61 protein-coding genes and 3 pseudogenes are annotated in these 82,583 nt (G+C 73.0%); 38 read left to right on the top strand and 26 right to left on the bottom strand.

Features of this window, described 5'->3' with window-relative positions:
- Positions 1-362 precede the first annotated feature (362 nt).
- Positions 363-1,598, top strand: a pseudogene (efeB, locus tag AB0950_RS21690) (iron uptake transporter deferrochelatase/peroxidase subunit); the annotation flags it as partial.
- Between the two features lie 202 nt (positions 1,599-1,800).
- Positions 1,801-3,603: an alkaline phosphatase family protein gene (locus AB0950_RS21685; RefSeq protein ID WP_360156234.1), complete on the top strand. Its 1,803-nt coding sequence runs from the start codon at positions 1,801-1,803 to the stop codon at positions 3,601-3,603.
- 113 nt (positions 3,604-3,716) lie between these two features.
- Here AB0950_RS21685 and AB0950_RS21680 read toward each other — a convergent pair whose 3' ends face one another.
- Complete coding sequence (locus AB0950_RS21680; protein WP_360156237.1) at positions 3,717-5,012, bottom strand: DUF1479 domain-containing protein; 1,296 nt, start codon at positions 5,010-5,012, stop codon at positions 3,717-3,719.
- A gap of 89 nt (positions 5,013-5,101) precedes the next feature.
- On the opposite strand from AB0950_RS21680, the gene AB0950_RS21675 reads away from it, so the two are divergent.
- From AB0950_RS21675 to AB0950_RS21660, 4 genes are all read left to right on the top strand, one after another.
- Positions 5,102-6,238: an ROK family transcriptional regulator gene (locus tag AB0950_RS21675; RefSeq protein ID WP_360572985.1), complete on the top strand. Its 1,137-nt coding sequence runs from the start codon at positions 5,102-5,104 to the stop codon at positions 6,236-6,238.
- A gap of 72 nt (positions 6,239-6,310) precedes the next feature.
- A complete protein-coding gene (locus AB0950_RS21670; RefSeq protein WP_366779276.1) occupies positions 6,311-7,294 on the top strand; it encodes an aminoglycoside phosphotransferase family protein in 984 nt (327 codons plus the stop codon).
- A gap of 77 nt (positions 7,295-7,371) precedes the next feature.
- Positions 7,372-8,370: a hypothetical protein gene (locus tag AB0950_RS21665; protein WP_366779227.1), complete on the top strand. Its 999-nt coding sequence runs from the start codon at positions 7,372-7,374 to the stop codon at positions 8,368-8,370.
- A gap of 159 nt (positions 8,371-8,529) precedes the next feature.
- Positions 8,530-10,083: a N,N-dimethylformamidase beta subunit family domain-containing protein gene (locus AB0950_RS21660; protein ID WP_366779226.1), complete on the top strand. Its 1,554-nt coding sequence runs from the start codon at positions 8,530-8,532 to the stop codon at positions 10,081-10,083.
- 2 nt (positions 10,084-10,085) lie between these two features.
- Here the strand turns inward: AB0950_RS21660 and AB0950_RS21655 are convergent, their stop codons facing one another.
- From AB0950_RS21655 to AB0950_RS21645, 3 genes are all read right to left on the bottom strand, one after another.
- Positions 10,086-10,976: an SDR family oxidoreductase gene (locus AB0950_RS21655; RefSeq protein ID WP_360156248.1), complete on the bottom strand. Its 891-nt coding sequence runs from the start codon at positions 10,974-10,976 to the stop codon at positions 10,086-10,088.
- A 70-nt stretch (positions 10,977-11,046) separates the two neighbouring features.
- The gene (locus tag AB0950_RS21650; RefSeq protein WP_366779225.1) at positions 11,047-11,229 is read right to left on the bottom strand and encodes a hypothetical protein; all 183 of its coding nucleotides are present in this window, start codon (positions 11,227-11,229) and stop codon (positions 11,047-11,049) included.
- A gap of 143 nt (positions 11,230-11,372) precedes the next feature.
- A complete protein-coding gene (locus AB0950_RS21645) occupies positions 11,373-11,987 on the bottom strand; it encodes a TetR/AcrR family transcriptional regulator C-terminal domain-containing protein (RefSeq protein WP_366779224.1) in 615 nt (204 codons plus the stop codon).
- A 217-nt stretch (positions 11,988-12,204) separates the two neighbouring features.
- Between AB0950_RS21645 and AB0950_RS21640 the strand changes: the two genes are divergently transcribed.
- The 3 genes from AB0950_RS21640 to AB0950_RS21630 all read left to right on the top strand — a co-directional run bounded on the left by AB0950_RS21640 (position 12,205) and on the right by AB0950_RS21630 (position 17,145).
- Positions 12,205-13,725 carry an APC family permease gene (locus AB0950_RS21640; RefSeq protein ID WP_366779223.1) on the top strand — a complete coding sequence of 507 codons (1,521 nt, stop codon included), beginning with the start codon at positions 12,205-12,207 and terminating at the stop codon, positions 13,723-13,725.
- A 34-nt stretch (positions 13,726-13,759) separates the two neighbouring features.
- Positions 13,760-15,331, top strand: a complete 1,572-nt coding sequence (locus AB0950_RS21635) for an amidohydrolase (protein ID WP_366779222.1) — start codon at positions 13,760-13,762, stop codon at positions 15,329-15,331.
- A gap of 1,424 nt (positions 15,332-16,755) precedes the next feature.
- On the top strand, positions 16,756-17,145 hold the full coding sequence (locus AB0950_RS21630; RefSeq protein WP_360156263.1) for a VOC family protein: 390 nt from the start codon (positions 16,756-16,758) through the stop codon (positions 17,143-17,145).
- A 10-nt stretch (positions 17,146-17,155) separates the two neighbouring features.
- Here AB0950_RS21630 and AB0950_RS21625 read toward each other — a convergent pair whose 3' ends face one another.
- On the bottom strand, positions 17,156-17,848 hold the full coding sequence (locus tag AB0950_RS21625; RefSeq protein WP_366779221.1) for an NAD(P)H-binding protein: 693 nt from the start codon (positions 17,846-17,848) through the stop codon (positions 17,156-17,158).
- Positions 17,849-18,018: 170 nt separating this feature from the next.
- Here AB0950_RS21625 and sigJ point away from each other — a divergent pair, with 170 nt between their 5' ends.
- The gene (gene sigJ / locus AB0950_RS21620) at positions 18,019-18,984 is read left to right on the top strand and encodes an RNA polymerase sigma factor SigJ (RefSeq protein ID WP_366779220.1); all 966 of its coding nucleotides are present in this window, start codon (positions 18,019-18,021) and stop codon (positions 18,982-18,984) included.
- Positions 18,985-19,035: 51 nt separating this feature from the next.
- On the opposite strand, the gene AB0950_RS21615 is transcribed toward sigJ, so the two are convergent.
- Positions 19,036-20,211, bottom strand: a complete 1,176-nt coding sequence (locus tag AB0950_RS21615) for a right-handed parallel beta-helix repeat-containing protein (protein ID WP_366779219.1) — start codon at positions 20,209-20,211, stop codon at positions 19,036-19,038.
- 157 nt (positions 20,212-20,368) lie between these two features.
- The gene (gene bla / locus AB0950_RS21610; protein WP_366779218.1) at positions 20,369-21,301 is read right to left on the bottom strand and encodes a class A beta-lactamase; all 933 of its coding nucleotides are present in this window, start codon (positions 21,299-21,301) and stop codon (positions 20,369-20,371) included.
- A 129-nt stretch (positions 21,302-21,430) separates the two neighbouring features.
- Between bla and AB0950_RS21605 the strand changes: the two genes are divergently transcribed.
- A complete protein-coding gene (locus AB0950_RS21605) occupies positions 21,431-22,417 on the top strand; it encodes a LysR family transcriptional regulator (RefSeq protein ID WP_360156278.1) in 987 nt (328 codons plus the stop codon).
- Positions 22,414-23,337, top strand: coding sequence for a serine hydrolase (locus tag AB0950_RS21600; RefSeq protein ID WP_366779217.1), 924 nt, complete (start codon positions 22,414-22,416; stop codon positions 23,335-23,337). The genes AB0950_RS21605 and AB0950_RS21600 overlap by 4 nt, the downstream gene beginning before the upstream one ends.
- 117 nt (positions 23,338-23,454) lie before the next feature.
- On the opposite strand, the gene katG is transcribed toward AB0950_RS21600, so the two are convergent.
- Together katG and AB0950_RS21590 are read right to left on the bottom strand one after the other, a co-directional pair.
- Positions 23,455-25,680, bottom strand: coding sequence for a catalase/peroxidase HPI (gene katG / locus AB0950_RS21595; protein WP_360572999.1), 2,226 nt, complete (start codon positions 25,678-25,680; stop codon positions 23,455-23,457).
- 33 nt (positions 25,681-25,713) lie between these two features.
- A complete protein-coding gene (locus tag AB0950_RS21590; RefSeq protein WP_360156287.1) occupies positions 25,714-26,151 on the bottom strand; it encodes a Fur family transcriptional regulator in 438 nt (145 codons plus the stop codon).
- 535 nt (positions 26,152-26,686) lie between these two features.
- Here AB0950_RS21590 and AB0950_RS21585 point away from each other — a divergent pair.
- From AB0950_RS21585 to AB0950_RS21560, 6 genes are all read left to right on the top strand, one after another.
- The gene (locus AB0950_RS21585) at positions 26,687-27,622 is read left to right on the top strand and encodes a hypothetical protein (protein WP_360156290.1); all 936 of its coding nucleotides are present in this window, start codon (positions 26,687-26,689) and stop codon (positions 27,620-27,622) included.
- Between the two features lie 265 nt (positions 27,623-27,887).
- Complete coding sequence (locus AB0950_RS21580) at positions 27,888-29,162, top strand: multidrug effflux MFS transporter (RefSeq protein WP_366779216.1); 1,275 nt, start codon at positions 27,888-27,890, stop codon at positions 29,160-29,162.
- Between the two features lie 59 nt (positions 29,163-29,221).
- Entirely contained in the window at positions 29,222-30,211 is a 990-nt protein-coding gene (locus AB0950_RS21575) for an aldo/keto reductase (protein ID WP_366779215.1), read from the top strand.
- Between the two features lie 157 nt (positions 30,212-30,368).
- Positions 30,369-31,418 carry a Ku protein gene (locus AB0950_RS21570; protein ID WP_366779214.1) on the top strand — a complete coding sequence of 350 codons (1,050 nt, stop codon included), beginning with the start codon at positions 30,369-30,371 and terminating at the stop codon, positions 31,416-31,418.
- Between the two features lie 277 nt (positions 31,419-31,695).
- Entirely contained in the window at positions 31,696-32,874 is a 1,179-nt protein-coding gene (locus AB0950_RS21565; RefSeq protein ID WP_360156302.1) for an acyltransferase, read from the top strand.
- Between the two features lie 249 nt (positions 32,875-33,123).
- Entirely contained in the window at positions 33,124-33,879 is a 756-nt protein-coding gene (locus tag AB0950_RS21560) for a class I SAM-dependent methyltransferase (protein ID WP_366779213.1), read from the top strand.
- Positions 33,880-33,928: 49 nt separating this feature from the next.
- Here AB0950_RS21560 and AB0950_RS21555 read toward each other — a convergent pair whose 3' ends face one another.
- The 8 genes from AB0950_RS21555 to AB0950_RS21520 all read right to left on the bottom strand — a co-directional run bounded on the left by AB0950_RS21555 (position 33,929) and on the right by AB0950_RS21520 (position 46,376).
- A complete protein-coding gene (locus AB0950_RS21555) occupies positions 33,929-34,168 on the bottom strand; it encodes a chaplin (RefSeq protein ID WP_360156308.1) in 240 nt (79 codons plus the stop codon).
- 140 nt (positions 34,169-34,308) lie between these two features.
- Entirely contained in the window at positions 34,309-36,588 is a 2,280-nt protein-coding gene (locus tag AB0950_RS21550; RefSeq protein WP_360573009.1) for a catalase, read from the bottom strand.
- A 437-nt stretch (positions 36,589-37,025) separates the two neighbouring features.
- A complete protein-coding gene (locus tag AB0950_RS21545; protein ID WP_366779212.1) occupies positions 37,026-38,489 on the bottom strand; it encodes an aminotransferase class I/II-fold pyridoxal phosphate-dependent enzyme in 1,464 nt (487 codons plus the stop codon).
- A gap of 162 nt (positions 38,490-38,651) precedes the next feature.
- Positions 38,652-40,766: a discoidin domain-containing protein gene (locus AB0950_RS21540; protein ID WP_360156317.1), complete on the bottom strand. Its 2,115-nt coding sequence runs from the start codon at positions 40,764-40,766 to the stop codon at positions 38,652-38,654.
- Between the two features lie 183 nt (positions 40,767-40,949).
- Complete coding sequence (locus AB0950_RS21535; protein WP_360156320.1) at positions 40,950-42,305, bottom strand: FAD-binding protein; 1,356 nt, start codon at positions 42,303-42,305, stop codon at positions 40,950-40,952.
- 43 nt (positions 42,306-42,348) lie between these two features.
- Complete coding sequence (locus AB0950_RS21530) at positions 42,349-43,164, bottom strand: inositol monophosphatase family protein (RefSeq protein WP_360573017.1); 816 nt, start codon at positions 43,162-43,164, stop codon at positions 42,349-42,351.
- 87 nt (positions 43,165-43,251) lie between these two features.
- Positions 43,252-45,063, bottom strand: coding sequence for an RICIN domain-containing protein (locus tag AB0950_RS21525; protein WP_360156326.1), 1,812 nt, complete (start codon positions 45,061-45,063; stop codon positions 43,252-43,254).
- 134 nt (positions 45,064-45,197) lie between these two features.
- Entirely contained in the window at positions 45,198-46,376 is a 1,179-nt protein-coding gene (locus tag AB0950_RS21520; RefSeq protein WP_360573021.1) for an NAD(P)/FAD-dependent oxidoreductase, read from the bottom strand.
- A gap of 226 nt (positions 46,377-46,602) precedes the next feature.
- Here AB0950_RS21520 and AB0950_RS21515 point away from each other — a divergent pair, with 226 nt between their 5' ends.
- Positions 46,603-47,610 (top strand): Ppx/GppA family phosphatase, encoded by a 1,008-nt coding sequence (locus AB0950_RS21515; protein ID WP_360573023.1) that lies wholly within the window; start codon positions 46,603-46,605, stop codon positions 47,608-47,610.
- Between the two features lie 204 nt (positions 47,611-47,814).
- On the opposite strand, the gene AB0950_RS21510 is transcribed toward AB0950_RS21515, so the two are convergent.
- Positions 47,815-48,672: a DUF1932 domain-containing protein gene (locus AB0950_RS21510; protein ID WP_360573025.1), complete on the bottom strand. Its 858-nt coding sequence runs from the start codon at positions 48,670-48,672 to the stop codon at positions 47,815-47,817.
- A gap of 162 nt (positions 48,673-48,834) precedes the next feature.
- Here AB0950_RS21510 and AB0950_RS21505 point away from each other — a divergent pair, with 162 nt between their 5' ends.
- The 6 genes from AB0950_RS21505 to AB0950_RS21480 all read left to right on the top strand — a co-directional run bounded on the left by AB0950_RS21505 (position 48,835) and on the right by AB0950_RS21480 (position 54,400).
- Positions 48,835-49,803, top strand: coding sequence for an ABC transporter substrate-binding protein (locus AB0950_RS21505; protein ID WP_360156338.1), 969 nt, complete (start codon positions 48,835-48,837; stop codon positions 49,801-49,803).
- The gene (locus tag AB0950_RS21500; protein WP_360573029.1) at positions 49,800-50,585 is read left to right on the top strand and encodes an ABC transporter permease; all 786 of its coding nucleotides are present in this window, start codon (positions 49,800-49,802) and stop codon (positions 50,583-50,585) included. Before AB0950_RS21505 ends, AB0950_RS21500 begins: the two co-directional genes overlap by 4 nt.
- Positions 50,582-51,412: an ABC transporter permease subunit gene (locus AB0950_RS21495; RefSeq protein WP_366779211.1), complete on the top strand. Its 831-nt coding sequence runs from the start codon at positions 50,582-50,584 to the stop codon at positions 51,410-51,412. Before AB0950_RS21500 ends, AB0950_RS21495 begins: the two co-directional genes overlap by 4 nt.
- Positions 51,409-53,016, top strand: a complete 1,608-nt coding sequence (gene mdlC / locus AB0950_RS21490; RefSeq protein ID WP_360156347.1) for a benzoylformate decarboxylase — start codon at positions 51,409-51,411, stop codon at positions 53,014-53,016. The genes AB0950_RS21495 and mdlC overlap by 4 nt, the downstream gene beginning before the upstream one ends.
- A gap of 3 nt (positions 53,017-53,019) precedes the next feature.
- Complete coding sequence (locus tag AB0950_RS21485) at positions 53,020-53,772, top strand: ABC transporter ATP-binding protein (RefSeq protein ID WP_366779210.1); 753 nt, start codon at positions 53,020-53,022, stop codon at positions 53,770-53,772.
- A gap of 373 nt (positions 53,773-54,145) precedes the next feature.
- The gene (locus AB0950_RS21480; RefSeq protein ID WP_360156353.1) at positions 54,146-54,400 is read left to right on the top strand and encodes an acetyl-CoA synthetase; all 255 of its coding nucleotides are present in this window, start codon (positions 54,146-54,148) and stop codon (positions 54,398-54,400) included.
- A 44-nt stretch (positions 54,401-54,444) separates the two neighbouring features.
- Here AB0950_RS21480 and AB0950_RS21475 read toward each other — a convergent pair whose 3' ends face one another.
- Both AB0950_RS21475 and AB0950_RS21470 read right to left on the bottom strand, forming a co-directional pair.
- Complete coding sequence (locus AB0950_RS21475) at positions 54,445-57,084, bottom strand: glycosyl hydrolase (RefSeq protein ID WP_360156356.1); 2,640 nt, start codon at positions 57,082-57,084, stop codon at positions 54,445-54,447.
- 109 nt (positions 57,085-57,193) lie between these two features.
- Positions 57,194-58,318, bottom strand: a complete 1,125-nt coding sequence (locus AB0950_RS21470) for a GNAT family N-acetyltransferase (RefSeq protein WP_366779209.1) — start codon at positions 58,316-58,318, stop codon at positions 57,194-57,196.
- 339 nt (positions 58,319-58,657) lie between these two features.
- On the opposite strand from AB0950_RS21470, the pseudogene AB0950_RS21465 reads away from it, so the two are divergent.
- From AB0950_RS21465 to AB0950_RS21440, 6 genes and pseudogenes are all read left to right on the top strand, one after another.
- Positions 58,658-58,765: pseudogene (locus tag AB0950_RS21465) on the top strand (tautomerase family protein); the annotation flags it as partial.
- A gap of 47 nt (positions 58,766-58,812) precedes the next feature.
- The gene (locus AB0950_RS21460) at positions 58,813-59,244 is read left to right on the top strand and encodes a PaaI family thioesterase (protein ID WP_360156362.1); all 432 of its coding nucleotides are present in this window, start codon (positions 58,813-58,815) and stop codon (positions 59,242-59,244) included.
- Between the two features lie 726 nt (positions 59,245-59,970).
- Positions 59,971-62,004 (top strand): annotated as a pseudogene (locus AB0950_RS21455) (TIM-barrel domain-containing protein); the annotation flags it as partial.
- Between the two features lie 237 nt (positions 62,005-62,241).
- Positions 62,242-63,456 (top strand): carbohydrate-binding protein, encoded by a 1,215-nt coding sequence (locus AB0950_RS21450; protein WP_360156365.1) that lies wholly within the window; start codon positions 62,242-62,244, stop codon positions 63,454-63,456.
- Between the two features lie 138 nt (positions 63,457-63,594).
- The gene (locus AB0950_RS21445) at positions 63,595-64,371 is read left to right on the top strand and encodes a polysaccharide lyase family 7 protein (RefSeq protein WP_360156368.1); all 777 of its coding nucleotides are present in this window, start codon (positions 63,595-63,597) and stop codon (positions 64,369-64,371) included.
- Positions 64,372-64,464: 93 nt separating this feature from the next.
- The gene (locus AB0950_RS21440; RefSeq protein WP_360156371.1) at positions 64,465-64,917 is read left to right on the top strand and encodes a hypothetical protein; all 453 of its coding nucleotides are present in this window, start codon (positions 64,465-64,467) and stop codon (positions 64,915-64,917) included.
- Between the two features lie 33 nt (positions 64,918-64,950).
- Here AB0950_RS21440 and AB0950_RS21435 read toward each other — a convergent pair whose 3' ends face one another.
- A complete protein-coding gene (locus AB0950_RS21435; RefSeq protein WP_360573037.1) occupies positions 64,951-68,325 on the bottom strand; it encodes a pyruvate carboxylase in 3,375 nt (1,124 codons plus the stop codon).
- Between the two features lie 159 nt (positions 68,326-68,484).
- Positions 68,485-69,336 (bottom strand): hypothetical protein, encoded by an 852-nt coding sequence (locus AB0950_RS21430; protein ID WP_360156377.1) that lies wholly within the window; start codon positions 69,334-69,336, stop codon positions 68,485-68,487.
- Between the two features lie 512 nt (positions 69,337-69,848).
- On the opposite strand from AB0950_RS21430, the gene AB0950_RS21425 reads away from it, so the two are divergent.
- Positions 69,849-70,838: an aldo/keto reductase gene (locus AB0950_RS21425; protein ID WP_360156380.1), complete on the top strand. Its 990-nt coding sequence runs from the start codon at positions 69,849-69,851 to the stop codon at positions 70,836-70,838.
- Between the two features lie 33 nt (positions 70,839-70,871).
- On the opposite strand, the gene AB0950_RS21420 is transcribed toward AB0950_RS21425, so the two are convergent.
- From AB0950_RS21420 to AB0950_RS21410, 3 genes are all read right to left on the bottom strand, one after another.
- Positions 70,872-72,233, bottom strand: coding sequence for an MFS transporter (locus AB0950_RS21420; RefSeq protein WP_366779208.1), 1,362 nt, complete (start codon positions 72,231-72,233; stop codon positions 70,872-70,874).
- Between the two features lie 44 nt (positions 72,234-72,277).
- On the bottom strand, positions 72,278-73,759 hold the full coding sequence (locus AB0950_RS21415; protein WP_360156386.1) for an NAD-dependent succinate-semialdehyde dehydrogenase: 1,482 nt from the start codon (positions 73,757-73,759) through the stop codon (positions 72,278-72,280).
- Positions 73,760-73,888: 129 nt separating this feature from the next.
- Positions 73,889-74,674, bottom strand: coding sequence for an IclR family transcriptional regulator (locus AB0950_RS21410; RefSeq protein ID WP_360573043.1), 786 nt, complete (start codon positions 74,672-74,674; stop codon positions 73,889-73,891).
- 262 nt (positions 74,675-74,936) lie between these two features.
- Between AB0950_RS21410 and fae the strand changes: the two genes are divergently transcribed.
- Genes fae through AB0950_RS21385 form a run of 5 tightly spaced genes read left to right on the top strand, consistent with a single transcriptional unit; the run spans position 74,937 to position 80,320 of the window.
- Positions 74,937-75,482, top strand: coding sequence for a formaldehyde-activating enzyme (gene fae / locus AB0950_RS21405; protein WP_360156392.1), 546 nt, complete (start codon positions 74,937-74,939; stop codon positions 75,480-75,482).
- A complete protein-coding gene (locus AB0950_RS21400) occupies positions 75,479-76,591 on the top strand; it encodes a mandelate racemase/muconate lactonizing enzyme family protein (protein WP_366779207.1) in 1,113 nt (370 codons plus the stop codon). Before fae ends, AB0950_RS21400 begins: the two co-directional genes overlap by 4 nt.
- The gene (locus AB0950_RS21395) at positions 76,588-78,108 is read left to right on the top strand and encodes an aldehyde dehydrogenase (protein WP_366779206.1); all 1,521 of its coding nucleotides are present in this window, start codon (positions 76,588-76,590) and stop codon (positions 78,106-78,108) included. Before AB0950_RS21400 ends, AB0950_RS21395 begins: the two co-directional genes overlap by 4 nt.
- A 47-nt stretch (positions 78,109-78,155) precedes the next feature.
- Entirely contained in the window at positions 78,156-79,091 is a 936-nt protein-coding gene (locus AB0950_RS21390; protein WP_360156401.1) for an NAD(P)-dependent oxidoreductase, read from the top strand.
- A 32-nt stretch (positions 79,092-79,123) separates the two neighbouring features.
- Positions 79,124-80,320 carry an iron-containing alcohol dehydrogenase gene (locus AB0950_RS21385; RefSeq protein ID WP_366779205.1) on the top strand — a complete coding sequence of 399 codons (1,197 nt, stop codon included), beginning with the start codon at positions 79,124-79,126 and terminating at the stop codon, positions 80,318-80,320.
- 60 nt (positions 80,321-80,380) lie between these two features.
- Here AB0950_RS21385 and AB0950_RS21380 read toward each other — a convergent pair whose 3' ends face one another.
- Positions 80,381-80,716 (bottom strand): DUF6343 family protein, encoded by a 336-nt coding sequence (locus tag AB0950_RS21380; protein ID WP_360573049.1) that lies wholly within the window; start codon positions 80,714-80,716, stop codon positions 80,381-80,383.
- A gap of 388 nt (positions 80,717-81,104) precedes the next feature.
- Here AB0950_RS21380 and AB0950_RS21375 point away from each other — a divergent pair, with 388 nt between their 5' ends.
- Positions 81,105-82,352 carry an MFS transporter gene (locus AB0950_RS21375; protein ID WP_360156604.1) on the top strand — a complete coding sequence of 416 codons (1,248 nt, stop codon included), beginning with the start codon at positions 81,105-81,107 and terminating at the stop codon, positions 82,350-82,352.
- The last annotated feature ends 231 nt before the right edge of the window (positions 82,353-82,583 follow it).

Here is an 82,583-nt window from a genome sequence, read left to right as displayed (position 1 = left end):
CGCCGAACAGGACCAGCACCAGCCGCCACCAGGCACCGGACAGGACCGGCACCGCCCGTCATCAGACACCTGACAGAACCGGCACCGCCCCGCACGAAGGACCGAACAGGACCAGCACCAGCCGCCACCAGGCACCGGACAGGACCGGCACCGCCCGTCATCAGACACCTGACAGAACCGGCACCGCCCCGCACGAGGGACCGGACAGGACCAGCACCAGCAGCCACCAGGCACCGGGCAGGACCGGCACCGGCCGTCATCAGACAGCTGACAGGCCCGGCACCGCCCCGCACGAGGGACCGGACGGGACCGGCGCCGGCCGTCACGAGGCACCCGACCGGCCCAGCGTCGACCGTCCCGAGGGGCGGAGCCGTCGCGCTCTCGAGCGGACCGGCGGGTTGGCGCGGCGTGGCTTCCTGCGGGGCGCCGCGCTGGCGGGGGCGGGTCTCGCCACGAGCGCCGCCGCCCCCGGCAGCAGTACGGCGGACGCCACTGCCGCGATCGCCCCCTTCCACGGTGTCCACCAGGCCTCCGCGATCGCCGCGCCCCGTCGCAGCTGCGTCTTCGTCTCGCTCGACGTGACCGCCGAGAGCCGCTCCGAACTCGCCGAGCTGCTGCGCACGCTCACCGACCGGGCCCGCTTCCTCACCTCGGGCGGGACTGCGTCGCCGGTCGGCATCACCGGTCCGCCCGCCGACTCGGGCGTCCTCGGCGACCGGCTGCCGTCCGGGCAACTGGCCGTCACCGTCGGCGCGGGCGCCTCGCTCTTCGACGACCGGTTCGGGCTGGCCCCGCTCAGGCCGCGGCGGCTGACCGCGATGCCCGAGTTCCCCGACGACGACCTGAAGCCCGACTGGTGCCACGGCGACCTCAGCCTCCAACTGCACGCCGACGAGCCGGACATCACCCTGCACGCGCTGCGCGACATCGCCCGGCACACCCGGGGCGCCGCGCAGGTCCGCTGGCGGATGGACGGCTTCTCCAGCCCGCCCCGGCCGTCCGGGACCCCGCGCAATCTGATGGGGTTCAAGGACGGGACCGCGAACCCGGACACCGGCAGCGCCCGCGAGATGAACCGCCTGGTGTGGGTGGGCAAGGGCATGGGCGAGCCGGAGTGGGCGACCGGCGGCAGCTACCAGGTCGTACGGCTGATCCGGATGCTGGTGGAGTTCTGGGACCGGGTCTCGCTCAGCGAGCAGGAGCGGATGTTCGGCCGGGCCCGCTCCTCCGGCGCGCCCCTGGACGGCGACCACGAGTACGACACGCCGAAGTATGCCGACGACCCCAAGGGTGACGTCATCCCGCTGGACGCGCACATACGGCTCGCCAACCCCCGCACCTCCGCCACCGACGGCCAGCGCCTGCTGCGCCGGGCCTACAACTACGACCGGGGCATGGACGCCAACGGCAACCTGGACATGGGCCTGCTGTTCTGCTGCTACCAGCAGGACGTGAAGCGGCAGTTCGAGACCGTGCAGCACCGGCTGAAGGGTGAGCCGCTGACGGACTACATCAGCCCGTTCGGCGGGGGCTACTTCTTCGCGCTGCCCGGCGTGCGGGACGCTCAGGACTGGTACGGGCGCGCCCTGTTCGGCTGAACCTGTCCGGACAACTCGGCCGCCGAATGGGTCAACACACGGTCAAGTTTTGCCCTGGTATCCCTGACTCGGTGTTCACCCGCACGCCATGATGGCTCCGCCGACACGCCCCGCAACGGGCGCAGCATCCCTGCTCGTACGACGCACAGACGTTCTGTCCGGAGGGGTAACCACCATGGCCAGCAGAGGAAGACGAGCCGCTATGCGGAGCCTGGGAGCGCTCGCGGGAGCCGCGGCGCTCACCGTGCTCGGCAGCAACGCGCCCGGCTGGGCGGCGGCGCCGGCCGCGGCACAGGGCGGGCACTCCTCGACCGCGACGCCGATCAAGCACGTCGTCGTGCTCTTCGACGAGAACATCTCCTTCGACCACTACTTCGCCACGTACCCGAAGGCCGCCAACACCGACGGCACGAAGTTCACCGCGTCGAAGAACACCCCGAAGGACATCGACACCCTCGCGCACGCCGGGCTGCTGAAGAACAACCCGAACCAGTACGCGCCGAAGCGGCTGTCCCCGTCCCAGGCGATGACCTGCGACCAGAACCACTCCTACGGCCCCGAGCAGTACGCCTACAACGGCGGCAAGGCCGACCAGTTCGTGCAGAACACCGAGGTCGACAAGTGCAGCGGCGGCCTGTTCGGCGAGCCGGGCCTGGTGATGGACTACTACGACGGCAACACCGTCACCGCGCTGTGGAACTACGCCCAGCACTACTCCCTGAGTGATCGTTCCTTCAGCTCGAACTACGGCCCCTCGACGCCCGGCGCGCTGAACCTGGTCTCCGGCAACACGCACGGCGTGATCTCCGTGGACCCGGCGACCGGCAAGCAGACGTCCACGCCCGACCCGTACGCGGTCAAGTCGCCCGACGCCAACGGCGTCGGCACGGTGATCAACGACCCCGACCCGGCCTGGGACGACTGCTCCAACAAGGACCACACCAGCAGCAACGCCCTGGCGTCGATGCAGGGCAGGAACATCGGTGACCTGCTCAACGCCAAGAAGGTGTCGTGGGGCTGGTTCCAGGGCGGCTTCCGTCCCTCGACCGCGTGGAACGGCACGTCCGGCTCGTACGCCAAGTGCGACACCGCGCACACCAACGTGGGCGGTGCCTCCGTGGTCGACTACAGCCCGCACCACAACCCGTTCGCGTACTACAAGTCGACGGCGAACCCGCACCACCTGGCGCCGAAGAGCGTCGCGGAGATCGGCCACAGCGGTCAGGCCAACCACAACTACGACCTGACCGACTTCTCCGCCGCGCTGAAGGCGGGTCAGCTGCCGGCGGTCAGCTTCCTCAAGGCCGGTGAGTACCAGGACGGTCACGCCGGCTACTCCGACCCGGTCGACGAGCAGCACTTCCTGGTCAACGAGATCAACGCGATCCAGAGCTCGCCGCAGTGGAAGTCGACCGCGATCGTGGTCGCCTACGACGACTCCGACGGCTGGTACGACCACGCCTACGTCGCCCCGAAGAACGGCTCGACGGACACCTCCCTCGGCTCCAACGGCAAGGCCACCGACAGCCCGGCCTGCCAGAAGGGCCCGAAGGCGGCCGGGGGTTACGCCGACCGCTGCGGCCCCGGCACCCGCCAGCCGCTGCTGGTCATCTCGCCGTACAGCAAGGTCAACAAGGTCGACCACACCCTGACGAACCAGGCGTCCATCACCCGGTTCATCGAGGACAACTGGAGGACCGGCCGCATCGGCGACCACTCCTTCGACGCCACCGCCGGTCCCCTGGCGGGCATGTTCGACTTCCGGCACCCGAACGGCAAGCAGGTGCTGCTGAACACCGACGGCTCCGTCGAGCACGTCGGCCCGATCCACCACGTCGCCCCGGTCTCCACCAGCATCACCCCGGGCCCGGCGATGCAGAACACGGCCGCGACGACCGACGCCTCCGGCTTCCCGGCCCTGCCGGTCGGCCTCGGCGTGGGCGCCCTGCTGGCGGCGGGCGCGACCGGCACGTACCTGACCCTGCGCCGCAGGCAGCAGGCCTGATCCCGCTGACGCGCACGCGCTGACGCGCCCCCGGTCGATGACCGGGGGCGCGTTCGCGTGCGGTGCGCGGGGCCGGCTGGAACACTCCCTTGCGGCCGCCCCGGCCGCTTCCGTCACTCCAGTCCGAGGCCCCTGCGTCCGGTGGTGTTGAGCCGGTCGGCGGTGAACCTGCCGGTCCAGGAACGCTCGTAGTGCTCCTCGGGGAAGTCGCTCGGGCTGGAGCCGGTGAGGAAGGCCTCCCGCACGGAGGTCGCGTAGCGCTCGTTGCGCGGGCACCAGGGGGCGGCGGGGATGTACATGACGTTGCCCCAGCCCTTCTGGTCCGTCACCGGGGCCACGCTGTGGATCATGTCGCAGTGCCACCAGACGGAGTCGCCGGCGCGGACGTCCGGGATGCCGGTGAGCGCTTCCAGGAGCAGCGGGTGCCACTTCCCGCTCGCGGGGAAGACCCGGTTGACGGTGACCCCGCACATGTCGTCCTCGGGTACGTCCGGCAGCAGCGGGCGCAACAGCAGGCAGGCCATGGCCTCCGGGATCGGCACGGTGTGCAGTACGCCCTGGTCGTGGTCCATGTCGGACAGCGCGGTCCAGCCCTGGAAGGTGCGGAAGGCCGAGCACATGGTGGAGCCGGGGTACTGGGGGCCGGCGGTGCGGTGGGCGGCGTCCCAGGGGTCGTACCGCTCCACCGTCCCGTCGAACAGGTGCCGGAACGCCCGCTGGTAGGCGTCGGTCATCCACAGGTCGAGGGTGCCGGGGTCGCAGTGGGCGCCGAGGCCGCGGGAGTCGGCTCCCGGCGGGCGGCGGCGGATGCGGTCGGGGTAGAGCGCGTCGCGGTCGGGGTCGAACCACTGGACGCCGTCGGAGGTGTGGGTCCAGAAGGAGTTCAGGAAGGACTGCACGCGGGCCATACGGTCGCTCTGCCGGGCCTCCATCTGGGCCTCGGACCAGTAGACCGGATAGATCTCGGGCTTGGAGCCGACGCTGCCGAAGAAGTCGTCGCCGGGTCCCGCGTAGGTCTCGAAGAAGCGGTTGCGCTCGACGTAGTCGACGATGCCGGCGTCCCAGGCCAGAGCCTGCTCACGCGGGAAGTGGCCGCGTACGACGAGACAGCCGCGCTTCTTCAGCAGGGCCGTCTGGGCGGGGCTCACGGTGCCGTTCTCGATGTCGGCGTAGTCGAGCACCGGCCAGACGCTGCCGCCGGCCTCCTTCTCCGCCTTGATCTCGGCGACCCGGGCGGCCACGCGCCGCTCGGCGGCGGCGTACACCTCCTCGACGGTGCGGCCGGAGGCCTCGATCCGGGCCCGCAGGGCCCGCTTCACCTCCCGGATCGCGGCGGGCAGGTCCTCGGGCACGGTCTCCCAGTGCGGCAGCTCGGGGGTCGTCCCCTGCCGGTCGGCGGCGAGTGTCATCGGTCCGCTCCTTTGATTAGGACTCCTTACCAAATCCAACGTAGAGGCAGCCCACGATTTAGGCAACAGTCCTAACTAGAATGCTCGGCATGACCCCGGCCAAGCCCTCGCTCGACATGCTCCGCGCCCTGACGGACGAGCACGTGCTGCGCACCCTCATGGACCATCCGCGACTGACCCGCGCCGAGATCTCGGCCCTGACCGGCATCTCCCGGCCGACCATCTCCGACGGCGTGCAGCGCCTCGTCCGGGCCGGTCTCGTGGTCGACACCGGCGAGCGCACGACGGGGCGCGGCCGGGCGGGCTCCTACCACGCGCTGGCGCCGCGGCTCGGCCTCGCGCTGGTCGCGACCATCTCGCCGTACGGCGTGTCGGCCCAGGCGGTGAACGTGCACGGCGAGACGGTCGGCGAGGCCCGGGTCGCTCTCGACCGGGACGCCGGCGAGCGGCTGGCGGCCGAGGCCCTGGCCCAGGCCGCCGGCCGGCTCCGCGAGGAGGCGCCGGGCGGGCTGCGCACCGCGGTCGTCAGCGCCGCCGACCCCGTCGACCGCGCCACCGGCCGCCTCGTGCAACTGCCCGACGCCCCGTTCCTGGTCGGCGACCTCGACCCCGCCGCCGTCCTCGGCCCGTATGTCGCCGGACCCGTGCTGGTGGACAACGACGTCAACTGGGCCGCACGCGCCGAGCACCAGTCCGGCTGCGCGGCGGGCGCCGACGACTTCGTCTTCGTGCACCTCGGCGAGGGGCTGGGCTGTGCCGTGGTCACCGACGGGGCCGTGCGGCGCGGGCACCGGGGGCTCGCCGGTGAGATCGCCCATGTGTCCACGGCGGGCCCGGACGGTACGGCCATGCCGCTGACCGAGGTGTTCGCCGTGCTCGGCCTGCGCCGGCCCGGCTCGACGGCCATCGACGTCGCGGCGCTGGAGACGGCTGTCGCCGGCGACGACGAGCGGGCCCGGACGGTCCGCGCCGCCCTCGCCCGCGCGGTCGGCGGTGTGCTGACCGCGGCCGTCTCCCTCACCGACCCGGAACTGATCGTCGTGGGCGGCGAGTGGGGCCGGCATCCGCGGCTGGTCGCCGCGATCGACGCCCAGGTCGCCCGCTGCCCGCGTCCCGTCCGCGTCGCCGCGGCGACCGTCACCGCTCCCGAACTGACGGCGGCCCGCACGCGCGCCGTGGAGGAGCTGCGCACGCTGATTGTCCGCCGTGCGCACGGCGAGGGCTGAGCGGCGACGGGAAAAGGGGTGGCCCGCGCAGGGAGGCGATGGTGGGATGGCGCGGTGCAAGGTGAGTTCTCCATCGTCGTGGACCGGAGCACGTACCAGTACGCGCCCACTCCATGGGAGCAGGAGTCGTGGCGGGAGACGGCGCTCGCCTGGGTGGGCGAACAGCTCGCCTCGCAAGGCCTGCGGAAGAGCGGCGAGTTGAGGGTGCGGCTGCGGCCGTGGTCCGTGCTGGTGCGGGTGCCCGTGGCGGGGCGGGGCGCCGTCTGGTTCAAGGCGAATCCGCCGGCCAGCGCCTTCGAGGGCCCGCTGACCGCCGCGCTGGCCCGCTGGGTGCCGGAGCACGTGCTGCGGCCGCTGGCCGTCGACGCCGAACGCGCGTGGGTCCTGCTGCCCGACGGAGGGGAGCTGTTCCGGGACGCGCTCGCCCGGGCGCCGGTCGGGCCGCGGACCTGGGAGGAGCTGCTGCGCCGGTACGCGAGCATGCAGCGGGCCCTGACGCCGCGTGCGCGCGAGATCGAGCGGCTGGGCGTGCCCTCCACCAGAACCCCGGACCTGCCCGGGGCCTTCGACCGGCTGCTCGCGACAGGCGCCGCGCTCCCCCCGGAGGCACGCGCCCGGCTGGAGGCGCTGCGGCCCCGCCTCGCGGACTGGTGCGCCGAACTCGCCTCGCTCGGCGTCGAGGACACCCTCGACCACGCCGACCTGCACGACGGCCAGCTGTTCCATCCGGCGCCGGACCGGTTCGTCTTCTTCGACTGGGGCGACGCGGCCGTGTCGCACCCCTTCTGCAGCCTGCGCATCCCCGCCGGCAAGGCATGCGCCCGGTACGGCCCGCAGGTCCTGGCCCGCCTCCTCGACGCCTACCTGGAGCCGTGGACGGGCGACGGGCGCACGCCTGCTCAGCTGCGGCGCGGCGCGCGTCTCGCCTGGCGCCTGAGCGTCCTCGGCCGCGCCGCGTCCTGGGGCCGCACGTTCCCGGACGCGTCGGGCACCAGCCCCGGCGCCGAGCAGAGCGCCGCGTCGTTGCTGGAGATTCTCGACGGCCCGCCGTTCTGAGGAAGCCCCGGCCGTATCGAAGACGCCTTGCGCCCGGTGCTCGCCCGCTCCTCGCCGTACGGCGGACACTGGGCCGTATGACTCGCAGCCGTGCGCCGTCCGCTCCCCCGCCCGGCCGCCGTGCCGTCCTGGCCACTCTCGCCGGTGTCGCGCTCGGCGCGGCGGGGTGCTCTGGCCGTACGGCTCCGGCGGTGCGCCCGTCGCGGAGTGCCACGCCCCGTACCGGGTCACCGTCGCCCTCCCCCGCGCTGCCCCGCACCACGCCCTGGCGGCCCACGTCAGCCGAGGTGCAGCCGACGGCGAAGTTGCGGGCCGTGCAGGTGGTGGAGGCGATCGGCGCCTGGCCCGAGGGGCGCGGTGGAGCGGCGGCGGCGCGGGCGAGGGTCGCCGCGCTGGGGCAGCCGGCGGCGCTCGTCGGGCAGGCCGGGCCGCTGCTGCCGGCGGCGGATCAGGCGGCGCTGCAGGTCGTGGACGCACAGTACGGCGGGATCCTGGCCCGGTCGGCCAGCGTGCTGGTGGTGTGCCGGCAGTGGACCCGGCGCGGCGGCAGGGTCGGCGCGGGCGGGACGACGGTCGACGTGCGGCTGTCCCGGTCGGGCTCCGGCTGGACGGTCGACGCCCTGCGCCCGGCCCACCCCGGCCCGGCCGCCCGGTCGCTCGCGCCGGACGTCCGCGGCGTGCTGTCCGACGACCGGATCGCGCTGCCGCCCGCCGCCCTGGCGGATCTGCGCAGCGGGCAGGTGCACACCAGTGTGGCGAAAGCGATGCTGGCGCTGGCGCGGACGTACCGGCTGGACGTGAGCGTCGTCCGCTCCGGGCACCCGCTGGACGTGTTCGGCACCAGCCGGCCCAGCGACCATCCGCGCGGCCGGGCCTTCGACGTGTGGAGAATCGACGGTCATGCCGTCGTCGACCCGGCGACGCCGCGCGGTCTGATCGAGCGGTTCATGCGGGACGCGGCGGCCGCGGGATCGTACAACGTGGGCGGACCGGTGCGGCTGTCGGGCGGCGGCGCCGGTCAGTTCTTCAGCGACGCCACCCATCACGATCACGTGCACGTCGGTTTCCGCACCTGAGGGCGCACGGCCGGATGTCACCCGTTCGGCCCAGTGCACCGCCGCCCCCGGACAGCCGTGCCGGCGCGGCCTCCCGGCCGGTGTCCGCGGTGCCGTGCGGGTTGCGCGGGGCGAGCAGGGGTCGGGACGCTGGGGGCTGACACGGACCCGGGAGGTGAAGTGGCCACGGCACATGGCACCACGCCTCCGGACGGCCTCGGCCGCCGGTGTTTCCTCACCCTGTGCGCGGGCGCCGGCCTCGGCACGGCCGCCGCCTGCACGGCGGCACCGCCGCATCCCCATTCCACGACGGCCCCCGGCGGACGGCTCAGGCCCGAGGCCGAGCGGGACGCCCCCGGCACCGCGGACTGGCGTCTGGCCTCCACCGGGCCGCCGGACGCGGTGGCCGGATACGCGGACCGGGTAAGCGTGACCCCGGGCGAGCGGCTCGGGCTCCATGTGTCGACCACCGCCGCGTCGTTCCGGGTGTCCGCGTTCCGGGTCGGCTGGTACGGCGGCACACAGGCCCGCCGCGTCTGGGCGTCCGAGCGCATACCCGGCCGCGCCCAGCCGGCCCCGCGCGTCCTGCCCGCCACCCGCACCGTGCGCGCCGACTGGCCCGAGACGCTGCCGGTCGACACCTCGGGCTGGCCGGAGGGCGCCTACCTGCTGCGTCTCGAGGCGGACACCGGCCACCAGCGGTACGTCCCGCTGATCGTCCGCTCCACCGACGGCACGGGCCGTACGGTCCTGATGCACGCCCCCGCCACCTGGCAGGCGTACAACCGCTGGGGCGGCAGCAGCCTCTACAACGGCGCGTCCGGGGCGTACGCCACCCGCTCCCTCGCGGTGAGCTTCGACCGCCCCTACGACGGCGAGGGCACCGGGAAGTTCCAGGTGTACGAGTGGGCGCTGGTGGTGCTCGCCGAGCGCCTCGGCATCCCGCTGGCCTACACGACCGGCATGGACGTGCACCGCGACCCCGGGGTGCTGCGCGGCGCGCACGCCGTCGTCTGCCTGGGGCACGACGAGTACTGGACGCCGCGGCAGCGGGCCCATGTGACCGCCGCCCGGGACGCCGGCACGAACGTCGCGTTCCTCGGCGCCAACACCTGTTTCCGCCGGGTCCGGCTGGAGGCCGGGGACGCCGCGGACGACCGTACGGTGGTCTGCTACAAGACCGACTACCGCGCCGACCCCTGCTACGACACGCACCCGGCCCAGGTCACCACCGACTACCGGCTGCCGCCCGCCCCGGACCCCGAGTCGTCCCTGACCGGCGTGCTCTACGAGGGCTATCCGGTCGACGCGCCCTATGTGGTCCGGGCCGCCGGCCACTGGCTGTACGAGGGCACCGGCGCACGCTCCGGGGACTCCTTCGCGCATCTCGTCGGCGTGGAGTACGACCGGGTCACGCCCGGCGCCCCCACGCCCGGTGAGCTGGAGATCATCGCGCACTCGCCGCTGGTGTGCGGCGGGCGGCCCAGCCACAGCGACTCGGCGTACTACACGGCGGCGAGCGGCGCCGGGGTGTTCGCGACCGGCACCATGCGCTGGGTGGAGGCACTGGCGGCCGGGACGGGCATGTTCGGGCGCGACCACGGCATGGACGCCCGTACCCGCGCCTTCGTCACCCGCACCACGGAGAACCTGCTGCGGACGTTCGCGCGGGGTCCGGCGGCCCGGCACGCTCCGGCGCCGCGCGCCAACGTCCGCGAGGTGTACGGCGCCTGAGGTCAGGGCAGCGGGGTGCCGCCGGTCGCGTTGAGGATCTCCGCGGTGATGTAGCTCGCCTGCGGGGACGCCAAGTAGACGTAGGCGGGCGCGAGTTCGGCGGGCTGGGCCGGGCGGCCGAGCGGCGCCTGCTTCCCGAACTCCTGCGTGTCCGGCAGGGTCGAGGGGATCAGCGGCGTCCACACCGGTCCCGGCGCCACGGCGTTGACCCGGATGCCGCGCTCGGCGAGCATCTGCGCCAGTCCCTGGGTGAAGGTGACGATCGCGCCCTTGGTCGTCGCGTAGTCCAGCAGATGCGGGCTCGGCTTGTACGCCTGCACGGACGTGGAGTTGATGATGCAACCGCCGGCCGGGATGTGCGGCAGCGCGAACTTGGTGAGCCAGAACATGCCGTACAGGTTCGTCCGCACCACACGGTCGAACTGCTCGGTGCTGATCGCCTCGATGCCGTCCGGCTGGGCCATCTGGTAGGCGGCGTTGTTCACGAGGACGTCGATGCGGCCGAACTCGGCGACCGCCCGCTCGATCAGCGCCCGGCAGTTGTCCTCCTCGCGGATGTCGCAGGAGACGGCGACCGCCTTGCGCCCGGCGTCCTCCACGAGCCGGGACGTCTCCCGGGCGTCCTCCTCCTCGTCGGCGAGGTGCGTGAACAGCACGTCGGCGCCCTCCCGGGCGAAGGCCAGGGCCACCGCCCGCCCGATCCCGGAATCCCCGCCGGTGATCACGGTCTTACGGCCGTCCAGCCGGCCCGCGCCGCGGTAGGAGTCCTCGCCGTGGTCGGGCGGCGGGTCCATCGGGCCGGTCCAGCCCGGATGCGGCTGGTCCTGGGACGGGAACTCGGGACGCGGGTGCTGGGTGACCGGGTTCGGCCGGTCACCGTGCTGGTCCGTCACGGCGGCCTCCTGTGTCTCGGGGGACGGGACGGCGACCGGGTTCCCGGATCACACGGGCCGAAAAGCCCTTTCAGTCCGACCCCGCGTGCCGTCCTCCCGGCCGCAGGTGCTCCCTGCGGGCGTTGTTGTAGATCCGCAGCAGATGCTTGGCCACGGCACAGGCGGCGCCGTCGGCATGGCACTGGCGGCACGTCCGCATGTGCTGCGCATAGGTGAGGCGCGCGTTCTCCAGCGCGTCGTTGACATAGGACATCGGCATTCTCCGGGCACGGCGCATCCTGGGACACGCCAAGTTGACTGACTGGTACACCCGGAACAAGGTGATCATGTTACTGGCGGTACTGGGAAACCCGCTCTCCCAGGCCTGCTGCGCCGGCGCGAAGACCTGACGGCCGGCTAGTGGCTGCCCGCGTCGCGGAGTGTGCGCGCGTGGTTCATGAAGGCGGTCAGGCCGACCTCGAAGGCACCGTCGGCCCGCCCCTCACCCACCGCCGCCAGTGCCTCGGCGAGGTGCGGGGTGGGGATGCGGTCCGTCAGCTCCCACATCGCCTCGGGCGCGGCGAGGTCGAGGGCCGAGCCCAGCACCAGGTTCTCCAGCGCGACGATCAGCGGCATGACCACGGCGCGGCCGAACCCGGCGTCCAGCAGGAGGCTCACCGCACGCTCGTACTGCTCCAGCACCCGGGGTGCGCGCACCGGCGAGGTCATGAGCAGCGGGATCGTCCGGGGGTGCGCGGCGAACGCGGCGCGGTAGGAGCGCGCCCAGGCCTCGATGGCCTTGTCCCACGGGGTCAGGTCCAGGGTCGCGGTGTCGATCGCCGCGCTGACGCGCTCCCGCAGCAGTTCCACGATGCCGTCACGGCCGTCCACATGGTGGTACACCGAGCCGGTCTGCACCCCGAGCCGCCGGGCGATCTGCGGCACGCTGAAGTCTCCGGTGTCGTCGACCAGTTGCAGCGCGGTGGCGGTGATGCGCTCACGGTCGAGGAGCGGGGTGCGCGGCCGTCCCATGGTCAGTCTTCTCCCTGAGGTCTTCCCTGGTGCCCAACGGCAGGTTACATTGCGGAAACCGAAAGCCTTTAGGTTTACGGCTCCGGGCTCCCGCCATCCCCCGTGCGCCCGGAGACTCCGGCACGTGCCGGCCCACCCCGGCCCGCCGGCGCCCCGCGCACCCGGCTGCCCCGCCAGCGGGGCCCCGTCCCCTCCGCCGCCAGAAGGGCTCCCTCGTATGTCCGTGTCCTCCGCCGAGCCACCGGAGCCGGCGCCGTCCGGCGCGGCCGGCCTCCGGTCCGGCTCCCTCGGCACCGCCGACATCGCCTTCTTCGTCGTCTCCGCCGCCGCACCCCTGACCGTCATGGCCGGGGTCGCACCGCTCGCGATCCTGCTGGGCGGCATCGGCGCGCCGGTCGGCTATCTCCTCGCCGGCCTGACCCTCGCCGTCTTCGCCGTCGGCTTCACCACCATGAGCCGCCATGTGACCAGCGGCGGCGCCTTCTACGCCTACATCACGCAGGGCCTCGGCCGGCCCGTCGGCATCGGCGCCGCCCTGCTGGCGCTGATCGGCTACAACGGCATGGAGATCGGCGTCTACGGCCTGCTCGCCACCACCGCCCGCGACACCCTGCACACCCTCGCCGGCGTCGACGTGCCCTGGCTGCCCGTCTCCCTGCTCGGTCTGCTGCTGATCGGCTACGGCGGCTACCGCTCCATCGACTTCGGCGCCAAGGTCCTCGGCGTCCTGCTCGTCTGCGAGACCGGCATACTCGTGCTGCTCGCCGGCGGGGTGCTGCTCAAGGGCGGCGCCCATGGCCTGTCGGCGGCCTCGCTCGCGCCGGGCCATGTGCTCGTGCCGGGCATGGCGGCCGTCCTCGCGTTCGCCTTCGCCGCGTTCACCGGCTTCGAGTCGACCGTCATCTACCGCCGCGAGGCCCGCGACCCCGGGCGGACGGTCCCGCGCGCCACCTATCTGGCCGTCGGATTCCTCGGCCTGTTCTACGCGTTCACCGTCTGGATCGCCGTCCAGGCCTTCGGCGACGACCAGGTCGTGGGCGCGGCCGGCAAGGACCCGGCCGGCCTGTTCTTCACCGCGATCAGCACCTTCGTGGGCGGCTGGGCCGCCGACCTGATGCACGTCTTCATCGTCACCAGCGTCATCGCCTCCCTCCTCGCCTTCCACAACGCCATCAACCGCTATGTCCTCGCCCTGGCCGAGGAGGGTGTCCTGCCGCGCCGGCTCGGCCGGATCCACCCGCGCCACCGCTCGCCGTACCTCGCCGGAGCCGCCCAGACCGTCCTCGGCGCCCTGGTCGTGCTCGCGTTCTGGGCCGCGCACGCCGACCCGTACCAGCAGCTGCTGCTGTGGGTGAACACCCCCGGCATGATCGGCCTGTTGCTGCTGCAGCTGCTCGCCGCCATCGCCGTACCGTGCTACTTCCGGCGGGTGCGCCACCACGAGGGCCGGATCCGCACGGTGGTGGCGCCGGTCCTCGCCACCGTGCTGCTGGTGACCGCGATCGCGCTGGTCATCACCCACCTCGACCTGTTCACCGGGGCGTCCGCGACCGTGAACGCCCTCCTGGCCGTGGTGGCGCCGGCCGTCTTCCTGCTCGGCCTGCCGCTGGCCTGGTGGCTGCGCCGCTCCCGCCCGGCCGTCTACGCCCGGTTCGCCACCGAACCCGGCGACGGCGCCGGCACCACCGGTCCCGACCGCACCACCGCCCCCACCACGGTCACCTCCCCCGCCGAGTGACCCGACACCGTTTCGTCCCACAGGAGCCGCCCCGATGCCCGCTGCCGACCTCATCCTCACCGGCGCCCAGGTCCGCACCCTCGACGCCGCCCGCCCCACCGCCTCCGCCGTCGCCGTGCACGACGACGTGATCAGCGCGGTCGGCGAGGCGGACGACGTACGGGACTGGCGCGGCCCCGGCACCGAGGTCGTCGACCTGCGCGGCGCCCACCTGGTGCCCGGACTCGTCGACGCGCACAGCCATCCGGTGTGGGGGCTGAACATGGCGACGGGCACGGATCTGTCGGGCGTGACCGACCTGGCCGGGCTGCGCGCGGCGCTCGCGGGCGCGGAGCGGATCGAGGGCTGGGTGGTGGGCTACGGCCTGGACCACAACGCGTTCGAGGGCCGCCCCATCCATCAGGACCTGATCGCGGACGTGCTCGGCGGCGTCCCGGCCTTCCTGCGCCTGTACGACGGCCACTCCGCCCTGGCCAGTGCCGCCGCGCTGGCCGCCGCCGGGGTGACCGGCCGACGGGCCTTCGCCCAGCACGCGGAGGTGGTGTGCGACGCCTCGGGCCGGCCCACCGGTCATCTGGTCGAGCACGCCGCGATGGACCTGGTGACCGCCGTCGTGCCCCGGCCGTCGTACGCCGAACAGCGGTCCCGGCTGCTGGAGTTGCTGTCCGCGATGGCCGCGACCGGGCTCACCGGGGCGCATGTGATGGACGGCGGCGATCTCGATCTGGTCGCGGCGGTGGCCGAGGAGACGGTCCTGCCGGTACGGCTGCGGTTCGCGCCCTGGTGCATGCCGGGCGCCGACGACGACGCGCTGCGCGAGCTGATCGAGGCGCAGGGCAGGGGCGGGCGGCACTGGCTGGTCGGCGGGGTCAAGTTCTTCATGGACGGCACCGTCGAGGGCGGCACCGCCTGGCTGGAGCACCCCGACTGCCACGGTCAGGGCACCGCCGCGTTCTGGCCGGACCCGCACGCCTACGCGGAGGCCGTCCGCACCCTGCACCGGGCCGGCGTGCGCACCGCCACGCACGCCATCGGGGACGCGGCCGTCCGGCACGCGCTGGACACCGTGGCCTCTCTCGGCCCGAACGGACACGGCGCCCACCGGATCGAGCACATCGAGACGGCGCCCGACGAACTCCTGCCCCGCTTCGCCGAGTTGGGGGTCGCGGCCTCCTTGCAGCCGCCGCACACCGGATATACGCGCGCCGACGGCAGCGACGAGTGGTCCCGCAGGCTCGGCGACGACCGGGCCGCCCGCGCCTGGCGGCTGCGCGATCTGCGGGAGGCCGGCGCCACGCTCGCCCTCGGCTCGGACTGGCCCATCGCCCACTACGACGTCCGCGCCGTGCTGGCGACGGCCCGCCGGCCGAAGGGCGCCGCGGCGCACCGGCCGGGACTGACGCCGTTGCAGGCGCTGGAGGGCTGCACCAGCCACGCGGCGGCCGCCGCCGGCGAGTCCGCCGTCGCCGGCCGCATCGCCCCCGGCTGCCGGGCCGACCTCACCGCCCTGGCCCTGGACCCGCTCCTCGCACCCGCCGACGAACTCACCGAGTCCCCGGTACGGCTGACGGTCACCGGGGGCCACGTGGTGCACCGGGACGCGTGAGGGGGCTCCGCCAGCGGCACGCCGGCACCGTCACCGGCCGCTGTCACGGCCTCGCGTCGCTGATCACCGGCCCTGCCGGCGCCGAGGGCCGGGGGGATGCGCGGCGCGGGCCGGGGGGATGCGCCACAGACGGGGGGCGTGCGTGCGGGCCGGGAGGTGCGCGCTGCAGACGGGGGGCGTGCGCCGCGGGCCGGGAGGTCCGCGCCGCAGACGGGAGGCGTGCGTGCGGGCCGGGAGGTCCGCGCCGCAGACGGGAGGCGTGCGCCGCGGGTCGAGATGTGCGCGCCGCAGACCGGGGGCGTGCGCCGCGGGCCAGGAGGGTGCACGGCGCAGGGCGTCGGGAGGTGAGCCGCAGACAGAGGGCGTGCGCCGCGGGCCGGGAGGTCCGCGCCGCAGACGGGAGGCGTGCGCCGCGGGTCGAGATGTGCGCGCCGCAGACCGACCCCCTGCGCCGCGGGCCAGGAGGGTGCACGGCGCAGGGCGTCGGGAGGTGAGCCGCAGACAGGGGGCGTGCGCCGCGGGCCGGGAGGTGCGCCGCGGGCCGGGAGGTGCGCCGCGGGCCTGCATCGCGGGTTGGGAGGCATGCACCGGGGGCCAGGGCAGACCGGAGGCGTGCACCGCGGGCCAGGGGGTGCACGGCGCAGGCCCGGAGGGCGTGCACCGGGGGTCGGGAGGTGCGCGCCGCAGACCGGGAGGCGTGCACCGGGGGTCGGGAGGTGCGCGCCGCAGACCGGGAGGCGTGCACCGCGGGCCAGGGGGTGCACGGCGCAGACCCGGAGGGCGTACACCGGGGGTCGGGAGATGCGCGACGCAGACCGGAAGCGTGCGCCACAAGCCGGCAGCCCGGAGACGGAAACAGACCGGCACCGACTCGTCCGGGACGATGCGAGTAGCCCAAGGCCGGACCCGCTTCACCCCCGCCTGCCGTGCGCAGCGCAGACCGGCAGATGCGCGACGCAGACCGGAAGCGTGCACCGCAAGCCGGCAGCCCGGAGACGGAAACAGACCGGCACCGGCTCGTCGGGGGCGATGCGGGTGGCCCGAGGCCGGACCCGCTTCAGCCCCGCCTGCCGTGCGCGCCGCAGACCGGCAGATGCGCGACGCAGACCGGAAGCGTGCACCGCAAGCCGGCAGCCCGGAGACGGAAACAGACCGGCACCGGCTGGTCCGGGGCGATGCGGGTGGCCCGAGGCCGGACCCGCTTGACCCGCGCCTGCCCTGCGCGGCGCAGGCCGCGGCCGTGGGTAACCCGGTCGGCCGGAAGGCGCAACACGCCGTGGCCGTAGGCGACCCGGCCGGATGCGCGGGGCGGGATGCTCGTCGACACTCCGCCTGTCCGCATTTATGATCGTTCGCGGCATCGCGTGCCGGTCACCGGCCGGGTGAGGCATGGAGGTGCCGGGACATGCCCCGGAGGCATTCCTTTGTCCGTCGAGTTGAACCACACCATCGTCCACGCCCGGGACAACCGGGAGTCCGCCGAGTTCCTCAGTGAACTGCTCGGCCTCGACATCACCGGGGAGTGGGGGCCGTTCGTCGCGGTCTCCCTCGGCAACGGCGTCACCCTGGACTTCGCCAGCATCCCCGAGGACCGGATCACGCCGCAGCACTACGCCTTCCTGGTCTCCGAGGAGGTGTTCGACGCCGCGTACGCGAAAATCGTCGAGCGCGGCATGGCCCACTGGGCCGACCCGCATCAGAAGCAGCCCGGCACGATCAACCACAACGACGGCGGCCGCGGCGTCTACTTCCTGGACCCGGTGGGCCACGCCATGGAGCTGATCACCGTCCCCTACGGCGGGTGGCCCGCGTAGGCGCCGCGCCTCACCTGCCGAACGCCTCCTTCCGGATGACGTCCAGCATGCTCGGGGTGCCCTCCGTGGTGCGTACGTCGAGGAAGGCGCGCGGATGCCCCTCGGTGACGGCCTCGCGCATCAGCGCGTGCGCGAGGTCGGCCCGGGAGGTGAACCGTCCGGGCAGCCGGCCGGGGTGCATCCGGTAGTCGCTGACCTGGTCGGAGTCGAAGAGGCCCGCGGGCCTCAGCACCGTCCAGTCGAGGCCGCCGGTGCGCACGATCTCCTCCATGCGGCGCATGTCGTCGTAGACCGTGCGCCCGACCACCCGCGCGAAGAAGGGCTCCATCACCTTCCGGAAGAGGAATCCCTCACCGGGCGCCGGAACGCCGAACAGCACGGTGGAGGTCACGCACACCAGGCGCCGCAGCCCGTGCCGGGTCATGGCCCGGCTGATGTGCGTGAGGCCCGTGGAGTACACGGTGACCGGGGCCCGGCCGTAGGGGACGCCGAGCGTGGAGATCACCGCGTCGTGACCGGCCACGACGCGGTCCACGGCCGCCGCGTCCAGGACGTCGGCCGCCGCGATCCGCAGGCGCGGGTGGGCGAGCGGGAAGGCGTCGGGGTGCCGGGTCACGGCCGTGACGGTGTGACCGGCGGCGGTCGCCTGTTCGGTGACCTGCCGTCCGGTCGGCCCGTTGGCGCCGAAGACGACGAGTCGCATGGGCTGCTCCTTCACTGCGGGGTGCTGCTGCCGTGGACCGAGAGGGCCGGGGCGGCGGCGGGTGTGACAGCGCGGGCGCAGGATGAGAGGCACGGCACACACCGGCTCCTCGATGTCACACTTCCGGGGCTCCGGTCCCTCTGGGTGGGCAGACGTCGTGAGGAGAGGCCATGGCCGACAACCGGACGCCCGCGGGGACGGACGCCGCCACGCGGGCGTTCCTCGACCACCGCGAGCTGCTGTTCGCGGTGGTGTACAACATGCTCGGCACCGTCGCCGACAGCGAGGACGTGCTGCAGGAGACCTGGCTGTCCTGGGCGGGTCGGTCGGGCGCCGGGGACGCGGGGCGGGCGGCGCGGATCGAGCATCCGCGGGCGTATCTGCTGCGGATCGCCGTGCGGCACGCGCTCGCGCGGCGCGAGCGGATCGCCCGGAGGCGTGAGACGTACGTCGGGCCGTGGCTGCCGGAGCCCCTGCTCACGGAGGGATCCCCGGGACCGGCTTCGGCGGAGGACGCCTCCGAGGGCGCGGTGCGCGCCGAGTCGGTGTCCCTGGCGATGCTGGTCGTGCTGGAGACCCTGACGCCGCTGGAGCGCGCGGTGTTCGTGCTGCACGAGGTGTTCGGCTACGCCCACACGGAGATCGCGGACATCCTCGGCCGCAGCCCGGCCGCCGTACGGCAGCTCGCGCACCGCGCCCGGTCCCACGTGCGGGCCCGGCGGCCCCGCTACCAGGCCCATCCCCGGGTGCGGCGGCAGGCGACGGAAAGGTTCGTGGCCGCCGCGCTCGGCGGTGATCTCGGGGCGCTGCTGGAGATCCTGGCGCCGGAGGCCACCCTCTGGACGGACGGCGGCGGAAAGGCGCAGGCGGCGCCGCGCCCGATCCGCGGCCGGGAGAAGGTGGCACGTGCGCTGACCGGCTATGCCGCGCGTTCGGCGGCGGGGCTGGAGTTCCAGCACCGGGACGTCAACGGGGACGCGGCCGTGGTGGTGTTCGAGGACGGCGCGCCGCACGCCGTGATGGTCATGGACCTCGACCCGGACGGCGAGCGGGTCAGCGAGGTCTACCTCGTCACGAACCCGGACAAGCTCGCGACGCTGGAGCCCGGCGAACCACGGATCCAGGGGCACGCCTGAGCGGGACGCCGGTGGAAGGGCGTCCCGCCCGTTGAACGACCCGGTGGGCGGCTACGGCGTCACCACCTTGCCGCCGAAGGTCACCACGAGGTGCCCGTCCGAGGCGAAGGACCAGCCGAGCGCCCCTGAGTAGGAGGAGCAGCGGGAGCCGTTGCTGCCGGTCCAGAACTGGTTGGAGCTGTCGGCGTCACCGACGGTCTTGTCGTTCGAGCCGCTGACGGCGAAGCGGCACGAGGTGTTGCTGCGGAACACCGAAGTACCCTTGTCGAACGAGAAGTTGCGCTCGGTGTTGTCGATGCCGACGTTGTCGGAGACGGTCATCGTGCCGGGGTTGCTGTTGTACGTGAACCCGTGGTGGCCGTTCTTGTAGGCGATGTCGTGCCGCACGATGTGGTTGACCGCGATGTCGTCGCCGCCGAGCTTGTAGCCGTTGCGGTCGCCGTTCTTGTTCTGGGTGCCGTCGGTGAGCGTGCCGTTGCCGTACGACAGGGAGTACTCGATGGTCACCGGGCCGATGGCACCGGTGTCGGTCTTGGTGTAGAGGTCCCAGCCGTCGTCGATGTTGTTGTGGGAGACGTCGTAGCGGAAGACGTTCCCGGTGCCGGTGGTCAGCTTCGAGGCGAAGCCGTCGGCGTTCTCGCCGGTGGAGTCCTCGTTGTCGTGCGACTCCGAGCTGACGACCAGGTTGTTCGACGGCCACTGGCTGCTGGGCGTGCTGGAGGAGATCCGGCCGAGCTGCAGTCCGGTGTCCCGGTTGTAGGCGGTCACCACCCGTTCGATGACGTTGTTGCTGCCGCCGACGTAGATGCCGTTGTCCCCGGCGTGCTCGACGGTGAGGCCGTACAGATGCCAGTAGTTGGCGTTCAGCTGGATCCCGCGGTTGGACGAGCTCTCGCTCTGGGCCGAGAAGTCCAGGACGGGCTTCTCACCCGCGTAGGCGGTGAGCGTGGTGCGGGCGCCGGACGTGCCGTTGCTGCCGGCCGGGATGGTGACCGTGGAGGAGTAGGCGTACGTCCCGCCGCGCAGGTAGATCGTCCCGCCGGGGGCGATACGGCTGATGGCGGAGGTGAGCGTGGTCGGCGCCGACTGCGTGCCGGCCGCGCTGTCGGTGCCGCTCGGCGCGACGTACAGCACGGTGGCGGTCGCGGCCTGTGCCGGGGTGCCGGAGAGCGCGGCGAGCGAGCCGGCGAGCAGACCGGCGCAGGCGATGGCTGATCTCAGGTGCATCGGCTTGTCTCCAGTCGTGGCATGGTGAAGGGATACGGAGGGGAAAGCGCTTTCCCTCCGCACTGCCCCGACCGTAGAGACACGGCATGCACACGTCAATGGTCGCGTACATGATTCATATTCAGATGGATGAATCTAGCCCGCTCTCGGAGTCGCTCTACTCCCCCGGCGCGAGGGCGTCCGCCACGAGCCGGGCCGCCTGTGCGACGAGCGCGTCGTCCGCCGGTGCGTCCTTCGCGCTCTGGGACGACAGCACGGTCAGCAGGACCGGGGTCTTCCGGGTCGTCCAGACCACGCCGATGTCGTTGGCGCTCCCGTAGTCGCCGGTGCCGGTCTTGTCGGCCAGCACCCAGTCGCGCGGCAGGCCCGCGCGGAACCGTGCGGCGCTGGTGGTGTTGCCCTTCAGCCAGCCGACGAGCCGTTCCCGGTCGACGCCGGTGAGCGCCCGGCCCAGGGTGAGCGCCTCGAAGCTGCGGCCGAGGGCCTGCGGGGTCGTGGTGTCGCGCGGGTCACCGGGGATCGCGCTGCCCAGGTCGGTCTCCCAGCGGTCGAGCCGGCTCACCGGGTCGCCGAGCGAGCGGAAGAAGCGGGTGAGGCCGACGGGGCCGCCGATCTGACGCAGCAGCAGATTGCCCGCCGCGTTGTCGCTGTACTGGATCGCCGCCGCGCACAGCTCCGCCACCGTCATCCCGGTGTCCACGTGCTCCGCGGTGCGCGGCGAGTTGGACAGGATGTCGTGCGGCGGATAGTGGATCACCCTCGCGAGCGGCGCGCAGTCACCGTGGTCGCGCAGGACGGCCGCCGCGGCGAACGCCTTGAACGTCGAACACATTGCGAACCGCTCCCCCGCCCGGTGGCACACGGTCCCTCCGGTGCGGAGGTTGCGCGCGTAGACGCCGAGCCGGGCGCCGTGCCGCCGCTCCAGTTCGGCCAACTCGCTCTCGGCTTCCCGCTGTTGGGTGCCCTGTGCGGCCGACGCGGCGGGCACGGAGGCGGCCGTGGCGGCCACGGCGGCGGCGGTGGTGAGGGCGAAGCCCGCCTTGAACAGGCCGCGCCGGGCGAGGGGGGTGGAGTGGTCGGGGCCGGTCATGAGCACAGTCCTCCTGGTCGTCCGTGATCGGTTTGCTGGATCTTCGACGGGGACAGCGAAACAGCCGGAGGCCACTGATGTCCAAGAGGGAACTTTGAACGCTGCATGCCTTATTGATATGAGTGCGGGATGGATCTCCTGGCGCATCTCGAGGCGTACGTGGCGACGGCCGACGAGGTGAGCTTCTCCCGGGCGGCGGATCGGCTCGGCATCGCCCAGCCGCTGCTCAGCCGCCGTATCAAGACACTGGAGGAGCACTTCGGCGGCGCGTTGTTCGACCGTTCACGGCGGCAGATCACCATCACGGAGCTGGGCTCGCTGCTCCTGCCGTACGCGCGGGACGTCCTGGACCGGGCCCAGCGGCTGGAGCAGGTCGCCGGTGCGGCGGGGCGGGCGCGGGTGAGCGCCGTCGGGGTGCCCGCGCACTGCGCCCCGGCGGCGCTGGCGCGCGCGATCCGCGCCGGTGCCCAGCGCGGGATCACCCTCGGCGTGCGTGAACTGCCGCCGCTGGAGCGGGTTTCCGGGCTCGCCGACGGCTCGCTCGCCTACGCGCTGGTGCGGGTCCCGCCGGAGCGGGGTGCGTTCCGGGTGCCGCTGGGCCTGGCGTGCGCGCCTGAGCCGGAAAGCGAGGAGAGCGTCCCGGCGCACGGCGGTGCGCGCCGCGTGGTCCACCTGGAGGATCTGCGGCCCCGGCGCGGTCGTGGCACCGAAGGCGCCACCCCGCTGCCGGTGTTGACCCTGCCCGAGGACCAACTGCCGTTCCACCAGGACCGTCTGGAGCGCGCAGCGGCCCGTGCCGGACTGCCGCCGGGACGGTTCCGGCCGGCCGGGCCCGCGGCCACCGCGCTCGCCGAGACGCTGGCGGGGCGGGCGCTGCTGGTGTGCGCGGAGCCGTTCGCCCGGCAGCACGGGGCGCGGTGGGCGCCGTTGGGCGACCGGTCACTTCATCGTGGGTACGACGTGAGCGCGGCCCCGGACCGGTCCGGGGCCGCCGAGGTGCCGCACTGGCTGGTCCCGCTGCTGGCCTCGGCGGTGGGAGCCGCCGCCCGACCGCCCGGCGGACCGGCCTCCGGGACCGGTGAGGACGTGCCCGCGCGGCTGGCGGCACGCGGATGAGGGCCGCGCCCGGGTACGTCGGGGACGACGGCGCCCTCCTGGACGTCGCCGAGGCCATCGCCGCCGACTGGGCGGCCCTCGGTGTGCGCGGCTCCTTCCTCGCCCGCAACCTCGACACCGGCGGGCAACTCGGCTTCGACGTCGAGGAGTCGCTGCCGCTCGCGTCGGTGGTGAAGGTCCCGCTCGCCCTCGTCGTGCTGGACCGGATCGCCGCCGGGGAGCTGGATCCGGCGCACCCGGTGACGGTCGATCCGGCGCACAGCAGCGTCGGCCCCACCGGGCTCGCGGCGTTCCGGCACCCGGCCACGGTCGCCGTCGGTGATCTGCTGCTGCTCATGCTGTCGGTGAGCGACAACGCCGCGGCGGACGCCCTGTTCGGCCTGGTGCCGGTGACGGAGGTCGACGAGCGGCTGCGGGCATGGGGATGCGGGGAGATCCGGATGCGGCACCGGATGAACCACATGTACGAGTGCGCCGCCGGCGCCGCCGGCAACGACTTCTCGCTCGCCCTGGAACTGGCCCTCCGCGACGAGCGGTCCGGCCGGCACACCATCGAGACCCTGGACCCGGCGCACGCCAACGCCGGCTCTGCGGCGGCGCTGGTCGGGCTGCTGCGGCGGGTGTGGTGCGAGGAGATCTCCACGCCGGCGGCGACGGCCGAACTGCGGCGGCTGATGGGGCTGCAGGTCTTCACACACCGGCTGGCGAGCGAGCTGCGGGCCGACACGCTGCGGTGGAGCGGGAAGACGGGATCCTTCCTGCATCTGCGGCACGAGATCGGGGTGGTCGAGGCCGAGTCGGGAGACCGGGTGGCCATGGCCGCGCTCACCCGTGCCGACCGCCGCGCGGGGCTCGCGCCGGACGTCGACCTGGCGATCGGGGTGGCGGGACGGCACGCGTTCGAGGCGCTGCGGAGGTGAGACCGTCGTGGGCGGCAGGGCCGTGGCGCATGCCCCTCCGCGCCGGTGCCGGGCCGGTACGGCGAGGGCGTCCGCCCCAACCCGTGCGGGTCGGGGCGGACGCCCTTGAGGCCGTGCTCAGACCAGGTCGAACCGGTCCAGGTTCATGACCTTGTCCCACGCGGCGACGAAGTCCTTCACGAACTTCTCCTTCGCGTCGTCGCTCGCGTACACCTCGGCGAGGGCGCGCAGCTCGGAGTTGGAGCCGAAGACGAGGTCGGCGCGGCTGCCGGCCCACTTCAGCTCGCCCGTGACGGCGTCCCGGCCCTCGAACGTGGTCTGGTCCTCGGAGGTCGACTTCCACGTGGTGCCCATGTCGAGCAGGTTGACGAAGAAGTCGTTGGTGAGGACGCCGGGCGTCTTGGTGAGGACGCCGAGCTGCGACTGCTGGTGGTTGGCGCCGAGGACGCGCAGGCCGCCGACGAGCACCGTCATCTCGGGGGCGCTCAGGTTGAGCAGGTTCGCTTTGTCGACCAGCAGGTACTCGGCCTGCAGGCGGTTGCCCTTGCCGAGGTAGTTGCGGAAGCCGTCCGCGGTCGGCTCCAGCGCCTCGAAGGACTCGACGTCGGTGTGCTCCTCGGTGGCGTCCACGCGGCCCGGGGTGAAGGGCACCTCCACCGCGAAGCCGCCTTCCTTGGCGGCCTTCTCGACCGCGGCGACACCGCCGAGGACGATCAGGTCGGCCAGGGAGACCTTCTTGGCGCCGGAGGTGGCGTTGAAGTCCCGCTGGATGCCCTCCAGGATGCGCAGCACCTGGGCGAGCTGGTCGGGGTCGTTGACCTCCCAGCCGTTCTGCGGGGCGAGGCGGATGCGGGCGCCGTTGGCGCCGCCGCGCTTGTCGCTGCCGCGGAAGGTGGAGGCGGACGCCCACGCGGTGGTGACCAGCTGGGACACCGACAGACCGGAGTCGAGCAGCTTGGTCTTCAGGGCCGCGATGTCGGCGTCGTCGATCAGCTCGCCCTCGCGCTCCGGCAGCGGGTCCTGCCAGATCAGGGTCTCGTCGGGGACCTCCGGGCCGAGGTACAGGGACTTCGGGCCCATGTCGCGGTGGGTGAGCTTGTACCAGGCGCGGGCGAAGGCGTCCGCGAACTCGTCCGGGTTCTCGTAGAAGCGGCGGGAGATCGGCTCGTAGATCGGGTCGAAGCGCAGGGCCAGGTCGGTGGTGAGCATCGTCGGGCGGTGCTTCTTCGACGGGTCGTGCGCGTCGGGGATGATCTCCGGGGCGTCCTTCGCCACCCACTGGTGGGCGCCGGCCGGGCTCTGGGTGAGCTCGTACTCGAACTCGAAGAGGTTCTTGAAGAACCCGTTGCTCCACTGGGTCGGCGTGGCGGTCCAGGTGACCTCAAGACCGGAGCCGATGGCGTCCGCGCCCTTGCCGGTGCCGTAGGTGCTCTTCCAGCCGAGGCCCTGCTCCTCCAGGCCGGCGGCCTCGGGGTCGGCGCCGACGTGGTCGGCGGGACCGGCGCCGTGGGTCTTGCCGAAGGTGTGGCCGCCGGCGATCAGCGCGACGGTCTCCTCGTCGTTCATGGCCATGCGGCGGAACGTCTCACGGATGTCGCGGGCCGCGGCCAGCGGGTCCGGGTTGCCGTTGGGACCCTCGGGGTTGACGTAGATGAGGCCCATCTGGACGGCGCCGAGCGGGTTCTCCAGCTCGCGGTCGCCGGTGTAGCGCTTGTCGTCGAGCCACTGGGTCTCGGGGCCCCAGTAGACGTCCTCCTCCGGCTCCCAGACGTCCTCGCGGCCGCCGCCGAAGCCGAAGGTCGTGAAGCCCATCGACTCCAGCGCCACGTTGCCGGCGAGGATCATCAGGTCGGCCCAGGAGATCTTCTGGCCGTACTTCTTCTTCACCGGCCACAGCAGACGGCGGGCCTTGTCCAGGTTGACGTTGTCCGGCCAGCTGTTCAGCGGGGCGAAGCGCTGCTGGCCCGCGCCGGCGCCGCCGCGGCCGTCGCTGATGCGGTAGGTGCCGGCGCTGTGCCAGGCCATACGGATGAGCAGCGGGCCGTAGTTGCCGAAGTCGGCCGGCCACCAGTCCTGCGACGTGGTGAGCACCTCGGCGATGTCCCGCTTCAGGGCCGGAAGGTCGACGCTCTTGAAGGCCTCGGCGTAGTCGAACTCCTCACCGAGCGGGTTCGTCACAGGCGGGTTCTTCGCGAGGATCTTCAGGTTGAGCCGCTCCGGCCACCACTGGCGGTTGCCACCGCCCTGGGTGGGGTGCAGGGCCCGGTCGTGCGCGACGGGGCAGCCGCCGCTCGCCCCCTCGGCCTTCGCGTCTGTGACGATCGCGTCGTGGTTCTCGGTCATGGCAATCCTTCCGAACTGTGCGGAACTCGGTGCTCAGGAACTGCGGCCGGTGGAACAGTCGGGGCACAGGCCCCAGTACACGACCTCGGCCTCGTCGATGGCGAAGCCGCGGTCGTCGGAGGCGGTCAGACAGGGCGCGTCGCCGACCGCGCAGTCGACGTCGGCGACGGTCCCGCAGGACCGGCACACGATGTGGTGGTGGTTGTCGCCGACGCGTCCCTCGTACCGGGCCGGGTGGCCGGCCGGCTCGATACGGCGGAGGAGTCCCGCCGCGGTGAGGGCGTGCAGGGCTTCGTAGACGGCTTGCAGGGAGATGTGGCCCACGCGGTCACGGACCCCGGAGGCGATCGCCTCGACGCCGAGGTGGTCGCCCGCCCGGACGGTCTCCAGCAGCGCGACGCGGGCTGCCGTCACGCGCAGGCCGGCACCGCGGAGCTCTTCGGCGGTGGTCGGGGTCGGGGAGGCGGTCATGGGGTGAACCTACCGCCATAAACACGAGAGATTCAAGAAAACGAACGATGCAATTTTTCTCAGCGCCGCGTCACCTCCCGTCCACCGCCCCGCCACCGGCCCGGATCTTCGCCCTCGCGCGCCCCCAGCCCCCCCGTGGGGTGCCGTTCCTCGCCTCCGCCCGGCGGGCACTCCGCCGGCCGGTCGTGCGGGGCCTGCGGTCAGGGATACGGCGGGCGGGCATCACGGGGTGCGGCACGGCGGTCGTGCACAAGGCCGGCCGGCGGGTGGGTCCGGGGCATGCCCGCATCATGTGTCCCAGGACACCCGACAGCGGTACGGCAAGCCGGGCGGTCGTCCGAACGAGTGAGCCAGGGAGGCGGCGGGACAGGTGAGGCGTCACACCCCCGCGGGGAGGACCGCAACCGCGTGCATGTGCGTGAGGCGGGCCGCGTGGGCGCAGTGGCCGTAGGCCGGGGGCCCGGGCAGGCGCAGGAACGTCGGGCGGTGAGAAACTCGGAGTCCGTGGCCGAGGTGGCCGTCGAGAGGGACGCTGGTGGACCTGGACACCGTCGCGGACGAGTTGTACGGGCTGCGGCCGGAGGAGTTCGTCGCCGCCCGTGACCGCCGCGCCCTGGAGGCGCGCAAGGCCGGTGATCAGGCGCTCGCCAAGGAGATCGGCGCGTTGCGGCGGCCGAGTCTGGCCGCCTGGGTCAGCAATCTGCTCGTCCGCCGGCAGCCGGAGGAGGTCCAGCCGCTGCTGGAACTCGGCGAGGAGCTGCGTCGGGCCCATCGCGAGCTGGACGGCCCGCAGTTGCGCAAGCTCGCCCGTAGGCAGAGCGAGGTGATCGGCGCGCTGGGACGGCAGGCGCGCCGGCTGGCGGCTCAGGCCGGGCGGCCGGTGGGTGAGGGTGTCCAGCGGGAGGTCGAGGAGACGCTGCACGCCGCTCTCGCCGCGCCGGAGGCCGGCCGGGAGTGGGCGGCGGGGCGGCTTGTGAAGCCCCTCAGTTCCACGTTCGGGTTTCCCGAGGCGGACGAGGCCCTCCTCGAACGCCGCCCGGTGGTGACGGAAGCGAAGACGCGCGGCAAGGCCGAGGAGGCAGCCGGCGGACGCGGGGCGGCGAAGAAGCGCGGCACGGCAGAACAGCGCGTCGACGAGCTGGCGCACCGGCGGCGTCTCAAGGAGGCCCGTGAAGCCGCCCGCACCGCCGAGCGGGACCTGCGCGCCCGCGAGAAGGAGGCCGAGGCCGCCGGACGGGAAGCGGAAGAGGCCCGCGACCGGGTGGCCGAGGCGGACGAGCGCGTGCGTGCGCTGCGCGCGGAGTTGCACGGCGCCGAGGAGGAACAGCGGCAGGCCCGTACCGACGAGCAAGCGGCCCGGGACCGGGCCCGGCAGGCCGACCGTGCCGTACGGGAGGCCCGGCGCCACGCCCATACGACGGCGGCCGAGGCGGAACGGCTGGCCGCAGACCCGGGGGCTCGCGGCAGGTGACGGGGGCGCTGCCTCACCCCCGGCCCTGACGGCCTGACCGGTGCCGGGCCCGCTCGAAAGAGACATCCGTGGTCCCACTCCCTGACCGACCGCACGGCGCCGTCGCCGTCGCCGTCGCCGTCGCCAGGCATGCACTGCCGGTACACCCCTCCACAGAAACTCCCTGACCGCCGCGGAACACGGTTGTGTGGAAGACGGCCGGGTTCCCACGGCGCCCGGACGGCGCTGGAGAACCCCTCTACCCACCCCGTCGGACTGGAGCCGTGTGAGCACCCCCCTGCCCCCGAGCGTGCCGCGTGAGCGGACCGTCGGCCGTGCCCTGACCGTCGTTCTGGCTCTGCTGACCGTCTTCGGGCCGATCTCGATGGACCTGTACCTTCCCGTCCTTCCGGCACTGACCAAGGCGCTGGACGCGGCGACCTCGACCGCGCAGCTCACCGTCACCGCGTGCCTGATCGGTCTGGCGCTCGGCCAGGTCGTCGCCGGGCCGGTGTCCGACCGGCTCGGACGCCGTCGGCCGCTGCTGATCGGTGTCGCCGCGTACATCGTCGCCGCGGTGCTGTGCTCGCTCAGCCCCAGCATCGAGGCGCTGATCGCCGCCCGCTTCGTGCAGGGACTGGCCGGTGCGGTCGGCATCGTGATCGCGCAGGCCGCGGGACGCGATCTGTACTCCGGCAGCAAGCTGGTGCGGTACTACGGCCGTCTGACCGTGATCGGCGGGCTCGCCGCGATCATCGGCCCGGTGCTCGGCGGCCAGCTGGCTTCGGTCACCGACTGGCGCGGCCTGTTCCTGTTCCTCGCGGCGGCGGGCACTGCGATCCTCCTCGCCGTCCTGTTCGTCTTCCGCGAGACGCTGCCGGCCCAGGAGCGGACCACGGGTGAGTTCCGGCAGACCGGGCGGGACTTCCGCCGGCTGCTGTCCGACCGGGTGTTCCTCGGCGCCGTACTGGTCATCGGCTTCGCCTACGCCGCCCTGTTCGCCTACCTCAGCGGCGCCACGTACGTGCTGCAGGGCATCTACGGCCTCTCCCCGCAGGGATATGCGTTCGCGTTCGGCCTGAACTCGCTCGGCTTCATGCTGTTCGGCTTTGTCGCGGGCCGCCTGGCCGGGCGCTGGTCGCAGAAGGGCACCTTGCTGGCCGGGCTCGTCGTGTGCCTGGTGGGCGCAGGCGGCGTGCTCGCCACCGGGGTCCTCCGCCTGCCCCTGCCGGCCATGGTCGTTTCGTTGTTCCTGCTGGTGAGTGGTGTGGCCACGGCGACGCCACCGGCCACGTCCCTCGCTCTGGCCGACTACCCCGACATCGCCGGCACGGCGTCGTCGCTGCTTGGCCTCGCCCAGTTCGCGTTCGGCGGTCTCGCCGCTCCGCTGGTCGGGCTCGGCGGCGCCGGCACCGCCGTCCCGCTCGGGCTGGTCACGGTCGTCTGCGCCGCCGTCGCGACCCTCGTCCACGCCGTGACCATCCACCCGCGCACCCGGACCTCGCAGACCGCGGTCGCCGCGCAGGACACCCCGGCGGACCGTGTGACAGCCGCCCCGTGAACGGCAGATTCGCCGCGGGACGGGACATCCGTCCGCGACCACCACAGGAGATACCTGACATGCAGTACGCACACCTGGGCCGTAGCGGCCTGAAGGTCAGCCGCCTGGCGCTGGGCACCATGAACTTCGGCGACGCGACCGACGAAGCCACGAGCTTCGAGATCATGGATGCCGCGGTGGAGGCGGGCATCAACCTGTTCGACACCGCCGACGTCTACGGCGGACCGCAGTCGCCCGGCATGAAGCAGGGCTACGGCCTGTCCGAGGAGATCATCGGGCGCTGGCTGGCCCAGGGCGGCGGCCGCCGGGAGCGGATCGTGCTGGCCACGAAGGTGTACCAGCCGATGGGCCCCGGCCCGAACGACAAGTACCTGTCCGCGTACAGGATCCGCCGCGCGGCCGAGGACAGCCTGCGGCGCCTGCGCACCGACCACATCGACCTGTACCAGATGCACCACGTCGACCGGTCGGCCCCGTGGGAGGAGATCTGGCAGGCGATGGAGCAGCTGGTGCGCGAAGGCAAGGTGACCTACGTCGGCAGCAGCAACTTCGCCGGCTGGCAGCTCGCCACCGCGCAGAACGCGGCCGCCGCCCGCGCCTTCATGGGTCTGGTGTCCGAGCAGAGCCTGTACAACCTCACCGCGCGCACCGTCGAGCTGGAGGTGATTCCGGCACTGCGCCACTACGGCATCGGACTGCTGCCGTGGAGCCCGCTGGGCGGTGGCCTGCTCGGCGGCGTGCTGCGGAAGGCGCGGGACGGACGCCGGGCGACGCCGCGGATGCGGGAGGCCGTCGAACGGCACCGCCCGCAACTCGAGGCGTACGAGGCCCTGTGCGCCGGCATCGGTGAACAGCCCGCCGATGTCGCGCTGGCCTGGCTGCTGCGCAACCCCGTCCTGAGCGCCGTGATCGTCGGCCCCCGGACCCCGGAACAGCTCGCCGCCGGTCGGCGCGCCCTCGACGTGACCCTGTCCGACGACACGCTGCGCACGCTGGACGAGATCTGGCCCGGCCCCGGAGGCGAGGCCCCCGAGGCGTACGCCTGGTAGCCACCGGCGCTCCCCTACCAGGCGGACGCCGAGCGCCCCGGTCGTACCCTCCCTGCGCACGTCCGGCTGGCCGGAGGACCGCGCTGCCGGGAGACTGGCCCCAGCGACTGCGTCCACGTCCGGCGCACTCCCAAGAGCGGACGGGAGGCGAGGAGCCATGGCGAGACCGATCTGGACCGGGGTGCTGACCTTCGGGCTGGTCACCCTGCCCGTGGGGCTGTACACCGCCACCGAGGACCACACCGTGCACTTCCACCAGCTCCAGCGCGGCACCTCGGACCGGATCCGCAACAAGCGGGTCAACGAGCGCACCGGCAAGGAGGTCGGCGGCGACCGGATCGTCAAGGGCTACGAGATCGACGAGGGCGAGTACGTCGTCGTGGAGCCGGAGGAGCTGGAGGAGATCTCACCGGGGCGGTCGAAGGTGATCGACCTGGCCGGGTTCGTCGACCTGTGCGAGGTCGAGCCCGTGTACTTCGACCGCACGTACTACGTCGGCCCGCGCGGCAAGGAGTACGTGAAGGTGTACGAGCTGATGCGGGCGGCGCTGGACCGCGCGGACAAGGCCGGGATCGCCACGCTCACCATGCGCGGCAAGGAGTACCTGACCGCGCTGCGGGCCCAGCCGCGCGTCCTGGTCCTGCACACCCTGCACTGGGCGGACGAAGTGCGCGACCCCGCCTCCGTGGTGCCCGACCTGCCGGAGCGGCGCACCAGCAGCGACAGCAAGGAGCTGCGGACGGCCGAGCAGCTGATCGACGCGCTCACCATCGAGTGGAACCCCGACGAGTACCACGACACCTACGAGGAACGGGTCCTGAAGCTGGTCGCCGCGAAGCGCAAGGGCGAGGAGGTCGTCGGCGAAGCGGAGCCGCCGGAGGCGACCAACGTCATCGACCTCATGGAGGCGCTCAGCCGCAGCGTGGAGCAGAGCCGGTCCCGGGGCCGCAAGGGCGGCGACGGGAAAGGGGCCGCCGGCAAGGCGCGGACCGGCGCCGGCAAGACCCGGGCCGCCGCCAAGAAGGAACCCGCCGGCAAGAAGAAGTCCGCGGGCCGGAAGGGCGCCGCGGGCCGCAAGGAGTCCGAGGACCTGGCGTCCCTGTCGAAGGCCGAGCTGCAGAAGCGGGCGAGCGCCGCCGGGGTGGCGGGACGGTCGAAGATGACGCGGGACCAGCTCGTGAAGGCGCTTGCGGGCCAGGCGGCTTGACCTCCGGCGTGCCGGAACTCGGGCCGGGCGGTCCGCTCGTCTCGCGCACGGCCGGCTTCCGTTCCAACTCGCCCTCCGTCGGCTCCCGTTGCGCTGCGGCCGTTGCCGGTGACGACGTCACTCGTACGGGTGCACCCGGTCCGGCCCTCCGTGGCATACGGACGCGTCCGTCGTTCGGCAGCGAGTGTGATGTTTGCCATGTGACGTGATGGACAAGCGGTGAACGGGCAAGGTACCCCTTCATGCCCCACGCCAACCCTCTGCGGCAGGTGATTCGATGACCACGGCGACGCCCCGGACGTTCCGGACGCCGCCCGCCCCCACCGGCGACACGACCGCCAGGGATTCACCGGCCTCCGCCAGGCCCTCGCTGCCGTCCCTGACGGGACTGCGGTGGATGGCGGCGCTGCTGGTGTTCGGACTCCACGTGAACAACTTCGGCTACTTCGGAGGCACCGGTGGCCGGCTCGTCTCCTGGGGATTCGGCGCCGGCGCCACCGGAGTGTCGTTCTTCTTCGTGCTGTCCGGCTTCGTCCTCACCTGGTCGGCGCGGCCCCGTGACCGCGCGCCCGCCTTCTGGAGACGGCGCATCGCGCGCGTCTACCCGGTGCACCTGGTCACCCTGGTCCTCGCGCTGGTCATGGCGTACACGCTGGCGAACCAGCAGAGGCCGACGCCGAAGCAGGCGCTGTCCAACGCGCTGCTGCTGCACTCCTGGTGGCGCCCCTGGTGGCAGACGCTGAACCCGGTCAGCTGGTCCCTCGCCTGCGAGGCGTTCTTCTACGCCGCCTTCCCGCTGCTGTTCCTGCTGCTGCGCCGGCTCGGGGCGCGCGGCGCGGTCGTGCTCGGCGCGCTGTCGGTGGCGGCGATCCTGGTGCTGGCCCGGGCGGACGCGCATCACTGGTGGAGGTACGCGCTGTACTCGTTCCCGGCGGCGCGGCTGCCCGAGTTCGTCCTCGGCGCGGTCACCGCGCGGCTGGTGCTGCTCGGCCGGTGGCGGGGCCCGGGTCTGGAGGCCTCGCTCGCCCTGGCGATCATCGGCTACTTCCTCGTCCCGCAGGTCGCGCCCGGTTACTCCGCGACCATGTGCACCATCACCGGGTACACGCTGCTCATTCCGGCCGCGGCCATGGCGGACCTGCACGGCCTGCCCTCGCTGTGGCGGCGTCGGCGGCTGGTGCGGCTCGGCGAGCTGTCGTTCGCCTTCTACATGGTGCATCTGCTGGTGATCCGGTCCGCCGCGCCGCTGCTCGGGACGAAACCGCACTTCGGGCCACTGGCGGGGATCGCGGTCACCGCGACCGTGTTCACCGTGTCGCTCGGCCTGTCCTGGCTGCTGTACGAGGCGGTGGAGCGCCCGGCGAGACGCCTGCTGCTGCGCCCGCTGCGCCGCCCGGCAGCGCAGCCGGACCAGGCGCAGGCCCGCCAGGAGGCTCCGGCCGCGGCCGGGGACTGAGCCGGCCGCGGCCTCGGACGGACCCGCCCGGGAAACCGGGCGGAAAAGTGCCCCCGGCTCGCTCCCGGAAGGTGCCGTGCCGGGGCGCTGTGCGCGCCGGAGGGCCTGCTGGCCGACCCATGAGGGGGAAGCCGACGCCCCCTTCGTTGCCCTCTCTGCCGCCCGCCGGCGCCCTCGGGCCCGGCCCGGCGGCCTGGCGTTCCGCCGCCCCCGCCCCTAGGTTCTGCGCAGGCGGCAAAGGGGGCTGGGGTGGACCGGGACATCCGCACGGTGGAGGACGTACTGCGGCTTCTGGACGGGCTGTTCGCACTGGAGGCCGACCGCTGGACGCGGGGCGCGGCCCAGTGGTGGGACGGCTTCTACGCGGACCGGGGCAGACCGGTGCCGTTCTTCGCGGGGAAGCCGGACGAGAACCTGGTGTCGTATCTGGACCGCGGTCTGATCGGTCCGGGGCGGGCCCTCGATCTGGGCTGCGGGCCGGGCCGTAACGCCCTGCACCTGGCCGCGCGGGGTTTCGAGGTGGACGCCGTCGATCTCTCCCCGGCCGCCGTCGCCTGGGCCGAGGAGCGCGCGCGGGAGGCGGGGGACACCCCGGGCGCGGTGCGGTTCCACTGCGGTGACGCCTTCGCCCTGACCACGGGCAGCGCGACTGGGCTGTGCGGCCCGTACGACCTCGTGTACGACTCCGGCTGCTTCCACCATCTGCCGCCGCACCGCCGTATCAGCCATCTGGCGCTGCTGGAGCGGGTGCTGGCGCCGGGCGGGCACTTCGCGCTGACCTGCTTCGCCGCCGGCCGGATGGGCTCCGAACTCCCCGACGCGGCGTTCTACCGCGAGCCCGGCCTGCACGGCGGCCTCGCCTACACTCCCGAGTCACTGCGCCGGATCTTCTCCGGTCTTCAGGAGATCGAACTGCGCGTCATGCGGCCGCAGCCGGCGGACTCCCCACTGTTCGGGGAGGACTTCCTCTGGACCGCCCTGTTCCGCCGTCCGGACCGCCGGTGACACGGCCGTGCGCCGGCACCCGGGTGCGGGTGCCGGCGCACGGGTTTCGTCACTTGTTCGCGCAGCCGCTACCGCCGGCCGGGTTCAGCAGCCCGATGACGTCGATGCTGTCACCGCACGCGTTGATCGGAACCTCGAGCGGCACCTGGATGACGTTGCCGGAGATGAGACCCGGGCTGTTGTTGGCGGCACCGACCGGGTTCGGGTCGGCGGCGAACGCGGTCGCCGAGCCTCCCATGGCAAGGACACCTGCGAGCACGGCGGTCGTGGCGAAACTGCGAAGACGCATGATCTGCCTCACTGGTTGACGGTGGGACTCTTTCATGACAGCCGTACCGCGCGCCGTGCGCCTGTTCACGTACGCCGTCCGGGACCTGCACCGAACGGCGTACGGGAAATTCCCTCCATCGGCCCCTGCCGGCGCCTGGATCAGGCGGTGGCGGGGAAGCGGTCCCAGACCCGGTGGGAGCCGAGCAGCCGGGTGAGCTGCTGAAGGACCGTGGTGGCGCCGTCGCCGGCGATCACACCGGGCGCGTCGAGGGGGATGCCGGCCGCCTCCAGCGCGGCCTGGCCGCCCTTGGCGGCGCCGATGGCCTTGCCGTGCCGGTACGCCTCCGCCAGCAGCAGCCCCACCCGCGGGTCGGGTGTGCCCTGCACGTCGCCGGGCAGGCCCGCCTTGGCGTCCCGCGCGCCGTAGGCGTCGGCGCCGACCCCCGGGGTGCCCGCCACCAGCACCGCGTCGAACTCCACGGACCGTGCCGTGGCGTACGTCCGCTGGACGGTGAGCGCGTCCGCGCCGGAGCCCAGGGTGCCGCCCGTCGGTGCGACGACGAGCGGGACCATCCCGCCGTCCAGCACCTCCTGGCGTGCCGCCCGCACTCCGTCGAGGTCGCCGTCGGGGCCGGTGACGATGCCGATGATCCGGCCGTCGGTGGGCCAGGTGCGGCCGACCTGGGACAGGGCGGGGCTGGGCTGCACGTCGGCGAGGGGCACGGTGGGTTCGGGGGCGGGCAGGCCGAGACCGGCGGCGACGCCCGCGCACAGCTCCGGGTCGATGTTCGCCAGGACCTGCAAACCCCGCTCCTTGATGGCCTGCTCGTAGCACTTGCTCAGTTCGAAGGTGTAGGCGCCGATGATGTGCTCGCGCTCCACCGGGCTCATGCTGAGCCAGAAGCGGCGCGGCTGGCTGAAGTGGTCGTCGAACGACGCCGGCGCCTCGCGGACCTTCGTCGCCTCCGGCACCCGTACCGGCGCCTCGATGTACGCGCCGTCGGCGGCGCCGGCCGTGAACGGGCAGCCGCCGTCGAGGGAGTTGGGGCGGTAGGGGGCCACGCCCCGGTGCACGGCGTCCTGGTGGAAGCCGTCTCGCGTCATGTCGTTGACGGGCGCGTGCGGCCGGTTGATGGGGATCTGCGCGAAGTTGGGGCCGGCCAGCCGGGTGATCTGGGTGTCCAGGTACGAGAAGAGGCGCCCGGCGAGCAGCGGGTCGTCGGTGATGTCGATGCCGGGGACGAGGTGGCCGGGGTGGAAGGCGACCTGCTCGGTCTCGGCGAAGAAGTTCGACGGGTTGCGGTTGAGGGTGAGCAGTCCGATGGGCTGCACGGGGGCCAGTTCCTCGGGGACGATGTTCGTCGGGTCCAGCAGGTCGATGCCCTCGAACGTCTGGTCGGGGGTGTCGGGGAAGGTCTGGATGCCGAACTCCCACTCGGGGTAGGCGCCCGCCTCGATGGCGTCGGCGAGGTCCCGGCGGTGGAAGTCCGGGTCGACGCCGTTGACGATCTGCGCCTCCTCCCACACGAGGGAGTGCACGCCCAGCTTCGGCTTCCAGTGGAACTTCACCAGCGTGGTCCCGCCGTCGGCGTCGACCAGCCGGAAGGTGTGGATGCCGAAGCCCTCCATGGTGCGGAAGGAGCGCGGGATGCCCCGGTCGGACATGTTCCACAGGGTGTGGTGGGTGGCCTCGGTGTGCAGGGTGACGAAGTCCCAGAAGGTGTCGTGGGCGCTCTGGGCCTGCGGGATCTCCCGGTCCGGGTGCGGCTTGCCGGCGTGGATGACGTCCGGGAACTTGATGGCGTCCTGGATGAAGAAGACCGGGATGTTGTTGCCGACCAGGTCGAAGACGCCCTCGCTGGTGTAGAACTTCGTCGCGAAGCCACGGGTGTCCCGGACGGTGTCGGCAGAGCCCCGGGAGCCGAGCACGGTGGAGAAGCGGACGAACACCGGCGTCTCCACGCCCTCGGCGAGGAAGGCCGCCTTGGTGACGTTCGCGGCCGTGCCGTAGCTGCGGAACACCCCGTGCGCGCCGGCGCCGCGGGCGTGGACCACGCGCTCGGGGATGCGCTCGTGGTCGAAGTGCATGACCTTTTCGCGCAGGTGGTGGTCCTGCAGCAGCACCGGGCCGCGCGGTCCCGCCTTCAGGGAGTGATCGGTGTCGTACAGCCGGGTGCCCTGGGCGTTGGTCAGATAGCTGCCGCTCTGCGCCATCCGCGCCTGATCGGCGCCGGTGGGCTGCCCCGTGGGGGAGACGGTCTCCGGACCGGTCTGGTCGGGCTTGGGCGGCAGCGGCTCATGGGGTTCGGTCGGCTCCGCGACCGACGGCGCCTCGGGGCCGGGCTTGCCGGGGATGCCCTCCTCCGGACCCGCGCCGTCGCCGCGCAGGGCGTCGACCGCCTTGTCCGCCGCTCGCTTCAGGGGGTTCGTCTCGCTCATCGCTGCTCTTTCCTTCGCTGGTCACGGGGGCGGGCCCGGCACCGGCGAAGCGGGGCGTCCGACGCGCGGTGGCCACGCCCGGGGCATGCGGCCGACAAACACATACAGATCAGATGAAAGGGGTCGACGCGGCCCTCGTAGCGAGGTCCCCGGGCCGGGGCGTCCGAAACCGGGAATCAGGAGGATTTCCGGTCGGGGTGAAGTCGGGCCGTCTCCCATCGACTTGCCGGGACGGCAGGGCCCGCCGGACGTGCCGTCCGGACCCGGGGACGTCGCGCAGGGCCAAGTGCCCCCTGCCGAGGGTGTCTTCGTCGGCGGGCCGGCTTCTTGACCCGGGCAGGCGGCGCACGCCCGCCCACACCCGCCAGCCTAGGCGCTGCGCCGGGCACCCGCAGTCCGAGCGGCCGGCGGCGGGTCCGGTCACCTCGCGTGTCGTGTCACGGGCGGGCGGTGACGCGCAGGGTCTTCAGCGTCGGGTCCGCCGCGTCGGAGATGAGGAAACCGTGCTCCACTCCGCTGCGCAGGAAGTCCAGCACCTCCTCGGTGATCACCTCGCCCGGTGCCACGACGGGCACGCCGGGCGGATAGGGGCTGATCATCTCGGCGCAGATCCGGCCCACGGCCCGTTCGGCGGGCACCTGTTCGGCGGGCCCGAAGAAGGCCTCGCGCGGCAGGACCGCCTGCTCCAGTTCGAGCACCCGGGGCTCGGGCAGCCGCACGGGGGGCTGCCGTTCGATCGACCCGGCGTTCTCCACCAGGGACCGCATGGCGTCGAGGAGGACCTTCTCGGTCTCGTCGTCGTCCGCGTGGGTGATGGAGGCGCTGATCCGGCAGCTGTCCGAGCCGCCCACGTCGACGTGCCGGTGCGCCCGCAGCCACTCGGCCGCCTGCATGCCGCTGATACCGAGGTCCCGGACGTCGATGACGATCTTCAGGGGGTCGAACTCGGCCGCGAGTCCCTCCTCGACGACCTCGCCGCCCATGACCCGCAGCTCCGGCAGTTCCCGCAGCTCCGCGCGGATGCGCTCGGCCCGGTGGAAGGCCCTGTCCAGCAGCTCGTGGCCCTGCTCGGCCATCTGCCGCCGCCAGCCGTCCAGGGCGCCGTACACCAGGGAGGAGGCGCTGGTGGTGCCGAGCAGGTCCTCGCGCTGCTTGAGCACGGCGGGATCCACCCGGTCGTGCTGGAGATGGAAGACCGAGCTCTGCTCGATGGCGCCGCCCATCTTGTGGACGCTGGTGACGACCAGGTCGGCGCCGGCGTCCATGCCCCAGGCGGGCAGAGCCGGGTGGAAGGGCAGATGGGCGCCCCAGGCCTCGTCCACGATGAGCGGTACGTCGTAGGCGTGGCAGGCGTCGGCGACGCCCCGGATGTCGGCGCAGGTGCCCCAGTCGGTGGGCGTGATCAGCAGCATGCCCTTGGCGTCGGGGTGCTCGCGCAGCCGGTCGCGGACGTCGTCGGGCTCCGGCGGATGGGCCATGTGCCGTTCGGTGTCGAACTTCGGGTGGACCCAGATCGGCTCCACCCCGTTGATGATCACCGCCGCGATGACGGATTTGTGCGCGTTGCGGGAGAGCAGCAGCTTCTCCCCGGGGCCCGCGACCGCGAGCATCGCGGTCTTCACGGACAGGGAGCTGCCGCAGGTGGAGAAGAAGGCGTGCTCGGCGCCGACCGCGTCGGCCATCAGCTCCTGTGCCTGCTCCAGCACCCCCTGGGACTCCCGGCGGTCGTCCAGGCCGTTGAGGGTCAGCACGTCCGAGCGGAAGACGTCGATGCCGAGGACGTCGGCGACCCGGGGGTCGGTGCCGCGGCCCTGCTTGTGACCGGGCGGTCCGAACACCACGTCTCCGCGGCGCCGGAACTCCTGGAGGGCCTCGAGTACGGGTGCGCGCGAGTGATCCATGCGTGTCCTCTTCCCCTTCCGGCTGCTTCTCCGGCTTCCGCCGGTGCTGCCTCCGCGTCCCCGTCGGCATACGGAGGGTGCGGCCCCGTCCGCACGGGCCGCACCCTCCGTGTTGCACTCGGCGCGCGGTCGAAACCCCGCGGGCCCCTCCTCAGCTGCGGATCACGGGAAGGATGTCACCTTGGACGGGACGGTGCTCGTGCCCGAGGTGGGTGCGCCGGTGCTGTTGACGACGTGGGCGTACTGGCCGTTGCCGCCGAGGGAGATCACCAGCAGGTCGTGCATCTTGATGCCGCTCGTCGCCGGCACCTGGAAGCCGTGGGCCTGGACGATCGACGGATCGGCGGTGTAGTTGCAGTAGCTGCCGAGCCCCCAGGCCTCGTGGGTGGTGACGGAGTCGGCGACCTTGTAGGCCGCGTAGCCGACGATGCCGTCGTGGGTGATGGCGGCGGCGTTCGGGGCGTCGTACGCCTTCTCGTTCTGGAAGAAGATCGTCCGGCCGCGTTCGCCGTTCCAGTAGACGTCGTACTTGTTGAAGTGTTCGACGAACAGGCCGGTGGCGAGCACGTCGTTGCCGTTGACTCTCAGGCCGTAGTCGGCGCGGTTGGTGTCCCAGCCGACGCCGCTGCCGTGGTCGGCGCGCCAGATCCAGGTGTGGTCGATGACGGTGTTGTTGCTGTTGACGACGAGCGAGTTGGTGGCGAGGCCGGGTCCGGCGCCGCCGATGCGGAAGAACACGTCCTGCACGGTGGTGGGGTCGGCGGAGTGGTCGGCGCTGGAGCCGGGCGTGCCGATGCGCAGCAGCGTGTCGGAGTTGACCGGTCCGGCGTCGATGAGGAGCCCGGCGAGCCGGACGCCGTCGACGTCGGCGACGTGCATCGCGTCGACGCCGTTGTCCGGGACCAGGGTGGCCAGTCCGAGGCCGAGGACGACGGTGTCGGGGCGGGTCACCTCGATCGTCCGGTCGAGGTGGTAGATGCCGGGGGTGAACAGGAGGTTGAGGCCCTGGGCGAGGGCCGCGTTGATGGTGGCGGCGGTCGCTCCGGGCTTGACGACGTAGAACCGGTCGAGCGGGAGACTGGTGCCCGGGGTGTTGGGCCAGGACACGCCCCGGGCGTTGGTGCGCTTGCCGGGGACGAACACCTTGTAGTCGCTGCCGTCCAGGTACAGGTACGGCTTCTCGCGGGAGACCGGTGTGGTGTCCAGGGTGGTGTACGGGCCGCTGTCGAAGTTGGTCGCGGGTGCGCCCTGGACGCCGGAGAACGTCATGTTCCACACGCCGTTGGTCCAGCCGCCGACCGAGCTGTCGCGGGTGTACCACTGCTGCTGGGAGTACGGGCCGACGGTGCCGTCGATCTTGGAGTCCGCGATGTAGCCGCCGGAGGCCCAGCCGTAGCCGTTCGGAGCGAGGTTGAGGCCGCCCTCGACGTGGATACGGCGGAAGGGTGCGGCCTGCGCCACGGCCCAGCGGTCGGTGCCGTTGGAGGGCTTGATGGCGAGGTTCTCCGCCGAGCGCCAGAAGTTCTGGGTGGCGTTGCCGTTGAACCAGCCGGCGTCGACCGTGACGTCCCCGTTGATCTGCGTGTCGTCGGGGTTCAGGCCGAGGCCGGAGATGGAGGTGTAGAAGCCGATCTGGGCGTTGATGCCGTTGTAGGTGCCCGGCTTGAGCAGGAACTGGTAGCGGCCGGTGCCGAACTGGGCCGACTCCTGCTGCTTGAAGACGTCGTCGAACTTCTGCTGGAGGTTCGGGGTGGAGGGGTCGACGACGATGACGTTCGGGCCGAGGTCGCCACCGCCCTGGACGGGCCCGGTGCTGCCGGTGGCCGTGGTGTGGACGGCGACCTCCCACAGGGAGTACCCGTACCCGGTCCCGCGTGCGGTGCCGTAGATCCGGACGTACCGGCCGGAGCCGCTGACGTCGTAGGACGCCGTGCCGCCGGTGGCGCCGGTGACGGTCTTGAGGGTGGTCCAGTTCTGTCCGTCGGTGGAGGACTGCAGCTGGAAGTCCTTGCCGTAGGCGGCCTCCCAGTTCAGGTCGATCGAGCACAGGTCCTTCACCGCGCCGAGGTCGACCTGGAGCCACTGCGGGTCGGAGAACTGGCTGGACCAGCGGGTGGTGGCGTTGCCGTCGAAGGCGGCGGAGGCGGGTGTGCCGGCGTTCTCGGTGGAGGACGCGGTGGCGGGCCTGCCCTGGGCGGCGTTGGCCGTGTCACAGGTCTGGGTCGCGGCCGCGGCGGCCGGGGTGTGGGAGAGGGGCAGGGTGATCAGTGCGGCCATGGCGGCCAGCGCGACACCCAGGTGTCTTGGTCGTGTGCGGCTTCTCATCTGGCGGCTCCCGAGGGGAAGACGAGGCCAATAATCGGGCCTCGAGGCTTAGTTCAGGTTTTGATTTAAGTGGTGAGACAAGCGGACGGCAAGTGTTCGGAAGCCAAAACCTCAAGAACCGCGAACCCCGGGACCTCAGAACCGCAGCCCGTGTCCCCGGCCGAGCACCAGGTGCGGATCGTGGCGCCGTTTGGCGTCGGCGAACGCCGCCCAGCGGCCGCCGTAGTGGTCCCGCCAGTCGGCGTCCGTCATGGGCAGCGCGTTGACGGGATAGGCGACCGCGCCCCGGGACCGGGCGAGCCGGTACGCGGCGCGGTTGGCGGCCACCATCGCCGCGACCGTCTCGGGTCGGTCGGGCTCAGCGGTGCGCAACAGGGCGAACAGGTAAAAGACTTCACCGGACGGGCGGCTGAACAGGGGCGCCCGCAGCCGACTGGACAGCAGCGGGTACAGCAGGGCGAGGCCTCGGTCGCGCAGGTCGCGGAAGGCCGGGTCGGCGACGACGGCGCGGACGACGGACTCGGCGTTGTCGTGCGGCAGGAGGAGATTCAGCCAGGGATGCGGATGCAGCCACTCCCCCGTCTCCCGCAGCACCTCCTCGTCGGTGTCCACGCGATGGGCGAACTCGCCGTAGGCCAGGTCCTCCGTCTCCACGGCGGCGGGATCGTGCGCCAGTCCGTCGAGGAGGGCCGCGTCGTCGGGCGGGCGGAAACCGTCGTGCGGCGCGACGGCCTCGGTCATGTACCGGCGGCCCTCGTCGTCGGCGGGCCGGACCTGGCCCTCCAGATAGGCGAAGCGCTGCTCCTCGGCCAGCCGCCGCTGGTCGGCGAGACAGCGGGTCAGGTCGGCGTAGTACAGGCAGTACCGTCGGACGCGGGCGGGGGCGCGGACCAGGCGCAGACGTGCGGACACGATCACCGCGCACTGGCCGAGCCCGGCCAGTACGGCGTGGAACAGCTCGGGGTCCCGGCCGGGAGAGCAGACCCGGTGCTCGCCCGCCCCGGTCACCACCTCCAGTTCCAGCACCTGGTCGGCGACCAGGCCGTGCCGGTGGCCGGCGCCGCCGAGTCCGCCCGCCGACAGCACACCGCCGACGGCCGCGCCGAGGTAGTCGGTCAGGACCGGCGGGGTGCGGCCGTACGGCAGGGTGGCGGCCAGCACCTCCCGCCACAACGCCCCTGCCTGCACCGTGACCTGATCGTCCGTCACGGGCCCGATCCGGTTCAGGGCCCGCAGGTCCAGTACGATCCCGCCGCCCGCCTGCCCCTGGCCGTACAGCGAGTGGCCGCCTCCGCGCACGCCCACCGGGATGCCGCGGGGCCCGGCGAATTCCAGCAGCTGCCCGATCTCGGCGGCGGAGCGTGGGCGCAGGACGCCGAGCGGCGTCTCCCGCACGATGTGCCCGAAGTCCTGCGCGCACGCGGCCAGGGTCTCCGGGCGGGTGTCCAGGGCGAGGCCGAAGCGGGCCGTGAGCTCGTGGGCCAGGGTCATGCGGGCATCACATCAGAGGGCCCGGCGCGCGTCGAGAACGCCGTCAACCCAGCTGATCCGTCTGGTGCTTGACGAGGTCCAGCAGGGCGGCGTGGGTCTCGGCGTCGGCCGCCGCGACGAGGCCGTTCGCGCCGCTGAGCACGGGCTCGCCGTGCAGGCCGGTCACCGTGCAGCCGGCCGCCCGGCACAGGGAGATCCCGGCCGCGAAGTGCACGCTGTCGCGCAGGTCGCCGTCGGTGACATAGGCGGCCCGGCGCCCGGCGGCCACCCAGGCCAGCGCGAGGGTGCTGGAGATCACCCGGGGACGGAACCGTGCGGCGAAGCCCGGGTCGGCGAGGAGCCGGGCGGCCTGGAATCCGGGGGCGTTGGGGAACGGCGGGTCGAGGTTGACGTCCACCAGCGCGGATTCCGCCGAGGGCGTCAGCCGTTCGTCGGCGCCGTCCTCGCGCACCCAGGCGGCCTCGCCGTCGGTCCAGAAGACCTCGCCGCCGAACGGGTCGGCGGTGGCTGCGGCCGTCACCCGGGAGCCCTCGCGCAGGGCGACGTTCACGCCGACGAGCATCGTCCGCACCGCGTAGTTGAGGGTGCCGCACAGCGGGTCGACGAGCCAGCGGCGGTGTGCGTCGGCCGCGCCGGAGCGTCCGCTCTCCTCACCGGTCACGGCGTCGTCGGGACGGGCGGCGCGCAGCACCTGGAGGATGGCCCGCTCGGCGGCGTGGTCGGCCTCGGTGGCGAAGTCGCCGGCGGTCTTGTCGTAGCGCGCGAGCCGGCCGCCGTAGAGGTCGCGGACCACGGCCGCGCCCGCCTGGGCCGCGGTGACGGCCAGCCGGGCGTCGGAATCCCCGTTGATGATCGACATGGGCGCAGGATAACGGTGCTGCCCTGACAGGGGGTTGGGGCCCGCGCGAGGGGAAGCGACCGCGCGGGCCGGGGCCGGTCGGCCGGTCTATCCCTTCCGCTGGTGCGCGGAGCCGGTCGGGGTGAAGGAGAGGGTCTGTTCGGCGGCGGTGCGCCCGGCGCCCACCGGAGTGCCGCTGGTGTCCGTCCAGGCGCGCACCGGTGTGGTCTCGGCGAGCCGGCCGGTGTCGCCGGAGAGGCCGAGGGCGAGTCCGCTGTAGCGGTTGACCAGACGGTAGGTGCCGCCGGAGGAGTTCCGGATCACGAACCACTGCTGCCCGGCCGACGGCCCGCCGGAACGCGCCGCCGTGACGGTGGGTTCGGCGCCCCAGGCGCGGCCGGTGGCTGAGGAGGAGTCCACGCCGAGCAGTCGGCCGCCGGCGGCGTTGGTCACGGTGAAGGCACCGTCGCCGGTCGGGGTGAAGAACCAGGTGTCGCGGCCGGAGGCGGTGGGCCGGGCCAGTGAGGTGGTGGCGGAGCCGGCGGTCGTCTGGGCGAGGATGCGGCCCGCGCCGGAGGCGATGCGGTAGCCGCGGCCGGTGTCCACGGGCGCGGCCGCGGGGTTGACGCCGTCGACGGTGATGTCGACGTACTCGCCGGAGGCGTCGTGCGAGCAGCCGAAGGCGCAGTAGGAGCGGAACGACCTGCCGACGATCGTGGAGCTGGTCCGGTTGGCGCTGTCGAGGAACCAGCGGTACCAGGAGGCGGTGGTGTAGTCGCCGGTGTCCCCGATGAGATGCCACTTCTGGCTCGCGATGTCGTCGGTGGCGTAGAGGTACTGCGGTGAGCCGCCGCTCTGGTCGACGGCCTGGGGTTCGCCGATGTAGAGGCCGAGATAGGCGTCGTAGGCGATGTTCATGACGAACAGCGGCGAGGTCGGGGGCATCGTGCCGGCCGCGATCTGCTGCGCCGCGGTGCCGGGGTTGGCCGGGTCGTACTCGGCGGAGACGGGCGTGTAGCCGGTGGGGTGGCCGGCGTCTACGGGGACGATGTTGCTCTCCTTGCCGCCGGTGCCCGGCTGGGACCAGGCGCCGTCGTACCACTTGCGCCAGGAGCCGGGGGCCATCTTGGCGGACATCGGCGCGCGGGCCACGTGCTCGTAGAACGCCTTCCAGCCGCCGTTCTTGTCGACGATCCGGGAGCCGTAATAGACGTAGAAGTAGCCGGAGGCGGCGTCGGCGAAGAGGCGCTGGTCGCCGTCGCCGTAGGAGTACGTCTGGTTCGGGAAGGCCGTGGTGTCCCCGCGCCTGGTGCTGTACGGGGAGGTGATCACATGGTCCTTGACGGTCCAGGTGCGGCCCCGGTCGGTGGAGACGGCGTAGTCGATGGCGTCGTAGTGCAGGCCGTCGCCGAAGGGCTGCGGGGTGAACTCGTTGTGCACCAGGCCGTACCAGTCGCCGGTGTCGGGGTCGATCCAGACACCGGACAGGTCGCAGTAGTTCTTCTGGGCGTAGCCGGAGCCGCTGGGAGCGTAGGTGGCCTCGCGGCCGGTGGGGCTGTTGTTGCAGCGCCAGGTGGTGTCGTCGTTGCGGTCGGCGGGGTTGGCCGGGTTCACCGACTTGCTGAGGGCCTTGTCGAAGGTGGCGGAGTCGAAGTCCTTGCCGGTGTAGAAGTCCCAGGTGCGCGGGTCCGTCGCGCCGTACAGCGCGGCGGACTGCTGGTAGTGGAAGGTGCCGTCCCGGTCGACGTAGGCGGAGGCGGGGGTGTCCGTGGGGTGGGTGAAGGGCACCGGGGTCCCCACGGTCACGGTGTAGCCGGCGTCGGCGGGTGCGGCGGCGGTCGCGGGGGACGCGGCGCCGCCGCCCAGGATCAGTGCGGCGGCCGCGGCCACGGCGCCGCCCGCTCTGCTGGAGAGTCGCAACTGTGCTCCTTGGTGCCGAGGATTCCGAAGGGCCGGTCGCCTGGAACGATCCGGCTCCGGCTGCTGCCCCCACAATGGACTCCCGTGCTTTCCCTCTTGCACTTTCGCGCGTACGTCCGCCTCGGCGCCCGGTGTCAGGGCCGCTCGGGCGGGGCCGCGGGCAGCGGGCTGTCCCAGGCCAGTTGGCGGATCAGCGTCTCGTCCGGCTCGACGGGCCGGGCCACGGCGGGAGCCGGGCGGGACGGGCTGCGCGTGCCGCGGGACAGGCCGCCGCTGACGGTGATGTTGTGCTCCACCCGGGGGCGGCGGTGCCGTTCGTACGCGGCGAACGCGGATCCGGCGTCGGGCAGGTCGCGCAGCGCCTTGGCGAGGACGACGGCGTCCTCCAGGGCCATCGAGGCCCCCTGGCCGGTCGCCGGGGAGGCCGCGTGGGCGGCGTCGCCGATGAGCAGGGTGCGCCCCCTGTGCCACAGTGCGCCGAGCGGCATCTCGGTGGCGTCGGTGACCATGACGGCGCCCTCGGAGGCGGCGACGATGTCCGCGGCGGGCGCGCAGTCCTTGCGCAGCAGCGGCAGCAGCTCCTCGCGCCAGGCCGCGTGGTGCGCGGAGCCGCCGGCGGCCAGCGGCTCGGTGCTCACCCGGGCGAACCAGTACGTCTGCCCGGCGGGCGACGTCGCGTACCCGAAGGTGGTCTCGCCGCCCCGGACGAAGGTGATCACGCCGGTGCCGTCGGCGGCGGTGCCGCCCGAGTAGCCGTAGAAGATGCGCTGGCCCGCGTACGTGGGCCGCGCGCCGGGGGCGAGGATCCGGCGCACCGTGGAGTTCAGGCCGTCGGCGCCGAGCAGGAGGTCGGCGTGGGCGGTGCCGCCGTCGGCGAACCGGGCGGTGACGCCGTGCGGGCCGTCCGTGACGCCGGTCAGCCGGGCGCCGTGGCGCACCCGGACGCCGCGTCGGGCCGCCTCGCCCTGCAGGGCCGCGTTCAGCTCGCCGCGGCGCAGGCAGCGGTAGCGCAGTGCGGGGTCGGCGACCTCGCCGAGCGGTGCGTGCGTCAGCTCGGTGCCGTCGCCGTCGAGCAGCCGCAGCGAAGTCAGCGGAAAACCGACCCCGGTGACGGCGTCCGTGGCGTCGAGCTGGGCCAGGGCGCGCATGCCGTTGCTCGCCAGGGTCAGGAACGCCCCGATGTCCTCGGCGGAGTCGGGGTGTGCCTCGTACACGGTGACGTCGTATCCGGCCTTGTGCAGCCCGAGCGCGGCCGCGGTCCCCGCGATGCCGCCGCCGATCACCAGTACTCTCGTCGCGTCCGTCCCGCTCAACTGCCGCTCCTCGCGCCGACCACGGCCGTCCCCGTCCGGCCCTGTCCATCCGGTCGTGCCCATCTAAGGGCAGGGGCGGGTTCGGCGGCGGGCCGGGGGGCCGAGATCCGGACAGGACCACCCGTCCGCCGCCGCCTGCCCCTGGGGAGCACGGCACACGGGTGCTGTGCACGGGCGCGCCCCCTGTGTGACGGGTGATCGCCGGTGAATTGGGTACTTCCCGGCCATGCGGGTGAGCGTGCTGGATGCCGGGTCGAACACGGTGAGACTGGTGATCGCGGATGTGGAGGGGGGCGTTCCGCTGCCGGTGCACACCGTCAAGTGGAAGCTGCGCCTGTCCGAACACGTCGGTTCGGACGGCACCATCGCCGACGAGGCGGTCGAGGCGCTGGTGAAGGCGGTGGCCGCGGCGGGGGCCACCGCCCGGCGCTGGCACGCCTCGGGCCCCATGGCCTTCGCCACCGCCGTGGTGCGCGCGGCCCCGAACCGGCAGGAGCTACTGCGCCGGGTGGCGGCCGGAACCGGGATCCGCATGTGCACCCTGCCGGGTGAGACCGAGGCGGAGCTGACGTTCCTGGCCGCCCGGCGCTGGCTCGGCTGGCACGCCGGCCCGCTCGCGGTGCTCGACATCGGCGGCGGCTCGCTGGAGGTGGCCTTCGGGCGGGGCCGGCTGCCCGACTTCGCCGCGTCCCTGCCGCTCGGCGCGCGGCGGCTCACCCAGGAGTACTTCGGCACCGAGGATCCGCCGCGGCGCGAGGAGTTGAAGGAGCTGCGCCGCCGCATCCGCCATGAGCTGCGGGACGTGGCCTCGCGGATCCGCTGGGAGCGGCCCCGCACCGCCGCCGTCACCTCCCGCACCTTCCAGCAGCTGGGCCGGCTGTGCGGGGCGGCGCCGGGGCGGTACGGCCCGTTCGTGCGGCGGGAGATGCGCTGCCGGGACCTGCGCGAGGCGGTCCGCACGCTCGCCGCACTGCCCGCCGCCGAGCGGGCCCAGCTGCCGGGGATCTCCGCGCCGCGCGCCGAGCAGAGCCTGGCCGGAGCGGTCGTGGGGCACACGGCACTGAAGCTCATGGGGCTGCGCGGGGCCGTGGTCTGCCCCTGGGCGATCCGCGAGGGCGTGCTGCTGCGGTACATCGAGGACGGCGCGGACTGGTGGACGGACATCACCGACGCCACCGACCCGGCGGTACCGCCCTCACCGGCGCCCCTCCGCATAGCGAGCCCATCGGCCTGACGGCCCGTCGGCCACAACAAACGGCACCCCCCGCCGATCGGCTCTCGTACGGTCCGGGTCGGGGGTGAGCGGACCAGCGGCCGAACAGCGGGGCCGCTCGCCTGACGGGCCCGGCTGACGGCGACCCGCCAACCGGCCCTCATACGGTCCGGGGCGTCTCCGGCGCCGACCGGCCGTGCTGAACAGCGTGGGCCGCGCCCGCTCTCACCCCCGTCCGGGAGTTTCCCGGAGGTCGGCGAGGAGCTGGGCGTCGGTCACCGTGTGGTCGTCCTTGTGGTGGTCCCAGCGGGCGAACGTCCGTGCCGCCGCCCTCGCGAAGTCGCCCGGGATTCCGGCCTCTTCGCACGTGCCGGCGATCTCTTCCATCTCCGGCTCCCACCGCCAGGCACGCGGCCCGGCGCCGGCCAGCCGCCGCGGATCGGCGAGAGGCGTGCCGGGCAGCGCATCGGCGGCGAGGTCGCGCAGTTCGTCCAGGACGCCGTGGGCGCCGGCCAGGGCGGAGGCGTGTGCGGCGAGGGCGTGGCTGATCTTGTTGTACGCGGCGAAGGACAGCTTGAGCGCCGAGGCCCGCCCGACCGGGCCGGCCAGCGGGTACGGGGTGAGCAGCGTGCCGTCGAAGAGGGAGGAGACGGTCCCGACCGCCTCCGGGTCGCCGGAGAGGTAGAGGCGGGTGGTGCCGGCGGTCCGCGGCGGCGGGCCGGTGATCCCGCCGTCCACCAGCGTCACCGGGCCGTCGGCGCACAGCGCGGCGATCTCGGCCATCCGCTGGGGAGCGACCGCGTTGGCGTCGACGTACACGCCCCGGAAACCGGCGGCCACCACGCTCCGAGCGACGGCCGGCGCGGCGGCCGGCGGGCACACGCTGAGCACGATCTCGCAGCGGGCCGCCAGTTCCGCCAGATCGGCGGCGGCGTTCAGCCCGGCCTCGGCGGCCCGCTCCCCGGTGCGGGCCGAGCGTCCTTCCGGCACCCACCACACCCGCGCCCCCGCGGCCACCGCCTGCGCCGCCACCCGCGCGCCCATCGCGCCGGGGTGCACGATTCCCACGTCACACCGAACCATGCGCCGACCCTAACCGCCCTGCCCCGCCCGGTTCGTACGCCCCCGCCGGCCCGGTTCGCACGTCCGCGAAGCCGCCGGGAGAAGCTCCCGGAACAACAGCCCCCGGAACGACACTCCCCCAACGTGTAGCGATCATGACAAATGCAGGGTAGGCATGCCCCTATGCCTTTACGTCGACCACGATCGGGAACCACACGGCTCGCCGCGCTCGTCGCCGCCGCGGCGCTGCTCCTCGCGGGCTGCGACAGCGGCGGCACCTCGCACTCCAGTGACGGACGGACGCGGCTGACCGTCGCGGCGCTGCCGCTCGCCGACTCCGCCGCCCTCTATCTGGCCCGGGACCGCGGGCTGTTCGCCAAGGAGGGCCTGGACGTGCGCATCCAGCCCGTGCAGCAGAGCATCCAGGCGCTGCCCGCGCTGCTCAAGGGCCAGGTGAACGTGATCGCGAGCGCCAACTACGTCACCTACTTCCAGGCGTACGAGAAGGGCACCCTGGACCTGCGCATCCTCGCCGAAGGCGTCCGGATCGCCCCGCACATGATGGACGTGCTCGTGCCCAAGGACTCCGCCCTGAAGTCACCCGCGGACCTCGCGGGCAAGAAGGTCGCCGTCGCCGTCCTCAACAACATCCAGTCGCTGACGCTGAACGCGATCCTCGACGCCCAGCACGCCGGACGGCCCGTCTACCGGCAGATCCTCTTCCCGCAGATGGGCCCCGCCCTGCAGAAGGGCCAGGTGGACGCGGCCCACGCGGTCGAGCCCTTCGACACCGCCGTCCAGAGCGAGCTTGGTGCTCGCGTGCTGCTGGACGGCGGGTCGGGGCCCGCGCGCGGCCTGCCCGCCAGCGGGTACGTCACCACGGCCGACTTCGTGAAGAAGAACCCGAAGGCCGCCGCGGGCTTCCGGCGCGCCGTCGAGGCGGCCTCCAAGCTCGCCGCCGGCGATCCGGCGGCGGTCCGCGCCGAGCTGCCCAAGTACGCCAAGGTGACCGCGGACCAGGCCAGGTCGCTCCATCTGCCCGGCTACCCGGCGACCGCCGACCCGTCCGCGCTGCACCGGCTCACCCGGCTGATGCGCGCTCAGGGCATGCTGAAGAAGGACATCGATCCGGCTCCGCTGCTGGTGAAATGACACGGCGCCAGGAAGCGCTGCTGGGCCTGCTCGGCGCGGCGGGCGCGTTCGGGGTCTGCGAGGCGGTCGCCCGGGCCGGGGTCGTACGGCGCAGCTATCTGCCGCCCGCATCCCAAGTCGTCGCCCGCGCCGCCCGGTTGGCCGGTGACACGGCCTTTCTCGACGGGGTGGGGGTGACCCTGCGGGCGTGGGCGCTCGGCCTCGGGCTCGCCTGTGCGATCGCCGTGCCGCTCGGGCTGCTGCTGGGCTCGGTGCCGGTCGTGGAGGCCGCCGTACGCGCGGTGATCGAGTTCCTGCGGCCCCTGCCGTCCGTCGCACTGATCCCCCTGGTGTCGCTGCTGCTCGGCTCCGGCACCCGGACCGAGGTGACGCTCGTCGCGTACGCCTCGCTGTGGCCGGTGCTGTTCAACACCGTCTACGGCCTCGGCGAGACCGATCCGCTGGCCAAGGACACGATGCGCGCCTTCGGGTTCGGGCGGCTGGCGGTGCTGCTGCGGGTGGAGTTGCCGGCCACGGCCCCCTTCATTGCCGCCGGTGTGCGGATCTCGGCCGCGGTGGCCCTGATCCTGGCCGTGGCGACGGAGATCCTCTCCGGCTTCGGCCAGGGCCTGGGCATCTTCATCGCCCAGGCCCAGACCGAGACGGACGGCACCGAAGACGTGCTGGCCGGGGTGGTGTGGGCGGGCGTGCTCGGGCTGGTGATCAACGGCGTACTGGTCGGCGCCGAACGGCGGTTGTTCGCCTGGGCGCAGGAACCCCGGCCGGAGCGGAGCCGCCCATGACGCGGACACAGGGCGACGCGCCGGGGCCGCCCCGCGCCGGCGCCGTCCCCTTCCTGCTGCGCTGGGCGGTGCTGCTCGTCGCCGTGGCCTGCTGGGAGCTGGCCGCCCGGGCGCAAGGCAGCGTCTACTTCCCGCCGCCGCTCAGGATCGCCCGGCACGCCGGCACCCTGTGGTTCTCCGGGCCCGTCGGTCATCTGTTCCTCACCCCGGCCGCCGTCGACACCATCCTGCCGAGCCTGGGCCGGATGACGGCGGGGTTCGCGCTCGCCGCCGTCGCCGGGATCGCCCTCGGGACCGCGGTGGGCCGCTCCCGGCGGGCGTACGCGCTGTGCAACCCGGTGTTCCAGTTCGCACGGGCCGTGCCGCCGCCCGCGCTGGTGCCGGTGTTCGTGGTCGTCTTCGACTTCGGCACCCCCATGCAGGTGGCGTCGATCGTGTTCAGCGCCGTATGGCCGGTGCTGATCAACTCGGCCGAGGGCGCCCGGGCCACCGACCCGCTGCGGCTGGAGGCGGCGGCGGTGCTGCGGCTGACGGCGCCCGAGCGGCTGTGGTTCCTGATCCTGCCCTCGGCGCTGCCCCGGATCTTCGCGGGGCTCCGGCTCAGCCTGTCGCTGTGCCTGATCCTGATGGTCTTCTCCGAGCTGCTGCCGGGCAGCGACAACGGCATCGGCTTCACGCTCACCGACGCCCAGACGCGCTCCGACCTGCTCACCGTGTGGGCCGCGCTGCTGCTGCTCGGCGCGCTCGGGTATCTCCTCAACACCACGCTGCTGGCGGTCGAGAAGCGGCTCGTCGGCACCCGGACGTCCGCAGGGAGGACGGCATGACGACGGCCACGGTCCGCGAGGCGGTCGTACGGTTTCTGCGGGACACCGGCATGACCACGGTGTTCGGCAATCCGGGCTCCACGGAACTGCGGATGTTCCGCGACTGGCCCGACGACTTCACCTACGTGCTCGGCCTGCAGGAGTCCGTCGCCGTCGGCATGGCGGCCGGGCACGCGCTCGGCACCCGGCGGGCCGCCTTCGTCAGCCTGCACTCGGCCGGCGGGGTCGGGCACGCGCTCGGCGCGGTGTTCAACGCCTTCCGCGACCGGGTGCCGCTGGTGGTCGTGGCCGGACAGCAGGCGCGCTCGCTGATCCGGCTGCGGCCGTTCCTCGGCGCCGCCGAACCGGCCCTGTTCCCGCGCCCGTACGTCAAGTACGCCCATCAGCCGGAGCGGGCCGAGGACGTGCCGGCCGTGCTCGCGGAGGCGTACCGGATCGCCATGACGCATCCGCGTGGCCCGGTGTTCGTGTCCGTGCCCGAGGACGACTGGGACCGGCCCGCCGAGCCCGTCACGCCCCGCACGGTGCACTCGGGGTTCACGGCCGACCCCGGGGCCCTCGACGCGCTCGCCGCCCGGCTGGACGCGTGCGCGCGCCCGGCGCTCGTGGTGGGCCCGGGCGTGGACGACGAGGACGCGCTGGAGCTCGTCCTGGCGCTGGCCGAGCGGATCAGGGCCGGGGTGTGGATCAGCCCGCTCTCCGGCCGCTCGGGGTTCCCGGAGTCGCACCCGCTGTTCCAGGGGTTCCTGCCGCCGATCGCCCGCCCACTGGCCGCGCGGCTCGCCCCGTACGACGTGGTGGTGGCCCTCGGCACGCCGGTGTTCACCTACCACGTCGAGGACGACGGACCGCCGCTTTTGCCCGGCACCGAACTCTTCCACCTGGACTGCGACCCCGGCCAGGCCGCCTGGCTGCCCACCGGCACCAGCATCGTCACCACCCTGCGGCCCGCGCTGGAACGGCTCACCGGGCTGCTCAAGGGGCCCGACCGCGATCCGCCGCCGCCCCGGCCGGCCCCCGCCCCGGCCCGCGCCGAGGGGCACATCACCCCGGAGCTGTTCTTCGACCTGCTCAGCGCCCGGCTGCCGCGCGACCGGGTGCTGGTCGAGGAGGCGCCGAGCCACCGCGACACGCTCCACGCGCGCGTGCCCGTCGAGGCGGGCGGCGGCTTCCTCACCACGGGCAGCGGGGCCCTCGGCTGGGGCCTGCCCCTGGCGGTGGGCCGGGCGCTGGCCGGCCGGCGCCGGGTGGTGTGCGTGGCCGGCGACGGCTCGGCGCTGTACTCGGTGCAGGCCCTGTGGAGCGCGGCCCGGTACGCGGCCCCGGTCACCTACGTCCTGCTGGACAACGGCGGTTACGCGGCCGTCCGCGCGCTGGGCCGGCGGATCGGCATCGCGCCGGTCCCCGGCACGGACATCACCGGCATCGACTTCGCGGCGCTGGCTCAGTCCTTCGGCTGCCCCGCGGCGCGCGCCGAGCACCCCGAGGAGCTGCCGGCCGCCCTGGACCACGCCCTGGGCCGGGGCGACGACACGGGCCCCTTCCTGCTGCACGTGCGCATCGCCGGGAGCGCGGGCACGCTGTACGAACCCTGGGCCGGGTGAGGGATGCTGCGCCTCGACTCCGTCAGCCGGCACTTCGGCGACACCCGCGTCCTGGAGGGCATCAGTCTGACCGTGCCCGACGGGCAGCTGCTCAGCGTGGTCGGGCCCTCCGGATGCGGCAAGTCCACGCTGCTGCGCACCATCGCCGGGCTGCTGCCCGCGCAGGAGGGCACGGTCACGATCGACGGGACGCCGGTGACCGGCGTCCCGGAGCGGCTCGCGGTCGTCTTCCAGGAGTACGGCCGCTCGCTGCTGCCCTGGCTCACCGTGCGCGACAACGTGGCCCTGCCGCTGCGCCGCCGGGGCCTGTCCCGCGCCGCCCGCCGGGCGGAGGCCGAGACGATCCTCGAACGGGTCGGCCTGCGGGACGTGGCCCGGCGCCGTCCCCGCGAGCTGTCGGGCGGCATGCAGCAGCGGGTGGCCATCGCCCGCGCGCTGGTGTGCCGGCCCTCCCTGATGCTCATGGACGAGCCGTTCGGCTCGCTGGACGCCGGCACCCGCGAGGACCTGGAGGACCTGCTGCTTCAGGTGCATCGCGCCGCCGGCACGACCATCGTGTTCGTCACCCATGACATCGACGAGAGCGTGTACGTCGGGGACCGCGTCGTCGTCCTCTCCCCCGGCCCCGGCTCCCGTGTCGTCCTCGACCTGCCGGTCGACCTGCCCGGCGAGCGGGACCAGCTGACCACCCGGAGCCTGCCCGGGTTCGTGAAGCTGCGCACGGAGGTGGGGCGGGCGGTGCGCAGCCGCGACTGACATCCTGAGGGGGCGCACCGGGAGCATCCCGGGAGGCGTGTCGGGAGGCCGGGAGGTGGCTGGCATGCGGTGGTGGGCCGGTGGATGTGCGATCGCCGCGGTCGTCGTACTGGCGGGGTGCGGGGCGTCGGCGGGCCGGGGTGCGGGGGCCGGTGCCGGAGGGTCCGGGGACCGGTCGGCGCGGCCGGAGCCCTCGGCCCGCGCGTCGGTGCCGCCGGGCGGCTCCCCCTCGCCGAGCGGTTCGGCGTCCGCCGACGGGACGGCGGCGACGCCCTCCGGGCAGGCCGGGTCCTGTGCGGCCGGACACGCGGCGGTGGCCGTGGCCCCGGGTGACCCGGTCCGGCGCCGGCTGTGTGTGCGTCCGGGGACGGAGGTGACCCTCACCCTGCGGCCGCGTCTGGACGACAAGCGGTGGACCCGCGTGCTCAGTTCGGCGCCCGCGCTCGTGGTGGCGTCCGGCTGGCGGGTGGACGCGGACGGCACCGCGCACGCCACCCTGCGCTGCGCGGGCACCCGGGGCGGTACGGCACAAATCACGGCGGCGGCCAAGGCGCCGGATCTGGCGGGGGCCGCACGCCCGGTCTTCACACTGGACGTGGACGTGGTGCCGTACGCGCGGGAGGGGTGACCCCCGAAAACCCGGGAGCCACCCCTCCTGTTCCGGCGGGCCGGTTAGCGCAGGTCGCACACCTTGACGGTGTAGATGCCGCGGCCGTGCGTGGCGGCGTACAGTGTGCCGCCGTCCGGGCTCGTCTTGAGCTGGAGTACGGCGACGGCCGGCAGGCTGCCGATCCGCTGCCAGGTGGTGCGGCCCGGAGCGCGGTAGACGACACCGAGGTCGGTGGCGACGGCGAGGCCGCCGTCCGCCGTCACCAGCGCCGAGTCGGCGGGCACGTCGGGCAGGTTCGCCGAGATGTCCTTCCAGGTGGTGCCGCCGTCGGTGGACTCGAAGACATGGCCGACGCCCGCGCCGGGGCCCTCGGTCCAGTGCCGGGAGAAGCCGTTGACGGCGAGGAAGACGTGGTCGGCGTTCTTCGGGTCGATCGCGAAGCCGCTCAGGTAGCGGTTCGGCACGGTGCCGTCGACCGGCAGGCTGATGTCGTGCCAGCCGGTGCCGTCCGCGTTGCCGACGGCGATGCCCCGGGCGAAGCCCTGGTTGTTGCAGGGGCCGCACCAGGCGGCGTAGATCTTGCCGCCGGAGGCGGCGACGGCGGTCGCGGTCCGGCCGGCGCCGAAGTCGTGGACGCTGGTCCACTCCTTGCCGCTGCGGATGGCGTAGCCGTGGGTCTGGACCCAGATGTGCCGGCCGCCCGCCACCCAGGTGTTGCCGTCCTTCATGTCGGCCGCGAGCGGGGCGATGAAGCGGGCCTCGCTGGTGGCGTTGTCGGGCGGGGCGACGGAGTACGAGGTGGCCTTGCTCGGGTCGGTGACCCAGCTGCCGTCGTTCACCGCGCAGTTCTGGGTGACCTGGACGGCCAGGTACACGTACTCCTGCGCGATGTTGCACCCGTTGGCCGGGTCGGTGAGGGTGTCGCCGCCGTCACCGCCGAAGTTGGAGCCCATCACCTTGTCGTTGCCGCGCAGGATGGACTGGCCGTTGTCCTGCAGGCCGCCGGTGACGGAGAGACCGCCGTGGTCGAGGTCCTTGCCGATGCCGACGGAGTAGTACTGCAGGGTGTCGATGGTGCCGTCGTTGAGGGACGTCCAGTCGGTGGCGTGGCCGGAGGCGTCCTGGGAGCCGTTCACCGGGCGCTTGTAGACGCCGCCGTCGTTGCCGACGTACACGAAGCTCTTGCCGTGGTAGCGGCCGATGGCGACGCCGTGCTGGTCGGAGTGGGTGGTGGGGTTGCAGTCGCCGGTCTGCTTGGCCGGGTCGATGCTCCAGCAGGAGAAGGTGAAGTTCCAGTACGGGCCGACCGTCGACCAGTCGGCGCCGCCGTCCTTGGTCTCGTAGACCTCCTCCAGACCCGCGTACACGTGCTGCGCGTCGCTCGGGTCGACGGCGAGGAACTGGTTGTACCAGGCCTGGACGCCGGGCATGTAACCGGCCGTGGTCAGCGCCGAGTTGTCGGCGGCCAGGCCCTTGTAGTCGGCGATCTTCGTCCAGGGGCCGGTCGGCGAGCCGGACTTGGAGACGTAGATGCCCTCCAGGCCGCTGTCCGGGTTGGTGTTCAGCTGCTCCGGGGACTGGTCGATGGCGTAGTAGCGGGAGCCGTCGGCGGAGCGGGCGAAGGTGACGTTGCCGACGTCGTCCGGGTCGGCCGGGAGGTCGCCGAGGCCGCTGGTGATCCGGGTCCAGGCGCCGTTCACCCTGGTGAAGAAGCCGTTGTAGTCGTCGCCGCTGCGCCAGCCGACGGCGAGGACCACCTTGGAGGGGTCCTTGGGGTCGATCGCGATGTCGTTGGCGATGTTCTTGTACGGCGCGTTCGGGTCGTCGGCCTTCGAACCGCCCGGCAGGTAGTCGGGGTTGGGCGCGTACTCCAGCTTCCAGGGGCCGCTCAGCTTCTTCGTGGAGTGGCTCCACACGCCCTCGCTGGTGGCCGCCCACACGGTGTCGCCGCCGAAGCGCAGCTCGTGGATGGTGGTGCTCTCCAGCTCGTCGCCGCCGACCCGGCTGCGGGTGGTGAAGGCGCCGTGGTGCGGGTGGGTGAGGACGTAGACGCCGCTGCCGAGGTAGGCGTCGGCGTTGGTGGTGGCCTCGCCGGTGCCGAGCCACAGCCGGTCCTTGCCGTCGAGGGCGAGGGCGCCGGTGGACTGGGCGGGCAGCCGGTCGCTGATGGGCTGCCAGTGGCCGCCTCCGGTGCGCGAGCGCCACACGCCGCCGCCGGCGCTGCCCGCGTAGACATAGCCGTCGTCGTCGGCGGCGAGCGCCGCCATCCGGCCGGTGACGTTGCCGCTGCCGCCGCTGGAGTTGGAGTCGATGTCGCGGTAGCGGGGGTCGTCGGAGTTGTAGGGCAGATCGGTGATGTTGCGCCAGTGGCCGCCCGTGGACTTCAGGCCGTTGAGGTCGCGCCAGGCGGCGCCGTACGCGCCCGGCGCCACGACGCCCGGCGAGGTGCGGGCCTCGGCGTACTGGTCCGCACCCTCGGCGATCTCGTCCGCCTCGTTGCCGTCGTCGTCGTCCGCCGCGACGTGCGGCTTCATGGCGCCGGCCGACTGCGCGCGCTCCTTGGCGAGCTGGCCGAGGACACGGACGCCGAAGGGGCTCGCCGAGCGCCCGGAGGCGGCGGACGGGGGTATCGCGACGAGTGCGGCGGACGCGGCGAGCGCACAGACGGTGAACCACCGTCTTCTGTGGGTTGGTACGGACACCAAGGGCCTCCCGAAGTGCAGCGATACTGCTGACACGGAGACCCGATCACGCGGGCGCGCATACGTCCGCCGCTTGGCCAAATTTTGACGAGAACCTGCCAGTAACTACCTACCGGTCCGGGAGGTGATTCCTCCGGCCGGGCGAGGCGGCGGCGACGGCCTGGGTGCGCCATCTGCCCACCGTCTTCAGTAGCTGGTCGGCCGGATCACGCAGGCCGGGATGGGCGTTGACCGTGTTGCGCAGCCCGCGGACCGGTCTGCGCCACAGCCGGTGGGCCAGCGCCACCGGGTGCGGGCGGGCCGCGAAGCCCTCCGCGACCCGCAGCTCACGGGTCTTCAGCCAGTCCTTGTACTCCTTGTCGCCGCGCCCGAGGTCGACGAGAGTCACCCCGTGCCGGGCCGCCGCCTCGGCGGTCCGCAGGTGCATCATCAAACCCGGTGAGTAGTAGTGCAGTTCAGGGTCGTAGGCGGTGAACCAGGCCGCCAGCACCGTGCTGGAGCGGGGGCCGAAGTGGGCCGCGACCGGCCGGTCGCCCGCGTACAGCACGGACAGCACCCCGGTGAAGTGCTCCTCGCGGACGCGGAAGAGATGGTCGACGAGGCCGACGATCCACGGCCGGGAGAACCGGTCCATCCGGCCGGTCCTGCGGTACTGCGCGGACTTCCACCGCATCAGGGTGCGCAGCATCTCCGGGTCGCGCTCGTCGAACTCGAAGCGCACCGCGCCGACGTCCCGGCCGAGCCGCCGTTCCTTCTTCAGGGTGGTCTTGGCCAGCCCCGGGTAGGTGCCGCGCAGCCACTCCGGGTAGCCGCCGTCGCCGGGCTTCACATCGATCACCGGTGAGGCGAAGGTGCCGGTGACGTGCGGGGCGAACGGCCGCTGCTCCTGCACGAGATGGTCGAACTCGAAGATGTTGAGCCCGCAGGCCCGCAGCAGCTCACCGGCGTCCCAGGTGAACCCGGGCCGGTGCACGAGGGCCTGGCAGTCGGACAGGCCGAGCCCGATGGCCCTTCCGATACCGAACGGCCCCCGCTCGTACGGGAAGAACCCGGCGGGCTCCCCGCCCTCGCGCAGCACCGCCACCCGGGCCCCGCGCCGGTACCGGCCGACACCGGCCGCGAACTCCGGTCCGAGGAAGGGGTTGGAGTACTCGGGTGACGCGTCCATCGCGCGATGCCAGGCCGTACGCAGCTCGGGCGTCAGCTCACCGGGTCTGTGGATGGTGATCTCCACCTCAGTTCGACCGCCCTTCCCCGGGTTCCGCGAGCGGTGTGCCGGCGGCGGCACAGGCCGGTGAGGCGTGTGGATCATGGCTCATGGATCGCATGGGCGACCGCTCCCCCCATGACGCGCCGGGCGCGTCCTGCCACTGGTTCCGATGTGCGCAAAAGTTCCCCTCCGCGCGCGACCGCTCAAACGTCGCGAAACAGTACGCACACTGTCAAGGGTGCCTCAGGCGCCGGATGATCCGCCACGGGTCTGCCCACATCGTGACAACTCCGGTGTCCGCCCCGGCCGGCGGCCTCAGGGGGCGCGGTGGACCTGACGGGCGAGCCGGAGTTCGTCCCTTCAGCCCGCGCCACCACCATGGTCCTGGTGGAGGAGGTGCCGGACGGCGGCTGGGGCATCGGCGGCGGTGTCCTGAAACTCGCCATGCTTCAGCAGCCGGCCGGGGACTGACTGGCACACTGCCCGGTGATCGCGGCACTCACGAAAGGCGGTACACCATGTCGACCACCTCCCCGCGCGCCGTCCCCGAGCCCGCCGAGCTGCTGGCCGCGATGCCGTTCGCGGCCGGGCTGGGCGTCGGACTGCGCGAGGCCACGGCAGAGCGGGTCGTCGGAGCGCTGCCCTGGTCGCCCGAGGCGTGCACCGCGGGCGGCGTCCTGCACGGCGGGGCGCTGATGGCCCTCGCGGACAGCGTCGGCGCGGTGTGCGCCTATCTGAACCTGCCCGAGGGAGCGGCCGGTACGTCGACGGTGGAGTCCAAGACGAACTTCCTGCGGGCGGTCACCGCCGGGCACGTCGTGGCCACCGCCCGGCCGCTGCATCTCGGCGGCACGCTCATCGTGGTGCAGACGGACCTGCGCGACGACCGGGACCGGCTGGTCGGCCAGACCACGCAGACCCAGATGGTGCTGCGCAAGACCGCCGGCTGAGCGGCCCGCAGACGAAGGCCGGTCCCCGTGCTCGGGGGCCGGCCTTCGTCGTGCCGCGGACCGGGCTCGGCGCTGGCGCTCTTGACATGAGGCTGCGTCACCCTGAGTCTTCCTGCGTGAAGTTGCTCGTTTGGAGCGTGTTTCGAGCGCTTCCGAGCAGCACCAGGAGCAAGAACAGTCGGTCCGCAGTACTGCGAGGGGAGCTGTTCAGCCGTGCACAGACCGCGAAGAATGGGTCACCGTGTGCCGTGGCCGGCCTGGGTGCCGCTGGGGCTGGTGATCGCCCTGGCGGGATGCCTGCTCGCCACCCCGGCACCCGCCCAGGCCGCCGCCACCGCCACCGGCGCCGTACTCGATCCCGCCCACAGCAGCGTCAGCTGGCAGAGCCCGGTCTACGCCCAGGGCACCGGCGGAGGCGCCGAGAGCTGTCCCGACCCGGCCGCCGACCCCGGCGACACGGTCTGCGACCGCTTCGACCTGACCGTCTCGGTGCCGGACGGCTACTGGGACGACAACCCCGAGGGCGGCGTCCCGCTGTCCATCAGGTGGGACAAGCCCTCCGACGACTTCGACCTGTACGTCTTCGACGACCACGGCACGCAGGTGGCGTCCAGCGCGGGCACCGCCGACCCCGAGGCCACGGTGATCCCGCGGGCGTCGGGGACGTACCACGTGCTGGTCGTGCCGTACGACGTGCACGACGACTCCTTCACCGGCACCGCCTATCTGCCCGCCACCACGGACGCCGGCGATCTCACGTCCTTCTCGGGCGGCGACGGCACGTACACCATCGAGGCGGGGCGGCTCACCGCGCGGGCCGACTTCCTGACGGGAGGTCAGCTCCGTCTGCAGGCCGATCCGTCCGGCTCGCTGAGCGATCCCGCGGGCACCGCGATCGTACGCAAGGAGCCCGCCGCCGAGCGGCGCACCTCGTCCTTCGACGCGGGCGACTACTACGGCGTCCGCTCGCCGCAGGCGGTCCTGCGCGTGTACAAGAAGCCGCTGCGCTTCGGCCTGTACCAGCCCGACAACCGCACCCGCATCTGGCAGGAGGACAAGCCGCTGCGCTGGTCGACCGGCGGGATGCGGCAGAGCCTGGCGCGCGGCGCGGACGAGCAGTTCTTCGGCGGCGGCGAGCAGAACGGCAGCTTCTCGCACCGCGGGCAGACGATGTACGTGGCCAACAGCTTCGACTGGAACGAGGGCGGCTACAACAACTCCCAGCCGTTCTACCTCTCCAGCGCGGGCTACGGCGTCTTCCGCAACACCTTCGCACCGGGTGTCTACACCTTCGGCGACCCGGTCACCACGGGCCAGCAGGAACGGCGGCTGGACGCCTACTACTTCCTCGGCGACGCCAAGCAAGTGATCGGAAGGTACACGGCGTTGGCAGGCAGGCCCTTCATGCCGCCGGTGTACGGTCTGGAACCGGGCGACTCCGACTGCTATCTGCACAACGCCAACCGGGGCGAGCGGCACACCCTGGACGCGCTGAAGATCGCCGACGGCTACACCGAGCACCGGATGCCGCTCGGCTGGATGCTGGTCAACGACGGCTACGGCTGCGGGTACGAGAACCTGCAGCAGACGGCCGAGGGCTTGCAGGACCATCACGCCCAGCTCGGTCTGTGGACCCAGGACGGCATCGACAAGCTCGCCGAGCAGGTGAAGGCGGGCCAGCGGGTGGCCAAGCTGGACGTGGCCTGGGTCGGCAACGGCTACAAGTTCGCCCTCGACGCCTGCGACGCCGCCAAGAAGGGCATCGAGGACAACAGCGACGCCCGGGGCTTCGTGTGGCTGCCGGTGTCCTGGGCGGGCGCCCAGCGTTGCGGGGTGCTGTGGAGCGGCGACCAGAAGCTGTCCTGGGACTACATCCGCTGGCAGATCCCGACGTACGCCGGTGCGACCCTGTCCGGCATCGCCTACGACACCGGTGACGTGGGCAGCATCTACCGCCACGACGCCAAGATGTACGCCCGCGACCTGCAGTGGAAGGCGTTCCTGCCGGCCATCATGACCATGGACGGCTGGGCGAGCGACCTGACCACCGGCAAGCCCGCCGACCAGCAGCCCTGGCGCGACGGCGAGCCGTACACCTCGATCAACAGGAAGTACCTGCAGCTGAAGGAGCGGCTGCTGCCGTACATGTACACCCTGTCGGCACAGGCGGCGAAGACGGGTGTGGGCGCGGTCCGCCCGCTGTGGCTGGAGTTCCCGGACGACCCGGACACCCTGACGGACCGGGCGAAGTACGAGTTCCTGTCGGGCCCCGACTTCCTCGTCGCCCCGGTCTACCAGGACTCCGACACCCGCGACGGCATCTACCTGCCCAAGGGCACCTGGACCGACTACTGGACGGGCCGCACCTACCAGGGCCCGACCACGGTCGACGGCTACCACGCGCCGCTCGACACGCTTCCGCTGTTCGTGCGCGAGGGCGCGATCGTGCCGATGTGGCCGAAGGGCACGACGAGTTGGCAGACCCGGGACCGGCACGCGCTGGACTGGGACCTGTACCCGGCGGCGCACGGCACCAGCCACTACACGCTGTACGAGGACGACGGCGTGACCCGCGGCTTCACCGAGGGCGCCGCGTCCGGCCAGCGGGTGTCCCTGCACACCGGCGGCGGCGGGACGACCGTCTCGGTGAGCGCGAGCCGGGGCGAGTACGCCGGGAAGGTGGACGCCCGTACCTACCGGTTCACCGTGCACGGCGGCACGGCGCCCGCGCGGGTCCTGCTCGACGGCCGCCAATTGCCCGCCTCCGCCTGGTCGTTCGACACCGGCACGCAGGTCACGACCGTCACCACGCCGAGCCTTCCGCTGGACCGGGGCTTCACTCTTCAACTGGTCGAGCGGGGGTAAAGCAATCGTATGGTCTAGTCCAAAGAGCGCGCTGGTCTAGTCCAACTTATTGACGTGACCCCAACAGCTCCCGGAGGGTGGGGCTCCCCCCATCCAGGGGACCTCCCCACCCCCACCCTCTGGAGGCACGCAGTGAGACCTCTTCGGGCATGTCTGGGCGCGGCGGCGGCCGTCACGCTCGCCGCCGCGGGCACGACCGCGCTCGTCGCGAGCAACGCCTCGGGGGCGACGACGGCGCTGAGCAATCGCTGGTACGCCGCCGCCCCCTATCTGATGCCGCTGGACAACGACCCGCCGGACCCGGCCGCCATCATGGACGCCACCGGCCTGAAGGCCTTCCAGCTGGCCTTCATCCTGGCGCCCAACGGCGGCGGCTGCTCGCCCACGTGGGGCGGCACCGCGTCCGTCTCCTCGGACACCGCCGTGCAGTCGATGATCAACACCATCCGCGCCAAGGGCGGTGACGTGTCGGTCTCCATCGGCGGCTACGGCGGCACCAAGCTCGGCCAGGCCTGCGCGGACGCGGCGTCCACCGCGGCGGCGTACCAGCAGGTCATCACCAAGTACGGGCTGCACGCCATCGACTTCGACCTGGAGGAACCGGAGTACGAGAACACCGCGGCCATCAAGAACGAGATCGGCGCGGCCAAGATCCTCCAGCAGAACAACCCGGGCCTGTACGTCTCGGTCACGACGGCCGGCACGGCGGACGGCACCGGCTGGTTCGGCAAGCAGATGCTGCTGGAGGCCAAGTCCCAGGGCTTCACGCCGAACAACTTCTCCATCATGCCGTTCGACGGCGGCTTCAACGGCGCGGCGAGCCAGACCAGCGCGCTGACCAACTTCAACTCGATCCTGCAGTCGACCTTCGGCTGGGACCAGGCGACCGCGTACGCCCATGAGGGCTTCTCCGGCATGAACGGCCGCAGCGACACGGGCGAGATCTTCTCCCAGTCCGACTTCCAGACGGTGCTGGACTACGCGACGAGCCACAACATGGACCGCTTCACGTTCTGGTCCCTGAACCGGGACCGGCAGTGCAGCCCGCCGGACAACGGGGGCCGTACGTCCGGCACGTGCTCCAGCGTGGCGCAGGGCGACTGGGACTTCGCCAAGTACTCGGTGAAGTTCGCCGGCGCCACCCCGCCCACCACCACCCCGACGCCGACCCCCACGCCGACGCCGACGCCGGCCTCCTGCAAGCCGGCGTGGAGCTCCACGGCGGTGTACACGCAGGGGAACGAGGTCTCGTACGGCAAACACAACTGGAAGGCCAAGTGGTGGACCCAGAACGAGGTGCCCGGCGCCTCGGAATGGGGTCCGTGGCAGGACGAGGGCTCCTGCTGAACCTCTTGACGTGTCTGGTTCAGACCTCTAGCTTCTCGGGTCACCGGCGACCAAGGATGCGTTCAGCGTTCACCATGCTGAACGCATCCTTCGGTCCGAAGACCGGTTCGGCATCGGTCCGGAGAAGGGACCCCCCACATGACCCGATCACGACTGCTCGCGGTGCCGGCCGCCGCGGGCCTCGCCCTCGCCCTCGCGCTGTTCGGCGGCCCCAGCGCGCTCGCCGCCGACCCGCATGTCGCGCCCGGCGGCAACTTCGACCTGTCGGTCTGGGAGCTGCAGGAGCCCGTCGGCTCCCCCGGCAGCCCCACCACCATCCCCTCGTCCCGGCTCCAGGGCGCGAACGGCTACCAGGACGCGTACTTCTACACCGACACCCGTGACGGCGCCATGACCTTCTGGGCGCCCGAGAAGGGTGTGACGACCCCGAACTCCAACTACGCCCGCTCCGAGCTGCGCGAGATGAACCGCGACGGCAGCCCCGCCGACTGGGCGCTGTCCGGCTCGCACCGGATGAGCGCGACCCTGCGCGTGGTGTCCGTGACCAAGAACGTGTGCGTCGGGCAGATCCACCTCGGCAGCGGCGGCTCCTCCACCAAGCCGCTGCTGGAGCTGTACTACCACGCGAACGGCGACATCGTCCTCGGCACCGAGAACTCGCCGTCCGGCGGGCAGACCACGCACACCGTGGGGCACGTGTCGATCGGCAAGACCTGGAGCTACACCATCGCCGTCTCCGGCGGGAACACGATCGACCTGACCGTCGACGGCACCACCACCCACTACGGCATCCCGTCGTCGTTCCAGCCGTACAAGCAGTACTTCAAGGCCGGCTCCTACAACCAGTCCTCGTCGGACAGTACGACCAACGGCGCCCGCGTCGCGTTCTACGGCCTGACCGTCAAGCACGGCTGACACGCGGCACGACCTGCGCGACTGGTGGAAACCGTCGTACGGTCGTAGCGTCGGGTGCACGCGCCAGGACAGAGCACGACGGCGGGAGCGACCATGCGCGGATCAGTGATGGGGACGGCGGTCACCCTCGCGGCAGGCGCCCTTCTGACGGCGGCCATGACCACGGCCTCGGCCAGTCCGCCGACCGCGGCCGCCCAGCACGGCACCCCGCGCCCCGTCCTGGTGGACTGCACGTGGCACACGGACGTGCGGCCCACCGACTTCATCCTGGCCTGCGGCGACGGCAACAGCCGGCTCATGGGGCTCCACTGGAAGCAGTGGAGCCCGGACCGGGCGACGGCCACCGGCGTGAACATGGTCAACGACTGCAAGCCGTACTGCGCGGCCGGCCACTTCCACGGCTATCCGGTGACCGTGCGGCTCGAGGACCCCCAGCCCTGGAAGAAGCATCCGGGCGTGCGGCACTACACGCTGATGACCCTCACCTACCAGCAGGGCCGGCCCGACGGCTTCCAGCAGGTCATGACCTACCCGCTCTGGGACTGAGCGCCGCGGAGCGGGTAGGCGCCGAGGCCTTCGTCAGGCGAGTTCGGCCAGCAGGTCGCCGCCCTCCACCTGCTGGATGCGGTTGATGGCCAGACGGGAGACCCGGCCCGCCTTCGGGGCGGTGATGGTGGCCTCCATCTTCATGGCCTCGATGGTGGCCACGGTGGCGCCGGCGGCGACCTCGTCGCCCTCGGCCACCGCGAGGGTCACCACACCGGCGAACGGCGCCGCCACGTGGCCCGGGTTGGCGCGGTCGGCCTTCTCCGTCACCGGCACGTCCGTGGCCGCGGCGCGGTCGCGGACCTGGATCGGGCGCAGCTGGCCGTTGAGCGTGGACATCACGGTGCGCATGCCGCGCTCGTCGGCCTCGCCGATGGCCTGCAGCTCGATCAGCAGCCGGACGCCGGGCTCGAGATCGACGGCGTACTCCTTGGCGGGCCGCAGTCCGTAGAAGAACGCCTTGCTGTCCAGGATGCTGGTGTCGCCGAAGCTCTGCCGGTGCGTCTCGAACTCCCGCGTGGGGCCGGGGAACAGCAGCCGGTTGAGGGTGGCGCGGCGGTCCTTGGCCAGGCCCTCGCGGTCCTCGGCGGACAGCTCGGGTACGGGCTTGGGCGCGCCCCTGCCCTTGAGCGCCTTGGTGCGGAACGGCTCGGGCCAGCCGCCGGGCGGGGTGCCCAGCTCCCCGCGCAGGAAGCCGATCACCGAGTCCGGGATGTCGAACTTGTCGGGGGTCTCCTCGAAGTCCTTCGGGGAGACCCCGGCGCCGACCAGGTGCAGGGCGAGGTCGCCGACCACCTTGGAGGACGGGGTGACCTTGACCAGGCGGCCGAGGATCCGGTCGGCGGCGGCGTACATCGCCTCGATGTCCTCGAAGCGGTCGCCGAGACCGAGGGCGACGGCCTGGGTGCGCAGGTTGGACAGCTGGCCGCCGGGGATCTCGTGGTGGTAGACGCGGCCGGTCGGGGAGGCGAGGCCCGCCTCGAACGGGGCGTAGATCCTGCGGACGCCCTCCCAGTACGGCTCCAGGTCGCCGACGGCCTGCAGGTCGAGCCCGGTGGGGCGGTCGGAGTGGTCGGTGGCGGCCACCAGCGCCGACAGCGAGGGCTGGGAGGTCGTACCGGCCATGGAGGCGACCGCGCCGTCCACCGCGTCGGCGCCCGCCTGGATCGCGGCGAGGTAGGTGGCGAGCTGGCCGCCCGCCGTGTCGTGCGTGTGCAGATGCACGGGCAGGTCGAACTCGCGGCGCAGCGCGGAGACCAGCTTGGCGGCGGCCGGGGCGCGCAGCAGGCCCGCCATGTCCTTGATCGCGAGGACGTGGGCGCCGGCCTCGACGATCTGCTCGGCCAGGCGCAGGTAGTAGTCGAGGGTGTAGAGCCGCTCGGCGGGGTCGCTCAGGTCGGCGGTGTAGCAGAGGGCGACCTCCGCGATCGCCGTGCCCGTCTCGCGTACGGCCTCGATGGCGGGGCGCATCTGGCCGACGTCGTTGAGGGCGTCGAAGATGCGGAAGATGTCGATGCCGGTGGCGGCGGCCTCCTGCACGAACGCGTCGGTGACCTCGGTCGGGTACGGGGTGTAGCCGACGGTGTTGCGGCCGCGCAGCAGCATCTGCAGGCAGATGTTGGGCACGGCCTCGCGCAGGGCGGCCAGCCGCTCCCAGGGGTCCTCGGCGAGGAAGCGCAGCGCCACGTCGTAGGTGGCGCCGCCCCAGCACTCCAGGGAGAGCAGCTGCGGCAGGGTGCGGGCGACGACCGGGGCGACCGCGAGGAGGTCCTTGGTGCGCACCCGGGTGGCGAGCAGGGACTGGTGGGCGTCGCGGAAGGTGGTGTCGGTGACGCCGATGGTCGGCGACTCGCGCAGGTGCCGGGCGAAGCCCTCGGGGCCGAGCTCGACCAGCCGCTGGCGGGTGCCGGCGGGGGGCTCGCCGGCCGGCAGCGGCGGCAGCTTGGTGACGGGGTCGAGCAGCTCGGGGCGTTCGCCGTGCGGCTTGTTGACGGTGACGTCGGCGAGGTAGGTGAGCAGCTTGGTGCCGCGGTCGGCGGAGGAGCGGGCGGTGAGCAGGTGCGGGCGCTGCTCGATGAAGGAGGTGGTGACCCGGCCCGCCTGGAAGTCGGGGTCGTCCAGGACGGCTTGCAGGAACGGGATGTTGGTGGCGACGCCGCGGATGCGGAACTCGGCCACGGCACGCCGGGCGCGGCCCACGGCGGCCTTGAAGTCCCGGCCCCGGCAGGTGAGTTTGACCAGCATGGAGTCGAAGTGCGCGCTGATCTCCGTGCCGGCGTGGGTCGTGCCGCCGTCGAGCCGGATGCCGGAGCCGCCCGGGGAGCGGTAGGCGCTGATCCGGCCGGTGTCCGGGCGGAAGCCGTTGGCGGGGTCCTCGGTGGTGATACGGCACTGCAGGGCGGCGCCGCGCAGGGTGATGGTGTCCTGGGCGAGGCCGAGGTCGGCGAGGGTCTCCCCGGCGGCGATCCTGAGCTGGGCCTGGACCAGGTCGACGTCGGTGACCTCCTCGGTCACGGTGTGCTCGACCTGGATGCGCGGGTTCATCTCGATGAAGACGTGGTTGCCGGCGGGGTCGAGGAGGAACTCGACGGTGCCCGCGTTGCGGTAGCCGATCTCGCGGGCGAAGCGTACGGCGTCGTCGCAGATCCGCTGCCGTACCTCGGGGTCGAGGTTGGGGGCCGGGGCCAGCTCGATGACCTTCTGGTGGCGGCGCTGGAGGGAGCAGTCGCGCTCGTAGAGGTGGATGACGTTGCCCTCGCCGTCGGCGAGGATCTGCACCTCGATGTGGCGCGGGTCGACGACGGCCTTCTCCAGGAACACGGTCGGGTCGCCGAACGCGGCGTCGGCCTCGCGGGAGGCGGCCTCGATGGACTCGCGCAGCAGGGCGGGGTCCTCCACGCGGCGCATGCCGCGCCCGCCGCCGCCCGCGACGGCCTTGACGAAGACCGGGAAGCCGATCTCCTCGGCGGCGCGCACCAGTTCGTCCACGTCGGTGGAGGGCTGGGAGGAGCCGAGCACGGGCACGCCGGCCGCGCGGGCGGCGGCGACCGCGCGGGCCTTGTTGCCGGTCAGCTCCAGGGTGGCCGTGCTCGGGCCGACGAAGGTGATGCCCGCCTCCTCGCAGGCGCGGGCGAGTTCGGGGTTCTCGGACAGAAAGCCGTAGCCCGGGTAGACGGCGTCGGCGCCGGCGCGGCGGGCGGCGCCCACGATCTCCTCGACGGAGAGGTAGGCCCGCACGGGGTGCCCCGGCTCGCCGATCTCGTAGGCCTCGTCGGCCTTGAGCCGGTGCAGCGAGTTGCGGTCCTCGTGCGGGAACACGGCGACGGTGCGCGCGCCCAGCTCGTAGCCCGCCCGGAACGCACGGATCGCGATCTCGCCACGGTTGGCGACCAGCACCTTGCGGAACATCCTGGATTCCCTTCAGCTGCCCTGCCGGCGAGGAACACCACGGTGTCTGCCACGCCCTGCCGTACCTCGCGGGCCACCTTAGGGGCTGGCCGCGCGGGTCCCTGTGCGAAAACCATCACATCGACGGGGTGGGCGGCGCCACAGTTCCGCGCGGCGTGGTCAGCGTTCCAGGGATGTCATCGCCGTGTCCTTCGGCCGTTCGGCGCTCGTCTGGGCGGGCACGGACGCGGGCGGCACGGGGATCCTCGGCGGCGCCTCGGGCGGGGACCCGCCGTCCCGGGCGGCCAGGAGGGCGCGCAGGCAGGTCCACAGACGCGGGCGGCGGCCGTGCAGCAGGCCGAGGACGATCGCCGCGGCCACGGCGATCAGATGCTCGCGGCCGGCCAGGTTGGGCACGGCGATGGACTCCCACACCATCGAGCCGCCGGTCAGGGTGAACACCACCGGCGCGCGTTTCACGACCGAGAGGTAGGTGAACAGGCCGACGACGGCCGCGGACGGTCCGGTGTCGAGCACCTGCGCGTCCGCGTGCGGCAGTCCTAAGCCCCACCAGCCGGGGCCCAGCGCGATCATCACGCGGGCGGTGAGCGTGCCGGCCACGGTGGTGGCGTAGGAGATCGCCAGGGTGCGGGCCCTGCCCAGGGCCAGCTCGGCCCAGGCGAAGGCGAGGAACAGCTGGGTGATGCCCGCCCACACGGGCAGGTCGAGCGCCGGCACGTACAGCGACACGGGTGTGCGCAGCAGCGACAGCCACAGCGGGAGCTCGGCCCTGACGCCGCCGAGCCGGGTCACCCACACCGCGCCGAGCGGGTGCTGGGCGACGGCGTGGAAGAAGACGACACCGAACGCGGCGACGAACGCCAGCAGCAGTCCGGACAGCCCGCGCCGGGTGAGCCGCCGCACCGGTTCGACGACGATCGCGTGCCACTCGCCCCGCAGGGTCCGCCCGGTGAACCGGGTCAGCCGCGCGAGCAGGGCGCGGCACCAGTCGATGCGCCCTTCAGTCGTCATGAGACACGGCAGCCCATCGCCTCCGGCTCCCCCGTCATGCCCCTCGCCCCCTTCACGTCCCGGCATCCATGTCGTCGGGGCGTTGTTCCGCCGTCCCCGACCGGCATGTGCCCGGTCTCTCCCCCGCTGTGCGCCTCTGTGTCGGTGAGGCCCGATCGGTGACAGTTCAGCGAGCCGGACGGCGGGCGTCAAGATCCATTGCGGTGGCGCGGGGGTGTGGGAAGACCCACAGGCCCACAGCGGTGGAATCCGGCTCCACGAGGCAACCTCCACCCCCTCGGTTCCGTCCTTGAAGTACAGGCCCCTCGCAGCTGCCCGAGTGCCCGTCAGCGGCGGCCGTCACCCACAACGCCCTGTCCCGAGTGCCGGTGCGGCTGGATTCCCGGCCGGGCCCGGAGCGTTGCTTGACTTGGAGAGCGCTCGAACTCGTAGCGTCGCAGACGTACGGCGACGGGTGCGGATCCGCGCCGTACGGGACGACGTTCGTGTACGCGGAAAGGCTGGGACATCACATGCACAAGCGCAGTCTGCGGGACCTCCAGGTATCGGCCATCGGCCTCGGATGCATGGGCATGTCCGCCTTCTACGGCTCCGCCGACCGGGAGGAGGGCATCGCCACCATCCGGCGGGCCCTCGAACTGGGCGTGAACTTCCTGGACACCGCGCAGGTGTACGGGCCGCTCACCAACGAGTCGCTCGTCGGCGAGGCGATCCGGGGGCACCGCGACGAGTACGTGATCGCCACCAAGTTCAACTACCGGATGGACGACGCCGTACCGGGCGACATGAGCACGATCGGCCGGCAGGACGGCTCGGCCGAGCACGTCCGCGAGTCGGTCCACGGCTCGCTGCAGCGGCTGGGCACGGACCACATCGACCTGTACTACCAGCACCGGGTCGACCCGAACGTGCCGATCGAGGAGACGGTCGGCGCGCTGGGCGAGCTGGTCGCCGAGGGCAAGGTGCGGCACATCGGGCTGAGCGAGGCGAGCGCGGAGACCATCCGGCGGGCGCACGCCGTGCACCCGGTCACCGCCGTGCAGAGCGAGTACTCGCTGTGGACGCGGGACGTGGAGGCCGAGGTGCTGCCCGCCTGCCGGGAACTGGGCATCGGTTTCGTGCCGTACTCCCCGCTCGGCCGCGGCTTCCTCGCGGGCCGCTTCACCTCGCCGGACGAGCTGGACGAGAACGACTTCCGGCGCCACAACCCGCGCTTCACCGACGCCAACCTGGAGGCGAACCTGCGCCTCGCGGCCAAGGTGAAGGAGATCGCGGCGGAGAAGGACGTGACGCCGGCCCAGCTGGCCATCGCCTGGGTGCTGGCCCAGGGCGAGGACCTGGTGCCGATCCCGGGCACGAAGCGGCGGACCTACCTGGAGCAGAACGCCGCCGCGGTCGGCATCGAGCTGACCAAGGAGGACCTGGCCCGCATCGACGCCGAGCTGCCCGCGGCGGCGGGTGAGCGGTACGACGAGGCCGGGATGCGGGCCGTCAACCGCTGAGCGCCCTGGGGCGCCGGTGACTGCCGGCGGCCTTCACGGCGCGGGCGTGCGCGCCGCGTCCGCCAGGTCGAGGTCGGTCGTCTCCGGCGCCAGGAAGTGGGAGACCAGGCCGCCCACCGCCAGGACCCCGGCGCCCACCAGGAGCACGAAACGGGCGCCGAAGCGGTCGAGGCCCATCGGCAGCAGGAAGGTGCCGATGGCGGCGCCGACCCGGCTCATGGCGGTCGCGAAGCCGACGCCGGTGGCGCGCAGCGAGGTCGGGAACACCTCCAGCGGGTAGACGGCGGTCAGCGCGCTGGAGGCGGCGTTGAGGAAGATGAAGAAGAGGAAGCCGCCGACGATGACCGGCGTGGACGTCGGCCACACCGCCACCAGCGCGAGCGCGGCGGCGGTGATCCAGAACGGCGGGATGAGCAGCCTGCGCCGGCCGATGCGGTCGACGACCAGGCAGCCGGCGGTGACCCCGGCGACGGCGGTGAAGGAGTAGACGAGCAGGGCGGCGACCGCGTTGTCGCCCATGTTCAGGGCGTCGAAGACCTGGGTCCAGAAGGTGCCGATGGAGAAGTACGGCAGGACCAGCGCGGCCCAGAACACGCTCGCGAAGACGGTGCTCTTCAGGTGCCGGCGGGTGAACAGGGCGCGCAGTCCGCCGTGTTCGCTCCGGGCGGTGTCGGCCAGCTCGGCGGTGACGTCGATCTCGATGCCGTACCGGTGGATGAGGGCGTCCGCCTCCTCGCGGCGGCCCTTGCTGAGCAGCCAGCGCGCCGACTCCGGGACGCCGCCGCGCAGCGCCACGCACACCAGGGCGATGACCGCGCTGCTGGCGAGGGTCCAGCGCCAGCCGCCGTGCACGTCGGCGAAGACGGCGCCGACGACGGTGGCGAGGGCGTAGCCCACGTACCAGCTGATCTCCAGGCTGGCCAGCAGCCGGCCGCGTCCCTTGCGGGGGGCGTACTCGGACAGCAGCGGGGCGCCGATGGCGTACTCGCCGCCGATGGCGATGCCCATCACCAGGCGGATGAGGAAGAGCTGCAGTCCGTCGGCGACGAAGAACTGCAGGACCGAGCCGACCAGGAAGATCAGCATGTCCACGAGGAACACGGGGCGCCGGCCGTAGCGGTCGGCGAGCCGGCCGAAGAGCGGGCCGCCGACGAAGATGCCGATCAGCGGCGAGGCGCCGACCAGGCCCTCCATGACGGTGGTCAGATGCAGATCGGTGGTGAGGGCGCCCATCGCCATGCCGATGCCGCCGATGATGTAGCCGTCGATGCCCTCGCCGATCTGGGTGGCGAGCTTGAGCTTGGTGTGCAGGCGGCGGCGTGCGCGCAAAAGGTCGGGGGGCGTGGGAACGCCGGGTGTGTCGGACTGGCGTTCCGTCGCAGGCGTCGTTGCCATGAGCGGTCCTTGTGCTGAGGAGGGAAGGCGGGGAGGGGGAGGGGTCAGTCGGCGGTGGGCCAGTCCAGCGCGATGTACTGCGTCTCCAGGAACGCCTCGATGCCCTCGCGCCCGCCCTCCCGGCCGAGGCCGGACTGCTTGACGCCGCCGAACGGCGCGGCCGGGTCGGACAGCAGGCCCCGGTTGAGGCCGACCATGCCGGCCTCGAGGCGTTCGGCCAGGCGCAGGGCGCGGCCGGCGTCGCGGGAGTAGACGTAGGCGGCGAGGCCGTGGACGGTGGCGTTGGCGCGGGCCACCACCTCGTCCTCGTCGGCGAAGGTGGTGAGCGGGGCGACGGGCCCGAAGATCTCCTCGTGCAACAGGCGGGCGTCGTCGGGCACGTCGGCGAGGACCGTCGCGGGGTGGTAGAAGCCGGGGCCGTCGGGGGCGGTGCCCTGGGCGGTGATCCGGGCGCCGCGGTCGAGCGCGTCGGCGACGAGGGAACGGATCCGGGTGACGGCGGCGCGGTCGATCAGCGGGCCGAGGGTGACGCCGTCCTGGTCGCCGGGCCCGGCGTGGACGGCGGCCATGGCGGCGCCGAACTTCCGGGTGAACTCGGCGGCGACGGCTTCGTGGACGTAGAACCGGTTGGCGGCGATGCAGACCTCGCCGCCGCCGCGCATCTTGGCGTCCATCGCGCCGCGCACGGCGGCGTCGACGTCGGCGTCCGCGCAGACGATGAAGGGGGCGTTGCCGCCGAGTTCCATGGTCACGTTGACGACGTTGGCCGCGGCCTGCTCCAGCAGCAGCTTGCCGGTGGCGGTGGAGCCGGTGAAGGAGAACTTGCGGACCCGTTCGTCGCCGAGCCAGGCGGAGACGACCTGCGGGGCGCGGTCGGTGGGCAGGACGTTCACCACGCCGTCGGGCAGGCCGGCCGCCTTGAGCAGGGCGGCGACGGCGAGCGCGGTGAGCGGGGTCTCGGGGGCCGGCTTGAGCAGCACGGGGCAGCCGGCCGCGAGGGCGGGGGCGATCTTCCGGGTGGCCATGGCGGCCGGGAAGTTCCACGGGGTGACGAAGGCGCTGATCCCGACCGGGTGCCGGCGCACGACGTGCCGGAACCCGCCGCCGGGCGCGTCGCCGAAACAGGAGCCGATGCGGACGGCCTCCTCGGCGAACCAGCGGAAGAACTCGGCCGCGTAGCCGACCTCGGCGAGCGCGTCCCGGCGCGCCTTGCCGTTCTCCCGCACGATCAGGTCGGCGAGCGTCTCGCGGTGCTCGTGCATCAGCCGGAAGGTGTCGTGGAGGATCTCCGAGCGGCGCCGGGGCGGGGTGGCCCGCCAGCCGGCCGCCGCCTCCTCGGCCGCGGCGAGCGCCGCGCGGGCGTCCTCGGCACCGGCGTCGGACACCCAGCGCAGCGGTTCCCCGGTGGCCGGGTCGTAGACCGGGTAGGTCCGGCCGTCGGCGGCGGGGAGCCAGCGGCCGCCGAGGAACACATCACCGTCGGCGAGCGGGGCCTTGGCGAGGGCGTCGATGCCGGCGAGGTTCATGAGCTGCTCTTTTCCTCCGTCCCGGACGGGGGCCCGTCCGATGCGCGGTGAATTTACGAGCGCGTCATACGGCCGACAAGGCCACTCAGCCGGATCGCAACGGTGGTTGCTGTCAGGGCAACTCGCGGATCACGGGGGCATGGTCCGCGGCGGGGGCGCGGGGCGCGGCTCCCAGCCGAGCAGTGCGGACACCCGGGCCGCCGCCCTGGAGGTGATGCGTCCGGCCTCGTCGAGCCGGTCGCCGAGGCGGGCCTTGGGCGCGGAGATGTTCAGCGCGGCGACGACCCGGCCGCGGAAGTCCCGCACCGGGGCGGACACCCCGACCAGGTCCGCCTCGAACTCCTCGCTGACCCGGGCGTACCCGCGCCGTCTGGCCTCCTGGATCAGCGACCACAGTTCGGGCACCGGCATCTCGCTGGCCGTGCCGAAGCGGACGTACAGCTCGTCCGGGGTGGCGTCGGCGAGCAGGACCCGGCCGGCGGACAGCTGCCAGGCGGGCACGCCGCGGCCCTCCCAGCCGTGGACGCGGAAGGAGTGCCCCGAGACCGACAGCAGGGTGAGCACCTCGCGGTCGTGCAGCACGCACAGGTGGCTGGTCTCCTCCAGGTCGGCGGACAGGGCGTGCATGACCGGTTCGGCGACGCGCACCAGGCGGCTTTCGGAGGTGCGGGCGACCAGCGAGAACAGCCGCCAGCCGAGGCGGTACTCCAGGGTGTCCGGGTCGCGCTCGACGATGCCCTCGGCGGCCAGCGCCTTCAGCGCGCGGGAGATCTGCGTCTTCTCGCGGCCGACGAGCTGGGCCAGACGGACCACGCCGAGGCCTCCTGCGCGCTGCGCCTCGTCGGAGGCGAGGGCTTCCAGCAGATCGATGTCCCGGCGCAGACCGTGCCCGCGCGCGGAGGGGGCGTGTGTCACGGCGCCATCCTAGGCATCCGGCGGCAGCGGAGAACCACCAGGTCAGAGGTTGAGTTGTCCGGAGAGCAACCGGGATTTCGATTCCCGGGAGCGCCTTGCCGCGCGCCGAGCGCCCGACCTAGATTCGCCGCATCGGGCCGGAGGAACTTGCCCCGAATGCGAGGTTCGTTCGCCTCCGGCTCCGCTCGCGTCCCGGTTCGCCCGCCGAACCCCCCGCCTGGTTCGCCCGTCGAGCCCTGCCACCGAAGGTCCTGGAGTTCTGATGCCTTCCCCGGATTCTTTCGCCGCGACCGCGCTGATCGGCGAGTCGTTCACCGGCGCCGGCGTGAACGCCGCGCACACCAACGTCGTGATCGGCCGCAGGGGCGGCCCCGTCGAGACGGCCTGGGCGACCGCGCTGGCCACGCCGAGCGCCGGCCATGTGCCGTTCCTGGCGGTCGTACGGCCGTCGGTGCCGGTGAAGCCGGCGACCCTGTTCGTCACCAAGGCCGCCGCCGAGGGCGAGCTGCACCGGCGGGCCACCTGGGGCAGCGCGCAGGCCGGTCTCGCGCAGGGTGTGCTGGACGCGGTCAGCGAGGGCCTGATCCCGGCCGGGGAGGCCGACGAGCTGCTGATCATCGCGGCGGTGTGGGTCGACCCCGGCGTCGACGACCTCGACGCCTCCTTCCGCAACCAGCGCGCGGCGGCGTACGGCGCCGTCCGGGCCGCGGTCACGGGCACGCCCTCGGTGGCCGACGTCCTGAAGGCCGCCGAGGAGGGCCCGGCGAACCCGTTCTACACGCCGTCCGCGGAGGTGCTCGCCCGGTGAAGATCACCGACATCACGCTGGACCGGCTGCGCCTGGTGCTCGACCCGCCCTTCCGTGCCGCCTGGGACCCGGTGCCGCGCGGGCACTTCGACGCCACGATCGTGCGCGTGCACACCGACGAGGGGATCACCGGCATCGGCTCCGGCGACCTCATGGACGGCTTCGACACCTACAAGCACCTGTTCGTCGGCGAGGACCCGCTCGACATCACCCGGCATGTCAAGGCGCTGGAGACGGCGAGCTTCCACGGCGCCCCCTACTGGCCGCTGGAGGCCGCGCTGTGGGACGTCATCGGCAAGGTGCACGGCCGCCCGGTGTCCGAGCTGTTCGGCAACGCGGCGCGCAGACTGCCCGCGTACGCCTCCTCCGGGGAGCTGAAGTCCGCCGAGGAGCGGGTCGAGACCGCGCTGAAGGTGCGCGAGGCCGGCTTCCGGGCGATGAAGATCCGCATCGACCGCAACCGGGTCGAGGACGGCATCGCGGCGGTCCGGGCCGTGCGCAGGGAACTGGGTGACGACTTCGAGATCATGGTCGACCTCAACCAGTCCTGGCGAATGGCCGGCGACACCGCGAACGCCTCCGATCTCGCCAAGACCCGCAGGATCGTCGCCCGCCTCGCGGAACTGGACGTGTTCTGGGTCGAGGAGCCGCTGCCGTACGCCGACCTGGACGGTTTCAAGCGGCTGCGGGCGGAGAACCCGGGCGTGCGCATCGCGGCCGGCGAGATGCAGCACTCGGTCCCCGAACTGCTGCGCTGGCTGGAGCAGGACGCGCTGGACGTCTACCAGATGGACGTCGTCCTCGCGATCGGCATGCACCGCGCCCGCACTCTCGCCGAACTGGCCTACCTGAAACACCGTCAGTTCACCCCGCACAGCTGGACCAACGGCATCGGAGTGCTCGCCAACCTGCACGTGGCGGCGGGCGTCGGCGGCGGCCCGTACTTCGAGTTCCCCTACGACCCGCCCGGCTGGACCCCGGAACGCCGGGACTTCATGCTCGCCGAGCCGGTGCGGGTGGACGCCGACGGCTGTGTGGAAGTGCCGGACGCGCCGGGGCTGGGGGTCGAGCTGGACGAGGACGCGATCGACCGCTGGAGGGTGAAGTGACGTACGCCATCGAGGAGTTGCTGTCCCGCTCGCACGACGAGTGGCGGGCCGCGGCCGACAAGCTGGTCCCCGAGACCCGTCTCTTCATCGACGGCGCCTTCACGGACGCCGCCTCCGGCGACGTCTTCCCGAGCGTCTCGCCGCGCGACGGCACGCTGCTCGCCCAGGTGCAGGCCGCGTCCGCCGAGGACGTCGACCGGGCCGTGCGCGCGGCGCGGGCCGCCTTCGAGGACGGCCGCTGGCGCGGCCTCGCGCCCAAGGAGCGCAAGCGGATCCTGCTGCGCTGGGCGGAGCTGATCCGGGCGAACGCCGGGGAACTGGCGCTGCTCGACACCCTCGAGATGGGCAAGCCCATCACCGAGTCGCTGCGCGTGGACGTGGCCAAGGCGGCGGAGACGATCGCCTGGTACGCGGAGACCGTCGACAAGACCTACGACGAGGTCGCGCCCACGCCCGGCGACGCGCTCGCGCTGATCACCCGGGAGCCGCTCGGCGTCATCGGGGCCGTCGTCCCGTGGAACTACGCGCTGCTGATCGCCAGTTGGAAGCTCGGTCCCGCGCTCGCCACCGGCAACAGCGTGGTGCTGAAGCCCGCCGAGCAGACCTCGCTCGCGGCGCTGCGGCTGGCCGCGCTCGCCACCGAGGCGGGGCTGCCCGACGGCGTGCTCAACGTGGTCCCCGGGCGGGGTGAGGTCGCCGGGCAGGCGCTCGGCCGGCACCCGGACGTCGACAAGATCGCCTTCACCGGCTCGGCGGAGGTCGCCCGGCTCTTCCAGGTCTACGCGGGCGAGTCCAACGGCAAGCAGGTCGCCGTGGAGGCGGGCGGCAAGTCGCCGCAGCTCGTCCTGGCCGACGCCGACATCGAGGCCGCCGCCTCCGCCGTGGCCTGGGGCATCTTCTACAACGCGGGACAGACCTGCAACGCCGGCTCACGGGTCGTCGTGCACACCTCCGTCAAGGACCGGCTCCTGGACGCCGTACGACGCATCACCACCGATACCTTCCGGGTGGGCGACCCGCTCGACCCGGCCACCGTGATGGGCCCCATCGTGGACGAGGCCCAGCTCGCCAAGGTCCTCGGCTACGTCGAGCGCGGCACACGGGACGGCGCGACCGTCCTCTTCGGCGGCCGGCGCGTGCTGACCGAGACCGGCGGGAGCTACATGGAGCCGACCGTGCTCGACGGGGTGGCCAACACCTCCGTCGTCGGGCAGGAGGAGATCTTCGGGCCGGTGCTCGCCGTGGTGGCGTACGACGGCGACGTGGACGAGGGCGTACGGCTCGCGAACCAGAGCGACTTCGGGCTCGTCGCCTCCGTGTGGACCCGGGACGTCACCGTGGCCCACCGCACCGCGCGGCGACTGCGGGCCGGCACCGTGTGGATCAACACCTTCGACGCCAGCGACGTCATCACCCCGTTCGGCGGCTTCAAGGCGACCGGCGCGGGCCGCGACAAGTCCCTGCACGCGCTGGACGCGTACACGGCGCTGAAGACCACCTGGGTCAACCTCGCCTGAGCGGCGAGACCTTCCTTCCCCCTCCTTCCGATCGACGAGGACAACTGATGAGGATCGGTTTCATCGGCCTGGGCAACATGGGACGGCACATGGCCCGGCACCTGATCCACGCCGGGCATCCGCTCACCGTGCACGACACCCGTCCCGAGGCCGCCGCCGAGCATCTCGCGCTCGGCGCCCGCTGGGCGGACACCCCCGCCGACTGTGCGCGCGACGCCGAGTTCCTGGTCACCATGCTGCCCACCCCGCGCATCGTGGAGGACGTGCTGCTGCGCGGCGGGGCCGCCGAGGCGCTGCCCGAGGGCGCGTTGTGGATCGACATGTCGACATCCACACCGGCCGCCGCCGAGCGGGTCGCTGCCGAGGTCCTGGACGCCCGGGGCGTACGACGGCTGGACGCACCGGTCAGCGGGATGGCGCGCGGCGCCGAGGCGGGCACGCTGCAGATCTTCGTGGGCGGCGCCGACGACGACTTCCGCATCGCTCTGCCGGTCTTCGAGGCGCTCGGCGACCCCGACCGCGTCCTGCACGTCGGCCCGCCGGGCGCCGGCTACACCGTCAAGCTCATGATCAACCTGCTGTGGTTCAGCCACCTGGTCGCCACCAGCGAGGTGCTGGCGATGGGCGTCAAGGCGGGTGTCGACCTGGGCGTGCTGCGCAGCTCCCTGCTCGCCTCCCCCGCGGCGTCGCACTTCCTGGAGGACGACATCATGTGCGTGCTCGCCGACGGCGACTACGACGACTCCTTCGCGATGGCGCTGGCCTGCAAGGACCTCGGGCTCGCCGTCGACCTCGGCCGCGACCTGGGCGTCTCCACTGAGCTGTCGGCACTGGTCGAGCAGATCTACCGCCGCTCCAAGGCCCAGCACGGCGATCTGGCGGGCGAGATGAGCCCGGTGCGCCTCTACGAGGCGCTGGCCGGACGGGAGTTCCGGCTGCCGTCCCCGGCCGCCGCGCTCGGCGCCACCACCGTCACGGTATGACGCACCGAACTGATCGAGGAAAGCCGCACCCCATGACCGACACCCCCACCCCCGGCGCCGGCCGGACCACGCCTCCCGCCGCACTCCCCCCGCTGAGCCTGGACACCCTCTGCCGTGTCGAGTTCGGCCCCGGCCGGATCGATCTGCTCCCCGACCTGATCGCGGACACCGGTCACCACCGCGCCTTCGTCGTCACCGACCGGGGCCTGCGCGCGGCCGGTGTCGCCGGGCGCGCCCTGAAGATCCTGGACGCGGCGGGCGTGGAGTACGCCGTGTACGACGAGGTGGCGCCCAACCCGTCCACCGGGAACGTCGACGCGGGCGCCGCCCGGGCCCGGGCCTTCGGTCCGGCCGCGGTCGTCGCGCTGGGCGGCGGCTCGGTGCTGGACGCCGCGAAGGGCATCTCGCTGCTGGTGGGCAATCCCGGCGCGGTCGCCGCCGACGCCGACGCTCTCTGGGAGGCGGCCGACGGACTGCCGCTGATCGCCGTCCCGACGACCTCCGGCACCGGCGCGGAGACCAACGGCTTCGGGGTGATCGAGGACACGGCGGCCTGCCGCAAGGTGTACCTCGGCCACCCCTCCGTCAAGCCGCGCGTCGCCCTCCTGGACCCGGAGCTGACGCTCGGCCTGCCGCCCGCGGCGACGGCCGCGACCGGCATCGACGCCCTCGTGCACGGCATCGAGTCCCTGGCCTCGCGCGGCGCGAACGCCTTCTCGGTGGCCTACGCCACCCAGGCCGTGGGCATGGTCGGCCGCGCACTCCCGGCCGCCCACCGGGACGGATCCGACCTCGACGCGCGCGCCGAGCTGATGATGGGCGCCCATCTGGCCGGGCAGGCCCTGACCCTGTCCGGGCTCGGCCTGGTCCACGGCATCGGCCACGCCCTCACCGCCCACACCGGCACCCCGCACGGCGTCGCCCTCGCCGCCGTCCTGGAGGAGGTCATGGAGTTCAGCGCGCCGGCGGCAGCGGAGGCCTACGAGCAGGCGGCACGCGCGATGCGGGTGCCGCCGCCCGCGGACGGCGACTGGGCGCGGGCGGCCGTGACCGCCGTACGAGAGCTGTCCGGGGCGCTCGGCATCAAGCGGCCCCTGCGCGAGCTGGGCGCCGACCGCGCCCAGCTGCCGGACATCGCGGCGGGCGCGGTCGCCGACGCGGTGACGAAGAACGCACCACGGCTGCCGGAGCAGGCCGAGGTGCTCGAGCTGCTGACGCGCGTGTACTGAGGGATCGGCGGGCGGCACCTGCCGCCATGCGGGTGCCGCCTCGCCCCGCCGCGCCGGTTGTCACCCTCGTTCCTGGCGCTCCCGCCTTCTCCGCGTGCTCACGACCACCAGGTCCAGCGCCGCGCCCAGCGCGAGAGCGCCGCACACCGCCGCGAGGACGGTGAGCGGGCCGCTGCCCGGGCTGTCGCCGGGGCCCGAGCGGGACGCCCAGAGGGCGAAGCCGGCGGTGGCCGCGGCGAACAGCGGCAGGAAGACGGCGGACAGCAGTTGACGCAGCCGCAGTGCGCTGCGCGCGGTGACCGGTTCGGTGCCGGTGCGCGGGAAACGGTGACCGAACGCACCGGAGCGTGACCGGGGCTCGGGCACCGCCGTGCGTCCGTGGCGTTCGTCACGCATGGAGGTCTCCTTCCGCCGCTGGGCGTCATGGTCCGCCGCCCACCGCGTAGCCAGACTCGTGCGCGGCAAACCGGGGGCCTGTGAGGAACCACACCCGCGACCCAAATGACGTACGGACACGGGATGTTGGCCTCTCCGGCCGCCGGCCGGCGAGTGCCCTGGCGACGACTGTGCCCTCCCGTCTGCCACCATGGTCGGCGCCCTGACCGGGCGGCCCGGCCGCGCAGCGAAGCCGGCCCGACGGGTTCCGCCGGTCACTCTCAAGACCCCTGGTTGTCGAGTACCCCCTGTGTCTGCTCCCCCTGCCCTGCCCACACCCGTGCCCGTGCCCGCCCCCGCCCCGGCGTCCGCCTCGCGCTCGCCGTGGCGGTCCCTGCGCCACCGCGGCATGCGCTGGTGGTCGGTGGCGAACCTCGTCTCGAACGCCGGCACGTGGATGCAGCTCACCGTGCAGAACCTGCTCGTGCTGCACATCACGCATTCCGCCGCGGCGACCGGCCTGTCGATCTCCGTTCAGGCGGCGCCCGCGCTGTTCGTGAGCCTGCTGGGCGGCACGGCCGTGGACCGCTGGCCGCGGAAGCTGACGGTAGCGGTGAGCCAGACGCTGCTCGGCGCGGTCGCCTTCACCACGGCGCTGCTGGTGGCGTTCGACCGGATCGACATGACGGCGCTGCTGGTGCTGGCCGCCGTCACCGGCGTCATCGCCACCGTCGACGGCCCGGCCTGTGCGCTGCTCGGCAACGACCTCGTGCCCCGGGAGGACGTGCCGTCGGCGATCGGTGTGGGCGCCCTCGTGCACAGCGCGGGGCGGCTGGTCGGCACCGCGCTCGCCGGTGTGGCCGTGGGCCTTCTCGGCACGGCCGCAGCGTACGCCGCCAACGGGCTGTCGTTCCTGTTCGTGGCGTCGGTCGTGCCGTTCCTGCGGCCCGTGCACGCAGCCGAGGCCGAGCCGGCCGCCAAGGCGCCGGCGGTCCCGGCGGCCGCGGAGATGGGCATCCGGGAGGGGCTGCGGTTCTTCGTGCGCCGGCCCCGGCTGGTGGCCCTCGCCGGGATCACCGGGATCAGCTCGGTCTTCGGCCGCAACTACGGCCTCACCCTCGCGGTCCTCGTCACCGGGCCGCTCGCGGGCGGCGCCGGGTCGTTCGGCACCGTCTCCACGGTGCTGGCGGTCGGCGGCATCATCGGTGCCGTCCTCGGCGCCCGGCTGCGCAGTCCCTCGGTGCGGACCGTGGGGCTGCTCGCGGCGGGCGGCGCTCTCCTCCAGGTCGTCGCGGGCCTGTCGCCCTCGCTGGCCGTCCTGATGGTGCTGGTGCTGCCCATGGCCGTGGTGGAGTCCGTCTCCGACACCGCCGGCACGGCCGTCCTGCAGACCGATCCGCCGGCGCACCTGCGCGGCCGGGTGCTCGGCGTGTGGAGCACCATCGGCACGGTGTGGGGCCTGGGCGGGCCGCCCCTGCTGGGTCTGCTGATGGAGTGGGCCGGTGCCCGCGGCGCCCTGGTCACCGGCGGGCTGCTCATCGCCGGGTCGATCGGCGGCGGCCTGCTGCTCCGCCGGCGCCGCGGACTCCTGCCGCCGGTCGTGGCCACCCGCGACGGCGACGTCACCGGACGAGAGGCCCTGAGCACGGCGGCCTGACCGACAGGCCCTCCCGCGCCGGGCCGCCGGCCTCGCCCGACAACAAGGGCACGACAAGGCGCCCCGCGCCAGCCCTGGCGGGCAGGAGGACCACGGACGGGTCCTCCCGCGCCGGGCCGCCGGCCTCGCCCGACAACAAGGGCACGACAAGGCGCCCCGCCTCAGCCCTGGCGGGCAGGAGGACCACGGACGGGTCCTCCCGAGCCGGGCCGCCGGCCTCGCCGACCGCAA

Origin of the sequence: Streptomyces sp. NPDC007189 (assembly GCF_040703635.1) — a bacterium.
Taxonomy (GTDB): domain Bacteria; phylum Actinomycetota; class Actinomycetes; order Streptomycetales; family Streptomycetaceae; genus Streptomyces.
This window is presented reverse-complemented; position numbering and strand designations above follow the sequence as displayed.

Excerpts from the sequence above, each read along its gene's own strand:
- AB0950_RS21685 (WP_360156234.1), top strand. The coding sequence starts at position 1,801 with ATGCGGAGCCTGGGAGCGCTCGCGGGAGCCGCGGCGCTCACCGTGCTC.
- AB0950_RS21680 (WP_360156237.1), bottom strand. The coding sequence starts at position 5,012 with ATGACACTCGCCGCCGACCGGCAGGGGACGACCCCCGAGCTGCCGCAC.
- AB0950_RS21675 (WP_360572985.1), top strand. The coding sequence starts at position 5,102 with ATGACCCCGGCCAAGCCCTCGCTCGACATGCTCCGCGCCCTGACGGAC.
- AB0950_RS21665 (WP_366779227.1), top strand. The coding sequence starts at position 7,372 with ATGACTCGCAGCCGTGCGCCGTCCGCTCCCCCGCCCGGCCGCCGTGCC.
- AB0950_RS21650 (WP_366779225.1), bottom strand. The coding sequence starts at position 11,229 with ATGTCCTATGTCAACGACGCGCTGGAGAACGCGCGCCTCACCTATGCG.
- AB0950_RS21645 (WP_366779224.1), bottom strand. The coding sequence starts at position 11,987 with ATGGGACGGCCGCGCACCCCGCTCCTCGACCGTGAGCGCATCACCGCC.
- AB0950_RS21640 (WP_366779223.1), top strand. The coding sequence starts at position 12,205 with ATGTCCGTGTCCTCCGCCGAGCCACCGGAGCCGGCGCCGTCCGGCGCG.
- AB0950_RS21635 (WP_366779222.1), top strand. The coding sequence starts at position 13,760 with ATGCCCGCTGCCGACCTCATCCTCACCGGCGCCCAGGTCCGCACCCTC.
- AB0950_RS21625 (WP_366779221.1), bottom strand. The coding sequence starts at position 17,848 with ATGCGACTCGTCGTCTTCGGCGCCAACGGGCCGACCGGACGGCAGGTC.
- sigJ (WP_366779220.1), top strand. The coding sequence starts at position 18,019 with ATGGCCGACAACCGGACGCCCGCGGGGACGGACGCCGCCACGCGGGCG.
- AB0950_RS21615 (WP_366779219.1), bottom strand. The coding sequence starts at position 20,211 with ATGCACCTGAGATCAGCCATCGCCTGCGCCGGTCTGCTCGCCGGCTCG.
- bla (WP_366779218.1), bottom strand. The coding sequence starts at position 21,301 with ATGACCGGCCCCGACCACTCCACCCCCCTCGCCCGGCGCGGCCTGTTC.
- AB0950_RS21605 (WP_360156278.1), top strand. The coding sequence starts at position 21,431 with ATGGATCTCCTGGCGCATCTCGAGGCGTACGTGGCGACGGCCGACGAG.
- AB0950_RS21600 (WP_366779217.1), top strand. The coding sequence starts at position 22,414 with ATGAGGGCCGCGCCCGGGTACGTCGGGGACGACGGCGCCCTCCTGGAC.
- katG (WP_360572999.1), bottom strand. The coding sequence starts at position 25,680 with ATGACCGAGAACCACGACGCGATCGTCACAGACGCGAAGGCCGAGGGG.
- AB0950_RS21590 (WP_360156287.1), bottom strand. The coding sequence starts at position 26,151 with ATGACCGCCTCCCCGACCCCGACCACCGCCGAAGAGCTCCGCGGTGCC.
- AB0950_RS21575 (WP_366779215.1), top strand. The coding sequence starts at position 29,222 with ATGCAGTACGCACACCTGGGCCGTAGCGGCCTGAAGGTCAGCCGCCTG.
- AB0950_RS21570 (WP_366779214.1), top strand. The coding sequence starts at position 30,369 with ATGGCGAGACCGATCTGGACCGGGGTGCTGACCTTCGGGCTGGTCACC.
- AB0950_RS21565 (WP_360156302.1), top strand. The coding sequence starts at position 31,696 with ATGACCACGGCGACGCCCCGGACGTTCCGGACGCCGCCCGCCCCCACC.
- AB0950_RS21555 (WP_360156308.1), bottom strand. The coding sequence starts at position 34,168 with ATGCGTCTTCGCAGTTTCGCCACGACCGCCGTGCTCGCAGGTGTCCTT.
- AB0950_RS21550 (WP_360573009.1), bottom strand. The coding sequence starts at position 36,588 with ATGAGCGAGACGAACCCCCTGAAGCGAGCGGCGGACAAGGCGGTCGAC.
- AB0950_RS21545 (WP_366779212.1), bottom strand. The coding sequence starts at position 38,489 with ATGGATCACTCGCGCGCACCCGTACTCGAGGCCCTCCAGGAGTTCCGG.
- AB0950_RS21540 (WP_360156317.1), bottom strand. The coding sequence starts at position 40,766 with ATGGCCGCACTGATCACCCTGCCCCTCTCCCACACCCCGGCCGCCGCG.
- AB0950_RS21535 (WP_360156320.1), bottom strand. The coding sequence starts at position 42,305 with ATGACCCTGGCCCACGAGCTCACGGCCCGCTTCGGCCTCGCCCTGGAC.
- AB0950_RS21530 (WP_360573017.1), bottom strand. The coding sequence starts at position 43,164 with ATGTCGATCATCAACGGGGATTCCGACGCCCGGCTGGCCGTCACCGCG.
- AB0950_RS21515 (WP_360573023.1), top strand. The coding sequence starts at position 46,603 with ATGCGGGTGAGCGTGCTGGATGCCGGGTCGAACACGGTGAGACTGGTG.
- AB0950_RS21510 (WP_360573025.1), bottom strand. The coding sequence starts at position 48,672 with ATGGTTCGGTGTGACGTGGGAATCGTGCACCCCGGCGCGATGGGCGCG.
- AB0950_RS21505 (WP_360156338.1), top strand. The coding sequence starts at position 48,835 with ATGCCTTTACGTCGACCACGATCGGGAACCACACGGCTCGCCGCGCTC.
- AB0950_RS21500 (WP_360573029.1), top strand. The coding sequence starts at position 49,800 with ATGACACGGCGCCAGGAAGCGCTGCTGGGCCTGCTCGGCGCGGCGGGC.
- AB0950_RS21495 (WP_366779211.1), top strand. The coding sequence starts at position 50,582 with ATGACGCGGACACAGGGCGACGCGCCGGGGCCGCCCCGCGCCGGCGCC.
- mdlC (WP_360156347.1), top strand. The coding sequence starts at position 51,409 with ATGACGACGGCCACGGTCCGCGAGGCGGTCGTACGGTTTCTGCGGGAC.
- AB0950_RS21485 (WP_366779210.1), top strand. The coding sequence starts at position 53,020 with ATGCTGCGCCTCGACTCCGTCAGCCGGCACTTCGGCGACACCCGCGTC.
- AB0950_RS21460 (WP_360156362.1), top strand. The coding sequence starts at position 58,813 with ATGTCGACCACCTCCCCGCGCGCCGTCCCCGAGCCCGCCGAGCTGCTG.
- AB0950_RS21445 (WP_360156368.1), top strand. The coding sequence starts at position 63,595 with ATGACCCGATCACGACTGCTCGCGGTGCCGGCCGCCGCGGGCCTCGCC.
- AB0950_RS21440 (WP_360156371.1), top strand. The coding sequence starts at position 64,465 with ATGCGCGGATCAGTGATGGGGACGGCGGTCACCCTCGCGGCAGGCGCC.
- AB0950_RS21435 (WP_360573037.1), bottom strand. The coding sequence starts at position 68,325 with ATGTTCCGCAAGGTGCTGGTCGCCAACCGTGGCGAGATCGCGATCCGT.
- AB0950_RS21430 (WP_360156377.1), bottom strand. The coding sequence starts at position 69,336 with ATGACGACTGAAGGGCGCATCGACTGGTGCCGCGCCCTGCTCGCGCGG.
- AB0950_RS21425 (WP_360156380.1), top strand. The coding sequence starts at position 69,849 with ATGCACAAGCGCAGTCTGCGGGACCTCCAGGTATCGGCCATCGGCCTC.
- AB0950_RS21420 (WP_366779208.1), bottom strand. The coding sequence starts at position 72,233 with ATGGCAACGACGCCTGCGACGGAACGCCAGTCCGACACACCCGGCGTT.
- AB0950_RS21415 (WP_360156386.1), bottom strand. The coding sequence starts at position 73,759 with ATGAACCTCGCCGGCATCGACGCCCTCGCCAAGGCCCCGCTCGCCGAC.
- fae (WP_360156392.1), top strand. The coding sequence starts at position 74,937 with ATGCCTTCCCCGGATTCTTTCGCCGCGACCGCGCTGATCGGCGAGTCG.
- AB0950_RS21390 (WP_360156401.1), top strand. The coding sequence starts at position 78,156 with ATGAGGATCGGTTTCATCGGCCTGGGCAACATGGGACGGCACATGGCC.
- AB0950_RS21385 (WP_366779205.1), top strand. The coding sequence starts at position 79,124 with ATGACCGACACCCCCACCCCCGGCGCCGGCCGGACCACGCCTCCCGCC.
- AB0950_RS21380 (WP_360573049.1), bottom strand. The coding sequence starts at position 80,716 with ATGCGTGACGAACGCCACGGACGCACGGCGGTGCCCGAGCCCCGGTCA.
- AB0950_RS21375 (WP_360156604.1), top strand. The coding sequence starts at position 81,105 with ATGCGCTGGTGGTCGGTGGCGAACCTCGTCTCGAACGCCGGCACGTGG.